We start from the raw sequence: 115,343 nt of genomic DNA on the forward strand, positions 1-115,343 counted from the left end.
CTAGTGCATTATCTGTTTTTACCTCTACTACACATCCTGAAGCTTGGGCAAACACACAAAATAATCTGGGTAATGCTTATACAGACCGAATGCTTGGTGATAAAGCTGAAAACTTGGAACAAGGTATCGCTTGTTATTATGCAGCTTTAACAGTTTACACCCGTGAAGCGTTCCCACAGCAGTGGGCTACGACTCAACATAATTTAGGCAGTCTATACAGCGTTCGCATTCAAGGAGAAAAATCGGAAAATTTAGAATTAGCGATCGCTTCTTACCATGCAGCTTTGCAAGTTCGCAGCCGTGAGGCTTTTCCGCAACAGTGGGCAGCCAGCCAAAATAATCTAGCTACATTTTATAGCCACCGAATTTTAGGAGATAGGGCTGAAAACCTGGAACAAGCGATAGCTTGTTACTGTGCGGCTTTAACAGTTTACACCCGTGAAGCATTTCCTTGGGATTGGGCAATGACTCAAAACAATCTGGGAATTGGCTATCGAGAGCGAATTTATGGAGATCAGGCAGAAAACTTAGAAATAGCTATCGCTTGTTATCAAGCGGCTTTGCAAGTTCGCAGCCGTGAGGCTTTTCCACAAGAGTGGGCAGCAACTCAAAATAATCTGGGTGCAGCTTACAGCGATCGCATTTTAGGTGACAGAGAAGAAAATTTAGAAGCAGCAATTGCTTGCTATCAAAATGCTCTAACAGTTTATACGCATGGGGCATTTCCAGAAAAATATGCAGGAACTTTATTTAATTTAGGTCTGGCTTATCAAGATATCAGAGATTTTAACTGTGCTTATAATGTTTTTGTAGCAGCTATTAATACTGTAGAACTCCTACGCGATGAGATTTTTTCTGGCGATGAAGTTAAACAAAAACTAGCCGAAAAATGGAACAAACTTTATCAACGTATGGTAGAAGTTTGTATTAAGCTGCACAACTACACAGAAGCAATCGAATATGTTGAGCGTAGTAAAGCTCGTAACTTGATAGATATTTTAGTTAAGCGTGACGTTGACAAAATTTTTACCCCAGAAGTTGTAACTCAGCTAGAACAACTCAAAGACGAAATTGTTAGCAATCAGCACCTTCTCGATACTGCTATAAAAGATGACTATATTACTCTAACGCAACACATTCAGCACTTAAGGCAGAAGCAAAATGACTTAGAAAACAGCTATCTACCCATTGGGTATAACTTTAAATTTAATAACTTCCAAGCCATATTGGACGACAAAACAGCAATTATTGAGTGGTACATCATTGATAACATTTTTTTCACTTTTATTATTACCCGCCAAGCCAAAAATCCTCTAGTTTTGCAATCTTCCCCTGAAGAAAGAGAAGCATTGATTAATTGGCTGAACGAATACTTGCAGGATTACATTGAAAACACAAGATACTGGCGAGATAAACTTTCAGAACGTCTTCGGCATCTTGCACAAATTTTGAATATAGATCAAATCACTAGCTACCTGCCCAAGGATGTTGATCAGTTAATTTTGATACCTCATCGGTTTCTACATCTGCTTCCCCTTCATGCCTTGCCTCTGACAGACTTACAACATTGCCTTTTGGACAGATTTGTTAGAGGTGTGCGCTATGTTCCTAATTGCCAGTTACTATTACTTAGCCAAAAGCGACAACATCATGATTTTATACAACTCTTTGCCATTCAAAACCCCACTAAAGACTTAGCTTGGAGTGATATTGAAGTTGAAACTATTAGTCGATACTTCCAGTCAAAAGACGTGTTAGTTCGAGAAGCTGCTCAAAAGGAAGCGATCAATAACCAAATGCTTAGCAATGCTAACTGCGTACATTTTGCCTGTCACGGTTACTTTAATTTTGAATCACCACTAAATTCTGCTCTACTTTTAGCAGACAGAATAAATAATAAATCATCAATTGAGCAAGTTAACGCTGTCAGTGAAATTGTTTTAGATAAAGGAGATAAAATAATTAATTTAGAAGATTCTCTCACTTTGGATGAGATATTCAAACTCAATCTTAGTCAATGTAGTCTCGTAACTCTTTCAGCTTGTGAAACTGGTTTGATAGACTTTACTAACTCTAGTGATGAGTATATTGGCTTGCCAAGTGGTTTTTTGGTTGCGGGCAGTGCCAATGTGGTTAGTAGTCTTTGGGCAGTACAAGATTTTTCTACGGCGTTCTTAATGATTAAGTTCTACGAGAATCTGCAAAATCAAACATCTGTAGCTTACGCGCTCAACCAAGCCCAACTATGGTTAAGAAAGATCACAAAAACTGAATTTGAAAAATGGCTAGAAGAGAAGCAATTGCCGCTTAACCCAACACTGAAAATTAATATCCGCCGACGTCTTAATCAATTGTCTGATGATGAACAATTATTTCAGTCACCATTCTATTGGGCTGGATTTTGTGCTATTGGTTGATATTAGTTGAAATAAAATATTTAAATTAAAGCTTGAAAGTCAAAAATTAAAACCTAAAAATATTTAATGAATAGGGTGTCCGCCGCGTATCTCGGCGGACACCCGAATACACATCGCCTTATACAAAAATTGACAGTTTTATAAAACTCGATAATACCCATTCATAACAGAATGAATGGGTATATATAATCTGGTTATCTACTTATCTCTTATCGATTTTTTATTCTCCACTTTTTGATGGATATCTTCTGTTGATATGCTTTCTCTTTTGTCCACATCAGTAGTAACATTGATTCCTTTTGGACTAGCTTCTAGATGAAAAATATATCGACCGTTTATCATATGAATTGTAGTGAGATAGCCTAAAGCAAATATCATCACTCCACAAAGTGGTAAAGTTATTTGCCAAATAGGAAAGTTGCGTTTCATAACCTGTTGAACCTGAAATTATTTGCTAAATCTCTATCACTACAAACAGGAAAAACTCTGCATTTTTAATAAAGTTTTGGCTTATGTGATAAAAACTGTTTACCCAGATTTTTTACTAGTAAAAAATCTGGGTAACCGCTTTCTATGCAGAGTTATGGCGGAGCTACTCAACGCGATCGCCAACAACAGAAAGGTCAATAGTAGTGCGTTTCCAGGAATTGTTCATTGCCCCATTAGCAGTAAGCTTGGCAAAAATCTGGGTTAATAAAATAGGCTCAGGGATTTCGGGAAGCATTTTTAAAATTTCATGAACATATCGAAAACCTTACTAATATTTGACTGTGCCAGTATGATGCCATACCCTGCCAGGCATAGCCCTCTTGTGTCATTTTGGGAGAATCCAATCGCCCAATCGGTTACGGGGCTTTAATTTCGACTTTTTGTCTATAAATTTTAGTTTTTGTTAGAAAATAAAGCCTCAAACCTTGATTAAATAAAAGCCTCAGAATTTGGCTTCGATTATTGTTTTCCGATAGTGACACAAGAGGGATAGACTCTGGCGACTGCTTAAATTACTAAACCTGTGGGAGTGCGGTTCAACTAAGCCCCGATGAAGAACTCGAACTTGTTCGTATTCGGGAGGAACAAATGCGCCAGTATCAAAAACAAGTTCGCCTGACCGGTAGTTCTGCCGCTATCATGATGTTAATGAGACGCGGTAATTCACCTCAGTCATCAGCATGATGCGCGGTATATAGAAGCACAACTTGGTATCAAACGGCGGAACAAGTTAACCCAAGTGCGAACACTGCTTCACAACGCAAGCACATTGCTTGAGTAAGCAACACGCCTACTCGAACAAACCACAGATATGAACAGTCCAAACGCTACAGTTGAAGTTTTCAACACCTATGAAATTATACCCATCGACTAATAAAACATAGAAAGGGAAAATTTACTTCATTACTGCCACAAAATATAGATACTGAAATACAGCATTATTTGTAAAGCTGCTGCCACACTAATTTGGCTTTCTGTCTCAAACTGCAAACATAACCACAATGGCAAACATTAAGAATGTTACTACTGATTTAGCATTAAGCAAGAAGTAATTGAGAAGTTTGTATATTTTTTTCATACTTAAATTTTGAGATCACGCCGAATATGTCTTTAAGAGCTATTTTCTAAGCAATAACCATATTTATACGTATAAACTACTACACCCGTCTTACAAATGGAAATTAGAAAATTGTTTAATAAATTACCAGTATAGAGAAAGTAAAATTTAATTTTACGGGTATTTTAGTGCCAAAAAATAAAAATTTTTATTTTATAAGTTTAATTGTTCATATATGACAATTCAAGCTAAACATTTTGACACTAGATTAAATCAATGGATTCATACAGATGGTAATACAAATAATCCAAATTCGCTCTTAAAAGAAGAACTTAATAATACCCTATTAGAACATTTCTTTCCTGGGGTAAACTTTTCGTTCGGGCATATGGACGAAAAGTCTACTGTGGAACAATTAATTAATCACCCTGAAGGTCATAAATTATTACTATCGTCAAAAACTCGGTTGTTATATGGCCCCGAAGAATGTCTAGATACAATTAGGCAATTATGCCCTGATAACAAAGATAGAGGTGCTTACGGGTCTATCTTTCTTGGTTCATGTAGAAATGCTGTCAATAAAGAGTTAAACATCCTAATAGTTGATGATAATAATGGTGAAAATGGCGGTATTATCAGTAATGACCAAGCATATCGGTTAACAGGAGACTGTTACGGACAAATATCAAAAGACTTGTATCATGAATTAACTAAGCATCAAAAAGGTGATAAATATCGAGTAATCCAGCACCGCTTCGGTTGGACTGATCGAGACGGAGATGACAACAAATACCGTTTTGGTAAAGGTACACTACGCCCTGCTAACCTTGAGCAAATCCTCAATTATCAAGACTCCAATAACTCAACTAAAATTGACCTAATTCTTCCCTTATCTGCATTCAAGGGAACTGATAAAGATAATCCTAATAGCCCGACTAAGCCTCAAATTCAACCTGGATTGTACCGACAAAATATCTGGCTAGGTGAAAAATCACAATCTGAACTCGGCAAGACAGCTATATCGCAGTTACTCGCTTCATTCCCTAACGGACTGAAAGACTTTACTGAACAGCTAGAACTTGAAGCCAAAAAGCTTAAAGAAGCACAGGATGATCCTCGGCAACTTGCACAACTTTACTGCGAAAAGTACGAGAAGCGGAAAGCTTTTCTTGAAGAACAAGCAACTACACTAGAAGAACAAGCAGCAGAAGATCCAACATTAGCAGAAGAGTTAGAAACTTTGCGCTCACGCATTGCTACTGACTCGTTTATTTATAAACTCATCAAAGCTGACCTGCAAGGAGAGGGGCAACTTCTCGAAATTGAGAAAGTACAGCGCGAACTCGCCCGGTTCGTCCAAAACGAGTGGAAAGAAATCGCCATCGGCAAGACGTTAACGTTTGAGCGAGCAATGGTCATCCCCTCCAAAGACCTGCAAAATGGGGAAATTTCCATACCGCATTATCAAGACGGGGAAGAAGTTCTCAACTTCCGCTCCCCTTTCCTCAACTCAAATGGTCTGTGCGTCTCAACTAACAAAATTGTAGAAGATATCCTGGGGCCTGATGGCCAACCTCTCGCTGGTGCGATCGCTGTCTCGGATGAAACAAGCGATCGCATTTACAACCGCCTCAATGAGCAAATTAAATCTATCCTGCCAGAAGCTCAAGGAAAAAATATCCAGTTAGCAGGTATTGAAAATTACTTAGACCAAAGTATTAGTAAGCTCGAAACTATAGATAAAATCGAGTTTACTAACAAATTTAATCAGTATATTTTAGAACTAAATTCAGCTGGTTATGAATTAGAAATTCTTCCTCAAGAGTCCGAACAAGAGCGCCAGGCACGCGATTACGATGGTGATTGTATCGGCTTCGAGCGGGCAAGCAAGTATCCCAACCTCACCATCGAAGCAAAGGAGCGTAACCTTCCTGAAAACGCCTACGCTCCAACTGTCAAACTTAAAAAACAATCTTTTTACCAAGAAGATGGCAGTCAGCCAGAATTTGAGGAAATCGCCATCCACATGAGCGATGGCATTAGTGTGGGTGTTATCAACAATCACCTTACCTCAATTGAGGCGTTAGAGTCAGAAATTACGATTCTAAAAAATTTTGGTAGTGAAAAAGACTCAATTGAGTACGTACAGCAGGTAGCCAAACATTACGAAGATTTATTCAAAACAGAAGTCTGGGCAAAATCCAAGGGTATTGAAGGGAAGGAGATTCCGAGCAAGTATCGTAGTTACATGGAAGAGTTCATCAAAACTGTTCGACAAGAACCCGCCAATACACTAGTGGCGATGAACATTAATACCCAAATGTACCGTGAAATGATTGCTGAGGCAGCATTTCAAAATCAAATTGCAGTTGACCTTTTCAAGAGTGCCAAAAAACCTGAAATTGAAATTATTCGCAACAACAGTCGCATTCTTCACCGTGAAGTCAACTATATTAAGGATAAGAAGAAAGATGTCTATATTGACAATATAATTCAACCGACGGGATATTCACCTGTTGAGTTACTAATTGCTCAAACCAATCAGTATTTTGAAAAAGCTCGCCTCGAATCGCGTGAAATCGTTCAATTTCAAGCTTTATTTAAAGGGGTTAAATTTTCTCACGAACAGCGATTAAGAGCTACCCTCATCAAAAAAGAATTCGACAAATCATTCAACCGAGCAAGTGAGCTATCTAAACAAAAAGAAACTGAAAAAGGGCCGTCTGTAAATATTACCATTGCTAATGGTAATCAAGTAAGTATAACTAATCTTCTACAGTATGATAATGAATTTATCTGGAAAGCTAATACAATTACGATAAAACTATCAGAAATATCCGAAGATAAGCGCAACAATAACCGTCCGCATAAATATTTAGTTTATGCTCAAATTAACGATGAAACTGACAATGGTAAACCCAAGTTTAGAAAATTAGGGACACTGGCTAGGGAGCAAGAAAATAAACTCGAAGAGATAGGAATTACACTTGGGCAAGAAGTAAAATCTAAGAAAATATCATTCCAGCCTGAACTAAGCGAAGGTCAAATTAAACTTCTTTACCAAAAAGCTTACCAGATAGCAGAGGAATTTTATAATTCGATTCCAGAAAACCAAAAGCTAACAATGGCAGCTGCCACCTGGGCAGTATCCACTACTCGTGAGAGTAGTAATGATAAAAGTAGCGATCGCCAAAATAAAGTTTCTAATTTCGCCTTTGCTACCTTTCCTCAAGAGATTATCAGTCAGTTAAATACACTCAAGTTTACCGAGTTTAGTATCACTGGGTTTGACCGGAATAGTGAGTTTTTAAATGAAAATCAACCTCAGAGTATTCGATTTAATCTAGCTGAAGATGGAAAAAGCGTAATTGAAATCCAGAATCAAGAGGGTAATTACGAATCATTCGGAAATATTGAACAAAGTAACGCCCGGCTACCAATTGGTACTATTGCTATTGGCAGTCTTCAAAAAGGTGAAGTATATACCACCTCTGTTACAACCAAAGTACCTGGACTACCAGAACTAACTTTCAAGGTAGGCGAAGTTAATAAGTTTGGAAATTCTCAAAGGTTTAATGATGAACCTGTAATGTTAACAATCGAAAAGGTTGACTTGATTCGGGAAGACTATACTATCTATCTTCAAAATAGTAATAAACCTGAAAAACTAGGTAATATTGATAAAGAATCAGTCAAAGAAGGTATTACCCAAGGCTGGCTAGCAGAAAAGCCTGGGAATGGGCAACAGTTACATCTTAAAATTCAAACTATCATCACTGGACAAAATGCCTATGCTATAGCAGAAACATCTCAAAGCAATCTATTACGAATTAATATTACGAATCCAAAGTACAAAAAACAGGAGATTAACAACCAAGCATTTCAAGAAACTTTAGTTAGAGCATTTGATAAAAAGCACGTTTATATTGCTAAAATTGGCGACCAATCGCTCGGTATTATTGGCCAGCATAATGAACGTCTCGAAGCTGATTTAAATAAAGGAAATATACAAAAACAGTGGCAAAGGAAAGAATCTAGCACTGTACAAAAATTAATTGATACGGGTATTATTCGCCCAAACCAACAACGAACCACTATCCCTGTACAAATTACCAGTAATGAAAGTACCTGTAAAATAATTATTAATCCAGAAACAGTACAATATCCCGACAAATGGGTTAAACGCAGTCAGCTTATAAGTAATGAAAAGCATGTCATAACGGAGCAGCAAGAAAAACGCAACCAAATGCTCAGTAAAATTAACGAACGTCCTACAATCATGTTTCAAGATAAAGAGCAAAAATTAGTAGGGCTTTTAGGATTAGCAGTTGATGAAAATATAGTTGAAAAAACCAAAAAGTATCTCGAAAAAATAGGAGTATCATATGAACAGCTTCCTATATCACAAGCTCGGTTAGAAGCCAAAAAAGGAATGACTGTCTTCATACTTGATGAAACTACTATCAGCAGCGAATTAAGACAAACCTTTATTAACCGTGCTGGTGGTCATATCAAAAGTGCAGATACACCGTCACAATCCACTCCAATCATTCCCCAACAAACTGTATATTTTTATAATCCAAATCAACAATATAGTTCCCCCGATGGAGCGCAGGTAGAAACTCAAGAAGCTTTTGGATTAGTAGTTTCTGCACAAGACGCAATCGCTGTAGCCACTTGGTTAGAATCAAAGTCTACTGAAAACGATTATTTTATTGAGAGTAACACAGCTACATTCATTTTTAATAAAAATGAGATTAGTGAGGAAATAAAGAAAGAATTTAATAGTTTACTGGGAGAAGCTATTAATATTGGTGAAGTTGATGGTTTTGACCGCTACGAACAGCTTAGTGCAGAGTTAAATCAAAAAGTTGCAACTGAAGGTAGTCTTTTAAAATTAAACCATATTCCAGAAAATAGTGATTACCAAAAAGCTCTAAAAGCACTTCCTAACCGTCCAAGAGAACTCAATCAAGAAGATTCTCCAGTACCAATTGTTCCTGCTAAAGCTTTATCAGAAAAGAATATAACTAATATTCAATTGAATACTAACGCCACAGTTGCAGGAATTTCACAAGTCTATCAAAACACGGTTGAGATACAACTAGTAAAAAATACACAATCAGAAGCTAAGAATCAACCAATATTACTACCCAACTCGCGTCAAGCCGATCCAACTAAAGCTATCGAAATATTGGGTAATGTAAGCGAGGAAAAAGTAGAACAGCTGCGATCGCATCTTGAAACCCACCTCAAACCCATACTTGAAAATGACAAATCTAACTATGCACCACTGAGACAAGTCGCCTGGATCGGTGCAAAATGGGATTTGAAGGATAAAGACTTCAAGCCAGGGGTACAGGACGACTCTTTGATGGAACTTGTCAGACAAGTCTATCCTGACGCTGAGATTGTGCTGGTAACTTATTCCGAGAACCCCGGTGCTGGGATTAACTACCACCGCGATGACTCCTACGCCGCGACGGAAGCCCGCAGCATTAATATCGGAAATTCTGACTGGGGATATCGCGCTGCTAAGGAACGAATGGCATGGACTAGGGACGAGAATCAGGACGCACCATACCAAGAGTTTAAACTTGAGTCAGGTACAGTAACCCGCTTCAACTGCAAAAACGAACACGCTGCACTGAATACTGAGGCTGGCAGATGGTCTATCAACATCTGGTCAATTAAAAATGATCTGGGCAGAGAAAACAGCGTTCGCCAAAAATTTGAGAACTTCCTTACCTCAAACCAACCTCCGCGTGCGGTAGTCCAAAGCAACAACGACCTCACCATTAAAGCTAACGAGTGGACACCAGGGGGAGAAATTAAAGTAGAGCGCAGTTATACCAGCCTCAGAGAAGTCACCCAAAACATACCCTCATACCCTTCAAACCAACCAACTGTCGAAGAAATTATCGCCATTGGCAATTCCACTGCGGCACGCGCTGCTAATCCTCAGATTCCAGACAACCCGGCTATATCTGGTAAACCAGTACCAATGGTTTATTCGCTGCATCTGCACGGCGAAGCTGTCACAGTACCAGTTAACACAACCATCGATGCTATGCGCGGACACGGTAGGATACACACTACCAGAGGTGTAGACTACCAAAAAACTTATGGTATCAATGAGGGAGATATTACGATCGCCCAAGGTAAAAACGGCGAGCAAGTTGCTTTTCGGGTGGGTAAGCAATACAAAATTACCACCCAAATGATTCAAGACCCAAGTTATCAGCAAGCCTGGGCGAGATGGGAGAAGCATTCACCAAAAGAACTTACCCAAACTCAAGCGAGTAAGAGTCAGGTATATGGCTTATTCATGGAGCCACTAGGAGATTATGTCAATGGCAAAATTGTTCCGTTCCCAACCATCCAAAAACAACCTGCAACTCCAGTAAATATCAGCCCCGACTCCAAAGATGGGCTGGGAGTAGCACTAAGTCTTGCCACTGCACTCGCCAAAGAACAAGGCAAGCTACAAAACGATTACCAAGTTTCAGTCAACAATAATCCAGAAGCCCCCGCCGGGCAGTATGGAGTAGAAACCCATGTCCAAAAACCTCAAGGAGTAGCATACGCATCCGCCGAACACGCATTTAATCACCAAAAGCAGTTGCATCGATCAGTTGATGAATACCAGCTAATGGTAGAAGTGCTTCAAGCTAAACTCGAACAACACCCCCGGCTAACTGAGGCGATCGCCAAACGTGGGGGAGTCAATTGGTTAGAGAACTGTACAAGCATTACTAATTCCCAGGATCAACAGTGGGAGGGTAAGGGTAAAGAATCCGCATTTATTCAAGCCCTTAGCGAAGCGTATATATATGTAGTTGCAAAAATACAACAAACTACACTACAAACCCAGCACGACAAGTCCCAACAGACTGCTCTGCGGCCCACAAATCCACTCTCCCAACTCGAACCTATAAACGCCGCCGTCGCTGAACACATGAAAAAAGACATTGCGATGGCCCAATTAGCTACCCAGTTTATCGGTAAATCAGCTGCACCTCCCGGTACACCTTCAAGCACACGAAATTACGAGCAAGCATGGGGGGAACGCGCCAACACAGGAAATTACTCAAAAGAAGACATCATTATGGTGTCCGGATCTGGCCCGTGGCGTGGAGTAACAAGCGAGCAAATTGCCCAAACATTTGAAAATCACTATAAACCCTTACTTGATAAGGCAATAGCAGTGAAAAGCTCTTTTCTAGTCGGAAATACACAAGGAACTGACCAATTAGTTCAAAATTATCTCCAAGAAAAAGGGTACAAAGTAGAACAATCTTCCCAAGGATATGCTGTATTTAATCCTGTAGAAAACACCAAAGTTAGTAGCGATATTATTTCTACCAATACACAAGTATCAGATAACTCATTAATTGCTAAAAACAAGAGCATTTTCTATCCACAACAAAGCCAACAACCAAATATTGACCAAGCAATCGCATCACCTGCTCAACCCAAAATGCAGCAGGTTGGAGCAATGGATAGCATTATCGAGCGGATGAAAGCTAATACAGTGCAAAATCTCCAAGACTGGTATATAGCGGCTGAAAAACTCGGTAAATCAGACACATATCTCAATAGAATTCAAGAGATAACTAATTTATACATTCAAGAAAATATTAGTCTTGAGAATGCTTTTAAGGCAATGGAACAAGACATTAAAGAATTAGAAAAAGTTAATGAGATGACCAGTCTTGCTCAACGTGTAGTTAAGACAATTGGGCAAGAAGATATTAATGGCATTATGTCAGTCCAAACAGAAAAATATCAGATTGCTACTCAAACTCAAAACCAAACTTATCTAATTAAAGATAAAAAGGATAATATCTTGTTATATGTCAAACAAGGAAAAACTCAAGTAAGTAACATTAGTGACGAAACATTACAAGATTTTCAAGTTATGAGCGATCGCATCAATAATGCACTCAAAGATGTCAAAAAAGATTTAGTAGAAAGGTAATTTTACTATGAAAGAACTAATCGATTTTCCAGTAGAAGGTTTAACTCCAGCAATGCAAGCTTGTCTCCTCAAAGAATTAATCGCACAGCTTAATATACCTGATGAAAAATTTGCAGAATATGCAAAAAATCCTCCAACTGCTGAGGAACGACAAGAGGCTGTGTTAAAGTTAAATTCAGAAATAAATAGAATCAGTGAAATAGCACAAGAAGAAGTAAAGTTAAGCTCCACAGAAATTGAACCTATCAATTTTGTTAATCCAGTTAGTCCAGAGTCATCTTTACAACCCGAAGTAAGCCAGTCGAAAGAAAATACAATTGAGCCAGATGTTCTAAAAAACCTCACAAATAAAAATGACGACAATAATGGCAACCTAGTAGAAGAAGGTCAACACGATAAAGTGCAATCTTTTATCGCTAATTTACAAATTCAACAATTTGTTATTCCTGTAATTTTAGACCGCTTAAATATATTTGGAAAACCAGACAAAGAGATAGGAAGTATCATTTATAAAGGTGAGGCATATACTGCAAGTCTAAAATTAGAAGAAGATTCACAAACTCTTAGCCTTGATAGAAATTCGCCAGAATCAGAAGCAAGTCAAGAAGCACTCCTAGCATCTCGTAATAATAGTTCAGAGAATTACTCTATCATCATCAATAACCTTACCCATAATGAATTTGAACGGTTTAAGGCTCTGTTCGATGAGCAACAAGCACACTGCGAACACAACCAACAACAATTCAAAAACCAGGATGCTGCTCAAGAGATAGATTAAATCAACCCAAAGCACACACCATACGAAAAAGCTATAAACCCCAAAACTAGCTTGTTATTAAAACTCAAGGGAGTTTTGGGGCAAATAACAACCGCAACAGAAAAATAATAAAAAGACGCAGTAAAATCAAACAAACTCGTCGGGTTAATAGGTAATCTACCTAACCCGACCAAACATAGCATTACTATTAAAGACCAAACAATAATATTTTCTATCCATCCTAAAAGTTGATTGAAATTCATAAAAAATCCTTTAGACTCCCTAAATTTGATAAATACTATTAAAACTAAAACCGATCAATAAAATTCCCTAGTAAATAGATTGCTTAATGAAAACTACATAAACTACCCCATCACTTTGTAAATTTTTTAAATTTAAAAATAAAGTTTTTAAATAAGCTGATTAATTTATAGTAACTGTAAAGATTAAGAAACAGTAAAAAGTAAGTGCTATAAGTATTATTATCAGGGACAATACTAAACCAAACAGTATGTAATATGAAACCTATTAATGTTGTCATCATTGAAAATGAGAACATATCTAGGGTTGGCGCGGCAGCGATATTATCTGAAACTGGTAAAATCCAGGTATGTGGCCTTGCTAAAACTGGAAAAGAAGGAATAGAAATTGTTGACCGACAAAAGCCAGATATCGTAGTGATAAATATTGATTTACCTGATATCAATGGCACTGATGTCATAAGTTTAATTAAATGCAAACACGCGTCAATTAAAATAGTGGTTATGACTGCAAATAGCAGTCGAGATACCATTAATGCAGCAATTAGTAATGGCGCAGACTGCTACTACTGTAAAAATAATGCCAGAGAAGAAGTAGGAGAAAGATTTATTGAAGCAGTAATGGCTGCGTACAATAACGAATCATGGATTGACCCAACTATTAATCGCATTCTAATTGATAATCTAAGGTTAAATGACACAGCTGATAGAGATTCACTAGATTTGTTAAGTGATTTCTCTAATAAAGAAATTACAGTTCTCAAATTAGCAGCTGGTGGCATGAAAAATAACGAAATTGCTAATGTCATGTATGTTTCCGAAGGTACAGTCAGGTCATATTTACATAATTCATTTATCAAGTTAGGAGTCAAAGATAGATTAAACGCTATCCGGGAAGCTATCCGCCTGGGAATCCTCAGCTTTGCAGACATGAAAATCGAAGAAGAAGTTACTCAAGAAACCCATACAAGAGTCAAAACTAACCAAAATAGTCAAAAGGATACAGCTAAAACGAGTAATAAGGGATACAAAGGCTGGGTTGCCTAGAAAATTAATCAACTGCAATTATGCAGCCACCTGAATACTTCTTCTGCTGGCGGCAAGTTTTAATGATGGCAGCGTTTCTAACATAAATACTACGTGCTACCTTACCTTCATTAGATTTGGCCCAATCCAGAAGCTTTTTATCTTCGGGTTGTAAAATAGCAGTTCCAGAAGCCGCTTGCTGAAAAGTTACACTTTCAGCAATAGTTTTATATGTAAAAACACCAATTACAGATCCCAAAGCCAGTACAAAACCCAACACTCCCGCTATTTGTGCCAATCGCCAATTACTTACACCCAACAGAGGCAATGCCCCACCAGCTTGCTTAGTCATCTTAATTAAATCCTTAGCGGCTTGGGCGATCGCACTTTTTTGTTGTTGTATTGCCACCTTAGAAGCACTATTAAGCTTATCGTCCACCATGTCAGTCCAACCCACCACAAGCGAGTCAAGCCTACCGGGTAGCTGCTGCAACGCAAATTGGGTTGTACCTAGTTCCGCATATAGATTAAACAAGGGGTCATCAGGTCGAACACCCAATTTAAGTATCCAATCAGTGACCTCTGCTTTCTTTTCTTCAGAATATTCCGCAATAACTTTTTCAACAACTTTTGCAATATTGGTCATAGGTGGTTTAAACAGTTAATTTAAAACCTCACTGTCAATTTGGTAAAGCTAATACTTACCATTCTTCAGATTCAATATCTTCATTTACATCAAAATCGGAAGGATTTTGTTGATTTGTACCTACAGAAGCTAGTTCTGTACAGTTCTTACTTAGCCCTAAATAATTCAAAGCAATCTCATTAGAAACAATAGAATTATTAAAATTCTCTATCCAGTTGAATACTATCGAACGCTGAATAGTATTAAGAGGAGAGTCAGTTTCAATAAGTTGAGCATAGGGTAAACCAGTATCCTCAAGCAACTGGTAAAAGTCGTTATGCAACCCGCCCAAAACTAGCTCCAAGCCATTTAATTTTTTAATATTAGCTTGGAATCTACTACCTTCATAGTATCGAAATTGCTTGCCAAAGTAATAATTTTTGATAACAATATAGTCAACTTGACTACCAAAATGCTGGTATAAATCCTCAAGATAATCTTCAACACAGTCTTTACGATGTGATATCGGGTGCAAGAAAGTAACACGATATCCGAGATGGTTAAGATTTCCTATCAGTGAAACATCTTTATCAAAAAACTTGAACTCCTGATGGTTTTGACCTGGCATATCTGTCAAAACTACATCAATATTTGGAAACATTTCTAAGTCAAGTAATAATCTATCCGAATCGCCCCTAGACAATCCCAAATGGTTTATTTCAAAACCTTTTGTTTTATACATCGATAGCTTGTTACGATAACCGTGGTAGAAAACACGCGCATTGCATTTACTTTTCAAGTACAATTCCAGCAAGAGCCTAGAAACTGTGGACTTACCCACACGAGCATCACCCGATGTAATTACAAAACGCTTTCCAAACATAAAAACCAAGCAACCTATTCAATTAAGCAGCTATATCTTCAGATGGTAAATTTGCATCTTGGTTTTTAGCTTTTTCTTTTTCTTCGTTTTCTCTAAGCTCTTTAGATTTTTCCACAACTGCTGGGTAGTAACAGTCATCTGGTTGTATATCAAAACCCAATAAATTAAATGCTGGCTTAATTTGCGTTTCAAACTCAGCAAGCCAAGATTTAATTCTTGACTTAATTACAATATTTGTTTCTTGATGAGTCTGACCTTCATTAAAGGTTAAAGCATGGCGGTCAAGAAAGTCATAAGACTTGTAGAATAAATCTGGCATTACAAGTTCTATCAGACCTTCTGCAAGCATATTTTGACGTAGGGAAGAGTCATTATATCGCTCAAACTTTTCTTCTTCACCATGAAATAGATTTTTGACAACAATATAATCTACTTGGTCTTTACAAAGTTCACGAAGTTTTTCTAAAACATTTATAGAGTCAAGAACTCTACTAATCACTGAAACCATTGTCACTCGACAATTAATTTCAGTTTTCAGAACTTCAAAAAATGCAAGCTCTTTGACATAACTTTCAAAGAAACCTCCAGATTGTGCTGGCAAGTCTAATAATGTGATAGGACAATCACTCTCATCTAGATTAATTAATAAATCGTCAGCACCACCTCTATGAAAAATATCAATATAACGTATTATAGGGCGGTAATCTTTTTGAAAATATCTTTCTATCTGAGGATTCCTTAAGTCAGCTTCATAAGCAACACAGGGTAAATTTTTATTAATATAAAGTTGAAAGATTGCTCTTGCAAAGGTACTTTTACCTACGCCACCTTTATCACCTGTTATAATTATCAGTCGCTTTTGAGGTTTACCATTAGTATTGGAGGAAGTATTATTTGACATGGCTGGTTGTTCTTTATTTTTTCGGGTCATAATATTGTTTACAAAGTAACTAAACTTTGTTGTGTTAGGTTAATGTCAATCTAAATTTTTAATTTGTAAACAAAAAATTCATAAATTAAATTAATGCAATAGGTAAATCAGCAACTATATTGCTCAATAAAATTTTCCTAATTTATTTTGAATAAACTACTTTGAGTATGTAACCTTTCGCTCAAAAAGCCAAGCAACAAAATTCCACATTAAACCAACATTTGTTGATATGTAAATTAGTCATAAATTTTATGTCGTTTAAAGTAACTTGACTTTCAAAAAAGGCATTATGATATTTTGATTGGAAATAATCTATGAGTGAAGTAAGAGCAGATTATGATGGTGCTTGGAAGGAAGGTGTAGAACAATACTTTGAGGCGTTTCTGGCATTCTTTTTTCCAGAGATTCAAGCAGAAATTGACTGGAAACGAGGCTATAATTTTCTCGATCAAGAATTGCAGCAGTTGATGAGAGAATCTGAAATTGGTAAACAATTTGTCGATAAGCTAATCAAAGTTTGGCTAAAAGATGGAAAGGAAACTTGGTTGCTGATTCATTTGGAAATTCAAAGTCAAGTAGACCCCAACTTCCCTAAACGGATGTTTTCTTACCACTACAGAATCTTTGACCGTTATAACCAAGAAGTTGTGAGCTTGGCAATTCTGGGGGATAATCAAGCCAATTGGCGACCGCAAGAATATAATTATGGTCGTTGGGGATGTCGCCTTAGTCTTCAATTTCCCATTGTGAAACTACTGGACTATGAATCTCGTTGGTCAGAATTAGAACAAAGTGATAGTCCTTTTGCTGTACTGGTGATGGCGCACCTGCGGACACAAGCCACAACTCAAGATTTAGCAGGCCGATTGCAATGGAAGTTGAGCTTAATTAAACGAATGTATGAGTTAGGCTATAGTAGAGATAAAATCCAGCAAATCTTCCGGTTGCTAGATAGATTAATGACTCTACCACCGGAGTTAGACTTAAATTTTCAAGCCGAATTAGAGCGTTTTGAGGCTGAACAGCAAATGACATACATAACAAGCGTAGAACGCATAGGTATAGCAAAAGCTACCCAGAAATATATTGCTCAAATCCTAACAATTCGATTTAAAGATGTTCCTACTGAATTAGTAGAAAAACTAAATGAATTATATGACATTGAGTTACTGAATCAATTGTTAGAAAAAGCTGTAACTACAGGTTCAATATCTGAGTTTGGGCAACAATTAAGTCAGGAAGATACAAATACATAGTTTCAAATTTGCACGGAATGCTGACCATATAGTTATAAAATTCTAACTACCTGCTAGCTTTTTTTGCTTTCAAATACAAATTAATTCCCCGATCAAATCTGCTGCCCGCTTTCCATATTTTTGCTGAATAGCATCCCTGTACGGCAAGCAATCTTCACTTAAAAAGTCGCGGATAAATAGAGAAAAATTAAATCCTCTTTTCGAGTCCACGTATTCTGCTAATTCAATATTAAACAGTGATTTAAATTCATCCTCCCTTTGTTTGAGTGCTGAATATTTAGTTAAATTGTTGGCTTGGAAGATTGGTTCAACTGCTTGATTAAAGAGTTTTTCCATTAAGATATCTTTCATATCTCTTTCTGTATTTTTGTACCAAATTTTCCTCACAAATATAATAACTTCTGTAAAGCTGAATCACCTCTTTTTGTGCAGTTAAAATCTAAAATACCTTAGCGCCTGATATCCCTCATCTTTTCCAAAATTTTTCGCTTTCCAACTCCAAGGAAAACGGTAGACACCCAGGATTGGCAGTCGCCCACTCCTTAGCTTCTGCAATTAGAGTTTCGTTACCGGAATCGAAGTAGAATTGCATTTTGGCACGTTGCTCTAAGCGATCACGTTCTTGAGTGCTGAGAATATGTCCCGTGATTACGCAGTATTGGCGCACCTTAGCCTTAGCTTGGGTTAAAGCCATTAGCCGTAATTTTGTCACTCGCTTGAGTTCCTCGATGCGGTAGGAAACATCAGCAGTCTCCTCACCAACAGATGCACCGTGCAAGCCGTTGTTGAGGTTTTGGAGTGGTTGTTCTGGTGGAATTACATCGGGGATCAAATCACCCTTGGATGCACTCTGCAAGCCGTTATTGGCACTTTGGAGTGATGATTCTGCTGTCACTCTAGCAGGTGTTGAATTACCCTCGGATGCTCTCTGCTGCCCACTGTTGGCAATTTCCTGTGGTGGTTCTGGTGCAACCGCAACAGGTATCGAAACTACACCCAGCCCGTTATTCTCCGTATTAGATAAGTTTTGATTATCTAGTTTTGATGACGTGCCGGAGCTACTGGGGTATATAAAATCCTGATGAGAACTGAGTTCATTTGGTTGTAAAATATCTATAGGAACAGAATTCTCTAATTGATTGCTAGTTATATTTAAATTAATTTCAGCAGTATTAGAAGAATTTATGAATTCAAGATTTTCCGCAGACTGGATGACAGCTGAGTGTTCCTGAAAAACATCAGGTTGTTCAACTACCTCTGCTGACGCCAGCCCTTGGGGGGCTGTAGCAGCAGGAGGTAAACACTTACAAAAAACCTTCATATAAAAAGAATGAACGTAATTACTTATTCCACAAGGACTTTGAGTATTGTGTTTTACAAATAAGCTTTGAAATTCGTAAAATTGCCCGTTCTCGCTTGATTGATAAGGGTTTAAGCTATTTTCTGCCCAAGGGTCTAAAATGTAGCGTGTGGGATGCCACAAATGTAAGTGCTTTTGTAGTGTCTCTTGAGAGACAGTTTTGTTAAAGCGGCGTTTATACTCAGCACGTATAGCTTTTGCCCGTTCAGTAGCCCCTGCTGGTAATCCATTACTCCACTCTATTGCTGTTACTACTATCTGGATGCGTCTTTGGGCTTGTTGGCTACGTTCCCAGTTCTGCTGGAGGCGACGGTCAAATGAAATTACGTTATCTTTAGGTTGATCGATCCTGCTAACGCCTGCTATTGCTTCTGCAAATGTATTGGCGAATGTACCCAACAGCCGTTCGGGATAACTAACGTAGGCACTGTACCATTTGTTACGAATTGTGCATCCTACCCAATGCCGTACTCTAGCTTCGATTTCATGTTGGTGTCGGCAATATTGCTTATAGCCAGGGGCGTTAATTGCGGTGGAAAGGCAAAATTCGACTAATTTATCGCCTCTTAAGTCTAGAAAGACGATTCCGTAGCCTGCAAAAATTTGTAGGAGGGTGTTTGTTTGTCCTTGTCCCGTCCAACCAATCGCAATTGTTTCTTCCCAGTTAGCACGCCACTGTGCAGCATCAGCAGACTCTTGCTTACGATATCTCTCCCGTGCAATTTGTTTTTTGGCTTTGTTCGCTACCCGTTTTAATTTGGTTAAATCTTGCCGACTGGCCGCGCGATCGCAATAGTCGAGGAAGATAGAAACGGAATCGCTAATTGGTTGTAAGTCATCATCAAGTAAAAATGACCCACTACCCGGTTGCATGGGACAACGGATGGCTTTGTAGTTGGTTATTTGTTTGGCACTATATGGTTTAGTGTTTGGGAAGATTTCTAGGTGTCCTTGGCGCAGGATAAAGCCTGCATTTCTCAAAGTAATTTCTAAGGCGCAGGCTAGGGCAAAGGTAGGCAGGGGAGATGCAAAGTTTAAAATCAAATGATAACCACCACTAAAGCTGGACTGGAGAATGACGATATCGACTATGCCGATTTCCTCTAGTGCCGCTTTGATGCGATTTATGGATTCAATGTTATGGTAGTCGCCAAAAAAGTCTAAATCGATTGTCGCGTAACGGGTTGTGTTGTCAAAACGCAGACCTACTAATTTTGACTTATCTTGGTGCAGCTTCCACAGTTGGGAAGGTTGCAGGTAATAATCGATGGTACGCCATGCTGGTTTTGCACCTTCTACTAAAGAAGGGGCAACTATCGCCCCAAATGGATGCCAAAAACGCTCTACGTAGCGTTTACCCAATGATTCTGAGGGCAGGTGGGGTTTGATTTTCTTTTTTACAGGCTGTGAAAGACTTAATTGGGGCCTGTTATCAACATCTGCCCCGAAATCTTCTTGGAACATGAGTGACTGTCCTGATGGTTTTAGTGCATCAGGTAGCCTCGCTGTTGGTCAAAATGTGTTAGCCTAAATTTGAAATTTTTGTTTTATTAAGAAGCGGTTGGTTATCCGCTTGTTGGAGACGACTGGTAATCGTCTCGTGGTTGAAAGCAAACAGAGGCTTATACTTGTTTAGGCTTAGACATACATAGGCTTAGGCTAAGATTTAGTCCAACACGCTTCACCAACAACAATGCGGCTACCCAACTTTTTTTTGAGAGCTATTTAAATACGTCAGTTCTAGCGAAGTGGTTACTAAATCTAGAAAATAGTTTTGGAATAAGAATGCAAAGCTAGTAACACCTAAAAGTGTCACCAAAAACTGGCAGAGGTTAGTACAATTGGTGAAGATGAAATTACACTCCACCAACGAATTTAAAAACAAAAAACAGTCAAATATATCCATACGAGTTCAGCACCCAAAATATGAACTCGTACTGCAATCAGTATTGAGATGCTAATCTATTAGGTAACGTTAAATTGTGGGATAAATTCTCTGCTAGATTAACTGCTCACAGCTACCTATGCAGCACGAACATTACCCTTTTTTCTATTTGTAGACACTTCCATTGCTTTCATTTGGTTCTTATAATCCTCCCAAGTTTTTTCAAATACGTCAGACTCATACATCCGCAATAAAACCTCCTCTTTATCAGTTAAATTTGGGAGTTTTAACAATTCAGCTAAAGATACCTGAACTGGGAAAACATCCCTAAACTTTTCCATTAAGTGAAGAATTCTTGCTCTCTGTTCAGCAGATGGTTCATCTTGCAACTCCGCATCAATCTGTCGCGGACGTAGATTCACGATTTCTAGGTTCATATTTACTAAATTCCTCAATCCAAACACAACAAATTCATTAGTTATACCTATAACACGCCCCACAATTTCCAACTCTGGCCGCAGTCTTTTCTTAAATTGATATACTTGACCAAGTTGGAAACGCCGAAACGGATTGCGTTCGCCATTCCGCATCCAAGCGATACCATCACTTATACTACCTATCTCGTCTGCTTCAATCAGGTCTATAACCTGGTCACAGATATCTTGATTGCAAACAAACTTATAAGCTGCATCGATACTCCGGTTAAATTCCGCCTCCAGTGCCACAACTGCCTTAAATTTTTGCAGTTCCCTTAATTGAGAAATATATTCAAATACTTTCTTACCCTTGTGATAACTGCCAACACTTATCCTTAGATTCTCCGACACCTCTCGAATCACAGGTTTACCTTTCTTTAATTGAGAGTTACTCTCATCTATCGAAGTGTTCAAATTTGAATACTTCGTTTCATTCAAACGACGGGCACTTTCCCGTTGTCTTTCTTTGGCTTGGGGACGAAGTACGCTCTCCCAGTACTGCCCTTCGTGAAATTTCTGGTAATGAGTCTTCCCGCCTTCCCGGTGGAGATTAAAGTCAAGCACTAGTTTCAAATCTTCTTCAGGCGAGCCAGACTCGACAAATTCCACTTTCACAGCAGAAATTCCCAACTGGCGGGCTATCTGCAAACGACACTTACCAGCTAAAACGACATTTACACCAGTGCGTGCAGTTACCTTCAAAGATTCCAGAATCCCTTTTTCCGAAATACTTTTTTCCAAAGCCGGACGATCCTCATTTTCACCGTATATTTCTATCAGCTTTGGATGAACTACCAACTCCGCAGGAGAAATATATACAATTGCCGGATTATGCACCTCAGACATATTGATACTCCGGGTTACAAATTGCCTAAAAAAGATAAGTTCAATTTTGAAAAGCTTAAGCAGAAAGCAGGAAAAATCAAGCAGCAGGACTGATGGCACTTTCTCCAGTGGATGAAAGTGCTATTATTAGAAAATAATTAATTTTTGTAAATAATGAACAATTAATTATCAAACAATCTCCCGAAGAGAATTTTCGCAGTAGAAAACTATTATTATTAACCCATTTAAAACCAATTTCATTGAAGAGATATTTTTTGGTGTTATTTTTGGGAAAAATACATCTACCGAAAGAAAGATTTGTAAAACTGGTTAAACTCATGATATGATGTCTCTAGTTAATTAAATTGACAAAACAATGTTCCGCCTTGTTTTACTAACAAGTGGGCTTGTTTTCTCCTCAAAGCCCTGTTTGCACCAGGGCTTTGGGTGGGTTTTTAGAAAAAATGAACGCTACAAAAAGAGTATATCAGGCTTCATTCCATTTGGCAAAATTGTACAGTAAAGAGGGGTAAATTTTTAGATGCCTCATCTTCAGATATTAAATTCTCTTGAAAAACAAGCACTAGAACACATAGCGGCAACTAGCAGCGATGAAGTTAGCAAAAGAGCTAAAATTCTGCTAGGGCTAAACGAAGGCAAGAAATATGTAGCTTTAGCCCAAGAGATTGGTGTAACCGAAAACTCAATAGCAAAGTGGAAAAAAAGATGGACATCAAGTACCATCTTGTCAGAAACCCAGGACTCAGCGATCGCAAAAGCTAATGAAGTATTGGGTGTCAACGTAGGCAGACCTAAGAAGTGCAAAAGTACAGAGGCAAGCAAAATTGTCGAAATCAGCGAATGGAGCAAGAACCGAAAACCTAGTCGCTCAAAGCACCACTACCATATGCAGGTAGCAGAAGAAGCTGCTAAGAGAGGTTTACCAACACTATCGCCAAGAAGTATAGGACGCATTTTAGAAGCTCAACCTTAATAGAAAGAGTCATCAAGCAAGTATTATCCTAGCCCAAGGGAGTAGTTTTGCAATCCCAGTTTTTACCGAGGCTTTTCATCACACTCTAAGCAAGCATTTCCACACACTCGATCACTTGAGCAGAAGTCACTTGTTGCGCGATCAGAAATTGACACTCTCCACCCTATAAGGGCGAAGATTCTTCATTCATAGATCCAACTTGCTCATGCAGGATTGCTCCAACATGGGTAGAGGTCAAATCTCCCGAAGCGTTTGGATCTAAGATCCAAGTTCCCGTATGCCCTACGGTACTTAAGGCTAATTTCAGGATATTAATAGCAGCGTTCCAGTCTCTATCGAGTGCAAATCCACATTCACAAACATGAGTCCTTGTAGATAGAGATTTTGTGACTACTGCTCCGCAGTTAGAGCAATTTTGTGATGTATGGGCAGGATTGACCGCAACAGTAATTCTGCCAAATTTCACCCCAAAATGTTCTAACCATTTTCTGAATTGATACCAACCAGCATCATTAATCGATTTGGCGAGACAATGATTTTTAACTAAATTCTTAATCCTCAAATCTTCATAGGCTACCAAATCGTGAGATTGGATTACGCAACGCGCCATTCTCTTGGCATGTTCTTCACGTTGCCTACTTATTTTGAGGTGTACTCGCCCTAATTTATTAATGGCTTTTTTGCGGTTGGTAGAGCCTTTCTTTTTACGAGATACACGTCTTTGTCGAAACTTAAGACGCTTTTCTCCGGTTCGATAAAATCGTGGGTTAGGTTCACTATGTCCATTGCTGTCTGTGTAGAATTCCTTAAGTCCCACATCCAATCCAATAGTTTTACCAGTTGGTTGTGTCTCTACTTTGTTGTCTACGCTAACTAGGAATTGAACATAATACCCGTCAGCACGTCGGACTAACCTAACTCGTTTTATCTGCTCTTCTTGGTAGAAGTTTAAATCCCACGTTCCTTTGAGATTGAGCTTGCCAATTCCTTTCTTGTCGGTAAAGGTTATTTGTTTCCGTAAGAGTGAAAGTGACCACCCAGATGTTTTATATTCCACTGAACGGTTGTTTTTCTTGAACTTTGGATAACCAATATTTCCTGGAATACCTTTCTTGCAGTTGTTGTAAAATCGAGCAATAGAGCTATAAGCCCGTTCCACACCTACTTGACAAGCGTGAGAGTTCAAGTCTTTGACAAAAGAGTATTCAGCCCTTAATGCAGTGTTGTAACGATATAGCTCTTTCTGCCCTACACCTCGGTTATCCATCCAAAAACGGATGCACTTATTGCGGACGAATTGAGCAGTCTTGATCGCCTCATCTATGGCTGCATATTGAGTTGTTTTCCCCTTCGCTTTAAACTCTAAAACTATCATTTGACGTGGAAAACTTCTACACACGATATCTAAAAGCCATATATCTACCTACTTTCCAAAAGTCCAAGTATTAGTTTCGTTTAATTCCAATTCTTCAAAACAGTTAGCAAAACTCGGAAAGTGAAAATATCTTAGCGGCATTCGAGATATTAATAGTAAAGAAAAATTTTCTAGTTTAGCCAACTGTTGTAATCTCAATAAATCGTCGCTAAAACTATCACTAGCAAAGTGCAATCTATCAAAATTATCAATCACAAGTAGTCTATTGAATCCTTCAGATAATTCGCTTACTATATTTTGCCAATCCTGCTGGTAGTACAAATCAAAACTCATAGGAATAACATCAAAGAGATGAGCCACACTAAAAGGATATTCAAGATTGAGATAGACAGATTCTAAAGTAATATCTTTAAGTAAATAGTTTTTAACAGTAAAAGTCTTACCAATATCCTGTTTACCCCATAAATTAACATTCTTGCCTGCATTTAGTTTACCAATCAACCAAGTATATTCTTGATAACGTAACATTACTATTATCCTTTAGATAAACTACAATTATTTTGAGATTAAATGTGTGATTCTTTGATTGTGTCTTTCTAAACTTTTTCTAGAAAATTGGTTAGATACAATAAAATTATCTAATAAAAAATCAGGTGATTGTGAAAGTCTTAACAGCACACCATCATTACCACTACTGCGATGATAGTAATGTACAACAGGTGATTGGATAACTGTCAGGTTATCGTTACGAATTGCTCGTCCTGTAACTAGCCCATCCATAATAAATTTAGCGGCAGCAGCTACATTATCACTATCTCGTGCAAAATTTTTGAGATACCAATGAAACTCAATCCACACTGTACTATCTAAACAAAATTCACAGTCTCTAACAAATTCACCAATTAAGTTTGTCCAATACTTCTTAAGTTCAGCACTAGCTCGCAAACTTGACCGTGCCTGATTAATAATTTCGTTCATACAAGGGGGTAAAGGCATGGTTAGTTCAAATATCATCTTCACCGCCACCTTTAAAGTTATTTAAAAATTCTTCGACAACGTTTCTAAATTTCTTGTATGACCTACCATCTTGACGGGATAAATTGAATACTGCTTTGACAATTTCATCAAGTTTATAGCCCTTTTGATGCAAATTCATAATTGAGTTTCTTGCTTCTTCGTCAAGCTGCACCTTAAAACTAAAACTGCCCTCAAAATCAGTCTTAGACTGCTTAGTTTTAGTAGCAGTAGTGGCTTTAAATTTACCATTATCATTACTACTACTCTCGCCATACAGACTAGCGGCAAATTCATCAAAGTCTAACCCAGATTTCCATGCTGTATAAGGATCGTTCTGGTTTTTTGCTTCCAAGAGTAATTGCTGAAAGTATTCAGGGTCTTCATCGTCAGCAACATATAAAGCTTGGAGTCGTAAAACTTCAGTCGTCTTGTACAAAAAATCACCGTATCCCAGCAAATAAACTGCACGCTTATCTTTATCGTCCCCAAGGATAATACAACTATCTTCAGGACGGGTTGTAACAAAGGCTGTCTTCGCTGGAAAGTTTGAGCGAATCAACGGGTCTATCACATTTTTGTCAGGTCGTTGAGTATATAACAATACATGAATCCCCGCACCACCCGCTTTTGCAAGCAACTTCATCAGCGCAGTCTCAATGCGATCGCAATAGTTATCATCGGAAAGTAGATCAAAACACTCGTCAATTAGACAAATTACTCGTGGCATGACAAAATCAGGTGCGAACCGTGAGTTGTACTGTGCGATCGTTTCAATACTGCTGTGGCGCTCAAATTCCTGGTAACGCAATTCCATTTCTTCGACCAAGTAATCAAGCAAGTTAGCGGTAGACTCTGCATCACGCGCAACTGGGGCAACAAGATGGGGAAGTCCATCAAATTTACCAAAGGTCACGCGCTTAACATCTGAAAGTGCCAATCGAACAACAGAAGGGGGATATCGTCGCACCAAATACAAGATTGCGGCTTTCTCAAACTGCGACTTTCCACCCCGCGTCCGCCCACCACCCAAGATATGGGTCACGTTATCGCTATAAAGGGGAATTTCGACATAAGTGCCATCAACATCAACACCACCGGGGATAGACACCGAATAAATGTCAGGTTCGCCGTCAAAAGTAAAGTAATCACGGAAATAAGCAAATTGTCTGTCTAACCTGGGTATGTCAAATACAACTCCCCCAGGCACTACACTCACCATTGGCGCAACTTTCAAGCCTAATTCTTCACCCAGTTGCTGTACTAAGTCATTACCTATGTCTTCTACTTTCTTGTAACTAACACCCCGTCCCAGTTTTACCCTAATACGGTTAAAAGTAGGGCCATTTTTGGCATCAACATACTTAGCATTAATATTAAAATCTTCTAACGTATCAACTAATAGTTTTCCTGCTTGTCCCATAGTTAAAACATTTGAGCTAACAATCCCATTATTAGCAATTTCACTATTTAAACATTTAGTTTCATTTAAAACAATTGTTCCATCTCTTACCTGCTTTAAATCTATTGCTTTACCTGTAGCACGGGCAACAAGCACTGCCGTTCGGTAGCAATAGTTTTTAATAAATCTATCTTTAGATTGGTTGGCTAAATCAGTAAAATAAGTAATTGATTTATTATTTAAAAATAAATTATAAAGATTGTGCTGCACTACTTCATAGCCAATCTGCTTGAGATAAATATTTTTTATAGACTCAATATGTTCAAATAAAGCTTCAATTTGCGAGTTACTAACTATCTCAATCATTTTTTGATATACGTTATTTTGCTCCCATTGAGATGGCATTCGATTGAGATGGATATATTCAAGTGCATAACGTACAAACTCGTACTGATTTAAAGTACAGTGTTCTGCACATATTGATAATATTTCATCATCGTTTGTACCTGCAATTACTGATTCGTATATTACCTGAAATAAAAATTCTAAATTAAATTCAACAACTGGACGTGATAATTTTGTTCTAAAGTCAATCTGCTTTAAAACAGTTTCAGCATAAGAAACCATTGCGTCCGGTAAAGCTTCCCGTACATTCTGTATAATCTCTTCATTGTCTAAACCATCTTGTTTGGCCTGTATAATTGCAGTCCAAAGCTGTTGTTTTTGAAATTCAGTATTGTTGTTATCAGTATACAGATCTAACATTGTTTTTTCAATTATTAGAATGATAAAATTAAGTTAAGGACTAAAAAATTCACTATGAAAAATTGGAATAGGTGGAATGCAGAAGAAGAAAAACTTCTTGCTAAATTAGTTACAAAATGCCCAAATATTGATGAAATACATCAGGAATATTTTCCATATAGAAGTAGACAATCAGTAAAAGGAAAACTGAGGCTACTAGGATTAATACTTGAACCACAATGGACTGTCGAGGAAGAAGAAATATTACACCAACTTTACTCTGAGCTATCACCAAAGATGATACAATCTCAGTTCATGCCTCATAGAACTCTTCCCGCAATTCACGCTAAAGCACAAAGACTTAACCTAAAACAACGCCATAGATGGACAAAAGATGAAATACGATACCTCAAAGATAACTATTTAACTGAAACTTATGAGGTCATAGGAAAAAAATTAGGTAGAGACGAAGCAGGGGTAAGAGCGAAAGCTCAAGCAATGAAATTAAAAAAACTTGAGTCGTACACAGTTAATCATAATTATTTTAGCACTCCAAATTTAGAAAATTGCTATTGGGCAGGATTTTTAGCAGCTGATGGATGCATAAATTATTCAAGTCATGGTTATATTTTAGAAGTTGGACTACAGGAACAAGATTTAGAGCATTTAAAAACATTAAAGGATTTACTTGAATGCGATCGTCAAATAGCCGAAATGCATAATTCTAATCAAAAACATCAATATCCATTTGGGAAAACCTACACTAATGGTAAAGCCTTTAGATTGAGAATAAACAGTAAACAAATATGTGATGATTTAATTGGCAGATTTAATATTACACCAAATAAATCTTTGACTCTTGAACCTCCTGTTCTAGATAATGAGCAATTGATAAAAGCATTCATTATCGGATTAATAGATGGGGATGGTGGCGTAAACTTATTCAAAGTCAAAGGAAAAGTTAATAGCATAGAAATAGACCTCACAGGAACAATAGAAGTACTCAATTGGGTAAAAAACTGGTTTGATATTTGGGTTCCTAATAATCACTACAAATGTGCTAAACCCAAACAAAGCATGAATTCAAAAGCTTATCGATATCATGTAGCAGGAAAACGAGGAATAGAATTATGGAAAATACTATCTCAAGTTAATGTACCTAAGTTAAAACGTAAATGGCACAAACCTTTACCCTATTTTTGACTTCCATAAACTACCAACATTTTTTGATAATAATTACGTAACTCTTCTAAAGATTTTGGGTTTTGATTATACGAGTTGCAAATAAGACTGGCCCATACCCTACCTACTTTGCATACAGCAGTATCAAACCTTCCTGCTTCAATGTCACTTAAAGCATTATTACGACGAATATATTCAATTGCCATCTTGTCCTGAGAAGCTGGACTAAAATCTTTTAAGTTTAACTTTGGCTGAAGGTCATACCAACTTATATCCAACATTTGATAAGCACCAGCCGCAGTCGAACAAACATTTTTACCATTAATAGGAGCGCACTGTTTCTTTAACGGGTGCGTAGAAAAATCATTAAAAGTTCCGTTAAATACTAACTTGCGATAACTTTCTGACTCACTGGTTCCTGTTTCTGCCCAACGAATTGTTGCTAAAAAAGCACTCAAACGTGGTGAATAAGGATGTGGTGAGTAATCTCTTGCACTAACTTTTCTTTTTAAACTATTTGACGACAATGAATAAACACCAGTACTTTGAGAAATTGAAAAATAAATTCCCAAAGTAATTAAGGAAGCAGTTGACAAATGAATGGGTTGAAAACGGGATATAAATTGATGACGAGGACTGAAAATCAATCCTACTAAACCACCAACGATAAACCCAAATTTCCAACTATCAACTGCCTTACTAAAACTACGCACTTGGCAAACACTATCCGCACCCTTGGATACCAATCCACATGGCAGTGAAGCTACTCCATACGAAAATGCAACAGAGCCGGCTGCACCAACTACACCTGATATAAAAATCGGTACAATTTGCATTGCTCTTGCTAATAGCTAAATAACTTTCAACGGTTTGCTAAATATTCGTGTAAATAAGGGCGGGGGTTCTGCGCTACACCATTAACGTGAACTTCAAAATGTAAATGTGGCCCCGTCGAAAACCCCGTACTACCTACTGCTGCAATCATCTGCCCACGGACAACTTGTTGCCCCTGCTGCACATACAGCTGACTGGCATGACCGTAGAGAGTAGATAAACTTCCCTGATGCTGAATAACAACTGCTTTGCCGTAACCATCCTTGTCACCCGCAAAAGCTACTCGACCAGCATCAACCGCATAAATTGGAGTACCCTTGGCTGCACCAAAATCAATTCCCCTGTGAAACTTGCGATCGCCTGTAATGGGGTGTGTCCGCCAACCAAATTCACTAGTTACAGGAGTACCAGCCGCAGTAGGAAAGGCAATTCGACCGTTATTTAAAACCTTATTACTAACAACAGTTCTAGGTAGTATTAGATTCTGGAGAGATTTAACTAACAATTGAGATTCAATCCATCCAGAAACCTGGGGAATGACCATAGCTGCAATGACAACTGAGGTGGCGATCGCATATCTCCAACTTTCACTCGAATTAGTATCGGCTGTCTCATCCGAACTAGTTACAGTCGAATTACTAACCTCCTTTTTACTGTCAGTTTCAAAGATTATTCGCATTGTCTCAACGCCTTTTTGCATTAGCAGGAGAAACCTGCCAACAACCAATCTTTGCAGTACTCAATACTTCCTCAAAATCATTCTGAGCTACACGGCAATCAGGAGAATTTAGTCCATCTCCGGATGTTGCAGATTCCTGAACTTTAGGGGAATAGCGCGTAGAGACAGGATTAGAAGATATATTCACACTAGGTGCAGCAGTAGAAACAGCAGTCGGCGATAAAAATTGAAGCTTTTGTGCCAACGCCACAGCATTACGCCAGTTATAAAACTGCAAATATCCTGGTTGCAAGATATCTGCAATCCATACCAGCAGTACTAACCAAAAAATTGCCTTTACCCACATTAATCCAACTGCTTAACCACAGGTAGGGCAAAAGAAGGAACTTCTTTGGGTACAACTTCAATCTTCTTCCCAGCTGCATATCCTGGCCCGGTGTAACTGCCATTAAGGAGAAAATTTAACAGCATTATTAACAACCACACTCCCACAGCAGCGACACCCACAGGAGATTTAATTACATCAGATAAAAAATATACTGGATACCAGCCAAATCTCCAGGGATTTTGTGGATGCAACCTATGTGCTTTCCAAGTCTCAATATAGGTAATTTCTATCTGAGGAACCCTGGGCTTATAGGCAGTAGGTGCATTAATATACCTAACTTCTACGGGTTGAGTATCATAAGTGGTCATAGGAGAAACGCTAGGTTGCTGATTTACCATTCCTCCTTGCTGTACCTGCTGCAACATATTTTGCAACCGATTGGCAGGCACAATTGCTCCACCTTCAGAATAATCAACATCAAAATTACGGCGTTGATTTCTACTCATAATATGACCTCAAATTAACTAACTAGCTGGCGGGTTTATTATTTATTTGGGAGTTAGTATCTTCCCAAAAATCTTCATCTTGAAGTTGAGCGTAAAACTCTTCTGGAGATAACATTCCAGGTTGATTTTGCACTCCATCTTCAACAAACTGACTACTATCTACTCGCCCCAATCCAGAAACAGCAGAACGAGGAGAAAATTGAACGACATTTTTAGCAGAAAACTCGTTATTAAATCTCATACCAGGAGGCGAAACTGGGGGGATTAAAGAAGGCTGAATATCAGTATTAGAAACACCAACAGGAAGTTGCTGATTGCCAGAATTTCCCAAATTCTCAGACACTGCATCTGCTTCTTCAACTGCATTGTTATAGTCAGAAATTCCCCAACTCAAGAAACAAGTAAACCCAGCCAGAAATATAACTGCACTCATCCAATGCACTCCTGAATTGGGAGATGGCATCATCTCAACCGTTGTGCGAGTTGAACCTTCCAGGGTAGTACGAATAGGGGTACGTTTGACTGCCGCTACAACATTGAGCGAACACAAAGCTATGCAAATTATCGCAGCAGCAAACTTGACATACATGACATCACTCCCCTGATTTATTAACAGGCTTTCTATTAGGAATTGGATTAGGTAATTGCTTCTTCATTTGTTGGAGATATATTCGTCTTTCCTCCTCTTTCTGGCGTATTTTCTCGCGGATATCTGCCACCTGTGCCATCTGTTCTACTGGATCTAAATACCCCCGCGCCCGTAACAGCTGCGCCTGTGCAAGCGAGTATGGTTCTTGAGCATTCCTAATCTGAATTAGCATTTGGTTCAGATCGACCGATGGTTGAGATTCCAAATTCTGGGCGTAATCAATCGCCTCTAATTTACCCAAAATCAAAACAGCAGCAGCTCCAGTTGGTATCTTCTCCTCAACTTTCGTACCATCGGTTTTGCGGTATCCCCAATAAAAACTATTATTTCCAGAAGCCGCTTCTAGTAAAACATCTAGAGAGTTGAATTTAACTATCTCTAGTGCTGGCATATAATGAAGGCGGTAAAACCCAGATTTCTCATTAGCTTGCATTCTGGATATTTCACCCCGCAGTTGCTGTCCCCACAATGCCGCCGCTAACTGCCGCCAGCCTGTAAGAGTAGGCGCACCCTCTACTGAGGAGTAACTGGACAGATGGTCTATATTGTAGTCAGTACGGGAAAGCTTTTCTAAGTACACTTCTCGAATTTGGGCAACTTGCGCCTTTACTTGCTGTACCTCCGATATCTGATTACCTGGAATTTGTTGCTTCCATCCAACCATCAATGCAACAGCCCCAATAACAGACAGCGCACTAACAGTCGAACAAACCGTCCACAGGGTGACATTTACCTTTTGTCTTCTTCGATTTGGTTGTTTATTTCGCACAGGTGTAGGAGTAAACATAATTTACCCCTCACGTATTATCAACAACCAACTGCAACTGAGGGCGCTTGTTTAACTCGCGTGCGATCGCAATTCCTGCACCACCCACAACTATCCCGGTAAGTAGCAACAGAGGATGCAGGGCAAGCGTGGCCCCCACTCCCAAAAGTTGTCCTACCATCCCGGAAACACCCAAGTTCATTAACAAACCACCCGCAGTATTAACCAAAAAGTCAAATGCTGCACTCATACCTGCTCCCTGGTAAACCAAATAACTACTAATGCCAGAATTAAACCAACTAATTCACCTATGCCTACACCCACCAAAATTGGCTGGATGCTGTAAATCTCTTGTTTATCCTGCGTTGGGGGAATCGCTACCCATGTACCAACCACAGTACCAGCTACTACCGAAAGTAAATTTATACCAACTGCTTGGGTAGATGTTTTTCTCAAATTAAGTAAACTTTCATCCCGTATTCGATAACAGATGGGTAGCATCTGGCTAACTATTTCTTCGGAGATTGCCCGGTTTTCGGCTGCGAGGACTTCAACTGTCTCGGCTGCGGTGTCGATGTACCGATCAACAGTGGATGAGTCTCTTCCCCCCAGTTCACCTTGCCGAAAAAATCGTTATTGATGCGCGAATTGATTCGCTCTTGCGCCTGGTCGTAACCAGGCGAAACGGAAGTATTACCTTCAGCCAGCGAACTACTGCCATGAAAAACAAATTCTTCGAGAGCAAGTGTGGAAGATTCAAGCACCACTTTATGGCGTAATTCTCCTAACTGAATTCCCCTGTCTGCATCCCGGTACAGTATTCCTACAAAACTATCGGGGGAAGCTTGTTCTGGGTCTACGCCAAATCGCTGTTTAATATACTCGCGCTTGTCGAACTTATGTTCACCTACTTCTGATTTGCGATCGCGCATTGCAATCAAGTGCTGGGCAGCTTCTTCCAAGGACATACCTTCACGAGAAGCTATCTCTTTAAGTTGAACTAATTGCTGTTCGATTGTTTCGTCAAGCGTATCATTTGGCTGCAAAGCTAAATCTAACAACCGACAGCAGGTACGTACTACATCAGGCGACACCTGCAAAGTCTCTGCCACTTTGTTGATATGCTTCATTGCGCTCAATTCTCCTAATTACTGATTGCACAATTGGGTTGTTTTTTTCTTCATCAGATATATGCTTGGTCAAAAAGTTATAAAGGGTTAAGCCATTAACTTTTTGTAAATAAGCATCTAAGCCACCAGCAGGAATTACTTGCTGTAAATATTCCTTATACGTCAACCGCCGAATTTTGGTAGCAACGTAAAAAACATCAGCAATCTCGACTGTTGCTGCATCAAAATATCCTCCCCGCTTTCGCGGTTTTACTATACCGGCATAGGGATACCACTTTTGTAAAGCAGAGATTGAAATCCCGTATCTTTCGGCAAGTGTTTTTTGGGTGTATATAACGTTTTCACATATCATCAAACTCAATTCCAAGTGAAAGACAACATCAATGAGAAGCGAATTAAACTAGTAAATTACTAAACTGTTTATAAATTAAAAAATAATTTACCAAATATGCCAGTTTAGTACAGGTATAGCTCAACTCAAATACATCTATAGTTCTACCTATCTCCAAATAAACTGCACACTAGCCAAGTTACATACTGCCTGTTGATAATGCAAGCACGTTTGTATATATGAATAAAAACAATAAAAAAATACTCTTTTAATAAAAAATTACTCTAACAGAAATATATAACGAAATATGGGACTTAATAGCCTGTGAGAAGTTCATCGAACTTTTACCCATTTATCTTGCAGTCTCATGTTATGAGAACACTTGCCTTCACAATCTAATAACTGTAAAGCTTACCCTTGTTGAGAAATAGCCTGCTGCTGTTTCTTTACCGCGCGAGCTATCAGAGGGGCTTTTTTCTCTAATCCTTGTAGAGTCAAATCACCATCCAAATAAAGTTGATACCATTGTTGACGCTGGCGCAAGACTCTTTCGTCATCCCGTAACCGCAACCGTTCCAAAGTAAATTCTGCCCTTTGAAGTTGTTGCGGAGGAACTTTATCTGTTAATACTAATTGTAGGGAAGGAAGTAAAATTTCAAACCAATCTTCTCCCAAATCAAAAGGATCAAGCACTTGGTCGTCAAGTGTACCTTTACTACTATTAATCCAAGCAGAAGCAAAGCGTAAATTAGTCCATTCGTAAGCTAAATAGCGGTAATTTTCACGGCTGCGATAATGATCTACTGTACCAACTGGTTCATACATAACGCTATAGCCACAAAGATTATTAAATCCATCGGCTAAATAACTTTTGAAAGGCGACCAATAATCTCTAGTTCCTTTTTTGATATTAGGATTTTTTTCCAACCAAGCATTTCCCGGTTGTCGCACTTTTTCATCAAAATCAGGCGGTTCTGGAGGAGGATTAAATGGCATCATCTGTGTTATACCTCTGATAACCCAAAATTTCTTTTCTCCGTTGTAACTATCCAACGGGGCCAAAATGGGTCATGTCCTGGTAAAACTCTTTGAAGTTCCTGATGGATTTGTATTGGTCTTCTCAAGTGTTCTGGAAACGCATTCATATCATCATTACGCATCCAAGCCTCTGCTGCTTCAATTGCAATTTCTGCTTCTTTGGAACGGGCTTGTTTGAGACCAAAAATTTCTGAGGTTAACCATCCAACTGTATCCCCTTGTTTTGACCAAGGTACTTCATCAAGGCTAACTTCTCTATCTTGTAATTTAAATAAAAATAGTTGATCTTCTTGCTCATTAAAATTTGGCTCTAAGGAAGCAAGAACAAGTGGAGAATGAGTAGTTACTAAAGCCTGTATCTTCATCCTGGGTTGTAATTCTTTCACTACAGCTAAAATAGCTGGTAGAATCACTCTCTGCCAACGAGGATGTAAATGAGATTCAATTTCATCAATTAGTAAAACTATCTGATTTACTGGCTTTTGTTGCCGTAATTCAGCAGCTTTTTTATGTTCGTACCAAGTCCACACTAGTAAATAAGCTAGTCCCAGAATACGCTTCATTCCGGCTGATGTTTGAGTGACAGGAACATTCCCGTAAGGTAGGTTAACTGTAGGAATATCGCGCACATCTTCAATGGAAACTCGCGTTGGCTCTCCCACTTCTATCCATTCTGAAGGGTGAGGTGCAAGTTTTTTAATAACATTAGAAAATAGTTGAAATGGATATTTATTTGGTTGATTTTGCCATGTTACCCAATCTTGAATTAAACCATTACAAAGAACTTTATTTTTTGATTTTAATCCATTCCAGAGTGTATTTGGGTTAAAATTATAAGCAATATCGCGTTGGCGAGCTGGGTCAAAAACAGAAAAACTACCATCAACCCGTACATAAATAACGACCTCTTTTAATAAAGGAGGCATTTGTAAACTACGCCATTTTTGTTCAGAAAAATCAAAGTAACTCTGATATTCTCTTATATCTTTTTTATTGCTAATTATTCCTGTAATTTGCGGATTTTCACCTCTAACTTGCTGTGGGTATGCTGGTTGTTCTACCCAATTTGTAGTCATCACCCACCAAGCGATATCTAGTAAAAAACTTTTACCTAAACCATTATCACCTGTAAATATATTGAGCCTATCGGCAAATGCGACATCAAAGTGGACAGCAGGTCCAACTTGCTGGAGGTGAAGTTCTTTTAACATTTTGCTCTCCCAAACAATTTTATACTTATCAAATAACCTCTTATAAATTAGATAACCTTACTTTAAGTATTAACATTATTTCTTTAACTGCGCTTTTAGATGAATTTAGTTAATTACGCCTATAAATTTTACGGAGCTAGCTATTTTATCGTTTGAAAAATAACAATATTCCGTGCGGATAATTCGTACATTTGTCTTCATTAAGATTAGAATGTTGTGATTCATATCCTTGTAAATCTTGACTAGTAAGTGAGTACACATCGCTTGTTATAAGTTGATATCCTTGAGTTTTAAGATATCCAACTAACTTATCAGGGATTACATGGGATGCACCATATGTTGGTAATAAATTATGTGCAATTTTATCTTCATCTGAAATATCTAATCTAAAAATACCTGTACGACAAAATAGATTAAAATCAATTGGTTCAACCAAACTACTTGTAATAATTTCAATTGATTTTACTTCCTCAGCTAACTGATTTGTACTTGCAAAATTACGCGACCACGGGTTTCCAATTAAAAATAGCCGCACTGATATCGCTTCCGGTTGCACCTTCACTATATCGAGTAACAACCGCATAACAGCATCTGGTTGTAAATAATCCAACACTCCATGTACTGAAACTAACCGTAATGTTTTAGGAGCGTAAAGTTTTGTCAGTTCTAGTTCTGCTAGATTGCGATCGCAAAAATAATTTAACTGTAGATTTGGGTATTGGCTGCGTAAAGCCAAAAACTTTTCTGGTGGATAAGTAGCAATGTCGTAACAGTCAATAGTCGGAAGTTGGTAGCGCGTTAGGTCAACTCCTTCAAAACCAAAAAAAACTTCACGTTCGGCAAAACCTGCACCTAAAATAGCTACACTATCACCTTTACCTGAAAGAATCGCTTCCCAGGTGAGGGGATAAACATTAGGAGTAAGTTCTAAAAGCCTAGCTTTAGTAATCTCTAGGATATTGCCACTGCCCTTGTTTTCTAGGAATCTTACTGCCATAAAACCTCGCTAATTATGAAACAATCTTGGGACGGTTGATTGGTGTAATGTCTTTACCTTCGCCCAAACGGTAAACTTCCCTGCGCCCGCCTATATCAATCTCAAAAAACCTATAACTTGTAGTAAACTGTGCCCACGCTGCTAAAGGATTAGTCTTAGGCAGATTTGTCGTTGCCTGGTAAGTGATTTCAAAACCTGTGCTACCATCTTGCTTAAACTTCTGTATAAAAATTTGGTAGTCTCTAGCGTGCCAAAAATCTGTGGTTCGACGACGCACCACATCTTGTGAGTCAGAACTCATTGCCCGTGCTGCTGATGCGGACACGATCAATTGAAAATTGTCGGACATTCGTGTTAAAGCAAGTTTCTTGTCTGGGTTTGAAAATACTTCATCAACAATTGGTCTGAGTTCAGGGTACAAAAAAGTTTCGGCAATGTAAAAGCCTGAAGATTCACAGATATTATCCTCAAAGTTGCGATGCCTGCGGCGGGCGTAGCCATCGCTTTCGGCCAGTCCATTAGATTCAAAACGAACCGACCTTTGTAAGCTTGCAAAAATTAAGTCTTCGTATAACTTCTGCTGCGATGCTGGCGTTGCTGCAAGAATTTTGAATGCAGCCCCACGCATCCCCTGAATTCCAATCAAAGCACAGGTACAGTTGAGAGACGCTGCCCACGTCGCTAGAAATTTTCGGTAGTTAGTATAAAGTATTAATGCTTCCTGGTAGTCAGGAGCTTTAATTTTGAGTAAATGCTTTACTGGGTTCGGCTTAATCTCCCATCCAGGTCTAGATAATAAAGTCCACAATGTTGAGGAATCTTCAATGGCATCCATGCATTTATCCTCGAAGCTTATTAATGACAATTATTTGTCTGTCCGTTCCTGTCAAATCTCATGCGGGATATGAGTTCCTTCAGATGCGCTGGGTCTACACCAAACCTATGAGCAATGTCATACTCCTCATCTTCTGTTGGCGGTGCATTTAGTGTCAGTAAATGCTCCAAAAACGGTTGCGACCCCCCTAAAGGCAAACCATCATCTGTAAAAGGTAACCTATATTGGTGCATTGGCTGCTCAAATACCGCAGGGCGGGTATTTTGTAGCCACGCTCCAACCTCACCAGGTTTTGGCGGATCTATCCCCAATCGCTCGCATTCTTCTAATAACTCGTTTGATAATTGCGATTCTACTGTAGACAGGCTGCGCGATCGCTCCACCAAATCTTGTAACCATTCCTGTAGTTTTCCTGTCTCTGGTAACTGCAAACCCAGCGTCTGACAAGCAGCTACAAACTCTTGCCCAATAACAGCATTAGTATATAGCTGCCCCAACCAAGTAGCAAATTCCCCATTTTCAGGTAATTTTATGCCTTGTTCAAGGCTAAATGTTTGTAATTTCTTTCCTAAACGAATTCTTTCTAAAAGCTTTGTACCAGTATCTTCTTCATTAATGATTTGAGGGTCATTTGACCCAAAAGCCATTTTGTCTAAAAGCCAAATAGCTATTTGTCCTGATTTTGGAGCTGATAAATTTAAAGTTTCACAGGCTATAAGCAGCTCAGTTCCCAAAGACGTATAACTCGCAAGCCACTCCTCCAAATTACCTGACCGAGGAGCAGTAAGTCCCTTTTGAGATAAACCAACAAGCTCTAAACCCAAATTTACTAAGTTCCTAACTACCATTGACAAGCTTTTACCCATGTCAGGTATTAACTTCTCAATTTGACTCCGCATATCAACATTAATATGGACTGTCACGCGGTCTTTCTCTGCGTCTACAGGACGACCGCGCTTCGGAGGTAGCTTTGGGTTTTGTTCGGGCTGTTGTTTACTCATGTTACTTCAGTTTATCGGAACCACAAAGCATATTTGAAGCCTTTATATGCAAAAATGTTAACAAACGTAACTATTTAGCAGTGTAAAAATATTTTTACACAGCTAAATAGTTACAAAATGTAAATAAAACACATACATAATTAGTTAATTTGGTATTCTTCAACCAAAAGCACAAAAAAGTTGAGATGGCAGAAAAACATCTATTTCAATCAAAATTTCTGCACGAATTAAATATGAAATACTGCGAAAACTTCAAAAATCTTCCCAAAGAAGCCTTAGAACCCAGGCAGTTCCTACGCCACAGTTTTGGTATCGCCGAACTCAATGCAGGAGAACTGCTGGAAGAAGAAACCGACTCACAATACCGCAAAAAATGTATCACTGTACTATGTGCAGTCTTAGGGGTACAAAGACCAACAGTTCGCAAGTGGGGAAGCGATCTCAATTTTGACGGAACACCCAACTACTGCAAAATTTCACTTGCTTACATTCACGCAGCCGAAATCATACCAAACCAGCTAAAAAGCATCTTGAGAGGAGAATACAACGCACCGGAAGTAGATGCTCAAACCTTTCTAGAAAGAATATTCCTTGAAGGGTTAACTGAACAGCAAATACTGCAAACTGTTTCCCACGCCAATTTTCGCGCAACTTGTGTCAAAACTCTCACGCAAGTATTACATATTGGCACCAAATCAGTCCAAGATTGGGGTCAAGATATGTCATTTCACAAAATGCCCAAAATTCACAAGCACACCTTGGGCTATGCTTTGGCTGCTATCTCCAAATCGTCATCAAAAAATTGGGAAAAAGCGGCCTGACTTATTTAACTAGTCGAATTAGGAAACTTGGTCTTAAAGATAAAACCGCGCATTATGTTAGCGCAGAAAAATGTCATGACTACAACAACTTTTGCAAATAAATTATACGTCGAGAAGCATCAGATAGACTCCAATCCTACCACCCACATAGAGCAAAGTAACCTAGAGTACCTCCACACGGCTTTCCTACTCTATGAGTACAAGCAGACTTACACTAAAAAAGAGTATCGCGCACTGTTAGAAGAGTACGGCTGGGACAAGGGCAGTGCTGAGGAAAGGCGATCGCTCCGAATTGCCGAGAATTTTCAAGCATTTATCAGTTGTCCAGAACATTTAGCGGTTTTACCAATATCGGTACTACTTCGGTTATGTTCCAATAACTACAAAATCCTAATTGATGAATTGAAAGATATTCCTATTGGTGGATTGACTTGCGGATCAGTGTTAAAACTAATTGAGAAAAGAAGATTGTTTCTCAAAGCCATGAATCAAGAAAAAAAAGATGGCAACTGGCGAGCAACACCAGATGGAAATAGATATTACACCTTCGGCAAAATTATGGAGGATGACCACCAAACAGGAGTGTTTACCGAGAAGTTAATAGAGGAATTGGGATTGTCACCGCAGCGAATTGTCAGAATGGCGATCACTGACCTATATGAAAAGCATCAAGCTGAGATAGCCAAGAATGAAATCGGCTCTTTTGAAGAACTAATCCCTTGTGAACAACTCACTGACACCATAGAAGAATTGATTCCTGCCAACGATGAAAATATCGTCAACCCAACAAACCTTCAAGTAATGCAGCGAGAACTTGAAACCTTGTGGCAAAGGGATACAGAAGAATATGACTGCGAAGAATACCTGGAAGAACCTGAAGAGTCAAACATTGACTTTGAAGAAGATGAGATTCAGGCAGTAGAAAGTACATTGGCTGGGATGTTCGGTACAAATGAAGTCCCAGCAACTGATGCAGAAGTCCTCGCAGACATATTGCGGAAAGCTTCAGATTATTCCTCAGTGCGCCGAGGACTATGGCAATATCAACAAGCTAAAGAAGAAGCTTGGAACCTCCTCTCGGATGCAGAAAGGAAATCTGTATGGCAGATGCTTCCAGAGGCAATCAAAAAGCTTACCAATGCCAAGCGTGAAGGGTTGATTGTCAACTTTTATGAGATGGAGTCAGGAGGGGTATATAAAGTTTTTACCACCGATTACCCATTAATAGAAGAAACAGTTAGTAATAGTCGGTTAGACAGATGGTTGGCAGACTTGAGAGTCAGGCATAACTCCGATTGTAATTGATATGTCTTTAAAGCCAAGTGCAAGAAGTTAACATTAATTAGAATCTCAATGAACTCAACAGCAACAAACAAAAAAATAGCTGTTAGCCTATTCTCTGGGGTGGGTGGATTTGATTTGGGATTTAAAGCAGCAGGATTTGAAATCGCGATCGCCATTGATAATAATCCCATTGCCCTAGCAACATACCAACATAATTTCCCGCATGCCACAGTCTTGTGCAAAGACATTCGGGAGGTGACAGCGGCAGAAATACGTGCCTGTATTCAGGCGAAGTATGTAGATTGGGACGGGGAAATTCATACCGTTTTTGGTGGCCCACCATGCCAAGGATTTAGCGTTGCCGGACTGCAAAATGTTGAAGATGAGAGAAACTCGTTGGTAGGGGAGTTTGTACGGCTGGTGTTGGAACTCAATCCCCTAGCTGCAATCATGGAGAATGTGCCAGGCATTAAAAATCAGAAGTTTGGCTGCATTACTGCTAACCTCCAAGCAGTGCTAGAAGAACATTATTTTCTCTCAAAATGGAACCTGAACGCTTCAGATTACGGAGTTCCGCAAGCTAGAAAAAGGGTCTTTTTTGTTGCATCTAAGTTTGGAGAAATTATACTGCCGCAGCATCAACCTCAACATACAGTTAGAGATGCGATCGCGGACTTGTTGCCAGTTCCCCTACTCCCCAAGCAAAACACTCAAGAATGGCATCCAGATTGGGTGAAGGGAGAATATGCTAAGTATCTTGAAAAAATATTCCCAAATCTTGGTATAGTAACTAACATTGAGACGGGATTCGCAGCGACAACACATACACCAGAAGTAATTCAGCAATTCATCAACACTCCCCCAGGTACAAGGGAAGCTAAATCCAAATCAAAGAAGCTGCAATGGGATGGATTCTGCGTAACGTTAAGAGCCGGGAGTGGCAACCGCACCGCATTACGTCCCCTGCATCCAGTACAACCACGGGTTATCTCAGTTAGAGAAGCTGCTCGTTTGCACAGCTACCCCGATTGGTTTAATTTCAGTGAGGCAACACTCCACGCCCAAAGAGAAATCGGAAATTCGGTACCCCCATTGCTTGCATATGCTGTAGGAATGCAAGTTAGGGAACATCTAGAATGCTATATCAATTATCAAATTAAGTGCCAAAATAGGCATTTTTGCCAATTTTTAACAATTTATTGCAATTTTAAAAGTATATTTATTTTTGTCAATGAAATGCTGTCTTTAAGCGGGTTAAGCAAAATCAGCAAAGAGCGATCGCCTCCATAATTTGGCTAAAAGAAAGCAAAATTTGTCACTTGTCTGTAGATCTGGCGAGATAATAATGGACGCTCTGCAACGGCAGTTCGAGGAGTTGGCAGCCAAGAAGGGCATTTCTGACAACCCGGAGGGGGCTTTTATTAATTTCGTTAGGAAGAAGGTGGCGAAATCGGTTTGATAGGATGCAAACCCAAAAATTAACGATTATCTTAAAATTTCTCCTATCCCCTGTTTCAAGGGATCATGACATATGGGAAGCCGTTCTACGCATCGCAACGTCTACCATACAACTTTAAGGTACGATTAACAGGAATGATGAACATTAGCGAATTAGAGTCTTCCCTATGGGAAGCTGCTGATCAACTGCGTGCCAATTCCAAACTGACAGCGACCGAATACAGTATGCCTGTGTTGGGGCTGATTTTCTTGCGCCATGCGACCAATCGCTTCGAGATCGTCAAAGCTGAGATTGAGAAGACGTTGCCATCCAGGGGCGGTAAAAAGCGCGACTTGACAAAGGACGACTTTACCGGGAAAGCGGCCATCTTCCTGCCAGCGGAAGCCCATTACGATTTCATCCTGAACCTGCCGGACAATGCAGACAGGGGAACGGCTATCAATACCGCTATGAAGCTAATTGAAAATCAGTCTTCCATGCTTCAGGGCGTTCTTCCCAAGGAATACACCACTTTCGATAAAGACCTTCTGCGTGACCTGGTGCGGATTTTCGCGCGGGAGGAGCTGCGGACAGCCACAGGAGATATCTTCGGGCGAATCTACGAATACTTCTTGAATAAATTTGCCATGTCCGGCGCCCAGGAAGGGGGTGAGTTTTTCACGCCGCCTTCTTTGGTGCGGACAATCGTGAATGTTATCGAACCGTCAAAAGGGATAGTCTTTGACCCGGCCTGCGGCAGTGCGGGTATGTTCGTGCAAACGGGGTATTTCGTTGAACGCTCAGGCGATAATCCTTCTGAGAAGATTACATTTTATGGTCAGGAAAAATCCGAGACCAACACGCGGCTGGCTAAGATGAACCTGGCTGTTCATGGCTTGGATGGCGATATCCGGTTGGGCAACACGTTCTATGATCGCCGGGAAGACCTGATCGGGGCGTGTCACTATGTGATGTCCAATCCGCCGTTCAACGTGGATGGAGTAAGCCCGGAGAAGGTTAAAGGCGATGCCCGGCTCTTCACCGAGAAAAAGATCCCAGGCATCAGTATTAAGACCAAAACCGTCAGCAACGCCAATTATCTTTGGATTCAGTACTTTTACAGCTATTTGAACGAAACAGGCCGGGCGGGCTTTGTCATGGCCAGTTCCGCTTCCGATGCGGGACATGGCGAAAAGGAAATCCGCCAGGAGATCATCGCCACAGGCGGTGTGGATGTGGTCATTGCCATCGGCACCAACTTTTTCTACACCCGCCCTCTGCGTTGCACCCTTTGGTTTTTTGACCGGGGAAAGCCGGCAGAGCGTCAAAATAAAACGTTGATGATCGATGCCCGTAGCATACACCGGGTTATCAGCCGCAAGGTGCGGGACTTCAGCGAAGAGCAGCTTCAGAACATTACAGCGATCGTTTGGCTGTATCGAGGAGAGCAGGATCGGTATCTCAACCTGGTGCGCGGCTACCTGGTGGAAACGCACCATCAGGCCAGCCAGATTGAACAAGCCGTGAACGGGCTTGATGAATCGGTTAATGCTTTGACCCAAGCGCTAACTGCTTTTGCTGCTCAACTGGCTAACACCTCTACCGACGCTATTCAGCAAACGCTGTTTGATGACGAGTCGGTTGCACTGATCAATGAAGATTTGCAGGCGTTGCAGGCCGTGTTAGCAGAGCAGGCGGACGCATGGACGGTACTGACGGATGAAAGGCAAAGCCTCCTCGCTGATCTCAAGGCGCACTTGGCATGGTTCACGACGCAGGCTGAATCTTTGACCAGCAATGATGCCCAGAAAGCCTGTGACGAGAAATTTGAACCTTTCGTTACCCGGTTGAAATCAATCCAGAAACATATTAATGAAGTTCACAAGCTGACATTCCGCGCCTTAGACTTGGCGCAGAAAAAGCTGGCGGCGAATAACCCTCTTTTGTCACTCTAGGCAGAGGAAAAGTAGAAATAAGGAATATTGCAGTTTTGAAAAATCGAACGAGTTAGGTTGTTGACGAGCATTTGAAGTTGAAAAAATCCCTCAGATAATTTAGGAACTGTAAAGACTTTTAGCCAAGGTTTAATTAAGTTAAATAGTACAAATGGTTGAAGTATCAAACGGAGGTTATTCAGAATACTATTCCATCCATTACCTTTATCCCACCAAGGATGAGATGAAAAATTAGATTCAGATTGTGGTGGTAATTTTAGCAGTTGTTCTGAGTGGAGACTAACCAACAGATAGGCACTAAAAACAATTTCCCACCATTTTTCTATTTGCTCATACTTAGTTAGGCGAAAATCAGCCCATCCTAATTCATTTTTACTTTGCTTTAAGCCATATTCAACCCAGGTTCTTAAACCATAAAAATTACCAACTTCTCTGGGTGTAATCTCTGGAAACTTACTCATCACATACCAAGTTGTATTTTTTGGTAGATTTTCAAAATCCGTTGTAATTTGCCAATATCTAATTTCCGGATGATCTCCACAGACTATCTCTCTGATATATCTGTTTTCTGAACTTAAATCTGAAAAAACGCGCTTGAATCTTTGCCACTCTGAATACTTGACTTTTGAGTCTGTAACTCCCCATGCTTTGTGATTCGAGCGGATTGCTACTATAAAATTCAGATTTAATTCATTTAATAATTGGATAAAATTTTTACTGCTTTCCCCGTATAAACTATCTGCGAGAACAAGATTAAATCTAAAACCCATAGTTCGCAATTTTTTTATCATCTTTGCCGCGATTTCGGGTTTGGTTAAATATTTATCCCCTGGTAGTAGCCTTTCTCTCGGTTTATAGACTTCAAATATTAAAGGAAACGTCATACCAGACAAAACGCCATATGCTGTAACTGCAACAATACCATTGTCTGTTTTACCTAAATTTCCAATATATTGTCGTTTGACGTAATCCGTTGTCTCTCCTTTTTTCTTATCCCCGGTTTCATCAATAATTAGTACTATTGGGCGACCTTGAAGTACGTATAATATTAATTCTAATCTTTGTTTCCTTAATTCTTCCACATCCCAAGGTGATTCTGTTAAGAAATGGTGTAATGGTTGATGATTCTCTAGCCCTACAACTTTTGCTATCGACGGTAGAGTTTTACGTTTTATATCCGATACTATACCCATGTGTAGATACTTAAAAGCCTCAAAACTTCTAACTTCTGGGAATATGTTTTGATAAATTTGACAGTATTCGTCTATAAATTTGACTGTGGGTATTGGCTCACGAGGCTCTACCATAATACTGACCTCAGTTCTGGGGTTTGCTCTTGATTATACTATGGCGAGAGTGATAAAAAAGGGATAAGGTCGCAGGCTGGGACAGCAAACAGATCCGCCAGCAGCGGGACATGCTCGATAGCGCCCGCGATGCTGCTATCAACGCGATCAAGAGTACCTTGTACTTCAATTCCCAAGTACTATGGCTTCAATCCCGCTTCCCCCAAGCGGCACTTGTTGATGTGCCTGGCTTGTGCCGCGTCGTTACCCGTAACGACATTGACCAGAATGACAGCAGCCTTACCCCAAGTCGTTATGTTGGTCTAGCTTTACCAAATAATGAAGAAGAAGAAGAGTTTGAAGAGAGATTGCAGGATATTCACATACAGCTTGCTGGGCTTAACGAAGAAGCCGCAGAATTGGCTAAAAAAATTCAATTGAACTTTGAGGAATTGTTAGGATGAACTGGCAAACTATTCCATTAGGAGAATTAGCCGAATTTCGCAATGGCATTAATTATGACAAGAGCAGTTTCGGGCAAGGATTAAAAGTTATAGGTGTTGCAGACTTCCAAGATTATACTAAACCGCATTATGAGTCTTTAGAAGAAATTAACCCTGAAGGAGTCGTAAGAGAAGAGGATTTGCTTCAAAATCTAGATATATTATTTGTAAGATCTAATGGAAATAAAGATTTGATCGGGCGAAGTATGCTTATTGATTCACCACCTGAATCAATAACATTTTCAGGTTTTTGCATCCGCGCACGCTTTAAAAACAATGATGTAATTCCCCAATTTTACGCTTATGTTTTTAGAACTGACATTATTAGACAAACTCTTTCTGCTTACGGTAGCGGTACTAATATTTCAAATCTTAATCAAAAAATACTTAGTTCTCTAGAAGTTCCAATTCCTCCAAAACAAACTCAGCAAAGAATAGTTGAATTTATTTCTGCTTATGATGATTTTATTCATAATAACAACTGCCGAATTGCTCTTTTGGAATCATCAATACAACTTATATACAAAGAATGGTTTGTAAAGTTGCGTTTTCCAGGATATGAACAGATAAAGATAGTTGATGGTATACCGGAAAAATGGAGCTATCAACCTTTAGAAGAAGTTTGTCATATCACAATGGGACAAAGCCCCTCATCAAATTTCTATAACACATTGGGACAAGGCCTACCATTTCATCAAGGAGTTAAAGATTTTGGCAGTCGATTTGTTGAACATGAAACATTCTGTACTCAACCAAATCGCATTGCAGAACAAGATGATATCCTTTGTAGCGTTCGTGCTCCTGTCGGAAGGCTGAATATTACTTTGGATAAAATCATTATAGGAAGAGGATTATCTTCTATTCGTAACCGTAGAGGTTATCAGTCTTTTCAATTTTATCAACTAAAATCTCATTTTTTTCAGGAAGATATGATTGGTGGTGGAACAATTTTTGATTCTGTTACCAAGAAACAACTAGGTCAACAGATGATGTTGGTACCGACAGACTCTGTTTTACAAGCTTTTGAAAAAATATCAAAACCCGTGGATGAACAGATAGTTAACCTCTACTTACAAAACCAAAAGCTTCGTGAAGCCCGCGATCAGCTGCTACCCCAACTCATGAACGGCAGTATCGCGGTTTAAGATTCGTTTGGAGAAAAACCTAAGAACAGTTTTTCTTCATGATTTTCTTTAAAGCAGATTTCAGCCGCGCTTAGATCTGCTGTTTAGGTATAAAACGAATCTACACCACGGTACAATGGGGATGCTAACAGGCTGCTTATTAACATAATTTTCACCATTCAACGATAATCGGTAGGTGATGCCAATAATACCGAATGGGGTGGGAATACTAGTGTATGAATGACTGTGCGCCAGCCGCCCCCCTGCCGATGAGTACCGAGTATTCCGAAGACCGTCTTGTCCAGAAGACCACCGCCGATTTCTTTGAGCAAGAGCTACAGTGGCATTCCGTTTATGCCTATGACACTGAAATCTTTGGCCCCACCGGTACTTTAGGACGGAAGGATGATCGGGAAGTGCTCCTGTTCCGCTATCTGCGCCAAGCGCTGGAAGAGCTGAATCCTGGTCATCCCCTTACTGCCTACGATGATGCAATCGGGCAGCTGGCAACCTTCACCTCGTCAAAAACCCTGCTGCAAATCAACCAGGAAAAATACAAGCTGATCCGCGACGGCATCCGCGTGAGCTATCGCACGCCGCAAGGCGAAACGAAGGAACCGATTCTTAAGGTTATTGATTTCGATCAGCCTGAGAGAAATCACTTTCTGGTGGTGCGGGAACTGTGTATTAAAGGCCCCCTTTATGACAAACGCCCTGATATTGTTGGCTTTGTCAATGGAATCCCGCTGCTGTTCATCGAGTTGAAGCGCAGCAACAGGGATGTTCAGGTTGCCTACGAGAGCAATTACACCGCTTACAGGAACAGCATCCCGGAACTTTTTCACTACAATGCGATGGTGATGCTCAGTAACGGCATTGATGCCAAAGTGGGCAGCATTACCAGCCCTTTTGATTTTTTCCATGAATGGCGTCGGTTGTTGGAAGAGGAAAAAGGTCGCGTCCACTTCGAGACGATGCTTCGAGGCATATGCACCAAGAAGAACTTTCTGGACATCGTTGAAAACTTCATTGTTTTCGATGACAGCAGCGGGGCAACCTACAAGATCCTGGGGCGCAACCACCAGTACCTGGGCGTGAACCGCGCTTTTACGGCCATTCAGGATCGAAAAGTGCGGGAAGGCAAATTAGGCGTGTTCTGGCACACGCAAGGAAGCGGCAAGTCCTACTCGATGGGCTTTCTCAGCGAGAAGGTTCATCGCAAACTGCCGGGAAACTTTACTTTTCTTATCGTCACGGATCGCGAGGAGCTGGACGACCAGATCGTTCGCACTTTTGCCGGCATTGAGGCGGTGCGCGATGATAGCACCCAGGCTGTCAGCGGTGACAACCTGATTGCGTTGTTGAAAGGCAACCCTCGCTATGTCTTCACGCTGATTCATAAATTCAACAAGGAAGGGCAGCATTACAGCGATCGCGACGATATTATCGTCGTGTGTGATGAAGCGCACCGCAGCCAATACGGAATGCTGGCCGAGAATATGCGAAAGGGCTTGCCCAATGCGTCTTTTATCGCCTTTACCGGCACACCGTTGATGGCGTCCGCCGAAGACCAGAAGACACGCGACGTGTTCGGTGATTATGTTTCCACCTACGATTTTCAGCGGGCTGTCGAGGACGGCGCGACGGTGCCGCTGTTCTACGACAATCGAGGGGAGAAACTGTTTTATGTTGACGATGACCAGCAAAAGCAGGTGGCAACACCCAGTGAGCTGAATGAGCGGATAGCGGCGGAGGTTTCACGGTTTGACCTTCATGAAGAAGATGAGCGGCGGTTAATGCGACGCTTGGGCAGTGATTATCCTATCCTGACCGCCGAGAAGCGGCTTGACCGGATCGCCGAGGATTTGGTGGCCCACTACACGACACGCTGGCAAACCGGCAAAGCCATGATGGTTTGTCTCGATAAACTGACGACGGTGCGGATGTGGCACCTGATTGATAAACATTGGAAGAATGCGATCGCACGCCAGGAAGAGCGTGTCAGGCAGGCCATTGATCGGCAGGATCAACTGGAACAGCAGCACCATTTAACCTGGTTGATAGAGACGGAGTATATCGTTGTCGTCAGCGAAGACGGGGATGAGGTCAAATTTTTTGAGGATTACGGCTTAGATATTCGCCCGCACCGCGCCAAAATCAAAAACCGTGATTTGGAAACCGAATTCAAGAATTCCAAGCATCCTTTCCGCCTGGCGCTGGTTTGCGCCATGTGGCTGACTGGGTTTGACGTGCCGACGCTCGCCACGCTGTACATGGACAAGCCGATGAAAGGGCACACGCTGATGCAGACGATCGCCCGCGCCAATCGGGTAGCGGAAGGCAAGAACAACGGGCTGCTGGTGGACTATAACAGCATCCTGAAAAGCCTTCAGGCCGCTCTTGCTCAGTACGCCCGCGCCGACGGCGGCAGCGAAGGAGGGGATGACGGTAAGGCACCTTACAAGGATCTGGACAAGCTGCGGGATGATTATGTCGCAGCGCTTCAGGACTGCATCAACCACTTGGCCAGCCTGGGGTTCGATTTGCAGCAGCTGATTGATGCTGAGGGATTCGACAAACTCGCTCTGCTGGATAAGGAAAACGAGGATTCCGCTTTGAACGCGGTTTGCAAGAATGATGAATCCCGCGCCCGCTTCGAGGTCATGGCGCGGGAAGTGGTGAAGAAAAAACAAGCGCTGGTCAGCGAATCGAAGCTGACACAGCCTTACCAGCCTCAATACAACGCTATTCAGGCTATTTATCAACAACTTAACCAAAAACGGGAACTCTCGCACGACCTGAATGCTGTCTTGCGATCGCTCTATGATGTTATCGGCAACGCCATCACCGTCAGCGAAGCGCATGAGCCGGGGGCGGATTCCGGCAAGCTTTACAACATCAGCGAGATTAACTGGGATTTGCTGCAAGCGGAATTTTCCCAGTCCAAAACCAAGAACGTGCAGGTGCAAACGCTGAAAGAAGGGGTTGACCAACAGCTACGGCGTATGATTCGGCAGAATCCTTCCCGGATTAATTTCTACAACCGCTATCAGGCCATCATGGAAGAGTACAACCAGGAAACGGAGCAGGTGACGATTGAGAAAACCTTCGAGGATCTGCTGAACCTTGTCAAAGACCTCTCGGAAGAAGACAGCCGCGCCGTCCGCGAGGGGTTGAATGAGGAATACCTGGCTGTTTTTGATCTGTTATGCGAGAAGAAGGAAAGTCTAAACGCCCAAGCCCGGAACCGGGTGAAGAAAGTTGCTCAAGATTTGATTGAAGCGCTGAAGGCTGAATTGCAGAAATTGGAGAACTGGAAGGAGAAGCAAACAACCCAAGCCCAGGTAAAGACCTTCATTTACAACTACCTTTACAGCGATGATACCGGCCTGCCCGTTGACGCTTATGACGATACCGAGGTGACCGATTTATCGAATGTGGTTTTCCTGCACGTCTATCAGCAGTATGAAAGCGCTCAACGGAATCCTTATACAGGGGTGGCTTGAAACGTTAATTTTATAGGTTATTGAAAAATAAAATATATTTCTCAATATTAAGTTGCCTTTATACAGCATGTTGGTTGATAGATAGCTGTGTCAATGCGTTCATAGCACTGGATCACAGAAGTTGCATTTAGCCGATGTCCGAGAAATAAGGCAAAGTGAGCAGGGGTAGCTAAGAAAAGATGCAAAGTTTTAGCACCCGTCTTAGTTAGAGCCTCAGAAATTGCTAATTTTGCGCTTCGCACAGCTGCATTTGCATGTTTTGGCGAAAGAATGGCACTGTTTCCTTGAAGGCTCAGACAAGGCATCTGGTTACCGATAGCAGCAAGGTATGCTGTTACATCTGATCGAATATCATGAATAATGCTGAGGCAAACAGCCAAGTTTGAATTAATACCATCAGGTGATATCAAATTCCAAACATAATCAGGTGTATCAGTATCTGGGTGAGCATCTGTTGCCCAAGTTTCTTCTCGATAATGAAAATTAATAGTAAAGCCACTTACGGCATTAAAAACTGATCCGATTGCCAAACTTGCCGAAAGCCGTCTTTCACCTGTGAGAAGAATTTGCCGTTGCCGTTGAGAGGTAAGTATCCATGTGCGTGTCGCTTGCAAATTGCTGACAAGGACTTGATTCCATACTTCCGATGGTGGATAGTTTCGGCTGGTGCCTCCTGAGAATTGAACCCAGTTAAACTGTAGCTCAACAGGCAGTTCCCATCCGTCTTTTGGCGACTGACTTATGGTATGAATATGAATCGGCCGCTCGAACCATGAATTGTCTGGTAGGTAATTTGCTATTACTTCTTCTAACTCTTGCCGCCGAATTGGTTTGGCTTTACGACTGCTAACTAAAGCTGCCAGATCCTTCCATGTTCCTTCTGCATGTTTGCGTGAAAGGTTTTGAAATGCCGGAATGTGATGTTCAAGCGATTGACGAAAAATCTCAAAAGCTAAGGATTCTGCTTTTGGTAGATCATCGTCAAAAAATACTTTTGTAAATATAAAATGTGCCAATTTCTCATCTTTTTCAAGCTTAATGACGGTCTCAACAAAAGCTTGATAAGAAACATCTTGTACGGATGCTGCGCTTTCATAAAAGGGAAAGGCATTCCGCACGCGGCGCAGTGCGGCAAGCATTGGTTTAAGTATATCGGAAACGCCAGAACAAACTAGGGTAAACCGATGATAAGTTCCTGGGTGCCCTTGATCCATTTGTTGAAAATGCTCAACTTCCGGCCAAAATTCTGATGGTGTAAGTTTGTGGTTCTTATACTCGACAAACTCTCTAGTTATTCCAATCTCAGGTAGAAAAAAACGCGCTTCTGCATCACCAAGCGCTTCACGTATAATTTCACTGAAACCATTACAAGCTAACCAATTAGGAATTTGTGCCAAAATTAGGTGTTCTTGAAATTTAAACCCACCTTCAGCGATATCACCGCCTGTTGCTGTCGCATCCAGTAACGTAGGTACAACATTTTTTTTAGGATTCATTCAGCGTTCTCCAATTTAAATTCTGCTTGAAATGGGGTTTGTTGAGGAACAAAAACAGTTAAGGTTGATTCCAATGTTTCAGTCGCGTTGAGGCGCACAATCAGCAGGACGAGAAAGTTCGCACCTACGGTTGGATCGTCAAGCATTTCCCACATAGTATGGATGTCTCGGACACTCGGTTCAGTACAAAAGGAAGGGTGCGAATGCCATTCGCCCAGGTAGTTAAACCGTTGATATTCATGGTTGGTGCGCTGAAAAAAGCGTTTAAGAGGAACAACCGTTGAAGAAATGCTACGAATGAAGGAGGCAAATGCTCCCCCCTGCTGTTGAATAGTCAGATCAACAATTCTGAAGCAATCAGTTTCCAGACACTCCCCCATTAAAATCCCACCGATTTCTTGATGACCAGCTTTACGCAAAGCACGAATAAGTTTGGATGCTATCTTATTCGGTAGGAGGACTTGCATGTTGGGTTGCCTCCATAAGGCCGAAAAGAAATTGGGCATTTTCAGCAACGATTTCAGACGCTGGCTCAATCGGCGCTTGCGGTGATGCTGATTCAGCTATATCGATAGGAATTGTATGAAACGGCTCATTGAAGATCCATCCCCGCTTAAGACCAATTAGGTACATGGGGTAGGGGAATGCTGATGGTTCACGTTCACTTAAGAAATCAAGCACCATGCGGCTTGCATGATTAGCAATTACTGCTACATCAGCATCTGATGCAATCAACGGTTCATTGTCTCGACTCATAGTGGTGTAAGGTGCTGAAGTAACAGGCGGAGGAGTCTCGATACCAGCAGTGAATGCGTGGTAATGTGCTCTCATTAGCGGGGGTGTAGGCTCTTTACCCGGACGATACCTCGCAACCATTCCACCAATTCCGCCTGCGTAAACTTCAAGCCATAGAAAACCCCGCTTGCTTTGAACCGCTATCATTGACAGTTGATTAAATGCTGCTGGATTTGCCGTTGCATCAATAATTAGATCGCACTTGCTTAAATCTTCCAGAGCGCCAGCTACCGCTGCTGTGGATTCTTGTCCAGAAAGCTCTAAATTCCAATAACTTACTTTTATAGCTGGTGATATCAACATCAGTTGATCTTCGATTCCAACCACCTTGTGTCCACCTACGTGCCGCCAATCAAGGATATGACGGTGAATATTACCTGGTAAGAATACATCTCCATCGACCAATACAAAATGATTAATCCCTGAGCGTGCCAGGGAAAGAGCGATTTTGCTGCCAACAGATCCTAATCCAACCACACCTACTTTTTTGCCTGACAGCGTGTAAACATCAGGGCCAAGCCTTATATCAGGTTGCTCATTCTCAAGAGTAACACTATCGAAACGTCTGAATTTTATGCCTCTTTTCCCTGGCAGACGATAGAGATGGAGCTTTCCGGTTATGTCTTCAATAAGAAGAATTTGATAGTCATCTGGCTGACTCAGGGCTTTTTTCAAATCTTCTAAAAAAGTCTCATATTTGCCAACAGCGTTTTTAAGTGCTTTAATTCCAGAAGCTTGCAAATCTTTCGTCTGGATTTGCGATCGTAAAAAGAAACCACGCCAGACCACGCTATGTTTTTCGAGGCGCTGTGGCAGGATTTTATCCGCCCATATATCACCACCTTCGGGTTCCATATCTTTCACAAAAGCCGTTATGGAATCTGTTTGCAAAAGTACCATCGCACTGAAGGCACCTGCCGTTTCCCTTGGCAGATTTGTTAAGTGTTGCAACAGGGATGGTGTCGCAAGAAAGCGGTACGTACTGTAACGCATTTCCTGACCGATGGTCGCACAATGACGTGAGGGAGCAATGGTGATTGTTGCCGAACCTTTTGGGTTTTCTGTGTGAAGGAGGTTATAAACACTGGTTATTACTTCAGATCCTGTAATCTCTGGAAGCCATGTATCCGGCCCCCACTCAAGACAAAGCTCACCGCCAGGTCCATACTGATGCAACGACCACAAAGCGCCTTGTTCCCTTGGTTTCACTGTTGGTGGGTTAGCAGGAAAAGTCGCGGGGTAAACCATTTGTATGGGGTAGAGATAACCATGCGCTTCAATATCTGCATCAATACAAAGGGCGGAACCTTCCAGTTTCCAACTGATGCCTTTAAGCCAGTTTACCGTTGACTTCAATTCCTCTATGGCGGTTCGCTCCTGCTGAAGCCGTGCCATATCATTGAGAAACCATACCATTATGCAAATCCTGCGGGCTTATTTGGTTGCACTGGTCTATTAGGGAAAAATAGTGGTTTTACAGATACTGCATTTCCGAGTAGGTCCGTGGATTTGAGGATTTTGGTAGCAGGGAAGCGAAGGCCAAAAATATCTCGCCATAACTTAGTCATTTCTTCAGGGTCTTCTTCTTGTAATGCTAATCGTCCTTGTGCAGCATGTTCCTGAGCAAGGTTGACGTACTTTTGAAAATCCTCGTAGGAAATGCCGCTGGCAACCGAGTTGCCCGGCACACCAGGATCAGCAATCATGGGCACCCGCCCCCAAGACAAGTATGGTTGATAGCGTGTGACGATATTTTCCAATGTTTTGACGAACAACTTACCGTAGTGCGTTTCTTGATAATCCATGCATTCTGCGGTGATGCACTCAATAACAAAGCCTTTGGGATGCCTCTCAGGATACCGCTTGACCTCCTGGTTATGCCGACGCCACCACTTCATTAATTTGACGAGAGGTTTAAACCTTCCGCCAGCAGCATCATTAATCTGCGTAGTCCATGCAGTATGCATTGGCGGGTTTGTAGGCAACCACTCTACCAAAGTGCGATCAGGAATCAAAAAACCGCCGCTACTGTAATCTTTGATAATCGGCACAACATCCATGTCAGCATAACCTGTACTTACGCCCACGGAGCGGTCTTGCGGGCGAATTTGCTCATAGCCATCCGCGATTGCATCGTAAAGTTGGTCAACAACTTTTTTGGGACAATCAGCCGTTGTGTAATTCGTCACAACGATGATATCGACATCTGGCCGTTCAAGATCGCCATTCTTAAGACGAGGGCGGATTGCAGTATCTCGTTTATAAGAGCCAGACAGGAAAGTGCTTATATGAAACTTTTTAAAAGTTTCATGATAGTAGAGAAAATCGCGCATTGCTGTGTGTGCTCGAATTGCCCGCGTCACCGTCGTTGGGCTTGGCTCAATATCTTGAAGAAGCTCTGTAAAGCGGGCGTTAGGAGTCATAGTAACACGTATAAGTAATTGATAATAGCAGCTTTTTCTAGAGCTTGCTGCGAGTTGGGTTTACGATTATATTATAAATAGCAGATTTGTAAACCTGCAACAAAAGGAAAATTTTTATGCTAGGGAGGAGATTAAAGCTTGCCCGGACCGCTGCTGGGTTGTCGCTGCGCGAGTTAGAAACAAAAATTGGAAACATTGTATCGGCCCAAGCAATAGGGAAGTACGAACGCAATGAAATGATGCCTGGGTCTAAGGTGCTGGCCGCCATAGCAGAAGCTCTTGGCGTATCGGAGAATTACTTAACAGCACAACCAGATATCAGTTTGGAGGGAATTGAATTTCGCAGGAATAGGATTACAAGCAAACGTGAGGAGGCCCAGGTAGAAGCAGCGGTAATGAGTTTTTTAGAAAAGTATTTGGAAATCGAGACAATTTTGCAAGTGCCGAGCCTGGAGTGGGAGGAACCACGTCAATCATTGCTGTACGTTGCAGACATCGTTGAAGGGGAGTTAGCTGCTAAAACTTTGCGTGAGCAGTGGAATCTTGGCACTGATCCAATCTTGGGGTTAGCGGAATTTCTTGAGGAAAAGGGTATTAAAGTATTATCACTTGAACTTCCTGCCTCCGTTTCTGGATTAACCTGTTTGGTACGGCGTCTCAATGGTAACTGTGTGCCCGTAATTGTGATTAATACGCTTGATATGGGAGAACGGCAACGCTTTACATTGGCGCATGAGATCGGTCATATGGTTTTGACCGTTGATCAAAATGTAGATGAAGAGAAAGCGGCACATCGGTTCGCAGGAGCTTTTTTAATGCCAGCTGAGTTACTGCGTGCAGAAATTGGCGTACATAGAAAATCCTTAAGCCTTGGTGAGCTGCTTGTGCTGAAGAAAATGCTTGGGGTCAGCGTGCAAGCCATAACCTACCGTTGCAAAGATTTGGGCATTATCAATCAAGCGACCTATCGAGCACTATTCGAGATTTTTGCGAAGAAAGGATGGCGCACACCACCTTATAATGAACCAGACCCAATCCCTAAGGAAGCACCACAACGTTTTAAACGTCTTTGCTTCCGGGCCTTGGCAGAAGATGCTATTTGCGAAGCGAAAGCAGCAGAGCTTTTAGGAATGACGGTGCGTAGACTTAATCAAGAGATGGAAACTGACTGTTAAGCCTAAGCAAGGTGTGTTTTAAATGTTCAAAATATACAAGCTCCCGTTTTGTTTTTACAGGAAAATGAAGAAATAACAGAAAGTGATAATTCTAAGTACTATTTTTACCAACCAGTTAATGGTTGCTGCTTAAGTACTGTTGAATATCTTATGATATGGTCAAATTTTAATTTACTTCATTATGTAGAGAAAGAACTTTATACGAAAGCACTTACAGCTAGAGCTATCAATCATTTACGGCTAGAAAAGAAAGGAGATGCCAATAGTTTAAAGATAACGAGCGAGCAATTCCTGAGCAACTTGCTTGTGTTTTTCTACCAATTCCTTTGGTGTAAGGAATTGAGCGCTACCCATAAAGCGATAAACCCAACGGCTAAATTCCGCCAGCGATCGCGGTGGAAGTTTGAGACTGTAATCAAGATAGCTTGGTTTTCCATCTGGAGTTTTGGCTCCAAAAGAAATTTTCTGGCTTTTATGGCGTTTTTCGCCTTCTTGGATAAACACCATAACATCAGGGAAGAAGCGCACGGTTACGTTAATAAAATCTAATTTGCCCTGTCGCTCTAAACTTTGTTCTTCTTGTTTACCTAAATATAATCCCCAGCCATTCTCCAGTAGTTCATGTGCGACTTGGAGGCTTTGCCATTGTTCTGTTAAATCCCGTTCTTTAGAGCCAAGCAACTTAAAGTGTTCGGTAAACCTATCCAACCTTGAGGTAGCTAAATGTCCATTCTGGCAATCTTCATGCAATAGATACCAAGCTACATCTGAGTAGATAAGTTGTAAAGGATAGATATTTAAAAACTCAGTAATACCTTGTTGATAAGCATTGCGACTGCGATAAATTTCTATTGCCTGACCCTGAATGATAGCACTTTCTAGCTGTTCTAGTTTCTCAAAAAGGGTGCCACGATACTTGCTATCAGCCATCATTTCTTCTGGGTCGGTGTAAATAATAGCTCGATTGATTTGCGCTCGCACTGGATAAACAATTTCATCCGCTAAGTTCAGCCCCCGCAATCTTCGCATCAATATCTGGTAGATCTTATTAACTTGCGGATCTTGTTGATACTTTGCTTGCGAACTCAAGGCATTGAACGCAACCTGTAGTTCCATCAAACTCATTGCACCAGTTCCCAGGTAATAACCCCAACGATATATGCGGCTATCTAGAATGTTGTAGCGACGCAATGTCCGCAAATCTTTTCGCAGCGTGTGTAGCGAATAAGTCGGTAAATCAATACCGCAATCACGAGCAACTTCTTGCAAGCGCAGTAATACCTCAGCAAGTGCATCGTGAGAATCTCCAGATTTTGGTTCAATTGAATCATTTAAATCACTACTACCTACTCCGGGATAACGCACAAAAGTCGCAATTAGTAGCATCAACCGTTCAAAGACCTGGAGGTCAGAGTATAGATGAGTAACAGGCTTCTTGGGCATTTTAATTTGTCAAGTAAAAGAAAATATTCAAGAACTACTGAGATTAATCTCTCAAAGCCCTACAGGTACTACTTTTTAGAGTAATTTTAACTAATTAAATCAATACTCGCATTTATTGGAATCTCTGAAATGTCTTTTGCTACTATGCACTTTAGATACGATAAGTCAAACAACTCAAGTTACCTTATCCAAATGAAAACAGCACTAGATCGAATCTCTAAAATGCTTTTAAGTACAAATCTGAATTTTCTAGTAAAAATAGTTACTTAAAAATATTTTTAGGGAACATTAACTATAGAGATATTTTTTTGTCAAGGCAGCAAACGAACTTTGTTAGTTGTCTAGTTAGTCAAATTTAAGTATCTAACTCAATAATTTTGCCAGGTTAGTTATCTACCGAACAATGACTACTTTTAATTTCTCTCAACCAAGACATACTCAACAGCTTTGGCAGAAAATTTCATCATACTGGTCTCATTCCAATCGTCCCAAAGGCCAGCGATTTTTAGGTAGCGTTCAGATTAGCCAAAAAGCCACCGAGGAAGTTTTAGATATTGTAGGCTACAACTTGAGAAATCTAGATACAGTTACTCATCATAAGTTGCATAAAATATTTGATGAACCTGAACAAAATTGGCTAAAAATTATAACTTTTGCTCTATCAGAGTATGCCTACTATTATTCAAGTGTTGAAGAAAAATTTTGGTATGGTTTTTGTCAAAAATTAAATATTTTATGTAATCAAAGCCTAGAAAATACACTACGTCAGCTTGTAGGTGAAGGATTTGACCTACTGGGTATTGTCCAAGCTAAAGGAGGATATCGTTACGTATCAACCTTATGGTTACAGAGTGGTATCCCTCAGCAAAATCTCACTCATTTTTCTCAGTTAGTTCAGGAATTCTCACATGAGTATGGATGGTGGGAAATTGCTCATAGTTCATGTGAAGATATTTCCGAAGAACTATTATATTTTTGTCAGGAAAAGCATCCTCAATGGGGTACTCTGATTAATTTTCTCAAAGCTAGTTGCCCACAGAAGGAAGACGAAGAATTTGAGCCAATTGCAGGGAAGCTACTTCAAGGTATTGCTATTGTTGCTGTTGAACTTGAACGTCAAGGAACATTACCTGAAGCACTGCAAGATCACAATGAGCGCGAAAAACTTTTGGGAAGCTATTACTTACCAAATAATTTTTTCTTGAGGGATTGGAACAGTCTGATTCAAGTTTTAACTCCTAAACAACGTCGTTTTGGTAATAGCCGTAAAATAATTAGCCGTCGCCAAAAGCCTTTATCTTTAGTTTTAGATACTGCTGACTCCTTAAATATACAACTAGTGCTGCCAGAGCAAAACCTTTGGAAGAAAGGGTGGGATAACTTGGGTGGAACTTTCTGCCAGATTCCAGAAGCGACTTGGGAAGGTACTATACCCTCAAAGCCAGGACTAATTATTCCCGAACAAGTTGTAGACATCAGGAATGTGGCTGAACTATGGAAGTGGCAACTGTTAGATCACCGTAGCAAAAGCCTAACTGAATGGAGACTTGAGGGAGTAGCCAGCAATTTTCCCTGTTTAATATTTGATGCTTGGACAGGCGATCGCATTAATTTAGACTCTGCTAATCCTAGCATTAGGGGAACCAAAGAGATTATTTTATTTGCCCCTAAAGGTGTCAGTCTAGACTTTGGTAATGGTATTGAAATCCTAGATAGTTGTGTACCATCTAGTATCAGAGGCTGGCAGGGTCAACAGCTTACACTTACAACGAAAGAATCATCAATTGCTTTCATAGTAAATTCTAATGAAGAGATTACTACATTTCGATCAATTAGCTGGAAACCTTCTTCTGACGAACAGCCAAGCTTACGAGGACTGAAGCTGAAGGGTAAAAAATCAGTTTATCTAGAAATTCCCATTTTCTGGTATCCGCCCATTGAAGGAGAAATATCCTTAAATATTTCTATTGAAAATATCACCCATCAAAAAACACTTATTACTACAACTGAAATAGTACAGCCAAGCGATAGGTGGCAGGCAATTCCTCTTGATAAATGGATTACTGTACCAGGTAAATATGAAGCCCGCTTTTGGAATCAATCTCATCGATGGTCATATAAATTTGAAATTCAATCAAACTATCAAATAACTGGCAAACCAGAGATTAATAATTTAAAGATTAGTTTGGTAAATCAATCTCAAATAGCTCAATTACCAATTTTATGTGATTCTGCTGATAAGTTCTGGGCAAAAGAAATTCAACTAGAAGGGCTTTTACCTCTAGAAACTATCAGTTTATATTTATACGATAAACAAGAAACTATATTTTCTCAATGTCAAGCAGATTCACTAGGGTATTTATGCATAAACCTAGCATCTTTCTATAATTTATTATCTCCTAGCTCTAATTGGTATGCTTTAGATTTCCAGAGGTTAGGTGAGGAACCGCAACGTTTAATAGAAACAGAAATTTCTCCCCTTGTAATTAGCTGTACTTGGGCGAATCAAGCAGTTCACCTATCTGGTTTATTATCTGGCGAAGTTTATTCCCTATCATGCTGGAATTTACTTTTACCTGAAAAAACCCCAGTAGAAATTAAAATTTCACCAGTTTCGTTAAATGAAGATAAAATTACTGTTCTATTAGCATTACCACCTGGAATTTATCACATTCAGCTAATAGGTTCACGTAAACTACGACACAACCTTGGTTGGTGGTGTCGTAGCACTCAAAATGATTTACCTGATGAAACTTTAGAAAATGAAGATTTGGCAGATTACTGCTACACCATTCTGGATAATGAATCTGTTAGTGATTTTGTGAAATCTGCCAATAAATATGATTATGACCCCTATTTATTGCAAACAGCTATCGATAGCCTAAAAAATTTACCATTTTATCTTCCAGAATGGTTACAGATTAATTCTCTTAGAGAGAAACTCCAAGCTCTTGTTGAAAATCTAAAAATCGAGTTAAAAAGTCAGGCAAGTACGCAAGAAGTAACAATATCAAAAGTAGCGAATACTGGCAATGTAGCAGCAACTCAAGAAAATTGGTTATTAATCAGGTTAAGAAATCCTAAAAAACGTAATTTTGTTTATAAACAAGTAGAAATAATGATGACCAAGAATCATCAACTAAAAGCAAATTTAAGTATTCATACTCCTCAACTATTTCTTTTTAACGACATTTTGTTACTGGAATATAAAAATATAAAAGATATTAAGATTTATCTACCTCAAGAATATATTAAAGAAATGGAATATGTAACCTACAATGATGCTCAAAAAATCTTAAACAATTAAAATTATGTTAAATGAAAAAATTACTCGACTACTCAGTAATCATCGTCATTCCGGTAATCGAACAATCCCACAGCCTTTAACAAAGCATCAGATTATTTCGCTGTTAGTTTCAAGTCTTTCTCCTAACGAATCTCAAGAAAACCTAACAGATACAATTCAAGATACCCTAAATGAATTGCAAGCAGAAGGGGAAGTGCTAGCAGGAAGACGCAACCATTACTGTATGGCTCCTCCGATGGTTTTGGCTCAAAATAAAGAAGATTTGAGAAATTTGTTATTTCGGGGCGATCGCGCTTATTTGACTCTGGCTCATCAAGTCCTAGAAAGTCAAAAAAACCCTCAAAATCCCTTACTATTGCGCCCTAAAAGTAATCATTTTCATAGAATTAAAGACCGCCTAAGTCAAGCTGGTATTCGGTTGCTGACTATTTCAGATAGTATTGAAAATTTACCAATACCAAGAAGACCCTTGAAATCGGAGTTGCGTTCAACTTGGACGGAAGACCCTTTTTCTATTAAAAATTGGCAAAATGAAAGCTACATTCAGCGATACGTACCCTGTAATGAAGCGCAGAAAGAACGTTGGCGCAATCCGAGTCGCGAGAGTATCAAAAACGAAGATATATTGCGCTTGCCCACAGGTGAATATCTCTGGTTTGAAGACCAAAATTTTTATGAATTAGAGCCAGATTTAGCTATTTTAGCTATGTTTTACCAGGACAAACAAATGGGATGTCCTTTAAAAATTATTTGGGATGAACCTCCAGGAAAGTTAAATTTGCAAGGTGTCTATCTTCCCAGTACCTATGCACGGTGGTTATGGCATATTTCTGAGTCTGGAGAAGAATACAGGACTCGAAATTTTCAATCAAGAAACTGTCCACTTGTCAAAGAAGCATTTAAACGTTTAGGAGCTAAATTAGTATGACTAAATATCTAGATCCAATCGCAGCAGTTGAACAACCCCGTGCAGACTTTATTCGCTATTTACTTACAGCTTACCCCCTACGCGATCCCCATCTCCGCTACGGTTTTAAGCAATTATTAGAGCAACCTGGAAACCTTTGGCAACATCCTTACCTCGAAGGTTCCCAGCCATATAAATCAAGTCTTAGTATCAATGATTTGGTCGAACAAGGGGTTTTACACCCTGATATGGCAACACTATTTATACCTAGTAATCGCCGTTTGTACGAACATCAAGAAAAAGCGATCCGCGCAGTTGTGGAACAACGGCAAAATATAGTCGTTGCAACTGGTACGGGTTCGGGAAAAACTGAGTGTTTTCTGACACCCATGCTTGATATGCTGCTGAAAGAAGAAGATAATTTATCGCTTGCTGGAGTGCGGGTACTAATTTTATACCCGATGAACGCTCTGGTAAATGACCAAGTTAAACGTCTGCGGCAATTATTATGTCGCCAAAAGACGACAACCAAAATTAAATTCGGATTCTACACCAGTCGCACCGAAAAAGACAGAGGTAAAGCAATAGAGTCATTAAGAGAAGAATTCGCGGCTTACGATCCAGAGGAACTGCGGCAATTATTTACCTCGGCTGAAATAGAATCTATAAAACATGAGGAATTAATTGATAAAGCTATTGAGAAAACTAGCCGAGTACAATTACTCTCAAGAGAAGAAATGTGGGAAGCACCACCCCATATTTTAATCACCAACTACTCCATGCTGGAGCATATGTTAATTCGACCCAAGGAGCGAGAAAAAATTTTTGAGGCTTCAGTAAATACTTTCAAAATGTTAGTAGTAGATGAAGCTCACACCTATGATGGTGCTAAGGGTAGCGAAGTTTCTATGCTGTTGGAGCGTTTTAAAGCTTCTATAGGTGTGGAAGAAAAAGGTAAAATTCGCTGTATTGCTACCAGTGCTAGCTTAGGAAATGCTTTGGTTGATGATAAAGTTCTTGCATTTGCAAGAGAGTTTTTTGGTGAAACTTTTAGTCAAGTAATTCGCGGTCAGCGTCTCAATGCCAAAGACCGATTAGGCAACCCTTATACCCTACCTGCTGCACTTACTAATGAAGAAATTCTACAATATTTAAGTATTATCGAATTACCACAACCAGGTTCTCCTATTAGTTCTTGGTTTGACCCACTGAGCGCTATCATCCCCGAACAACAACTAAAAATAGCTGAATCACAAGCTGATAATGATATTCACAAATTCCTCTGGTTTGCTCTCAAGGGACATCCCTTAATACATCGACTGATTAATATACTTTGCCGCGAACCTAAACCTTGGGAAGAAATAGTTCGCTCTCCAGAATTATGGGGTGTCAATCTGCCAATTAAATTAGATGGTAGCGTTGATGATACAGATGCAGAAGTTGCTCTAGCTCATTTGCTGCAAATAGGCACTCTCGCTCGTCAAAATCCAGATGATTTACCTTTACTTCCTGTGAGATTGCATCTTTTATTTCGTAGTTTAGAGGGACTTTATGCCTGTATTAATCCCAAATGTTCGGGAGCAGCGCACGACCCACTTTATTCAGAGCGTGAAGCACGGTACGGGCAACTTTATTTGAATGAGAAAAAAACTTGTGAATGCTGTAACTCTCCTGTATTAGAATTGGGTAGTTGTTCTCAATGCGGTCAGAGTTATGTATTTACTCAACGCCAAGATTCGGGAGAACTAGAATCTCTACCCAGATCAATTCAAGGATTAAAGGATAATACCAAGATTTACACTTTGACTTCTGGTAATTTAGACAGTGTAACAGAAGAAGAGGAAATGGGTGAAGATGAAGAGGAACAAGAATCAACAATCATAAAAAGTTTTAAATTTGAATTTCAGAAACATGGCTGGATTGGTAAAGTTTCAGATGAAACGTTTACAAACAAAGTAACAGCACAAAATGAACTTACTTTAGCATGGCATCGCCAAAAAAATGATAAAGATGAAGGCGGTTGTTATTTAAATAGATGTGCTGCTTGTGGTGCTGGAACTGGGCGCACTACTTTAGCAATTAATCGATTCGTGACTTATACAGATGGACCATTAGAGGCGATGCTTGACAGTCTCTTTGAACTATTACCCGAAACAGAAAAGACTGATAAAAATTCTTCAAAGCGGAAATTACTCACCTTTTCCGATGGTCGTCAAGATGCAGCATTTTTCGCCTCAGACTATCAACGTACCCATACCGAAATGCTGTACCGTCAGATGCTTTGGCAAGCATTTCATCAGGTAAAAAACGCTGAAGGTATTACATCTGTTAATCAAGTAATTAACCAACTGAAAGCAAGATTTTTAGAATTTTATATTCCTCATCCTGACCGAAAATCTGATGCAAATTATAAAAGTTACCGTCCTAACGATCCAGAGGAAGAACCTAAAGATAGAAAAAATAAAATAGATGCAGAAGATTTAGCTCAAAAACGAGCTAAGGAAATATTACTTAGAGAATTTGCTCTCGTTTTGAACCGTCGTTCAACTTTAGAAGCCTTTGCATTACTAGCTTGCCATATCGATTTAGATGAACGATTGATTGAACTGGTTGCGAGTCATTTTGGAATCACAAACGATGAAGCAAGGATTTTTTTAACAGTCCTTACAGATATTATTCGTCGTGCAGGAATTGTCAGCATTGAAAATTCATCTTATTATTTCCCAGAAACTGGAGGGGATAGCCGTCGTCCCGAAATGGTAGATGCTCAGGGTAAATCCAAGAACTATTTATTTTTGAAGGATAAATTAGACGATGAAATCAAGAAATTTAAAGATTCAATTTCATTTATGCCCTGGAAAAATGGGAAATTAAGAAAGCCATTCAATCGGCTAGGTTGGTATTTATCACAAATATTTGGTGAAGAAAATATTCCCAGCAAAGAGGATTTTTTATGGCTCTCCCGTCAGCTTCAAGATTTTGGCTTACTTGTTCCAGCTAAAAAGGAATATCAACTTAACTGGGGACAGTTAAATATTATTCAAACACAGGAAGATTGGTATCGGTGCAATTGCTGCCAGCAGGTTTTTCATGTTCCAGGTTTATCAAAAATCACGAAGGCGACACTTAACGTCCAAAAATGTTCAGCTTATAAGTGTAAAGGTACTCTTGAACCTTACACACCGAAAAAAATTGAACAAACTGCTGCCGAACATTACCAGCAATATTTAATTAAGAAACGCTCACCTTTACCACTGCGATCGCAAGAACATACAGCACAGCTAGGTGTTGCGGAACTAGAAAAACGCGAAAATCGTTTTCGCCAAGGTCGCATTAATATGCTCAGTTGTTCGACAACCTTAGAAATGGGTGTAGATATTGGTGAGTTGCAAGCGGTGGTTCTTCGCAATTTCCCTCCCCATGTTAGCAACTACCAGCAACGAGCTGGACGCGCTGGACGACGCACAGATGGTGTAGCTATTACTTTAATGTATGGGCAACGTCGTCCCCACGACCGCTTTTATTTTGAGCAACCAAAAGAGTTAATTGCTGGTAGCAATCAAATCCCCAAGCTTGATTCTGGTAACTTCCAAATACAGCAGCGTCACATTCATGCTGAGTTACTAGCTGCATTTTTACGAAAAAACTGGAATCTCAGTGCAGAAGAAATAAAAATAGCAGAGTTTTTGGATTTACCACTAGAAAATCCTGCTTCCTCTGAAAATTTCGCTCCTCCTGCTGAAGCCAAGATTTGTAAGTTACAACAATGGTTAAATAGCAATGAAGCAGCAGAGTTAGCGGTGCAGTGGCTAACTCGGTTAGGTAGCTCTGAAAGTCAAGCAGCTATAGTGCTGAGAGGCTTTAAAGATGGGATTGAAGATTTTCAACAGCAGCAACTTCAAGATTGGAATAGTTTAGCGGAAGATATGCTTGAACTACGAAACCGCATGACCAACCCATCTGAAACAAAAAATTTAGAGAAAATAGCTAGACTTATTGCTGGGACAAAGCGCGAACTTGATAAAGTTGGCTCTCGTCGCTTACATGACGAACTAGCCCAAGCCAGTATCCTACCAATTTATGGTTTTCCTATTGACGTAGTTCGTCTTTTGACTGGGGAAAGCAATGAGTATAATTCAGCACAAGGTAAACATCGACTAGAACGCGATCGCCGACTTGCTCTTGGTGAATATGCTCCAGACCAAGAAATAATAGTAGATGACCGAATGTACAAAAGTGTTGGCATTCTCAAACCAACAGAATTAGAACAAAAGTTCTATTGGGTTTGCCAAAATTGCAATCATTTTTTAGATGCTAATACGGGAGATGAACCAGTAGAATCTTGTCCCGTTTGCGGTGATGAGCCATCCTCACCTGCGGCTAAAAAAATGAAACTTTACAAGGTTCCCAAAGCATTTACAACTGATTGGGAAAAACTTCCAGAAGTCACCCCATACATTAAACCGCAGCGTCAACCAGTATCTCAGATTTTTTTAATAAATGATGGAGATTTATCAGAAACCTTACCTCCACAATTGGGTTTGTATACTCTTACTGTTAGCAAAGGTGGAAATTTCTTTTTAGCTAATCAAGGTTCCTATGGTAAAGACAAAGGGTTTGATAGAAAAGGATTTGCAATTTGTAGTACCTGTGGACGCGATTTGAGCGATTTATTACCCAAAGGAGAAACGAAAAAAAGCCGAGGTAAAAAAGGAGCCAATAAAAACTCTGCAACTAGTCAACAATCATCACAAATTCCTCATACTCATCCCAGAACTGGAAAACCATGTTCTGGCCGCTATACATTGATGCATTTGGGACATGAATTTTGTAGCGATTTGCTAAAAATTGTCTTTGATTCCAAAACCGAACCTACACCCCTGTTCGGCGAAGATGGAGAACGCGAAGATGATGGCGAAATTTTTACCAATACAAAAAATCGCAACCGAGGTTTAGAATTTTGGCGTTCTCTCACCTATGCATTGTTAGCAGCAGCAGCCCAAGTAATTGACGTACCGCGTACAGAATTAGATGGGCTGTTTACGCCTCGTTCGGACAAACGCGCTAACATTATTATTTATGACAATGTGCCTGGAGGGGCAGGATACAGCCGTCGCATTGCCGAACGCTTTGATGAAGTTTTAAAGACAGCATTAAAAATAGTTTCATCATGCAACTGTGCAACTAGTTGTTATGACTGTTTACAAACTTACTCTAACCAGCCATTTCACAACCAGTTTAACCGTCATTTAGTGGCAGATTTTCTGAGACCGATAGTTGAGCAGGTCAGTCCGGATGAAGAATTACAAAAATTTGCTCCCAACTCCAACAGAATAAGTTTGTCTCTCATAGCAGATAACTTACCAGCAATTTGCCGAGCGGCTGCACCAGATACTTTAATTTATTTACCCAAACTCACCGATGAGTTTGGTTTAAACAAAGGTTCAAACTTGTCTTGGTTAAATCTGCTTACAGATGCAGTTTATTCCATGAGACCGACTAACAGGCCAGTTGAATTAATAGTAACCCATTTACCAGACCCCAATGCACTTTCAGATGCTTCTTTAGACCAACGAAATCACCTCAAGGTTTGGCGAAAACGGTTACAACAATTGATAGACCAAGGTTTAGTAAAACTTTACCAGGCTTCTGCTGAACATTTCCCTGAAAATTTGCATAAAGATGTCCCAACTCTCTGTTTCAATAGCAACCAAAGTAACCGTATTGCTCTGTCATTAAAGCAATGCCCAAATAATAAACCACAGGTATGGTTTCAAACTCGAAGTCCAGAAGGTGTTGAAACAGTTGTTAGTCGGTTAGAAACATTACGTCAACAAGCAAGACTTGTCCAAGCATCTGAGTTAGAAGACCTAAACACTACCGTAATCTTCTTAAACCCCTCTGAGCAGGAATGGCGCGGCGACTTCAGCATATCAGAACTTAGAAATAAACTGAGATTAGAGACTGCTTTATCTGGAAGCAAGGTGACGAAGATTATCTACCGCGATCGCTATCTGAGGGAACAAGGGGCTTCCATTTTAGTTGAATTATTAAAATGGGGTGGATTTGATACTCAATCTCATGTCGAAATTCTCACAACTGAAGATAAGGATGCTAAGAACGCTTTAACCATAGAGAAAGAGCTTAAAAAAGTATTTCTTCAACTCCAACCAAATGAAAATAATTTGTTGGTTCGAGTTAAACGCTCAGTTGATTTCAAACAATGGAGTCACCTTATTCCTCACGGTCGCGTTCTGGAAATCTACCGACAAGACGGACTGCATTATCAAGTGATTTTTGACATTGGGATGACCTTTTTAGCAAGAGAACAAGGAAAATATCGTGTTAGATTTACCACTTATGTAGTAGTTGAGAAAACCATTTAAGATTTGAGGATGGCGAAGAATAGGCGTTACACAATTGGAAAAGCAACAGGTCAGTTTCAAAACAGCTAATCACGGAAAAACCCACAACTAAAACTAGCGCATCTCAATTTATTGAGGCTTATTTTTGGTCAAGACAATTGTTTTATAGCGAATTTCAAAAACCCTCAACATCTTCTCCTCCCAAACTACCTGAGCCTTCCCCAAAAATCCAGTCGCTATCACTGTTGGCATTACCTTCGCCATCCACCTGAAGATTTAAGGAAGGTATTAGCTGTTCAATTTGGCTTTCAAGTCGGGAGATCGCCAGCGTTAAAGAAGCAAGTTGCTCCCTATCTTTCTTAATTTCATTTGAAATCCCCACCCGCAATTGATTTAACCGCTCCTGGAGGGTATGTACTTCCGTTTTGGTCGCAGAAGGAATATTCACCTTCTCTTCCAAGGTGGCGATTTGAGCTTTTAAAGCTTCAATTTCAGCAGCAGTTGCACTTACACCATCCGCACTCTCTTCCACAAGTGCTTGTTTAATACAATCCAGCACAAACTCCTTAAAAGTGAGGCGCAACTCCTCAGCACGCTGCTTGGCCTGCTTCACCAACTCCCGGTCTTCTTCAGACAGAAGTTTTATATTTATCTGCGGATATTCCACCATTCCCTCGCGCTTTTGTTGTGGAGAAGTGATTTCTAACCAGTTCTTTAACCATTTGCTTCGAGTTCTAATATTTACTTACTCCCCCTACCTCCCTATCTCCTCCTACTTCCCCAACTTTCCCCACTACCATCATCGCATACGGGATATCCGCGTATATACGATATAGATGATTCTAGATGAGCAATTTAATCGTGTCCTGGAAACAACTATCATAAAGATACCGGGAATTACAGTTCTCGGCATCATAATTATCAGTGGGGGTTGGGGAATTTTATTATGGAAAATTTACCCGTCAAAAGCGTGGAATTACTTGCTGTGGAGGTGGTGACTCTACCGCTTGATGAAGCTCGTGTTGCGCTTGTGGATTATTATTTTCCCAACCGCCAAAAAATTAATTCCACACAGCAGCTAATTGAGCTATGGGTGCATTCTGTCACTATCAAAAGCGACCAAACGCGACGGGCATATCGGCAAATTGGTTATGAGCTTGTCGATTATATGCAGTCGCGGTTTGGGATATCTGATTTGAGGATGGTAACCTTATTCCATCTACACGCTTATCTGGCTTGGCTCAAAGATGAAAAGCCAGTACGGGGAAAGAAAAATACTTATGGAATTAGTAAAAATACTGCGGCTAAGTACACGGCAGCGATTAAAAGTTTGTGGGAGTGGGGTACTAGAGCTTCTATTGGTTATTTTGCTATCGACTTGGGCAAGGACTTAAGCATCCAGTGGGACGATAAGCTCGCAGAGCGCATTCTCTCGGAACGCGAGATTGCCAAGTTGGAAAAAGCGGCGATTGAAGTAGACTTGCAACACAACACTAATAAGATGCACTGGCTGCTGTTTACTCTCATGTTTTACAGTGGGGTGAGGGCGGGAGAAATTGCGCGGCAAACTTCTGATTATGGTAAGCGCATAGTTACGCCGGGGTTATTTTGGCGGCAGTTTCGGGAGGATGGGGACTGTCTATTGTTAACTGTGACGGGGAAACGAAATAAAACTAGAACCATTAGTCTCGATCCGGAGACGAGTGCGGTGTTACTGGATTACCGTGGGGATGCCAGCAATGATCAGCCGGTGTTTCCTAGTCCCAGTCGGCGGGACAGGGGCAAACCTTTAAGCGATCGCGGGTTGCGACTGATGATGGAGGAAATTTCTACTTGTGCGGGAATTAAGTTCAGCGCCCACTTTCTCCGCCACACTCACGCAACACTGGCTAAAAAAAATGGAGCTTCTGATTTTGACTTACAAGCAGATTTGGGCCACGCTTCCCCAGCGACAACTGCAAAGTACATTCACCATGTTGGGCGTGTTGGGACTTCTCACGCACTGCGTAAAAAAAGCAAACATCGGTAAAAAGCGTAGGCGTTGGCGTAGTCTCTCGTAGAGAAGGCATCGCTTCTGTCGGGCGGTTCGGCCATCGCACTCATACGCTCATCATGATAGTGTCAAGGTAGTTATCAAGATGGAAACACGCTCAGTTGTTCCTGATAGCGGACGAGTTTACCTAGATATTACCTAGACATCACCTAGATATGAGCAATACAGGGAGAACAAAGAAGCTAGCATCTTTCAACTGTGACCAAAAGATGTGGGAGCAGTTTATCGCCCGTTGCAACTCGAAAGGCACGACGGCAACAGCGACGCTCACCCGTTTTATTGAGCTATACCTAGATGGTTCTTTAGATGACCTTGATATAATTGCTGGCAATGAAAATAAACGCCTGGACACTTTAGAACAAAAAACTGAAGAGATAACAGCCCAAATGAAACAATTTGCTGAGGCGATTATTAAAATTCAAAATTATCTCAACAACCAACCGAAACGGCAGAAGAAATCGTACAACAACAATTCATATTATCAAGGGCAAACTCCTCGAATCCAACCGCTAACGGAAGAAGGTTTAGCTTCAAGACTTGGTGTCAGTGTAGAAACTATACGCGAGCAGCGAATTAATCTGCCACCACCGCTTTTTGTGGGATGGTGCAAAGGCAAGGATAGAGCAGGGTTAGGGTGGGAGTTTAATCAGGATACGGGGTTATATCATCCCGCAAGTTAGAATTTTTATTAATTTTAAAAATTTCTGAATTTACACTGATTCACTCTGTTAACGCGATCGCGGGTAAGAAAAAGAATAGGGCTTTAGTTCCTCCTGGAGATAATGCCGATCCGCGCTAACACTACGGTGCTGGCTGGTGTACACAAACAAAACTTCCTTCCAGGTAAGGGATTAGAACCAACGGAGCGTTCTGATTATTGTGTAACTGAAAGCTAAAATTTTAATAATGTAGGGGTATATCTGACGAAGCAATGCAGGGAAATGACCGAACTATATAAGGCCGGAATCATTGAGGTAACAGAAGCAGAAGCCGAAGATGAGGATGAAGATTTATTTGAAGTCGCGGTACATTTTGACGGCGATATTTTTCTTCCCAGCGTTGTTTTTGAAGGCAAAGACCACGCATTGCGGCAAGCTAAAAAACTTTATGATTGGCTAGAAGCTAATCCAAAAGAAATTAAGGGTGAGCGACTGCGCTGGCAATCATATACAGTTAATCGTGAATCTTTAAGAGAATATCCAGCTTGCTATTTACCTTACTACTACTCAAGATATGAGCAAAGTTTAGAAGTTTCAATTTTTGAGCGAGACAAAGAAGCTATTGCTTATGGTTGGTTAGAGGCTGAACCTTTACCTTACTATGTGGATAAAGAAGATAATTTGGTAGTTATTGGAGAAATTTCAGATGATGCTGTACTAGCTGGTTGGCATAAAGCTACTGATATACGCAGTTATTTTTACTCTTTTATTTAGTAGTAAAATAGCCGTTATAAGTTTAAGAATAAGGTAATAACTAGGAGCTTTAGGTGCAGCGAAAAATTTCATTAAAAAGAGGTATTAATAACACATCTATTGAAGCATATTTAGTAGATTTAGGACAAAACCACGTTAATGATTATGTAAATAATTGGGTCGAAAAATTAAGGTTATTTACTCAAGAAGATAAATACTGGGACTGGATATTTAAATTAAGATATATTGCTAATCAAGAAAATCTTGAAGGTTATGCAGTTGAGTGCGAAAACACAACTCAAGGTTTAATGATAATAGAAACACAAATGCACGGTTCCCGGTTGAATATTGGTAAGAGACTAGTTTATGTTGATGGTATTGCAACTGCCCCCACTAACCGAATTGAAATTCAGCGTCCGCCTCAATTCAAAGGTGTTGGTCAAGCACTTTTAAATTTCGCCAGAATTAGAAGTGTTGAGCTAGGGTATGAAGGTAGAGTTGGGTTGCATTCTTTACCAAGGTCTGTAGGGTTTTATGAAAAACAAAATATGTTTAACTGCGGGACTGAAGAAGAATACGATAATTTGGTTTACTTTGAGTATGGGGCATTGAGACAGAGAGCAGGTGAAAATTTATGAATCATCAACAGCAAAATAATAATTCTCAGGTGAACGAGCTAGTAACAACCCAAGAAGCTATAGATTTACTTTTTGGTGAAGGATGGCTCGATGAGGCTGTTCGTATCGAAGATGAAGCCAATTGCACTATTGGTGCTGGTTTAGATTGGGGTAATGCACTACCACCTTTAATGCTCAACCTTCCTTTATTTGGTCGCCTATCAACGCTGCGTGTATCACTTAACCGTGAAATCAGACTAATAATTGAAACATGGGATTTAGGTGTAGGTACAAAAGCGGCAACAGAGACTGCAAGGAGACGCATTAAAGAGCGGTTACTATCTCCTGCGCCTGAGCTATTACCTCACTTAGAAGCCACCCTACTGCAAGATGATTTATACGGTGAAGAGTTTATATCTAACCGTGAAGCTCTCAAATCACTACTTGCAGTACTGCTTACTGATTCTGATAGAGCAGAAATTGCAGAGACAGCTGCTAATTCAGTACGCGCACAAGTTATGTCGCAGGTAAATTTTTCCGAAAAACTTTCTGCTTAAATACTTAATATAAAAACAACAATATTGCATCAAATTCATCAAAGGAGCAACTGCAAGAGTAGTAGATCATCTGCGTCAATCATTAGCTTGCTCCGCTAGAAATCCGCACCGATATCAAAGACTTATATTTTATTTTTTGGCGTAACCTGCATTGTTCAATTACAATAATCAGTGCATATATATCCTTTTTTAAAAGTTAAGAGTCCCTTAACTACGCAAATAAATTTATAAACAAAACTGAATATAAAAAAATTAAGTATATTATGATAAACATTAACGATATAATCAAAATTATTTTTGTGTAACCCAAAAGGACTGATTAATGACTAGCAAAACCCGCAGTCGCTATTCTTCAAACTGGGATACTATCGCACTTGAGGTCAAATCAAAATCCGACTGGAAATGCACGCGCTGTGGTATACAATGCTTACGCCCAACTGATAAAAGAGATGGGTTAAATCGTAGAGAACGCAGTATTAAAACTTTAGTGGTTCACCACTGGAATTATCTGCCCGAAGATAATCGAGTCGAGAATCTCGCGGCTTTATGCACAGCTTGTCATCTGCTGTTCCATACGCGACGACGGGGAAACATATCACCAGGACAACTATCTTTGTGGTAGAAAAGCCAGTGGTTAAAGACAAATCAGTAGTAGATAGTTATGAGAAAGGTAAAAAATAAATATTATCTTTCTAAGTCAATATCACAACATTTGCTAACGCAATAACTTCATTGAAAAATTGAAGTTGTATAGACATGAAAACTACTACTAATTCTAATCTAAAAGCTAACAAAAAATTAGTAACCTCTGCCCAGCAAATTCAACAAATAAGCACCTTAATAAGCGAGGCGGATTACTACGACTATGAAGCAGAATTAGCACAAGAAAAGTCAGATTACTATCACTTGCGGTACGGGTACTAGATTCAATCTCCCTTCAAGCATCAACTCTTCCTAGTCAACAAGCAGTAGCAGGTAAATAGGTAACTGCTACTGGCTTTTCATATCAAAAAGTAAATCATGACTCAAGCAATTGAACGCGAAATCAATCAACTCACGCTCAAAGAGTTAAGTTTAGATGCTGCTAAACTCTGGTCACAGATAGAAGAAGCAAGCGAGTTAGGCGAAGAAGGTAAAGTAGAACAACTCGTACAAGAACTCATGGGTGTTCAAGATGGTATCGAAACTAAAATCGATGCGATCGCCTGGGTAGTTGACCAGTTAAATCTTGACCTTGAAACTTGGGAAGAAAGAAAAGTGCGAGTAGCCGAACTCTACGACCGGGTAATTTCACGTCGTAAAACTCAACTTGAACAAATCAAGCGTACCCTGATCCATCTACACGAGATTGGATTAATCAGTGACAAAAATATTGGTAAAGAAAGGGTAATTGAAATCAGGGATAATCCACCCAAAGTCGCTAACTTACTAGTAGAGGTAGATGATGAAGATTTTCCAGATGAATTTAGGGTTATTAAGTACCAAGCTAATAATAAGGCAATTCTTGAAGCCTATAAATCTGGTAAAGATATTAGCGATGTTGCTGAGATAACTATTGGGAAACAGGTACGGTTTAAAGTGCAATCAGCTACTAAGGGGCGCAACAAGAAAAACCACAACTAATGGCATACGCCTCAACCATGTAAATCAAACACAGGTATCTCCCATCATTTTACAAATATATCATCAAATGGTTAAGAGTCAAATCTTAATCATTTTTATTTTTTCTAAAAACTATACCTCAATTTTAAACTTATTAGAAAAATCATCAAAACTTTGCTTAGATTTAAAATCAGTGAAGATATAATCGGTAAAACAGTAAATATCAATTTTAGCAGCAGTAATTATGTGCCGGACTAGGTACAAACATCGTTACGATAGGTTGGTATATTTAACCTTCTGTAATGTGGTTCAGTAGGTAATTGCAATTGATTATGTATTTTCTAATTTCCAACTATCAAGATGATAATTCAAACTAGCCTTAAGTTTAATATTCAGGTAGCAATCACCATAAATAAAAATTAAATATTAGCTATCGGGAGACATCTTCAAATGTCATATCATCAAAATCGAAGTATAGTTATCCGTAACGCTATTATCAACAGTTTGTTTATTATTTGGTGTTTAGTTTGGCGTACTGGTTTGGGGCTAACCTTTTTCATCATCTATGCTTCTCTTGGCTACATATATAACTGGCCATTCTACCTTCCCATTTCGATTACTTTGGGATTTGTCCCTTGGGGCTGGAAGGTGCAAGAAGAAAGAAGGATTAGAGAAGAAGAACAAAAAGTGAGGAATTTGAAAAATCAAAGTGGGGATGGTTTTATCTATGCCAAAGCCGAATCAAATGTCGAGATAAATTACAGGGGAGTTATCTTTCTTAAATCAGTACTTGGTCTATTTGTTAGCGGATTTTTGGGAATGATACTTGGCTGGAAAGCTATTTTGAATATGATACTACAGTTAGTTGATAATATTAGAACAGTTGTTAGATATATGTAGAGTGACATCTTTATCTAAGCAAACCAAGCCCAAGATATTTCATCACTGTTACACCATTAATTTATTATCGAGCCTTTACTTCAGAGTAAATTTACACAAGCTGACGCTTTGATATCAATAGAAAGCTGGTATACCGCTTCATCAAATAACCAGTTACTAGTTATATCAACAGGAGTTAAAACAATGGAATTAGCACAATGTATGCTAACAGGGCTTCTCTACATTCTTATTTACGGATTTTCTACTCTCTTCATTTTCTAATTCTTGCTAGAGATATCTATCGCTTTTGAAAAGCACTGCAATTGCACTACATCGATAAAACCCACTGTAAGTAAAATTGAAAACTTAACTGATAAATCCAAACTTCGGATATCCAACAAAACTCAAGGATCTACAAACAAACATATCACTGTTCAACAGTTAAGGAAAAGATGCTCACAAGCTGGAATAAAATGGAGTTACGCTATCCAAGTATCTAAAACAGGTAAGAAAAGACATCTCAATCGAGAAGAAATGTTAATAGCTCTAAGCCAGATTAAACAGTCAGCATAATAAAAATATAAACTGATAGTAATTACTTTTATTATCAGTTTATATAAAATGTACAAGTATTGTATTTGTTGGCGAAGAAAAAATTCTAGTAAAGACGCAGCACCCCTAATTTTTACTCATCCAAATTTTAGACAAGAAGCAATGATAAGAGGTGATTATGGAGAGATGGAGTTATGGGATAACCTAACTGCTGCTCAAGCAGAAGTAAAAAAATTTAATCACAGATATCCCAATCTCTTCTTTTGGGTAAAAGAACCAAATGTCAAATAATCATCCCTACAAAATTATTCCTGATAGAGTTATCAAACTAGCAGAAAACCAGATTTTTGTATTTGGCAGCAACACAGAAGGAAGACATGGTGCTGGAAGTGCTTTATTTGCACGACAGTACTGCAATGCAGAATACGGCAATCCCCAAGGACGACAAGGACAATCCTGGGCGATGGCTACGCCCTGTTTAGCGATAGCTTCGCTCTCTTCTCTTCGAGACGCTGCGCGTTAGCGGAGCTTTCGCTTTAGCGATACGCCGCAGGCATCTCATCTTATTCGGGTATCTCGGTGGCTACCCTATAACGTGAGCTAAAAGCCCATTTTTTCATTCAAGTCACATGGTTAGCTGTATGTGATGCTTCAATCAAAGGTTTGGCAACCTTTAACACAGCTTGTACCAAACTAGAAGGGGCTTTTTCTGGGGAACCAACGCCAAAAGGAGGTGCTGGATTATACTCTAACATCAACTCAATAAATTTGGCTGTATATTCTCCACACAACATAGCCGCAATAGTTAAAGCAAAATCAATTCCTGCTGTTACGCCACCACCTGTGATTCGGTTACTGTCTACTACTACTCTTTCGTTACTTATTTCTACACCCATTAATCTTAGCTGCTCTTGAAACGCCCAATGACAAGCTGCACGGTATCCTTTGAGTAATCCCGCAGCTGCCAAGATTAAAGAACCAGTACACACAGCAGTCACATACTTAGCGGACTGTGCTTGCTTTTGCAAAAAAGCTAACATTTGGGCATCCTGCATCATTTCTACAGCCCCAAAAACACCGCCTGGAACACACAATACATCGAGTTGCGGACATTCATCAAAGGTAGTAGTCGGTAAAATCGTGAGTCCACCATTACTCACAACTGGTTGGAGTGTTTTCCACAATAGCAAAACTTGAGTATTGGGCATAGATGCAAACACTTGATGTGGCCCAGTAATGTCTAGTTGGGTCATATCAGGATAAATGACTAAACCAATTATATGTTGAGGCATCGTTTCCATACTTCAATTCCAGTCCCGGTAATGATTACAGTTATCGTAGAATTGAATATGTTGGCTGCCAATTACCCAGTTGAGTACATTTTGGCTCATGTCTGTTACTTTACCAACATTGATTCAAAAAGTCACAAATGCTTCATCAGTGAACCAACTATGTGGACATTATATGGATGCAGCAGGAGAGTTGTTTGGCAGTCAACATTGGGGTATTTATATACATGACTGGGCCGGACAACAAGGTACTATTCATCTCCAAGGCTTACCAGATAGTTTTATTGATTATTACTCTAAGGTTGGTGCAGCTTTAGATAAAGTGATGGAGTATGTTGTTTGCCATCATGCACCCGCCCACGAACAAATTATTTTCACGGAAGCCGCTTGGAAGCAAAGTGAACTGTATCAAATTGGTTGTGGCAAAATATATGACCACGAACATATTATGACTGGGCCGATTGTTGGAGAAGGAAGGTTAATTAGTACAGTTCAATTTGCCCGCATCAGTGGAAATCCAGCTTATAATACGCAAGACTTGTTGCAATTAAGTGCCATCTGCGCTCATATTTCTGCCAAATTAGCACTTTTACGCTCCCAACATGAGTTATTTCTGCCCAAACATGAAATTTCTTTAACAGCACGAGAATTGCAAATAGCTGCTTTGGTAGCCAAAGGTCTGACAAATGCAGAAATTGCCGCCGAGTTATGGATTAGTCAAAATACGGTCAAGCAGACTTTAAAACGTATTTTTCGGAAGCTGGATGTATCTGCAAGAGCGGAAATGGTTGCACGGCTGCAATTAAGTAGGGTGTGCCATTAACAACTCGATTTTAGACTAAAATAGAGCACTTGCGCTTCCGCGCACCTGGAGGGGCAATCGCATCCTTGAGAAATTCCCTACTTGTATGAGCGATTTAGGAAAAATATGGAGTGTGAGAGTATTTTTCTAGATTTTGTGTCTAAGTACCACTAGCATCAATCAATACAGACAAAGCATTTCTGGCATATTGCGCTCCAATGGGATTGCCCTCAATCGTTGCCATTAAACTAGCTCCCCCAATTAAAAGCAAATACTGCTGTGAAAAAGATTCCGGGTCGCGCACACCTGCTTGCTCTGCTAGCTGCATGATGTAAGTGCGGATAGATTCTCTCAACTGAACTGAGACTTGATGAGCTGGATGAGAAGCATCAGCAATTTCTAAGACCGCATTGATAAATGGACAACCGCGAAAGTCAGGCAGAGCGTACCAACCCTGGAGAACATCAAAGGTTGCCAGTAAACGATCTTTAGGAGTGTTTCCTTGATCTGCAACTGCATTTTCAAACCAACGTAACCATTGAGCAGCACGATATTTCATCACTTCTTCAATTAGTTGGTCTTTGGAAGAAAACCATCGGTAAAGGGTTCTTTTTGCTACACCAGACGCGGCAATGACTTCATTTATTCCTACGTGTTGAATTCCCTTCTGATAAAACAGGAGAGAAGCAGTTTCTAAAATTTGTTGACGTGCAGCACTTGATTCAGTAGTCATAAATTTAGGTAGACAACTCTGTCTCCATAGAGATATACTAGCACCTGTTCTCAGTAGACAATGTTGTCTACTTGGGAGGTGATTAAGAGGAGTAAAGTAATGGATTTTACGATTTATACCATTGAAACTGCAAAAGAAGCCTCGAAAAAAGCTCTGCTCCATGCCAAAGAGACATTTGGTTTGATTCCAAATCTAGAGGGGATTCTTGCGGAATCTCCCGCCACATTGAAGGGAGGCATGGCATTGTGGGATTTATTTGAAACAACCAGTTTTACGCCTATCGAACAACAGGTCATCTATTTGACTGCTAATTACGAACATGACTGTCGCTACTGCATGGCAGCTCATTCAGGTTTAGCAAAAATGATTGGGATGACTCCCGAAGACATTGAGGCTCTGCGTCACGGGCAGCCTTTAGCAGATCAGAAGTTACAAGCGTTGCGGCTGTTTACTAAGCGGATGATTGAGGCGCGAGGTTGGGTGAGTGAGCCAGAAATTGAAGAGTTCCTAGCAGCAGGCTACACAAAGCAGCAGGTTTTGGAAGTCATTTTAGGAATTGCTGTAAAAATTATCCACAACTACACTAACCACATTGCTAAAACTCCTTTAGATAAGGCTTTCCAACCTTATGTTTGGTCAAAACCTGCGCCAATTTCTTAATCAGAGCAGATTTTGAAATTGCGGACTGTCAAATTTCTCTAGTCCTGAGTTCGAGATGATTGTCGCCCCTTGAAAAATGTTTTTTTAATTTTGAACTTACTTGCTCAAAAGCTTGATTGACAAGGTTTCAGCAGTCAATGCAGTGTACATTTGTTGCGTAGATGTGATTGCGCTTTTTAGTTAAATAATTTCAAACGGGCTTCGGAAAGCATTAATTACTTTATCAAGTTCCTGAGCGATCGCTAATAACTCCATCTCACGCCACCGTTTGCCAACAACTTGCATTCCAATCGGTAGACCATTTTGAGTCTGTCCAATCGGCATCACTACCGCAGGATGTCCACTCAGATTAAATGGCATAGTGTAAGCTCCGTTTGCCACGGCATGAGGGTAGGGTCGGCCATCAATCTCAATAGCACTCCAAGCGGGACGATGTGTAAAGGCAGGGGTGGCAGCAACAGGAGTGAGCCACGCATCCCACGGTTCTAATGCCTCATCCATCTGGGCAGTGAAGCGATCGCGCTCGGTAAGTACCTCAAAATATCCTTTCAGACGCGGGTTCAACAGGTCTGGTAGAAGGCGGCTAAAATCCCCCAATTTGCGGAGTTCTTTTTCCCCTTGGGTAGCGGTGCGAAAAATCTGCTGCCAACTGCGACGCAAGTTATATCGATCTACGGGTTGAGCGTAAATGTTGATGTATGCAGCCATCCGCCCGTAGAGGTTCAGTGTTTTTGATAGGTCAAAATTTTTAGGAAGCCAGCGTTCAATTTGGACACCTGCTTGAGTCAGGGTGTGTGCGATCGCACTCATCGCCACTCGAATTTCAGACGCAACAGGAACCTCTACCCATTCATCGAGCCAAGCAATTTTGAGATTCTGTAAAGACTTACCAGAAGGATTATCAAGCGGAATTGGCGGCACATCAGGACGGCGAATATCAGAACCTGCAATTAATGAGAAGCACAGCCGGATATCTTCGAGCGATCGCGCAAAACAACCCACTGTCATCATTTGCCGAAGACACACTGGCATTCCAGGCACTTCTGGAATTTGTCCTGCTGTAGAAATGCGGCGATCTGTAGGCTTCAAACCATACACGCCGCAGAAGTGAGCAGGCTGACGCACTGAACCCGCAATATCATTGCCTAAATCCAATGGCGATAGCCCTGCTGCCACAGCCGCAGCACTCCCCCCAGAACTCCCGCCAGCAGTGTAGTCAAGATTCCAAGGATTATTGACTTGTGGAAAGAGGGAATTCGTACTTTGGTAATCGCCAGCCAGTTCCGCCATGTTTGTTTTTCCCAGGATGACTGCTCCTGCTGTCCGAAGTCTGGCAACGACGGTGGCATCTTGTTGAGGTACGTAGTCTTTGAGAGGAATGTAGCCTGCGGTGGTCAACAACCCTGCGGTTTCAAAAATGTCTTTAATCGTGATGGGAACGCCATGTAAAGCACCCCAGTTTTCGCCTTTAGCTAAAGCCTCATCAGCCAGCCTCGCCCTAAGATAAGCATTTTCCTCATCCAGCGTGCAAATGGCATTCAACTTCGAGTTGTGTTTGGCGATTTGAGCCAAGTAAGCATTGAGAACTTCAACGGCAGAAACTTCGCGCTCGCGAATCATTCGCGCCAGCTGATGGGCAGGAGCAAACGTCAGGCTACTCATAGGCGTAGACAGGTAGTTCTTGATAAAGTTAATTATATTCACTTTTAGTTAATTGCATTAACTAAATTTTTTATGGGTCGTCCAGTCAAAGAAAAGTCCTTGACGCAGCAGGATGTAATTAATGCTGCGATCGCCTGTCTCGATCAAGAAGGGGAAGCTGCTTTAGGTGTGAATCGGGTTGCAAGGGAATTGGGTATTAAGCCTCCTGCGATTTACAAGCATCTAGATGGCAATGTAGCTTTGCGACGGGCAGTTGCACTCACCATTTGGCAGCAATATATTGAATGGTCTCGTCAACAAACCAACGGACTGGAAGATCCCCAAGCATTACTACGAGCAGGGGGACGTGCAACGCGGGATTTTGCACGCTCTTACCCTAACCGCTATCGAGTTATGACCCAATTTCAACTCAATCTCCAAGATCCAGAAACTGCCCCACTGATTCAGGAAGTCTTCCACTTCCTCAAACGTGTGCTGCAATCCTACAATCTCAGCGAAACAAAATTAATTGATGCAATGCGAATGGTTAACGCAGCAATTACTGGTTTTATCGCCATCGAACAGGCTGGATTAATGACATTAGAACGTTCTACTGATGCTAGTTATGAGGTGATGATAGACGCGTTAGTAGTTGCAATCCAACATATTCAAAAAGTTGACTCATGATGTATAACGACCAAGTTGAACTGACATTGAATTGTTTTTGCTGGCTAGCTTAACAACTCAACTCGATGATCTTTGCGATCGCCCCACCAACTATCTCAATACAAAACCCTCACTAATAAATTTCAAAACTGATTAACGCTAATCGCTTTCAGCAAATTATCTGTTGAATATTTTTTACATCCTTAGTTTTTTCTTTGGGCAAGATAGCCTTGGCGGTAATCACTTTTCTTTAATCTGGAAGCTTGACGTGCAGACCACTGACGCATGGGAGTAACTTTCTCTACATGAAGTAGCTTCTGGCGATAAGTATTATTATCTGTCAGTTGGGCGATCGCACCAGCAATAAATCGAGCGCAGCGTTCTGGCTGAGATGAGACTTGCTCTTCTGCAAAGCGGATAACCAGCCAGTTTGCATCAACAAAACACTTGTTTCTATAGTCATCATCGCCGATACAGTGAGTGGGCTTGCCAGTTGCAAATGAGATAGGCTCATCAACCTCCAAGTCTATGTGCAAGCCAGTATTTGGTTCAATCAACAGAAAATCAGCCGTAAATGGTAGTCGATGCCCCGGTGGAAACATCACCTGCTGGGGAGAAACAATTTCACCAAAATAATGTTTGAGAACATTTTCAAACAGTTCCTCACTTGCCCCAATTGGTGCATCTCCCTGCCCAGACGGAAAAACTAAAGGGGTAAACTGTTTTTTGTCTTTAACTAACTCTGGAATAACAACGATTGGATATTCCGGTGTTTTAGCCATAACTGAAAATCAAAAAACTGAACTCTTGGGAATTATCTAAATTCACAACACCATTACACAATCAACAAAATACTGAAAATAAACCAACTTTTTTCTAATTTTTTGGATTTACAAATTAGAAAATTATCAGTTATCGTACAGCATCTCTTCTAGATAAGATTGCTTCTGATTACGCTACAAGCAATTAAGATGAAGTCTAGCTTTGAGTATCTAGAAGACCTGCTTGCAGACAATTATCCAATCATTGCCTGTGAATCCCCCCTCCAAGAACGTCACCGCTTCCTCATTCGTATTACTACTTCCTGTCAGCAAGTAGGTAAAAAAGTCTATATATGGAATTTAAGCGAGGACAGTATTAAAGAATTAGCCGTCAGCACCGAAAATAATCTTATTTTTCAAGAATTTGAGGACTATAAACCTTCCGTCAAACAAAAGACAGAAGACTATTTTCAAGTACTCAATTTTTGGAGGGTTTATTCTGGCACTGGAGTAATAATCATTGAGAATATTTTTCCTTGGTTAAAAGGAAGCGCAACTAAAGATACTGAATTTGTTCTTGTATCAGAATGGATTAAGTCATCGCTAGTTAATCTAAAATTTCATACAAACAAAAGTGATAAGACTACCATATTACTAGGAGCCAATGCCGAGATAGCAAGCGAAATAGCAGCAGAAATACCCCTTTGGAGTCAAGAATTACCAGATACACAAGAAATAATTGCTAGTTTAATTAGCAGTAATTTATTTCCTTTAATTTATACAGAACAAGACTATTTAGAAATTGCTAACGCTAGTGCTGGGTTGTATATTTCTGATATTATTTCTTGCCTAACCGATATTAGAAAAAGTCATGATTTAGGAAATTCCAGTGAGATAGCAAAGCTTCTAATAGCAAAAAAAATTCAACTGCTTAACCGCTTGTATGACATCGAATTCTTACCTCCACCAAAAGTCCAACTTGGTGGGTTAGAACTCATGCAGCAGTCATTCAAAAAGTTCAAGCGATTGCTTTCCCCGCGTGCCAAACAATACAATCTGCGCGTACCCAAGGGGATTATGCTTGTGGGACCACCGGGGACGGGAAAATCACACTCAGCAAAAGCCTGTTCCCAGAATATGGGTATTCCCCTCATCATGGTCGATTGGGGCAACTTTAGAAGTTTTGGCAACCAAGCAGAAATGAAACTCAAACGCTTGTTGCGACTGGCAGATAGGCTCAACCAAGTAATTTTGTACTTCGACGACTTTGATAAAGGCTTCGCCGGGGATGATGACCTCGCCAAACGGCTGGCTGGTCAGCTTTTGACGTGGATGCAAGAGCGCACGTCAGATGTACTGGTCATCGCGTCAGTTAACCGCATGGAATGGCTGCCACCTGAACTCACCCGTGCTGGACGATTTGACTATTTATTTAAAGTAGACCTGCCCAATAATGGGGAAAGATATAGTATCTTCAAACTGCACGCTGCCCGGTTTGACGAACGCTTTCGCAATGGCGGCGACCCCTGGAGTGAAGAACAGTGGCGCAGAATTCTTAAAGCCACCAATCGCTGTGTAGGTGCAGAAATCCAGACAATTGTAGAACGCGCCGCTAGTAGCATATTCTGCGAAACCATAACAGAAGATACCTACTCAGAAAGCCAACTCCCAGCACTTGAACTAACAATCGAGGCATTACTAGAAGAACGCCGTCAGATTAACCCGCTTGCTATCCGTGAAGCCGATAGAGTCGAGTCGATGCGTAACAAAGCTGACCAACAAGCTTTACCTAGTAGTCCCCTCGACGAAAGCAAGTTTGCTGTTGGCAACATTGATATTTTCAGCTAGCACGCCTCATCAATCAATTCAAAGTTTCATCATGTTTGGACGAAAGCAAATGTAACCAAAACATTTCAACTGTTCATAATGCTTGCCATTTCTAACCACTTTACTACCTTATTTATCTAAAACTATGGAAGTCACAAGACAAACTGCTCAAACCAACATTCAAACTAAACAAGCACAAAATCCAGAAAAAAGCCTATTTTTCAAATTCATCAAATTTATCAAATTTGTTGGGCCAATTGCTGGTTTTACTGCTGCCCTCTCACCCCTACCGCTATACTTTTGGACTCGCCAGCCTCAGTATTTACCTATTGGCGCAACCTTTACCAGTAACAATCAAACAGTTCAACTCGAATTAGCAGACGATAGAAAAGAATATGCCCACGGACTCAAATTTCGTAATTCGATTCCTGAAAATCACGGAATGTTATTTGTCCTTAACAAACCTGAAAAAGTTAAACTTTGGATGAAGGATACGTATATTCCTTTAGATATGATATTTCTCCAAGATGGAGTTATCAAATCAATCGTAGAAGCAGCTCCCCCTTGCAAAACCAAAACCTGTCCTAAATATGATTCAATTTATCCTGTTAACCAGGTTATTGAATTACCTGCTAACAGTGCCAAAACCCTCAATCTCAAAGTAGGTAAGAAACTCCAACTCAATTTCAACCCAAACAAAACGCAGAATTAGTTGACGGAGAGTTGAGCCATCACAACAACCTAGCTGTAAACAACCGTAATTACGCTAACTCATATATCAATGTTTGACCCCCGATATAGCTTATATCGGGGGTCAAACATTATGAAATCAATCACTGATTTAATTATTGGAACTTGTCAAGCAAATTTGCCTGAGTTTTCACTGAATGATTTACTGAAAAACATAGTGTCTAAAAATAGAAAATTTTTAGATGATTTTACAGTTATTAATCTCATAAAATAATTTCACAAGTGAGAAGTTGGAGCAGATATTTACTCCAATTAAAACTTTGGTAAAAAGCAGTAATTCAGCCTTAATTACCCCTACAAAGTTTCATCCACTAATTTCTGAAATAATCTTTTTATGAGAACAGACTACGAATCTGATTTTGGCAGCGATAGCGAAGCGCTGCTGCGAAGCGCAGATCGCGCTCCTTCCCACGAAGAATACGGATACCCCGCTTCCACCCGCCGCAAAAAGCGCAACTGGAAAGAGAACGCTAGCATCGCCGGACTAATGGCAGTTGGTACTGGTTTAATGATTGCAGATATCTCACTCCACCACATGGTGATGGCATCACTCGCGTTTGGAACTGGCATTGTAGCGTTACTACCCAAGGAAGCAAACTTGCTACTTTCTAACTTTGAGAAATGGCAGCGCAAGTATGGCATCAATATTTATACTGTTCTGTTCTGCTTGGTAGGTGTAGTATTTATGTTGGACATTGCCACTGCACCTGCAAACGCCCAGTTCATGCAGAACGCAGAGGACTTCTTCACAGAATACTTTACTGGTGTCAATGAAGATATTATTAGGTACGTATTTGCGGTACTGCGCGGTTTGTTCCTAATTTACCTGGGTATTGGCCTTATTAGGGTCGTTCAAGCAGCCCGAAACGACGAAGATTGGCAAACGATCGCCCGTACACCAATTATCGTTGCCCTCACAGTTGTAGTCGGAGACTTGCTTGCAGGACTGGTAACAGGCTGATACGTCACTCGTCAAAAAAGCCACCACGAGTGGCACAATTCCACAAGTGCCACTCATCAAGATTTCAAAAACCGACTTTTGTCTTTCGTAATAATGGCCAGAGAACGCGAATTTCGTACTGTCAACCGCGTATTAGGAGAACAGCCACGCCTTGGGCCATTCCCTGCCGACCAAATTGTTCCCTGGAGTGCGATCGCTCTCATCTCCTACATGGTAGTCAAGGGTTTTATGCAAGCTTCCTGGCTCGCAACCGGAATGGTAACTGCTTGGGGATGGGCAACTTGGTGGACGGTAAGTGCCAACAAAGCTTTTTTGGGTAAGTTTGTCAGCACGCCGCGCATCACCCGTGGTTATAAACCTTTTGTTTCTCTCGTTAATCCTTTACAACCTCAATCCCAGAAAAAGCACCAGCTGAAAAAACGCAGATAAAGTTGCTCAAGTAAAAAATATCACCGAACGAAACTACAGGCTATGAGTTCGACCGCCTCCACGAAAACAAAGGACAAAATTGGTAAAAAATCCCTCGATACCGAACAATTAGGTGTTGTCAAAAATCTGACACCGTTCGAGGATATTACTCATTTAGCCGGGATTGCAAGTATCTCGCTTGCTGGTCGTAGAGATATCGGCGCACTCATCCTCCAGAAAAAAGAAGATATTCAAATTAAGTTCTGCTTCGACGTACAAGGAGTCCACCCGTCTTTACCAGAAGAACAGATTCTCCCGATTTTTGAAAATATTGAGGGCGGACTCAAAGAACTTCCCGAACGCGAAACCTTGACAATTCATCTTGGTTCGTTCACTGATGATTTTCTCCGACAGCAAGAACTAAAAAAGATAGAGGATAAATGCGACCTAGAGCAACTAACTTTATTAGTGCGATCGGAACGTCTGCGGGCAAGAGAACTCACTAAAGCAGGAACTCGTAAAAATAAGTTTTTACGTTTCTGGTGTACCTATAGTGTCCTGGCTTCTGAAGATAGTCGCTCAAATGATGCAATTGAAAAAACTATCAAACAATTGCAAAATGCTTGGTTCCAATTTACTGGACAAATTCACGGTGTTCGGCAAGAACGAATTGAAACAATTTTACGGGATAGTTTTACCTCTGGGTTTCAACGGTGGGAACAACTTTTGACAAACTCGATGGGGCTTTCAGTACGAGCAGTCACAAGTGAGGAAGTATGGTCAATTCTTTGGGGTCAATTTAACCGTAGCGATGCACCCAAAGTTCCCAATCCCCTCATATTAGATGAAGAGGGACTTCGAGAAGTTCAAACTAGCGATTTCCACATTCGCCACCTGATGCTGGAGAACGAAAAATCTGTCCCGTTTCTTGATCGCAGCTGGGTAAGACTGCAAGACAAGTATATCGGTGTCCTGCAATTTAGCGAAAAGCCCCAAGGCTGGGTAGACGAATACGCCCAGCTTCGATACCTCTGGGAAGTAATATCCAAAGAAAAAATCTCCGACACCGAGATTATCTGCCAGCTATCTAAAGCCAACCAGGGACTTGCCAAAACTGCTCTGCAACGAATTACCAAACAGTCAATTACCTCCAGTGCCATGTCTTCTGAAAAGGGGTCAATTGACGTAAAAGCCAATATGAACATCGAGGAGGCAGTGAAAGCACAAGAAACTATTCTCAGAGGTAGTCTCCCAATTCATACTGCTGTTGTTTTTTGTGTCCATCGTCACAGTCGTCAAAAACTTGATGAAGCCTGTCAATACCTTTCTAGCTGCTTCTTGCGACCTGCTGTAGTTGAGAGAGAAATCGAGTATGCCTGGAAAACATGGTTACAATGTGTACCTATTGTTTGGGAAAATCTACTCACAAGACCCTTTAACCGTCGCCTTCCTTATTTCTCATCAGAAGTTCCCGGACTCATGCCGATAGTCAGAACAGCTACAGGAGATAAATCGGGGTTTGAGCTAATTGCTGAAGAGGGAGGAACTCCAGTACATCTTGACTTGTACAAGCAGCACAAAAATCTTGCCATTTTTGGTACTACCCGTGCGGGTAAATCCGTTTTAGTAGCAGGTCTATTAACACCTGCCTTGGCTCAAAACATTCCCGTAATTGCGCTTGATTATCCTAAACCCGATGGTACTAGCACGTTTACTGACTACACCAAATTTATGGGAGAGGAAGGAGCTTATTTCGATATTAGTAAAGAATCAAACAATCTATTTGAATTACCTGATTTAAGGGGGTATGAGCCTGAAGTCATTAAAGAGAGAATGACCGATTTCAAGGAATTCTTGAAATCCACATTAATGATTATGGTGTTAGGGACAAATCCTGTAGGGGTAAGTCCGACAACGGTATCAAATATTGAAAGTATCATTACAATCACAATTGAAACTTTTTACAACGATGAAGATATCAAACTTCGGTACAAACTAGCATTAGAAAATGGATTGGGGACACCTGAATGGGCAGATATTCCCACACTTAAAGATTTCTATAATTATTGTTCGCCTGGATTTATCAAGCTCGATTCCATCACCAATAATAGTAAAGAAATTCTCGATGCCCTTGACCAAATCAGATTGCGATTAAAGTTTTGGCTAAATTCACGAGTTGGGCAATCAATCGCCAATCCATCTAGCTTTAGAACTGATGCTCGACTGCTTGTATTCGCACTGCGATCGCTTGGGAGTGAAGCCGATGCCGCAGTCCTTGCCCTTAGTGCCTATTCCGCAGCCTTACGTAGAGCTTTATCATCTAAAGAATCAATATTTTTCTTAGATGAAGCACCAATTTTATTCAATTTTGAGAGCATAGCAGAGCTAATTGGTAGACTCTGCGCTAACGGGGCAAAAGCAGGTATACGTGTAATTTTATCTGCCCAAGAACCAGAAAGTATTTTCCAAAGTAAGTCTGCTTCCAAGATATTTGCTAACATCACAACCCGCCTTATCGGTCGGATTCAAACATCGGCAGTTGACCTATTTGTGAGCAGGTTTAAATATCCTTATGAAATTATTTCGCGTAATAGTACCGAAGCATTCTTCCCAAAACGCGAAAGTATTTATTCACAGTGGTTACTTGACGATAATGGCAAACTTACTTTCTGTAGGTATTATCCTGCTTATTGCTTACTTGCAGCAGTCGCAAATAACCCGAACGAGCAAGAATTACGCACTCTATTTCTCAATAAATATGCCGATAATCCAATGCTGGGTATGGTGAAATTTTCAGAAAGCTACATACAGATGCTTCGGGGAGATGAGTTAAGCCAAGAAGCACAACAATTACTGGATAACAATAACAATCAGCAATTCAAGTCAGCATAAATTATAGAAGAAAAGCTAAGAATAATCTGGATTTATAACAAGAAGAATCAATAACTCATAAACAAGTGGCTTAACTTTAATTGCCACATTGATTATTTTATCCACGAAAAGTATGAAACCAAAATTCAAGTTTACTAAGAAAGGAGTAATAATTGGGTCAATAATCGGTCTGGTTACTTTACTCGGTACAGCACCCAGTTATGCCTTTTCAATTGACGATTTCTTCAAAGTTTTAGGGAAATTCAATAACTATTTTGAGGAAACCAAAAAGGAACTCACCTCAGTAACTAATAAATGGGGTGGGATGAAAGGTGAAGCTAAAACTGCTATTCAGACTGGCAGTATGGATATGCCAGATCCAGTAAACTCAGCCGAAAAGCTCAAAGAGCAACTCAAGAACAAGGGTAACTGGAATGAAAGCAACACAGTTGAAGCTGCGGTCAGTGCAGCTAACGAACTGGAGAGAGAAACCACCCGCGCCACAATCGCCAGCGTCTTAGGGGAAGTCGGTCAGGAACGTACCAAAAATGAGATAGAAGCAACTGAACAAACTGTAGCTGAGGCCAAAGAACTCGCAGAATCTGCACAACCAATGGATGCTTCACAAAACATCCTCAAGGTCATTGCCGCCCAAAACTCGCAAATTGTCTCAATGTTAGGTCAATCTCGCATTGACGGACTGCAAACACGGCACGATGCCCAGCAAACTAACTTAATGCTATCTCAACTTGCCGAACAGGGGGCAAGCGATCGCCGCCGTCAAAACCTGATGATGGACGGTATCAGCGCCCAGTATATCGAAATCAGTGGGTTTAGCAGTCTCAAAACTACCGCAGGTGAATAATTCACCCTAATTAGTCGGTCATCTCTGCAATTGAGATGACCAACTCTCTATCAGGTACATAATACAGACCATGTTAGAACATCTTGTAATTGCAACCGACCCATTCTTCGGGCAAGACATTTTAGAAAATGCGTCAGCTGGAGCGCAACTAGTAGCAGAAGGTTTCAATGAACTTTGGCAGGAAACCCTCAACGGTAACTTGTACGGCTCGATGTGCAAAGTTGGTCAGTTTTTTGCGATCGCTACACTCACCCTTTTTATGGTTGAGTTAGGCAAAAACTGGATAAATCAAGAAGATATGAAAGCCCTCTCCAGTTTGATATGGCCCATTCTGGTTATCGGACTACTAGCTAACAATGGCACTTTACTCAGAAGTGGAACACTCGCCATCCGGGGATACATTAATACTGTTAATAATGACATCCTGGAATTTACTGCTGCCGGAGCCAACCTAGAAGTAGCATTCAACCGCGCAGTCGGCAATATTGCCCTCCAGCAGCAAGTAGGGGCGGCAATGGAAAGATGCCGCTCCATCCCTGGTAACACGCAAGATTCAATCACCTGCTTGCAACAAGCAGAAGCAGAACTTAAAACCTCTGCGCCCGATCTATTTAAAGGAGAAGCCCCCGATAGCGGTAGTTGGGAATTTAACCCACTTCAGGCTTTATCTGATGCCAAAGACGCGCTCGAAAACCTTTCCCCTGGTCAAATCGCCGAAAAGATTGGTAATACTATCACCAGTACAATCGGTTCGATGATTACTGGATTTGTCGCAGTTATCCTCCTCGCCCTCAATAACGCTTACCAATGGGGTATCGAATTCACGATGCTTTTAACTGCCCTACTTGGCCCGTTGGCAATAGGCGGTTCACTACTCCCCTTTGGCGCAAAACCTATTTTCGCTTGGCTAACTGGTTATTTCACCGTTGGAATGGCGAAACTCTGCTTCAACATGATTATTGGTTTGTGCGGACAACTTATCGCTAATTCCGAACAAAATCAACCGATGATATTTCTGCTTTTTGTTGGGTTAGTTTCTCCTATCCTTGCATCTGCATTAGCCGCAGGTGGTGGAATAGCTGTTTGGACAGGATTAGGTAAAACAGTAGCATTTGGCTCTGAAATTGCAGCAGGAATCGCTACAGGTGGAGCAAGTACAACTGCTACGGTTGCTGTCAATGCCACTAAATTTGTTAGTTCCAAAATCAAAGTTAAAAAGTAATTAACAAATAATTATGCTTAAACCTAAATCTAAATCTCAACCAGCTCGGCTTCTCAGTTATGGTCAATCTACCTCCACACCTATTGCAATGGCGATCGCCGTAACAGCAGGAGGAACTATCTTATCTACCCTATTGCAAATAATAAATATTGGCATGAGTGCTAGCACAAATCATCATGTCAAAGGCATGACGATAGTTCAACTTCAAGATGGGTCTATTTCACCTGGTAAATTTGCTGCTCCCAACGAACGCGAAGCCGAAACTATCAAACGCTTTATCTCAGATAGCATGATTAAAATGTTCGGCTGGAACGGAATAATCGAAGCAACAGAGAATGGTGAAAATGTTACTAAACCTGATAGGGGAATAGATATTCAAACAACAAAAAATAGTAGAAAAAAAATTCCTACTAGAGCCTGGGAAGCTGCATTTGCACTATCTGAAAATCAAGATTTCCGGGCAAACTTTCTCAAGAAATTAGCAGAAATCGTTCCAAATGGTGTATTTAACGGTGAAGTTCAAGTTTCACTCGTCACCCGCCATATCTCTGAACCCAGAAAAATTAAGGATGGACAGTGGGAAGTTGATTATATCGCTACACTCGTCAGCTTTAATAGGAACGAAAACCAAGGCAAAGGAATCGCCTTTAACAAAACAATTACTGTCGAAGCTGTCGATACTCCCAAATTACCAAACAAGCCAACTGAACTGGATAAGAAAATTTATTTAGTACGAGAACCAGGTTTAGAAATTATTCAAATCGTTGATTATAACCTCGGCAAGAAATAAAAATTATTAATCAAGAAGAAAACTATGTTACAGCTAGATAATGAGGCTTCCAATAAGCATATATCTTCCGTAGATAGTCTTTTACCAATCGATAGTACAGAAGAAAATGAAGTTGAAAATTCACAATTTGAGGTGGTTGAAGAAGATGAAACTGAAGTAGAAGACCCCGCGTTAATCCAAACTAAACACGACTTTGTTACATCTCCCTGGTCAAGGTTAGGAATTATTGGTGGTGCATTCGGTGCTGGGTTTCTAGTTATATTTGTTGTCCTCAACGGCATGATGAATGGGAGTGGTAAAAACGCCAAAAAACCAGAATTAACCCCTACCCCAACTCCCACGGTTGCCGCATCTGAGAAAAAAGAAGGCGATGTTTATGCCAAGCTTGCTCTCGCCAAGCAACAGGAAGAACTTGATGCCCTAAATGGTAAAGCTAACACGGGAGACAAAGAGGAGAAAAAAGAAGCTACTGAAGAAGAACAAGCCAAAAACCAAGAGAAAACCCGTTCTATGCGACAACGAAGGGTAGTTGCTCAAGAAACTCCCCCTACTTCCAGAAGACGTGTATACCGGGAAGAAACACCCGAACCTGTTAGACCAACACGTAGAGTAGTGGCCTCACAGCCAATACCACCTCTGCGTCCTAGCGCTCCTCTGCCAAAATTTGCCAAACAAACAGTTGCTAGCAACCAGAGTGTCGCCAAAGACCCAATAGCTGAACTCGAACGCCTGCGTAACCTGGGTTCGGTTGGTAGAGTTGAGTATATGCTAGCCAGTACCACTGTCAGTGAACCTACAAACACAACAGTACAAGAAGTTACAGCTAAAACTGAAGAAACATTACGCCCAGCAGAACAAAATAGCGATCGCTCCCGTCGTCGCCGTAGCCGACGCAGCGAGAATACCGAAACAGTTACCAATACCCCTAATCAAGTTGAAGAACTGCGCCCGCGTTGGCAACCTGTAACCACAAATGATAGTACTCCTGAGCATAGCAATACTGATGACAAAGATAATAATCAAGCCGTGCCAGTTATTTATAGCTTCTCGGTGAAAGAGCCACAAACCAGCTCAGAACTTGACAAAGAAAAGTCCGTAGAATCCAGTTTTGCTAGTAATAAAGAAAACAACTCCACTCTGCAAGTTGAGCAAGTTGCAAATAACTACCTGCCAGAAGAAGCGCAGATACTCCAAGAAACACAACCGCAGTATTTAGTTGTCGGTTCGTTTGCAAGTGCAACCCTGGTAACTCCGCTCGTTATGCCCCAAACCAGTAATAACGCTCGTTCCCAAGAACAGACAAATACATTACGGTTTGTCGCCCGGTTGGACGAGCCGCTTTATAGCAATACTGGTGAAATAGCCATTCCCGCAGGAACACAGGTAACTATCGCTATGATTTCGGTTGATAGCACATCAGGTGTGCGTGCCGAAGTCGCGGCCATCCTCAAAGACGGCACCGAATATCCTCTATCACCTGGAACGATATCAGTTTTGGGAGAGGCGGGTTCGCCCCTAATCGCCAGACCTTACGACGACAAGGGATCTGAAATTGCCAAATATGATGCCACATTAGGGACAATAGCTGGTCTTGCCAAGGTAGGGGAAATTATTAACCAGCCGGATGAAGAAGTCACAGAAGATTTGCCTTTAGGTGGGACAAGAACCCGCAGCCGCAATAATAAACGCAACTTAGGAGCTGCTTTCCTTGAAGGTGCTTTTGGCAAACTTGGCGAAACAATCAGCAAGCGGACAGAACGTGCTACTGACGAAATCAACCGCCGCCCCAATGTTTGGTATGTGCCTAAAGACACCAAAATCACAATCAAAGTCGATAGGTCAATCAAGCTGTGAAACTAAGAGATATAGCCGATTTTAGTTTAAGGATGCCTTGGGCGATCGCCTTTAGTGGATGTCTCACTATCGCCTCAGTGCTTGCACCAAACCAACTTGTACTAGCAAATACTATCCGTCAAGTTGCAGCGTCCCAGGTATCAGGGGAAAATGCTCAATTGCAGACAGTTAAGGTCTGGCCCGGACATGGGGTATCAATATCGTTCTACAACACCAGAGAAATTATCAAGAAAATCTGGCTGGATGACCCATCTAGGTTTGTTTTTGATGTAGACGGATGTCTTGAGGGCTTGGGTAAGTGTTCTGGAAACAGTACAGGCGCTGGACTAATTCACATTCGCCGCATCGAGACAGTCAAAATCCCCGGTTTACCACCAGCTTCTTACGGGGCGCACATGACGGTGATTACCGAATCTGGCTCAACAAGGAAAAGCTATCACTTCCGGATTGTAGCGGGCAGTGGCACACCAGAGTACAGCCAAATTGAAATTATTGGCGATACTCCCAGTAAACCTGAAGAAGTAAAACCAAAGGTCAATTACACCGCATTATCTGATAGCAGACATATCGCCAGAGGAATGCAAGTTGCTCTAAAAAACCAGTGGGTTATGACAGACAGCAAGCTCTGGAAGCGTCTGAACCAACTTGTTGAGTTGCGATCGCAAGGAGAGGAACTTGTCGTCGCCGCCAGCACCGCCGGAGTATCAATGCAATTGGTTGAAAAACTCATGCTGTTGGGTGGAAAGCGCTTGTTAGAAATACCTCCACAGCGCACTAACCCTCTCACAACAACAAATCTAGGTAAATCAAGTTTTAGATAACAGTGATGTATACCGAAAATCTCACCTCTAACAACCAAATTTTAGATACTACAGCAGAGGTCACTGCGATTGTACCAGTGAGAACTGCAAGTCAGGAAACTACTCACAACAAAACCAACCGAGGGCTTGAGTATCGGATGGAAAAATTTAATAAATTACGCTACCTGATGGTTGCAGGACTTATTGCTGGGCTTGCCCTACACGGATTAATCCGATATGGAGGTAGCTATAATATCGGCAGTCTCCTATTCGGTGATAAAGCGGTAGCTCAAACAGTTTCATCGAAGTATTCAAATTTGAACACTTCGATAGATAAGACTAAACAAACCAAACAGCCACAGCCCGTTGCAACTAAATACGTCAATGGCGCACCTACTCCCGATTGGAGCAGTATCACGTTTAGAAACATGAAATTTGGCGGTGCTGGCAGTGTCGAATTCCCTAATATCAAAAACCCTGGTATGAAGGAAACACGCACCTGGAGTGCTGGGCAAAGCCTTGCTGAAGTCATGGAACTGGGTGATTTTGAAGCAACTGAGTTCAATATTGAAGATTTCACGCTTGAAGATATTGCCGAAATCACGGGCGTTCAACTCAAAAATCTCAAACTGTCAGATTTTGAAACACTCGATTGGCAAACACTCGAAGACCTGGCTGAAGCAATTCCTAATTTAGAAGATTCAGAAGTCGGAGCCATCCCACCAATTCAAGAACTAGTAACCAAAGTTACAGGCAGCACCGCAAGCTACCAAACTGTTGGTGAGGTGCTGGACAATTATCCCCAACTGGGAGAAGTGGAACTTGGTGAGTATGTCAAACTTGATAAATATAAACTCACCAGCATCCCTGGTATTGAGGATGCACAGCTAAAAGACTTTACTAACTGGCAAAACACAACAATTGGTAAGGTTCCGGGATTAGCTGATGTACCGTTCGATCGGTTCCCCAGTGTTCCCATCCCTGATGTTAGCTTTATCGGCAAAGTAGACTTACCCCTCGGTTCCCTTGAAAGCGGACGCTGGAAGTCAATAAGCGGTAGCTATCAAGCTGGGTTTAATGTTCCGTGCGAGAAAACCTGTGGTCACATCGAAGTTTCGGGTAGCGATATTGTAACTGGCGCACAATGGATGTCCGGTAAAGACCAAAAAGTTAAAGGCGGATTTGGCATCTTGGGCAGCCTCAACGGTGGAAAAGAACCCACAGGTCGCCACCCCTTTGGGAAATCATTTAAACAAGTCATCTGGGACATTAACGAAGCGGACGGCAGTATCACCACCGCAATGTTCTTCCGTATCTGCAAGCGGGGGTGGGTTGACTTGGGTTGCTCGCCCTACTTCATTGGCCCAGTTCCCTTCTTCACCTACCGCGAGATAGATCCAATTATCCTTGGTACACCCCTCACCGTACCTAAAAATTAACAAGTAAAAAGGCAATCATAGAAGAATTTATCCTCTTTAACTTTTGACTTGGAGAGGACACACCAGATAACAAATGAAGAAATATGCAACTTCACTTCACCGCATATTTCTTCGATTTCCTCATGCAATTAACACAGATTAATATGAATAATTATCTGTTTGCAACTGCTAAAACTAAGACAGTTAGAGAAGTAAAGGCTGCTCATAAAAATAGCAATGCTGACTTTAGTAAGTATACAGATAAGTTCATGTCACCTCAAGGTTTGCTACTTGCAGGGGGAATTGGCTTAATGTTACTTTTACAGCTTTTTGGTAATGGTAAAAAAGGTAAGCTTGCTACTAGCTATTGGGGTGGAGCAAAGGAAACCGCCCAAGCTAAGAAAAAAGCCCTCAAGCAAATCGTCGCTCCTAAATGTGATAGTGCCAGTTTATATATTGGAGTACACAAATACAAGGGTCAAAAATTACCCCAGGGGAGTGGGGGAGTACCAGTTTACGTACCCGATGTCCAACGCGGAACTGCTGTAATTGGCGCACCTGGTAGCGGTAAATCATTCTCGGCTATCAACCCGATGATTTACTCAGCAATTCACCAAGGTTTTGGTATAGTACTATACGATTTTAAGTATGCCAGTCAAGCCAAAATCGCCAGTTATGCCAAATCCAAGGGGTATGACGTACATATCTTTGCACCGGGATTTCCCGAATCAGAGGTATGTAACCCAATCGATTTCTTGCGCGACAGTAGCGATGCTGAAACCGCACGGCAGTTAGCTACGGTAATTAACAAAAACTTCCGCCTGTTAGGTAATGCGTCTGAGGATGCCTTCTTTGGCCCCGCCGGCGACCAGTTGACGCAGGCTATTTTAATGCTAACTAAAGAGTTTGGCGATGCCTCCGGCGGGCATAGCCATCGCGCTGATATTATGACGGCTGCGGCAATACTTTCCAGCGAGAAGATGGTCGAACGCTTGATGGCAGCCGAACTAAACCCTTGGATTAGGATAGCTTTTGGTCAATTATTTAGCTCGGCTGGCTCAGAGAAAACTGTAGCGGGTATTGCTGGTAGTGCTTCATTGATGTTCACCCGGTTCATGGCAAGGGGTACATTAGGATGCTTTGTCGGTAAAACAACCTTGCCCCTGGAGGTAAAACGCAAACAGATGATTATCTTCGGGTTAGACCGCGAACGCCGCGATGCTGTCAGCCCCCTGATGACCAGTATTCTTCACATGGTAGTTTCCCGCAGTATTGCCAAAAAACGTAAGGAAGACGGCCCATTAGTAGTGTGTCTTGACGAGTTGCCAAGTATCTTTCTTCCAGATTTATTTAGATGGCTTAACGAATCTCGTTCCGAAGGATTCTGCGGTATCCTGGGTTGGCAAAATATGGGTCAGCTTGAAAAGATTTATGGTAAAGAAATCTCTAAAGCTATCCTTGGTGCGTGCGGTACAAAATTTGTTTTTAATCCTGGTGAGGAAGAATCAGCACGATTATTTTCTGCATATTTAGGTGAAGAGGAAATTAAATATAAACAAAAATCTCGCTCAACGGGAGGGGGTAAATCCAGCACATCTATCAGCGAACAAGAACGGACTCGCAAGCTATTCGAGCCAGCCCAATTCCTCAAATTACCACCTGGTAAATGTCTATTTATCAACCCTGCTTATAGTAATAAAAATGAGGGTTCAGTACCACTATTAAAAAATATCAAAATCCCCAAATATATCATTAGATTAGAGCAAGAAAATGACACTAACTGGGATAAACTCATCAAAGAGCTTGCTAGGAAAAGTACCCAGAAAAAACCCACACAGGAAGATTTAGATTTACGAGTCAAGGAAGTAGATCGGAAGTTCCCTATCCCACAAGCACCCGTACAAGCGGGCAATGCACCTTTGCCTGTTGATGCGTACAAGAGCTTTTTCTAAAAACTTTAAGTTTGATGACCAACTGGTTTTTATAAAGCACAGTCATACTGTTTGAATTTATAGATTATATTCACCACATTTAATATATGTTTGACTCCAGACACACTCAAATTAATGAATCATATTTAGGTACAGCCGATACTGCAATTCAAACAAGTCGAGAATTAAGTAAAAGCCTAATTAATGCACTTACTAAGATAACTAAAGTAATTCTCGAAAAACTCAAAGAATCCCAAGAAGCAAGTAAAATTGCCGTTGAAGTTGGCAAAGATATTTACAATCTTGTACCTGATGAATCTACCCCTGGTGCATATAAATGGGAAAAGGTAGATTTAACCAGCCAAAGTATAAAAAGCAATCAAGAAACTAATATTGTGTTAATGCCCGATTTATTGATAGAAGGTCAATACACAATAGAAACTGAACCTTTTACTGACTATCAAGCACAAACAATTGCTGCAAGATTAGTAGAGGATGTACCCAATTTCAATAGTGATTATCAGCAAACAAGTGATAATACTCTGAAAATTACAGCTTATCTAGAGTCAGATGATTCAGAAAAACAAATCGTTATCTACGAACAAAATAGCGAAGGTAAATGTACAACTAATCTGGTCACTGAAATACTTACTCCAGATGAAATAATAGATGTGGCAAGTGAACCACTAGTTAAGCTACTATCTCCATCTGCTGACATTATTAATAATTATAAAGATATAAAAGAGTTATTATTTGATGATAAAAAACCAGATATTACAGAAGTAACTCCACCATTAGACAATTTACCAGTAATACTGAACGAAGATAATCAACAATTAAATTCTGAAATTGTAACCACACCAGTTAACTTGGATTACGAAGAAGAGGAAGCTGTGGTTGGTTTTCTAGATGATATCGATATTAGTAATCCACCCGACTTTGACTCCCCACCAGATGTAGATTATTCTCAGTCTCCTGTAGTCAAAAACTATCCTAAATCAGTAGAGCAGACACTCAACGAACAATCTGAAACTAACATTCAAGCAGTCGAATCAAATACTTCACAACAGTTACTACAAGATGAAAACAGTGAAAAAAGTTCGTCTATAAATCAAGAAACCAACTTATATGTTGAAATAGAAGTAGATAACAGTTTTGAAGATGATGTGGTTAATAATCTTCAAGAAGAAATCGCACAGTCCGAAGAAACTATTCAAATTCGACGGATAGTTACTAGTAACCATCAATCTCAAAATCAAGCTGAAGAGGAGATAAATAAAAATGTAACTCCCAATCATTTTTTTGCACAAGAGCCAGAGGAGCAAGCAACTAATAATCGAAAAAAATATGCACCTGAATTTACCTATCAAGAAGTAGCTAATTCTCAAGATGTAGAGCCAGCAGCGCAACAGTGGGCGCGTCAGGTTGAAGTACCTATTTATCAAATTAATAATAAACAAGCGCGGGAAGAACGTTACAACGGGGAAAATAAAGACATTGCTGAAACTGCGATCGCAATGTTAAAAAAATACGGCACTCTTGAACAAGATGGGTCACGTATTTACCGTAGCGATACATTTGTGATTCGCCAACAGGGAGACACTGTTAGCATTCATCGCCGCAGCGATGAACTATTTGGGTGGGAGAACTCTTTAATGGATTTTAAACTCAACAAAAAAGAGGAACCCAAAATCACGAAAAAGCCTACAGAGATGTTACCTGTCGAACGTCAGGAGTTTCTCATTGTGGCAGAATACTTAGGCGACAATGGCAAGCTACCTGACCTCAACAATGCCGATATCCGTGATGTAGCAAACAGCTTGGGAAGTCTTGCACCTGCGGGCACGATTAAAACGCTGGAAGTATTTAAACAAAATGAGATGTTGCACACCCTGAATAATGTCCTCATCCAGGCTGATAAGGAAGAACTTACAGTAGGTGAATTTACCATCAAGCGATCGCGCAACCCCGAAAAAAATCGAGCCAGCTTGCAATTATTTAAAACTACTGAAGAGAAAGGTACTCAGGAACTTGTCCGGTTTGACCTAACTAAAACCGAAGCTGGCATTACCAAAGAAGTCAGCAAGATGAATATCTCTGAGTACGATATCAACCAAATTAAGTTTATTGCCCAAAACGCCAGCAAACTCAACTTGGAACAAATCTTTGGTAACGAACAATCTACTTCCACAGCCGCAGATGCACCCAAAAAACGAGTAATACAAGCAGTTGGCGATCTGCCTGTCACAGTTCACCCTTACATCGCCGAGGAATGGGCAAATATGGTCAAGCATGGTGGCCCTGACTGGGGAGGGGCAATGAATCAAGGCAATGAAGAAATTCTACAACGGATAAATGAGAACAACGGCAAGTTACCAATTGCCGACCAGCGAGAGATGTACTTCAAGATTATGACCTACAAGGCAACTGAGGCACAAAAGCAAGGAGAAACAGTCGTCGATTTTGTCCCGCTTCAAGATATTATGAATGACTTACAAATATGGCGAGGAGAAGAAATTCGGCAGCAATATACTCCTACTGAACACATACCCTCCCCTCAAAAGCAAACTGTCGCTGCTGCTGCACCTAAAACCAAGTCAAGAGAAGTTGAACTATAAATTACCCGTCACCAAGTTTGAAAAGTTACATTGGCAATATAAAAACTTGGTTTTAGAAGTTACGCAAATTTACATCAGTTGCAAAATTTTAACTCAACAAGTTTTTTATTTATTTTAATGATTAGTTTGTTGTTTTAAATAACACAATTCAAGTAAAAATTACTACGTAAAGCTCACGCAGATACTCAATGTAGTATTTCAAGCGAAGAATCAGAAAGTGAGCTTAACATCCGAATTAAAAAATAGAAATTCACCTATCAGGGGATGGTTTGACTCTAGACTAAACCAAACAGTTATGAAAATGATTAATAGCCATAACCAACTATTAGAAAATCAAGAAGTTATTAAACCAGTTGATGGTGTAGATTTTCCATTAGTAGGAAATGCGATCGCCAAAGCACTAGCTAAGTATCTAGGAAGCATCTATGAAAATAAAACATGGTTTACTAATTGTCTTGCTCAGGTTGGAGCCACAGCCCTCAAAATAGAATATGCTTTCGATTATTGCATTACAAATTCCAATTCACTTGAAGAAGAAGCTCTAAAGTGTATGCTGCTGGGTGCGTTAGAAAATTATGCACGCAGCCGTAACATACATGAAATTATTCAACCTTTTCTACAAGGAGAAAAAACCCTTCAACTTGAACCAGAATATTTCAAAAAATGGCTTCCTAGTATTCAAGATACATCCCAAATTATCGGTATTTTACCTTGTACTTGGCAAACTGTAGCTAATCAAGTGAGTGGAAATATCACCTGCAATGCTTCATACCCTTTAAGTGAATATCTTGGAGGTGCTGATTGCCAGATAATCGCTGGAAATACTCTTATTGATGTACGAACAACTGCCAAGAAGCGTCCCTTCTCTTTAGAAAATTTTTACCAACAAATTAGTTATGTTCTGCTTGATAGCAATGACACCTATTGTATCAATCAACTAGTTTGGTTTTACAGCCGTCAACAGTCGGTATTCTTCTATCCCACTAACAAAATATTCCGCGACTTACGAGCAACAAGGGAAGAATTTAAGAAAATGATTCTTGATAATTATGAAACAAATAGACTAGCAGAACAAAATAAGGGTTTATATCTTCCCGTGGAAGGATAAAAATATGATTCAAGACTTTCAACTTAATCCTAGCTTCAATATTTACTTTGATGGTATGGAGTATCATGCCAAGATCCACTTTGATGATGCTTTTGAAACTGAAGCAGAAGAAATTGCAGCAAGTGATATTAGCTCTCTTGCTACTAAAATCTCTAATCGTTGGCGGCAGTATCTTCTAAGTATTGCAAATAAATACAAGCAGTAATCGACCAATTATCCCTCTCCAAGCAGAGGGTTAACTCAACGAATAAAATTCAAAATTTGCTCGTTTAAATACTATGAAATTAGGTTTCTATCCAGTATTAGGTAAGAGCGATTTTGTCAGAAACAAGGGTGAAAAAATCCCGATTTGGCAGTTGCTTGAATATCAGCCTGCGGGTTGGCTATACTCACTCGCTACAAAAGCAGAAATTGTTCCAGATAGTCTGATTATTCATGACTGCGGATCGTTTAACTACCGCGACCAAGATATTCCTACTCTCAACGGTAAATATGTTGATGCCCACTGGTCTATTCATAGATATCGAGAACGTTCAAAAGTCGGTGATATTATTGTTTGTCCTGACCATTTACTTGTAGGAGAAAATATTAGAGAACGGCAAGAATATAACCTTCAACAAGCAAAAACATTTATCCAACTTGCTAAAAGTTATCTTCCCAATAGAATCCCCCTAGCAGTCATCCACGGGCAGTCTCTCAGTGAACGCCTCGAAGTAGCTAAATTTCTTCTGGGACTTGGATACCGCCATCTTGGCATCGGTGGCCTTGTTCCCCAGGCGAGGGAGTATTCAACTAACTTGCACATTATCAAAACAATCACTGAGGTTGTGCGTTCACGAAGTGACTCGGAACGAGTATCGCCGTTCGCGAAGCGTGTCCGACAGGACAAGGCGGGCGTTTCGCCATCGCACAGCGACTCCGCAGGAGTATCGCACGAGCCAAATGTTCATCTACACGTTTTTGGACTATGTTCGCCCCAGTATGCCAAAGCTTTTACTCAGATGGGATTATCCTTTGATGGTTCAACTTTTATCCGAGAAGGACTAGGCGGTGGGATGTTCGTCAGTCATGAGGAAAAACTAATTCGGATGCCAGCCCACTGCACGCCAAAGTGCAACTGTCATGTTTGCAGGGTTCTCCACCGACATAGGATTGACCCTCGGCTAACAAACAAAGGACGGACGCATATTATGGGAAGAATCGCCCACAACCTCAATCTGGCGATCGGCATTTACAGAAAATTCATTCCCAAGAAAAAAATTTACCTGGTTGCTGGATGTGGCAAACAGCTTCCCTACTCTGCTGCCGCCAAAGACTTATATTGTTCGCAGCACTTTCAAGCTTGCCGTCGCTACGTAGAAGAAAAAGAATCAAGATGGTATATCCTGTCACCTTTACATCAAGTTCTTAACCCAGAAACAATCATCAAGCCCTACGATAAATCCCCCTATTCCTTATCTCATCAGGAACGTATACTATGGGCGGAACAAGTAGCAGAAAACCTCATACAAGTTGCATCTTTGGAAATAGAGTTTGTATTCTTGACGGGCAAGCTTTACAGACAGGAGGTAACACCCATTTTACAGGCGAAGGGATACGAGACAAAAGTACCCATGCAGCACCTAGCCATTGGACAACAACTTGCTTGGATAAAGAAGGAACTGGAGCAAGAAAAACAGCTTGTTTTAAATATTTAACCCAGCAGTAATAACACCAAAATGATTTATGGAGACTACAAAGCGAGTAATTAATATAAGTGGAAAATTCGGTAGTTGGACTGTATTAGAAAAACAAGGAAAGCAAGTATTATGTAAGTGTGATTGTGGAATTCAAAAACTTGTCTATAGTCACACTCTCACCAATGGTCGCTCAACTAACTGCGGTTGTAAGAAAAGAAAAGAATCTATCCCAGTTGGTGCAAATTTTGGGAGACTAACAGTGATATCTGATGTAGAAGTTAAGGGGAAAAGGGGTGAACTACTCCTCCTTACCTTATGCAGATGCGGAACCCAAAAATATGTTAGTAAAAATAGCTTAAAAAGAGGGCTTACGCAAAGTTGCGGCTGTTTGCAACGCGACAGCCTCAAGACTGATAAAACTATCCACGGTCACTGCAAAAGCCACGAGTATAACTCCTGGTTACACATCAAGCGCATCTGCTATAACAAGAACCACCATCAGTACAAATATCATGGCGGGTGCGGAATTGAAGTAGATGCATCCTGGCGTGATAACTTTACCCAATTTCTAAAAGATATGGGATTAGCACCCGAAGGAACAGTTATATCTCGGATTGATCAAGAGAGTGACTTTGCCCCCGGAAATTGTCTGTGGATACCCAGAAAAGAACATTATCGTCAAATACATGTATTAAGAAGAAAAGAATTCTTTATTTCTCAAACTTTACCCAAACCAGTCGTTACCAATAGTGAGATTAATGTTTCACCAAACATTGTTCGAGCAATCATCAAAGATCATGCAAATGGTGAAGCCAACATGAATAAACTTGCTACACAATATAAAATTAGCACTCAAGACGCAATAAATATTATCCTTCACCACGTTTAACTATCAATTTATTTTTAATAAAAGTGCGCCATCAATTAAAAAGGCGCACTTTTTATTTTCTAGCAAGCATTTAGTTTTAAAAAGCACATCAAATTGAGAGTAGATTAATCACCACAATTGTTACACACATCAGCAAGGTAGACATTGATGATTAGTAATTTAGGAAATAATCACTAATATCTAAAGTGTTGTACCTGAGTATAAAGTTTACTGCAATAAATAATATTTGCAATTTGAAACCAAGTATTCATACAAATACGAAATCATTATTTAGGTAGACAAAGTACCTAAACTTTCTACAACAGACAAAGTTATCAATTAGCTGAACAAGCAAAGCCTCAAGTCAAAATTATAAAACTTGCACATGATAATACACAACGGCTCTTATATCTGGTTTCATGCAGGACAAACTGCTAGATGGGGAACTATAAATGCGATTAAAGCATTGCCATACCTAATGATTGCATACCAAATCGACGGACAATGGTACAGTGACCCCTATTTTTCACAATCTAAAAATTTAGAACATAAACCAGTAATCCCTATAAGTTCAGCAATTATTCATATACCAAAAATAACAGTTGAGTTACAACCAATTGTTCAATTATGTGCTGGATTTAGGAACAAAAGAATTCATAGTCTTTGGGTGGTTAATGCTCCCGCTCAGGTATTGAAACATATATTAGAGTGCAGCCAATGGGACAGTATATCACTCAAGCAACTACTAGCAACTTTGCACGAATTAATTCTTTATGGCTATGAAGTTAAAATACTTCCCGCCAAAAAGGAAAGCATATCCGCTATCGAATGGATGGAATAATAATGACTAACAGCAACCAACAACTCACACTTTACTATCCTTGTGTGGTTCAGATTTTAGATCAGTTTGTACAGACAATATCAGTTGAGTTTTGGATACAGAATCCAATAAACAAAAAATGGAATTTGTTACCATTTAAAAATGGTGATAGTACCATCTCGAATTATACAGATGCGACAACATCGCCTATAATGAAATATCTTAATGAAGAATATCCGTCTATAGAAGATTTTTTACGAGCGAAAAAAGAGGAAGGTGTAGACTATCCCATTCGACATAAAAGAACTTATCTGACAGTTAAGGGTGCTGCATCTCACAAACTATTCTGGGCATGGACAAATCCTCAAACTAATAAAATTGAACGCATCCATTGGCATCCTTTAGCTATAAAAGCAAAGGCAAGTGAATATGACAAAACTGACTACTCAAATATAACTCCAGTCAAGATTGTAAATGGAAAATTAATCACACTTGAAAAGGATAATTTACCATCAAATAGAGCAGCTTTTTCAGAGTTTATTGCAGACAGAGAAGAAAACCTCCGCCTTGCACTTGAAGCCATGAAATCACCCAATCCTGATGCCGCACTCGAACTACTGGCCATCATGGAAGAAATATCCAAAGACTGCTTCTACGCCAGTTGGATTATGGGCAATGGATACAATTTAGAATCAATTCTTAAATCCTGGAATGGCACTAGCAACGTCAGCTACGGTAGTGGGGAAATCACACATCAACAATTAGCACTAATCCCGGATTTCTGAACTATCCCAAGGTTGGTGGTTTTGGGATGAAGATAAGGATACTGGCGTAATTTTCCAAAGTTAAACTTACAGGAAAATCGCCTGATTATTGGGGCTAAGAGTCTTGCGATCGCTGTACACGATCGAGAATGCGCTTGCGATTAACAGTAGCGCATTTTTTATACTCAATATACAGAAAAAGGCCGCCCTAGAAATGCCTGTTCGCTCTTTGCGCGTAGTTAACTCTTTGGGGTGGACGATGGAAGTGGACAGACTTCCATCGCTTGAATCAAGCCGTGTTCAAGGGTGAATCGATGACCTACGTGCTGATCGGCAAGAACTGCTCCATCCTTGTCACGCACGACCTGATGCACATCGACCAAAATGCGCCCGCCCTCCTCCAAGTAAAAGGTTTGCGGCTCAACGTGCGGATCGATCTCGCTCCATTGCTCCGTCCAGTAAGCGCGAACTTCTTCAGGCCCACGGACAAAACCGCCTTTGAACGCTCTCGGCCAAACCACGTCCGGAGTCATGAGGGCAAGGGCAGCGTCAATGTCTCGCGCGTTGAACGCTGTGTACGCCGCACGGAGCAATTCGATTTCTGGTGCTCTTTGATCTGACATTTATTGGTATGGTAAAGCAGATGCAGAAAGGACTAATCTAATATTTATTGTACAGAGTTTAGCTGAAGCTTTTTTTATCGACACTATCATGCCTGATGTCAGCTTTATTTCGAGGATTTCCCGTTTTTAATTCTTCTATTCTAAGGAAGGTTGTTTTATATCCACATTTCGCACTTCAAAATGTATTATCTATATTTTTAATAAAATTCCTAATAATGTTCAGGTTATACTTACAACTCCATATCGCAATTCCGAGTTGGAGAAAATTGATATTGCCTTTGTCTTGCAGCCGCTATTTCAAAAGAGGTATCAAATTCCGTAACCTTTGTTCCAAGTTTTAATTCCTCGTATAAAGGCACACCATCGCCATCATTATCACTAAGAAGAATCTTGGTCATGATATGAGCTGGGGCAACTTGCGCGAGGCGATTTACTACATTAGCAACAAACTCGTTAGATGCTTCGCAGCCATTAAGGTATCTAATCAAAGCATCAGCAGTAGCCTCAGTCATCTTAGCTGGGTTTTTTACCCCCGCTTCCAGAATAAAGTCATCGTAAATAGTTTTCTCGCTATCAGTAAAATTTTCCTTGCAAGCTTGTTGGATAATTAATTCAGCCTGCTGTTGTTGATTTAAAATTGTCATAGTGGTTTTTAGATATTGTTAAAAAAGTAACAGATATGACACATTATGTTTGCGATTTATATGGCAATACAAACTGGAATCTTCCAATAGAAGAAGTCACTGCTAGAACATTCAATACAGAACAAGAAGCAGAACAATGGTTCAAAGATAAGTGTTCTGGTAACAGTATTGAATTTAGTGGCTTCCATGACACTGAACGCTACGTCACCAACTGGGTTTCCTGCAACGGTAAAGAAGTTGGTGAAATCACTAAACGCCCTAGTTCCAATGAATTCTAATTAGGAATTCAGAAAATTGTCTGGTGCAAACAATTTTCTGGATCAAATTTAACTCCATATTAAATGACACTCATAGACGGACAATTAATACGAGAACACGTAAAGCAAGAATGTCAAAGATACAAATCCATTTTTCAAGCATCTCAAAAAGAAGTAGCAATCATCAGATTTGAGGCTTCAGAAAATGCCAGCAACGGACTAAGAGCTAGATACGAAGCAGCCAGAATCTCAGCAGAACAAAAAGTAGCAACATTCAACGCTATTGGCATTACTCCCAATTATATTGTGCTGTCACCCAATATTGCAGTAGAGCAATTTGGCAACATTATCCAATCCATTAATGAAAATAGTAAGGTGACTGCTGCTATTGTTCAATACCCAATTCCAGCTAAGTTTACAAGTTCAATTGGGCTATTAGAACCACAAAAAGATATAGATATCGTCCGTAGACAAAGTAACAATTTCTTTGAAAGTTGTGCTACTGCTGAAGGAATCGCCAGAATTGTTGAGTCCTACGCACAAAAGGATTCCAATGTTGCTGTTGTCGGCGGAGGTGGTTTTGTGGGCAATGGTGTCATCAAATATTTAGAAGCAAATAGAATCAGCTGTTTCTGTTTGGAAGACGGCGATGACTTGAGTAGAACTCAAGCAGCTGACATTGTGGTATCTGTCACTGGAAGACAAGGAATTTTGACTCCTTATGTACTCCCGTCTCATCGCTTGATTGTCGATGGTGGCTTTACACCTACTGCTTCTGGTGCTGCTGGGGATGTAGATCGCAGTGCTTACAGCATACCCCAAAACATTACGCCCGTCCCTGGAGGCGTTGGCCCGATAGAAATGGCAATTTTAGCAGAACGTTTGGTAAAAATGGATTTGGGCGTAGAACTTAGGAAATGGAACTACCAGCAATTACAGCAAGAACAAATGCAACGCGCTACTATAATTGCCCCCATAGCTAGAGTGTTCTTCGCACAACAAGCAACTGCTTACCCTCAATCCATTCGCACAGAGAGAGAAAACCGATTTGTCTTGGAAGGCAGTAACTACCAGATTCGCTTCAATAGCACCACGCAAAGTTTAATTGTTGCCAGAACCAATGAAAAGCTAACGTTAATTCGGCTATCTCTTGCAAGTAATCAAATTGAAACCGCTAGAGGTATAACAAACGAGGACGTAACAAGATGGCAACAAATTCAAGCTGCGATCGATTCAACAACAACGCAATCAAATGATAGAGGTATGGAGCTTTGAAATTATCAATCATCACTGCAACATACAATAGACCTATGCAGCTTGCATCTACTGCACTGCCAAGCATTCAAAGTCAAACTGACCGCAATTTTGAATGGATCGTCATCAATGATGGTGCTAATCCGGACACCAGAGATATTATCACCAGTATTAGGGCAAAAGCTGATTTCCCTATCATCTACATTGAAATGGAACACCCTGACCCTTACAGTGGCTTTGGCTTGTGCTACGCCCGTAACTTGGGACTAGATGCAGCTGGTGGTGACATTGTTTCATACCTGGACGATGACAACAGTATAGCTCCTGAATTTGCTGCCTCAATGCGGCAGTACTTTAAACAACATTCCAATATTCGATATAACATAGCAAGACAGCAGCGCCGCCGCGATGTCATCCGCAATGGTAATGTTGTTCGTCAAGGAAAGCCGTTTGTTTCGCCTAGCAATTGCTGCTCCTTACAGCAACTTTTATGGCAACAAGAGATATTTGACAGCAATGGTTTCGTCCACTACCGAAGCAATGCTCCTAGATGGAACCCCTTGTTTCAAGTATTCGCAGACTACGAGTATTTGCTGCAATCTGCTTGCATTTGGGGTGAAAGCGGCTTTGGTTTCAATGACAGCATTCTTGTTAACTATATCCAGTCTTCTATTGGTATTATTGGTAGTTCAAATTACGAGCAATGGGCAACTGAGCTATCGCACATTGTCACTAATCAAGCTAACTATTCCCTCCTTAAAAGCAGTATTGTTGAACGCTTAGAACAGCTTGTAGATAGTTATAATACTAAAGCACAAATTTCATTAACGCCAAAAGCGTTTGCGTTTTGACAATATAAATCAGAGCATCAATAGTATAGCAATAACCAAAACCACTACTTTGGACTAACGCCTACCTGCTAAAACAGCAAGTAGGTAACTTTTTATGAACCAGCCTGAATGGTTAGAAGCAAACAAGCAGGTTTATTCCAAAGAACATGGTGTTATCCATATCGCCGCCATCATTGAGAAAAACCTTTACTTTAAAAAGGGTAGTTTAAACCAAATTATTTTTGACTGGGAGCATGAGGTAAATAGCGGTAACTTATTACCTCTAAACCAAGCACCAACAGGTAAAAGTATTCTCTACCAAGAGATAGCTGCTATACTTGATGGCTCTGGAAAATTACAAAGCTGTGAAGTAATTCCTGCTCAAGAAGCTAAACTTTATCCCATTCCAGATGATATTCATCCTCTAGTTAAACTGGCTTTAAGTAAGTCAGGAATCAGTCAATTATATTCTCATCAAGTAGAAGCATGGCAAGCTTACAAAAAAGGAGAAGATATAATTCTCCAAACTCCTACCAGCAGTGGTAAAAGTATTTCTTTTCTCATTCCAATCATTCATGAATGTCTAAAGGGTAAATCAGCTTTAGTATTCTTTAACTTGAAAGCACTGGCATTTGACCAGGTAGAGAAAATACGTTCCTTTGTTAGCCACTTAGATGAAAATATTCGCCCCCAAATTCTCAATATTAATGGTGATATTCCTCCCCAAGAGCGCAAACAACTTTACAGCAATCAACCCTCAATTTTATGCGTGACTCCTGATGTATGGAACCACGAGCTAAACAACTACCAATTCGATTCAAACTGGGGATTTAGAGAAACAATTAGGAAACTTTCAATCATTGTCTGTGACGAAATGCACTTTTATCAAGGCATATTTGGTTCGCATTTTGCACTACTTAATCGGCGAACTCAACTCATGATAGAATCTGTCGGCAATGATATTTCAAAATTACAGTACATCTTTGCTTCTGCAACAATTAGTAACAGCAGCGAAATTGCCCAGAAGATATCTAATCGAGAAGAACAAAGTAATCTCGCTATTATTGACCAAAGTGGGGCAAAACGCTCGGAGATTACTTTTATTAGCCTCAAACCACGGAACAATACATTTTACCAAACTGCCCAAGTCGCAGCTATGCTCGTAAGTAAAGGCATAGTCGGGATTTGTTTCTGCGATAGTAGGGAACTGGTTAAGGTTTTAAGTAATGCCATACGTAAAGCTTTAATCGAGATGCAACTGCCCCACCTGGGAGAAACTATCTCAGCATTTTATGGGAGCATGAAGGCAAATCAGCGTAACAAAATTATTGCAGATATACAAAGCGGGAAGGTCAAGTTCATTATATCTACAAGTGCTTTAGAGGCGGGTCTAGATATCGGGTCTATTGATGCGACTATCGTACATAGTTACCCTGGCTCAATTCTTGCCTTTCGCCAAAGGGCAGGACGTGCGGGGAGGCAGGAAGCAGGACTATTGGTGTTTATTCCGTCGAAAAGGTCGATTATGGATTCTTACTATGCCAATTACCCAGAACGCCTTTTATCTGATCCTCCAGAAATTATCAACTTTAACCACAATTATGAAACAAGTTTGGAGCAGCATATTCTCGCTTGTTGCAAAGAAAGTAAACCGACACAAGCTCAAATTGCCCGACATTTTGGTAGTTCTGGTAATGCGATCGCCCGACAGTTAATCGGTGATAATCAACTGATATTTAGCTACAATCAAAGACTGACAACTAATCGAAATCTCGGTTATGTCCACTCAAAAATTAAAGTTAGAGGCAACACTGACCAAAACATCAGTTATATCAATCAAGATAGCGCAGAAGAGTTTGAGGAAAGTTCAGCATCTTCTGCACTAAGAGAAGTTTACCCTGGTGCTATATATCTTGCTCAAGACTTTGATGGCAATCCCGTACAGTATAAATCACAAGAGCTAAATCTAACCGAAGGGAAAGCCATTCTCAAGCCAATTGAAGCAACCAATATATTTAGTCGTCCTGAAGGAAGCCTAAATTTCGAGGAAATTAAAATTGTCGGGGAAGCCAAAATTATCAATCTTCCCCAAGGGGCTGCTAGATTTACACCTGTTTCAGCCAAAATCAAAGAAGAAATTTCTGGCTACAACTTGTACAGGCTGGAACAAAAATGGACTTGTACTAATAACAGATGTCGCAACTTCAATTTAAATTTACCTGGACACTTACAAACTTGCCCTGCTTGTAAAACCCAACTAATTGAACGAGAATTTGTCGAACTATTGGAGGAAAATAAGTACGAGGAATCACTTGCTCTTAACTACAATACATTCTGCGTTAGGGTTGAAATTAACGCTGACGCACGAAAATATTTTTCAGTTGTGGTCAAAAATCACAGAAAAGAAATACTTAATAAACAGAAATATATTACCAATGAGGAGAAACAACTATTTGAAAGCAATGGAACCCAAATTTGCGTTCATACTCTCGCTCATCACCTTATACTCAGTTTACCACTTGTCGAACATGGAGCAAACAGTCGAGATATAGATTTCATGTTAGTAGAAGTGCCTTCTAATACTAAGATAGTTGGCTATTTCTTCGATACCTGTGAACATGGTACAGGTATGTGCGATACCCTTATCAAGTATTTAGAGACTGCCTTTATTAAGGCAAAGTTTCTAGTCGATAATTGTCCTTGTAAATACGGCTGCTCTTCTTGTACAACAATTCAACGCTGTCCTGATGATAACGAAGCACTGTTTAAATCAGTTGGGTTATCTCTACTAAAGGAAATAATCAATCCCACAGAGACAAGAACTATTAATCAATAGTTAAGATAATCCTATCCAGCTTGGGTAGGATTATTTTTTTAGTAATTGAACCACATACATCGCTTACGCACAAGATTGATGAAAGTTTTGAGAATAAACAATAAACGATGTACGTCGAACTATTAGCTGATTCAAATCCAAACCCTAAAAAATTTCAAATTATTCACGCACCATCATTTTTACTTGCAGAAACAAATTTTCAAATAGGAGATTTTGTCGAGTCGAACAATATTGATTTTATTATAAATCATGCTGTAAATCTAGGGTGTCAGGTGAAAATATCTCATCCTGAAACCCAACAATATAATAAATATCCTCTTCCCAAAATCAGTGATGAACTAGTCGATTTGATAATTAATTATCCATCAGACTTAAAACTGCGAACTAATGGGATGGTTTTTGAACAAAGGGCATATTTAATGTCTAAGGTTTACGCCGAAGTGTGCCAAAACCTTGAATCAAAAGCTCTTTTAAGAGAAGCAGAGTATTGGCTGATAAATTACGCACGAGAAATAATTGCCAAACAATGTCATTACTTACCAGCTATATTAATGAAATTAGATAACCCAACTGTGAGAGCAATGGCAATAGATACACTCATGCTCTGGCAACCAGATTGGAACAAAGCTATCTCTCAATATAGAGGAAGTAGATTTGAGGCTGGCAATAATGAGTTTGAGGTTATTAGCTACTATCACAATCAAAAAAAGAAGGGTAGAGAGGGGATAATGGTACTGTGCAAGGTAACAAAAACTATGAATAACTATCTTGAATTTCCTACATTTCCTTACAATGCAAACTGTACTCTTGGGACTTATCAAGTCGAAAATGCACTTAACAAAAGGTTAGCTTAAAACATAATCGCCATCTAAAATATTAATTATGGACGAGCAACAAATCAACTATTTCATAACAGGTATTTGTACGTTTCACTGGAATGCTGATTTTCATAAATTCTGTCAAGTTTGCAACTTTGACCCTAACCACACCTATTCAAAAGAGAAATGGCAGCAGTGGCAACAATTTGTATCCGGTATTAAAGCGTTTGACCAAAATACACTTGTTAAGCTAGTTGAAGCAGGCCATCAATTAGCATGACAGTCATAATTTCCAACCACTACGGTTACTAACGCACTCGTGCATGAATTATCGAAATAATTAGCCACATGAATTCATGCACGCCCAAATCCGTCATTTGGTATCTTCGCTTGACAACTTACCCGAAGAATGGCGAATCGTTCCTACTTTTGGTAAACGTCCTTTAGGGAAAGAATGGGAAAAAAATACTTACTCTCCCAAAGAACTACAAACTGAACTCATCCGCCGTCGGCTAAAAGTTTGGACAAATAACAGATTTATCACCCCCACTGGTGTAGCTTTGGTATGCGGTTTCAATCATCCTCAAGGGTACTTAGTAGCTATTGACTGCGATGGGGAAACATCCTGGCGACAAATCATTCAGATTAACGAACATTCTGAACCAGAAGAACTTAACCAGCTAACACCCATCAGCGAAACTCCTATGGAGTCGTTACACGATCGCGCTCAAAAATATCTCCCTCCCACAATTGCATTTACCTCTGGGAGGAAATATCGCAGCCAACGCCTATACCTCATTCCCAAATCAAAAGCTTGCGATGTTAAATCTCGCAAAATCAAAACTGGGAAGGAGGAACACCTAGAATTTCGAGGCAAAAACCTAGCTTCAATCCTCCCCCCGTCCTTTCACCCAGAAGGTAGAAATTATAAATGGCTTCCCGGCTGTAGTCCATCTGAACGCCAAATAGAAATAGCTCCCGATTGGGTAATTGCCCAAATGCTTGCCAAACAGGAGAAAACAAGAAAGTTTAACCTACCCAAAGAAAAATATAACCGCAGATATGGGGTAGACAGGTACGCTCATATAATTCCCTCAATAGAAACCAATATTCAAACCGCACTTGTGCTACTCGAAGTCATCCACCCTCGGTTTGCAGATGATTACCATTCGTGGATTCAAGTCGGGATGGCACTCAAGAGTGTTAGTCCCATTTTATTTAAGGCATGGGA

98 protein-coding genes (1 of these 98 running past the window's edge) are annotated in these 115,343 nt (G+C 40.4%); 57 read left to right on the forward strand and 41 right to left on the reverse strand.

Translation table 11 applies throughout. The features are described 5' to 3' along the window. Window positions 1-2,417: CHAT domain-containing protein (locus tag ACEYW6_RS08610; RefSeq protein ID WP_412979372.1), on the forward strand; the 2,417-nt coding region annotated here is incomplete at its 5' end. A gap of 198 nt (window positions 2,418-2,615) precedes the next feature. On the opposite strand, the gene ACEYW6_RS08615 is transcribed toward ACEYW6_RS08610, so the two are convergent. Both ACEYW6_RS08615 and ACEYW6_RS08620 read right to left on the reverse strand, forming a co-directional pair. Next, window positions 2,616-2,846 (reverse strand): hypothetical protein, encoded by a 231-nt coding sequence (locus ACEYW6_RS08615; RefSeq protein WP_412979373.1) that lies wholly within the window; start codon window positions 2,844-2,846, stop codon window positions 2,616-2,618. Between the two features lie 163 nt (window positions 2,847-3,009). Continuing rightward, complete coding sequence (locus ACEYW6_RS08620) at window positions 3,010-3,141, reverse strand: hypothetical protein (RefSeq protein WP_412979374.1); 132 nt, start codon at window positions 3,139-3,141, stop codon at window positions 3,010-3,012. A 1,057-nt stretch (window positions 3,142-4,198) separates the two neighbouring features. Between ACEYW6_RS08620 and ACEYW6_RS08625 the strand changes: the two genes are divergently transcribed. Together ACEYW6_RS08625 and ACEYW6_RS08630 are read left to right on the forward strand one after the other, a co-directional pair. Next, the gene (locus ACEYW6_RS08625) at window positions 4,199-11,944 is read left to right on the forward strand and encodes a hypothetical protein (RefSeq protein ID WP_412979375.1); all 7,746 of its coding nucleotides are present in this window, start codon (window positions 4,199-4,201) and stop codon (window positions 11,942-11,944) included. Window positions 11,945-11,951: 7 nt separating this feature from the next. After that, window positions 11,952-12,722 carry a hypothetical protein gene (locus tag ACEYW6_RS08630; RefSeq protein ID WP_412979376.1) on the forward strand — a complete coding sequence of 257 codons (771 nt, stop codon included), beginning with the start codon at window positions 11,952-11,954 and terminating at the stop codon, window positions 12,720-12,722. Here ACEYW6_RS08630 and ACEYW6_RS08635 read toward each other — a convergent pair. Beyond that, window positions 12,719-12,964: a hypothetical protein gene (locus ACEYW6_RS08635; protein ID WP_412979377.1), complete on the reverse strand. Its 246-nt coding sequence runs from the start codon at window positions 12,962-12,964 to the stop codon at window positions 12,719-12,721. The genes ACEYW6_RS08630 and ACEYW6_RS08635 overlap by 4 nt on opposite strands. Before the next feature lie 255 nt (window positions 12,965-13,219). On the opposite strand from ACEYW6_RS08635, the gene ACEYW6_RS08640 reads away from it, so the two are divergent. Next, window positions 13,220-14,008 carry a response regulator gene (locus tag ACEYW6_RS08640; protein ID WP_412979378.1) on the forward strand — a complete coding sequence of 263 codons (789 nt, stop codon included), beginning with the start codon at window positions 13,220-13,222 and terminating at the stop codon, window positions 14,006-14,008. A 4-nt stretch (window positions 14,009-14,012) separates the two neighbouring features. Here ACEYW6_RS08640 and ACEYW6_RS08645 read toward each other — a convergent pair whose 3' ends face one another. The 3 genes from ACEYW6_RS08645 to ACEYW6_RS08655 are packed head-to-tail and all read right to left on the reverse strand — an operon-like array spanning window position 14,013 to window position 16,426. Then, window positions 14,013-14,633: a DUF6753 family protein gene (locus ACEYW6_RS08645; protein ID WP_412979379.1), complete on the reverse strand. Its 621-nt coding sequence runs from the start codon at window positions 14,631-14,633 to the stop codon at window positions 14,013-14,015. 55 nt (window positions 14,634-14,688) lie between these two features. Beyond that, complete coding sequence (locus ACEYW6_RS08650; RefSeq protein WP_412979380.1) at window positions 14,689-15,495, reverse strand: hypothetical protein; 807 nt, start codon at window positions 15,493-15,495, stop codon at window positions 14,689-14,691. A gap of 22 nt (window positions 15,496-15,517) precedes the next feature. Further along, window positions 15,518-16,426, reverse strand: coding sequence for a chromosome partitioning protein ParA (locus tag ACEYW6_RS08655; RefSeq protein WP_412979381.1), 909 nt, complete (start codon window positions 16,424-16,426; stop codon window positions 15,518-15,520). 314 nt (window positions 16,427-16,740) lie between these two features. On the opposite strand from ACEYW6_RS08655, the gene ACEYW6_RS08660 reads away from it, so the two are divergent. After that, window positions 16,741-17,682: a transposase gene (locus ACEYW6_RS08660; RefSeq protein WP_412979382.1), complete on the forward strand. Its 942-nt coding sequence runs from the start codon at window positions 16,741-16,743 to the stop codon at window positions 17,680-17,682. Window positions 17,683-17,751: 69 nt separating this feature from the next. Here ACEYW6_RS08660 and ACEYW6_RS08665 read toward each other — a convergent pair whose 3' ends face one another. The 3 genes from ACEYW6_RS08665 to ACEYW6_RS08675 all read right to left on the reverse strand — a co-directional run bounded on the left by ACEYW6_RS08665 (window position 17,752) and on the right by ACEYW6_RS08675 (window position 22,249). Next, window positions 17,752-18,033 (reverse strand): hypothetical protein, encoded by a 282-nt coding sequence (locus ACEYW6_RS08665; RefSeq protein WP_190951124.1) that lies wholly within the window; start codon window positions 18,031-18,033, stop codon window positions 17,752-17,754. Window positions 18,034-18,148: 115 nt separating this feature from the next. Continuing rightward, the gene (locus ACEYW6_RS08670; protein ID WP_412979383.1) at window positions 18,149-20,506 is read right to left on the reverse strand and encodes a hypothetical protein; all 2,358 of its coding nucleotides are present in this window, start codon (window positions 20,504-20,506) and stop codon (window positions 18,149-18,151) included. Between the two features lie 558 nt (window positions 20,507-21,064). Further along, entirely contained in the window at window positions 21,065-22,249 is a 1,185-nt protein-coding gene (locus tag ACEYW6_RS08675; RefSeq protein ID WP_412979384.1) for a hypothetical protein, read from the reverse strand. Window positions 22,250-22,769: 520 nt separating this feature from the next. Here ACEYW6_RS08675 and ACEYW6_RS08680 point away from each other — a divergent pair. Continuing rightward, window positions 22,770-23,222, forward strand: a complete 453-nt coding sequence (locus tag ACEYW6_RS08680) for a helix-turn-helix domain-containing protein (RefSeq protein ID WP_185568843.1) — start codon at window positions 22,770-22,772, stop codon at window positions 23,220-23,222. Between the two features lie 163 nt (window positions 23,223-23,385). On the opposite strand, the gene ACEYW6_RS08685 is transcribed toward ACEYW6_RS08680, so the two are convergent. From ACEYW6_RS08685 to ACEYW6_RS08700, 4 genes are read right to left on the reverse strand one after another with little or no spacing between them, the layout of a single operon-like run. Next, window positions 23,386-24,597: an RNA-guided endonuclease InsQ/TnpB family protein gene (locus ACEYW6_RS08685; RefSeq protein WP_412979385.1), complete on the reverse strand. Its 1,212-nt coding sequence runs from the start codon at window positions 24,595-24,597 to the stop codon at window positions 23,386-23,388. A 48-nt stretch (window positions 24,598-24,645) separates the two neighbouring features. Then, the gene (locus tag ACEYW6_RS08690; RefSeq protein WP_412979386.1) at window positions 24,646-25,125 is read right to left on the reverse strand and encodes an ATP-binding protein; all 480 of its coding nucleotides are present in this window, start codon (window positions 25,123-25,125) and stop codon (window positions 24,646-24,648) included. A 27-nt stretch (window positions 25,126-25,152) separates the two neighbouring features. Further along, window positions 25,153-25,611 (reverse strand): hypothetical protein, encoded by a 459-nt coding sequence (locus tag ACEYW6_RS08695; RefSeq protein WP_412979387.1) that lies wholly within the window; start codon window positions 25,609-25,611, stop codon window positions 25,153-25,155. Beyond that, the gene (locus ACEYW6_RS08700) at window positions 25,601-27,778 is read right to left on the reverse strand and encodes a DNA translocase FtsK (RefSeq protein WP_412979388.1); all 2,178 of its coding nucleotides are present in this window, start codon (window positions 27,776-27,778) and stop codon (window positions 25,601-25,603) included. The genes ACEYW6_RS08695 and ACEYW6_RS08700 overlap by 11 nt, the downstream gene beginning before the upstream one ends. A 54-nt stretch (window positions 27,779-27,832) precedes the next feature. On the opposite strand from ACEYW6_RS08700, the gene ACEYW6_RS08705 reads away from it, so the two are divergent. Next, entirely contained in the window at window positions 27,833-28,960 is a 1,128-nt protein-coding gene (locus ACEYW6_RS08705) for a hypothetical protein (protein WP_412979389.1), read from the forward strand. Here the strand turns inward: ACEYW6_RS08705 and ACEYW6_RS08710 are convergent. The 15 genes from ACEYW6_RS08710 to ACEYW6_RS08780 all read right to left on the reverse strand — a co-directional run bounded on the left by ACEYW6_RS08710 (window position 28,951) and on the right by ACEYW6_RS08780 (window position 39,244). Continuing rightward, on the reverse strand, window positions 28,951-29,775 hold the full coding sequence (locus ACEYW6_RS08710) for a lysozyme (protein WP_412979390.1): 825 nt from the start codon (window positions 29,773-29,775) through the stop codon (window positions 28,951-28,953). The two genes, ACEYW6_RS08705 and ACEYW6_RS08710, sit on opposite strands and share 10 nt — an antisense overlap. A gap of 26 nt (window positions 29,776-29,801) precedes the next feature. Then, window positions 29,802-30,452 carry a M23 family metallopeptidase gene (locus tag ACEYW6_RS08715; protein ID WP_412979391.1) on the reverse strand — a complete coding sequence of 217 codons (651 nt, stop codon included), beginning with the start codon at window positions 30,450-30,452 and terminating at the stop codon, window positions 29,802-29,804. 4 nt (window positions 30,453-30,456) lie between these two features. Then, window positions 30,457-30,798 (reverse strand): hypothetical protein, encoded by a 342-nt coding sequence (locus ACEYW6_RS08720; protein ID WP_412979392.1) that lies wholly within the window; start codon window positions 30,796-30,798, stop codon window positions 30,457-30,459. After that, entirely contained in the window at window positions 30,798-31,286 is a 489-nt protein-coding gene (locus ACEYW6_RS08725; protein WP_412979393.1) for a hypothetical protein, read from the reverse strand. The genes ACEYW6_RS08720 and ACEYW6_RS08725 overlap by 1 nt, the downstream gene beginning before the upstream one ends. A 22-nt stretch (window positions 31,287-31,308) precedes the next feature. Beyond that, the gene (locus ACEYW6_RS08730) at window positions 31,309-31,875 is read right to left on the reverse strand and encodes a hypothetical protein (protein ID WP_412979394.1); all 567 of its coding nucleotides are present in this window, start codon (window positions 31,873-31,875) and stop codon (window positions 31,309-31,311) included. A 4-nt stretch (window positions 31,876-31,879) separates the two neighbouring features. Next, the gene (locus ACEYW6_RS08735; protein ID WP_086759824.1) at window positions 31,880-32,722 is read right to left on the reverse strand and encodes a phage terminase large subunit family protein; all 843 of its coding nucleotides are present in this window, start codon (window positions 32,720-32,722) and stop codon (window positions 31,880-31,882) included. Window positions 32,723-32,732: 10 nt separating this feature from the next. Beyond that, window positions 32,733-32,951 (reverse strand): hypothetical protein, encoded by a 219-nt coding sequence (locus ACEYW6_RS08740; protein WP_011316696.1) that lies wholly within the window; start codon window positions 32,949-32,951, stop codon window positions 32,733-32,735. Next, window positions 32,948-33,202 carry a hypothetical protein gene (locus tag ACEYW6_RS08745; protein WP_190582573.1) on the reverse strand — a complete coding sequence of 85 codons (255 nt, stop codon included), beginning with the start codon at window positions 33,200-33,202 and terminating at the stop codon, window positions 32,948-32,950. Before ACEYW6_RS08745 ends, ACEYW6_RS08740 begins: the two co-directional genes overlap by 4 nt. An 8-nt stretch (window positions 33,203-33,210) precedes the next feature. Continuing rightward, complete coding sequence (locus ACEYW6_RS08750) at window positions 33,211-33,762, reverse strand: hypothetical protein (RefSeq protein WP_412979533.1); 552 nt, start codon at window positions 33,760-33,762, stop codon at window positions 33,211-33,213. A 22-nt stretch (window positions 33,763-33,784) separates the two neighbouring features. Next, window positions 33,785-34,183 (reverse strand): hypothetical protein, encoded by a 399-nt coding sequence (locus ACEYW6_RS08755; protein WP_010994008.1) that lies wholly within the window; start codon window positions 34,181-34,183, stop codon window positions 33,785-33,787. A gap of 390 nt (window positions 34,184-34,573) precedes the next feature. Next, on the reverse strand, window positions 34,574-35,161 hold the full coding sequence (locus tag ACEYW6_RS08760) for a hypothetical protein (protein ID WP_412979395.1): 588 nt from the start codon (window positions 35,159-35,161) through the stop codon (window positions 34,574-34,576). A 5-nt stretch (window positions 35,162-35,166) separates the two neighbouring features. Next, window positions 35,167-36,411 (reverse strand): AAA family ATPase, encoded by a 1,245-nt coding sequence (locus ACEYW6_RS08765; RefSeq protein WP_412979396.1) that lies wholly within the window; start codon window positions 36,409-36,411, stop codon window positions 35,167-35,169. 145 nt (window positions 36,412-36,556) lie between these two features. Then, window positions 36,557-37,408, reverse strand: coding sequence for a hypothetical protein (locus ACEYW6_RS08770; RefSeq protein ID WP_412979397.1), 852 nt, complete (start codon window positions 37,406-37,408; stop codon window positions 36,557-36,559). A gap of 13 nt (window positions 37,409-37,421) precedes the next feature. Further along, window positions 37,422-38,243 (reverse strand): hypothetical protein, encoded by an 822-nt coding sequence (locus ACEYW6_RS08775; RefSeq protein WP_412979398.1) that lies wholly within the window; start codon window positions 38,241-38,243, stop codon window positions 37,422-37,424. A gap of 20 nt (window positions 38,244-38,263) precedes the next feature. Next, window positions 38,264-39,244, reverse strand: coding sequence for a hypothetical protein (locus tag ACEYW6_RS08780; protein WP_412979399.1), 981 nt, complete (start codon window positions 39,242-39,244; stop codon window positions 38,264-38,266). Between the two features lie 233 nt (window positions 39,245-39,477). Here ACEYW6_RS08780 and ACEYW6_RS08785 point away from each other — a divergent pair, with 233 nt between their 5' ends. The 4 genes from ACEYW6_RS08785 (at window position 39,478) to ACEYW6_RS08800 (ending at window position 44,742) form a co-directional block, all read left to right on the forward strand. Continuing rightward, the gene (locus ACEYW6_RS08785; protein ID WP_412979400.1) at window positions 39,478-40,065 is read left to right on the forward strand and encodes a hypothetical protein; all 588 of its coding nucleotides are present in this window, start codon (window positions 39,478-39,480) and stop codon (window positions 40,063-40,065) included. A 75-nt stretch (window positions 40,066-40,140) separates the two neighbouring features. Then, on the forward strand, window positions 40,141-41,370 hold the full coding sequence (locus ACEYW6_RS08790; protein ID WP_412979401.1) for a hypothetical protein: 1,230 nt from the start codon (window positions 40,141-40,143) through the stop codon (window positions 41,368-41,370). Between the two features lie 48 nt (window positions 41,371-41,418). Beyond that, window positions 41,419-42,639, forward strand: a complete 1,221-nt coding sequence (locus tag ACEYW6_RS08795) for a DNA cytosine methyltransferase (RefSeq protein WP_412979402.1) — start codon at window positions 41,419-41,421, stop codon at window positions 42,637-42,639. Between the two features lie 303 nt (window positions 42,640-42,942). Further along, complete coding sequence (locus tag ACEYW6_RS08800; protein ID WP_412979403.1) at window positions 42,943-44,742, forward strand: N-6 DNA methylase; 1,800 nt, start codon at window positions 42,943-42,945, stop codon at window positions 44,740-44,742. On the opposite strand, the gene ACEYW6_RS08805 is transcribed toward ACEYW6_RS08800, so the two are convergent. Then, window positions 44,739-46,049 carry an IS701 family transposase gene (locus ACEYW6_RS08805; RefSeq protein ID WP_412979404.1) on the reverse strand — a complete coding sequence of 437 codons (1,311 nt, stop codon included), beginning with the start codon at window positions 46,047-46,049 and terminating at the stop codon, window positions 44,739-44,741. The two genes, ACEYW6_RS08800 and ACEYW6_RS08805, sit on opposite strands and share 4 nt — an antisense overlap. Window positions 46,050-46,159: 110 nt before the next feature. Here ACEYW6_RS08805 and ACEYW6_RS08810 point away from each other — a divergent pair, with 110 nt between their 5' ends. The 3 genes from ACEYW6_RS08810 to ACEYW6_RS08820 all read left to right on the forward strand — a co-directional run bounded on the left by ACEYW6_RS08810 (window position 46,160) and on the right by ACEYW6_RS08820 (window position 51,161). Beyond that, window positions 46,160-46,492, forward strand: coding sequence for a hypothetical protein (locus ACEYW6_RS08810; protein ID WP_412979405.1), 333 nt, complete (start codon window positions 46,160-46,162; stop codon window positions 46,490-46,492). After that, entirely contained in the window at window positions 46,489-47,676 is a 1,188-nt protein-coding gene (locus tag ACEYW6_RS08815; RefSeq protein WP_412979406.1) for a restriction endonuclease subunit S, read from the forward strand. The genes ACEYW6_RS08810 and ACEYW6_RS08815 overlap by 4 nt, the downstream gene beginning before the upstream one ends. A 215-nt stretch (window positions 47,677-47,891) precedes the next feature. Beyond that, complete coding sequence (locus ACEYW6_RS08820; RefSeq protein ID WP_412979407.1) at window positions 47,892-51,161, forward strand: type I restriction endonuclease subunit R; 3,270 nt, start codon at window positions 47,892-47,894, stop codon at window positions 51,159-51,161. Window positions 51,162-51,208: 47 nt separating this feature from the next. Here the strand turns inward: ACEYW6_RS08820 and ACEYW6_RS08825 are convergent, their stop codons facing one another. The 4 genes from ACEYW6_RS08825 to ACEYW6_RS08840 are packed head-to-tail and all read right to left on the reverse strand — an operon-like array spanning window position 51,209 to window position 55,875. Continuing rightward, window positions 51,209-52,657, reverse strand: coding sequence for an SAVED domain-containing protein (locus tag ACEYW6_RS08825; protein WP_412979408.1), 1,449 nt, complete (start codon window positions 52,655-52,657; stop codon window positions 51,209-51,211). Then, window positions 52,654-53,124, reverse strand: a complete 471-nt coding sequence (locus ACEYW6_RS08830) for a Mov34/MPN/PAD-1 family protein (protein ID WP_412979409.1) — start codon at window positions 53,122-53,124, stop codon at window positions 52,654-52,656. The genes ACEYW6_RS08825 and ACEYW6_RS08830 overlap by 4 nt, the downstream gene beginning before the upstream one ends. Beyond that, window positions 53,102-54,868, reverse strand: coding sequence for a ThiF family adenylyltransferase (locus ACEYW6_RS08835; RefSeq protein WP_412979410.1), 1,767 nt, complete (start codon window positions 54,866-54,868; stop codon window positions 53,102-53,104). The genes ACEYW6_RS08830 and ACEYW6_RS08835 overlap by 23 nt, the downstream gene beginning before the upstream one ends. After that, complete coding sequence (locus tag ACEYW6_RS08840) at window positions 54,868-55,875, reverse strand: SMODS domain-containing nucleotidyltransferase (RefSeq protein ID WP_412979411.1); 1,008 nt, start codon at window positions 55,873-55,875, stop codon at window positions 54,868-54,870. Before ACEYW6_RS08840 ends, ACEYW6_RS08835 begins: the two co-directional genes overlap by 1 nt. Window positions 55,876-55,991: 116 nt before the next feature. Between ACEYW6_RS08840 and ACEYW6_RS08845 the strand changes: the two genes are divergently transcribed. After that, window positions 55,992-57,050: an ImmA/IrrE family metallo-endopeptidase gene (locus ACEYW6_RS08845; RefSeq protein ID WP_412979412.1), complete on the forward strand. Its 1,059-nt coding sequence runs from the start codon at window positions 55,992-55,994 to the stop codon at window positions 57,048-57,050. Window positions 57,051-57,317: 267 nt separating this feature from the next. Here ACEYW6_RS08845 and ACEYW6_RS08850 read toward each other — a convergent pair whose 3' ends face one another. Further along, window positions 57,318-58,493, reverse strand: coding sequence for a helix-turn-helix transcriptional regulator (locus ACEYW6_RS08850; RefSeq protein ID WP_412979413.1), 1,176 nt, complete (start codon window positions 58,491-58,493; stop codon window positions 57,318-57,320). 403 nt (window positions 58,494-58,896) lie between these two features. On the opposite strand from ACEYW6_RS08850, the gene ACEYW6_RS08855 reads away from it, so the two are divergent. From ACEYW6_RS08855 to ACEYW6_RS08865, 3 genes are read left to right on the forward strand one after another with little or no spacing between them, the layout of a single operon-like run. Further along, window positions 58,897-61,800, forward strand: coding sequence for a chromosome partitioning protein ParA (locus ACEYW6_RS08855; RefSeq protein ID WP_412979414.1), 2,904 nt, complete (start codon window positions 58,897-58,899; stop codon window positions 61,798-61,800). A 4-nt stretch (window positions 61,801-61,804) separates the two neighbouring features. Beyond that, window positions 61,805-62,728: a hypothetical protein gene (locus ACEYW6_RS08860; RefSeq protein ID WP_412979415.1), complete on the forward strand. Its 924-nt coding sequence runs from the start codon at window positions 61,805-61,807 to the stop codon at window positions 62,726-62,728. Continuing rightward, on the forward strand, window positions 62,725-69,093 hold the full coding sequence (locus tag ACEYW6_RS08865; protein ID WP_412979416.1) for a DEAD/DEAH box helicase: 6,369 nt from the start codon (window positions 62,725-62,727) through the stop codon (window positions 69,091-69,093). Before ACEYW6_RS08860 ends, ACEYW6_RS08865 begins: the two co-directional genes overlap by 4 nt. A gap of 154 nt (window positions 69,094-69,247) precedes the next feature. Here the strand turns inward: ACEYW6_RS08865 and ACEYW6_RS08870 are convergent, their stop codons facing one another. After that, the gene (locus ACEYW6_RS08870; protein ID WP_412979534.1) at window positions 69,248-69,739 is read right to left on the reverse strand and encodes a hypothetical protein; all 492 of its coding nucleotides are present in this window, start codon (window positions 69,737-69,739) and stop codon (window positions 69,248-69,250) included. 279 nt (window positions 69,740-70,018) lie between these two features. Here ACEYW6_RS08870 and ACEYW6_RS08875 point away from each other — a divergent pair, with 279 nt between their 5' ends. From ACEYW6_RS08875 to ACEYW6_RS08920, 10 genes are all read left to right on the forward strand, one after another. Beyond that, window positions 70,019-71,101 carry a tyrosine-type recombinase/integrase gene (locus ACEYW6_RS08875; RefSeq protein ID WP_412979417.1) on the forward strand — a complete coding sequence of 361 codons (1,083 nt, stop codon included), beginning with the start codon at window positions 70,019-70,021 and terminating at the stop codon, window positions 71,099-71,101. Between the two features lie 233 nt (window positions 71,102-71,334). Next, window positions 71,335-71,805 carry a hypothetical protein gene (locus ACEYW6_RS08880; RefSeq protein WP_412979418.1) on the forward strand — a complete coding sequence of 157 codons (471 nt, stop codon included), beginning with the start codon at window positions 71,335-71,337 and terminating at the stop codon, window positions 71,803-71,805. A gap of 261 nt (window positions 71,806-72,066) precedes the next feature. After that, window positions 72,067-72,558: a hypothetical protein gene (locus ACEYW6_RS08885; RefSeq protein WP_412979419.1), complete on the forward strand. Its 492-nt coding sequence runs from the start codon at window positions 72,067-72,069 to the stop codon at window positions 72,556-72,558. Window positions 72,559-72,611: 53 nt separating this feature from the next. Further along, complete coding sequence (locus ACEYW6_RS08890; RefSeq protein WP_412979420.1) at window positions 72,612-73,175, forward strand: GNAT family N-acetyltransferase; 564 nt, start codon at window positions 72,612-72,614, stop codon at window positions 73,173-73,175. Then, window positions 73,172-73,711, forward strand: a complete 540-nt coding sequence (locus ACEYW6_RS08895) for a hypothetical protein (protein WP_412979421.1) — start codon at window positions 73,172-73,174, stop codon at window positions 73,709-73,711. The genes ACEYW6_RS08890 and ACEYW6_RS08895 overlap by 4 nt, the downstream gene beginning before the upstream one ends. Before the next feature lie 322 nt (window positions 73,712-74,033). Next, on the forward strand, window positions 74,034-74,333 hold the full coding sequence (locus ACEYW6_RS08900; protein WP_071524687.1) for an HNH endonuclease: 300 nt from the start codon (window positions 74,034-74,036) through the stop codon (window positions 74,331-74,333). Window positions 74,334-74,467: 134 nt separating this feature from the next. Then, window positions 74,468-74,635 carry a hypothetical protein gene (locus ACEYW6_RS08905; RefSeq protein ID WP_010993844.1) on the forward strand — a complete coding sequence of 56 codons (168 nt, stop codon included), beginning with the start codon at window positions 74,468-74,470 and terminating at the stop codon, window positions 74,633-74,635. Window positions 74,636-74,731: 96 nt separating this feature from the next. Further along, a complete protein-coding gene (locus ACEYW6_RS08910) occupies window positions 74,732-75,334 on the forward strand; it encodes a siphovirus Gp157 family protein (protein ID WP_412979422.1) in 603 nt (200 codons plus the stop codon). A gap of 429 nt (window positions 75,335-75,763) precedes the next feature. Beyond that, window positions 75,764-76,213 carry a hypothetical protein gene (locus ACEYW6_RS08915; RefSeq protein ID WP_412979423.1) on the forward strand — a complete coding sequence of 150 codons (450 nt, stop codon included), beginning with the start codon at window positions 75,764-75,766 and terminating at the stop codon, window positions 76,211-76,213. A gap of 811 nt (window positions 76,214-77,024) precedes the next feature. After that, complete coding sequence (locus ACEYW6_RS08920) at window positions 77,025-77,267, forward strand: hypothetical protein (protein ID WP_412979424.1); 243 nt, start codon at window positions 77,025-77,027, stop codon at window positions 77,265-77,267. A gap of 97 nt (window positions 77,268-77,364) precedes the next feature. Here the strand turns inward: ACEYW6_RS08920 and ACEYW6_RS08925 are convergent, their stop codons facing one another. Continuing rightward, window positions 77,365-78,045 carry a DJ-1/PfpI family protein gene (locus ACEYW6_RS08925; RefSeq protein WP_412979425.1) on the reverse strand — a complete coding sequence of 227 codons (681 nt, stop codon included), beginning with the start codon at window positions 78,043-78,045 and terminating at the stop codon, window positions 77,365-77,367. An 88-nt stretch (window positions 78,046-78,133) separates the two neighbouring features. On the opposite strand from ACEYW6_RS08925, the gene ACEYW6_RS08930 reads away from it, so the two are divergent. After that, the gene (locus ACEYW6_RS08930) at window positions 78,134-78,856 is read left to right on the forward strand and encodes a LuxR C-terminal-related transcriptional regulator (RefSeq protein WP_412979426.1); all 723 of its coding nucleotides are present in this window, start codon (window positions 78,134-78,136) and stop codon (window positions 78,854-78,856) included. A gap of 139 nt (window positions 78,857-78,995) precedes the next feature. On the opposite strand, the gene ACEYW6_RS08935 is transcribed toward ACEYW6_RS08930, so the two are convergent. After that, window positions 78,996-79,568: a TetR/AcrR family transcriptional regulator gene (locus ACEYW6_RS08935; RefSeq protein WP_412979427.1), complete on the reverse strand. Its 573-nt coding sequence runs from the start codon at window positions 79,566-79,568 to the stop codon at window positions 78,996-78,998. A 99-nt stretch (window positions 79,569-79,667) separates the two neighbouring features. Here ACEYW6_RS08935 and ACEYW6_RS08940 point away from each other — a divergent pair, with 99 nt between their 5' ends. Then, complete coding sequence (locus ACEYW6_RS08940; RefSeq protein WP_412979428.1) at window positions 79,668-80,228, forward strand: carboxymuconolactone decarboxylase family protein; 561 nt, start codon at window positions 79,668-79,670, stop codon at window positions 80,226-80,228. 180 nt (window positions 80,229-80,408) lie between these two features. On the opposite strand, the gene ACEYW6_RS08945 is transcribed toward ACEYW6_RS08940, so the two are convergent. After that, a complete protein-coding gene (locus ACEYW6_RS08945) occupies window positions 80,409-81,890 on the reverse strand; it encodes an amidase (RefSeq protein ID WP_412979429.1) in 1,482 nt (493 codons plus the stop codon). 72 nt (window positions 81,891-81,962) lie between these two features. Between ACEYW6_RS08945 and ACEYW6_RS08950 the strand changes: the two genes are divergently transcribed. Continuing rightward, window positions 81,963-82,556 (forward strand): TetR/AcrR family transcriptional regulator, encoded by a 594-nt coding sequence (locus tag ACEYW6_RS08950; RefSeq protein ID WP_412979430.1) that lies wholly within the window; start codon window positions 81,963-81,965, stop codon window positions 82,554-82,556. Window positions 82,557-82,738: 182 nt separating this feature from the next. On the opposite strand, the gene ACEYW6_RS08955 is transcribed toward ACEYW6_RS08950, so the two are convergent. Next, a complete protein-coding gene (locus tag ACEYW6_RS08955) occupies window positions 82,739-83,317 on the reverse strand; it encodes a hypothetical protein (protein ID WP_412979431.1) in 579 nt (192 codons plus the stop codon). A gap of 189 nt (window positions 83,318-83,506) precedes the next feature. Here ACEYW6_RS08955 and ACEYW6_RS08960 point away from each other — a divergent pair, with 189 nt between their 5' ends. From ACEYW6_RS08960 to ACEYW6_RS09050, 19 genes are all read left to right on the forward strand, one after another. Beyond that, window positions 83,507-85,144 (forward strand): ATP-binding protein, encoded by a 1,638-nt coding sequence (locus tag ACEYW6_RS08960; RefSeq protein ID WP_412979432.1) that lies wholly within the window; start codon window positions 83,507-83,509, stop codon window positions 85,142-85,144. A gap of 124 nt (window positions 85,145-85,268) precedes the next feature. Then, the gene (locus ACEYW6_RS08965) at window positions 85,269-85,835 is read left to right on the forward strand and encodes a DUF192 domain-containing protein (RefSeq protein WP_412979433.1); all 567 of its coding nucleotides are present in this window, start codon (window positions 85,269-85,271) and stop codon (window positions 85,833-85,835) included. Window positions 85,836-86,207: 372 nt separating this feature from the next. Beyond that, window positions 86,208-86,834, forward strand: coding sequence for a hypothetical protein (locus tag ACEYW6_RS08970; RefSeq protein ID WP_412979434.1), 627 nt, complete (start codon window positions 86,208-86,210; stop codon window positions 86,832-86,834). Window positions 86,835-86,927: 93 nt separating this feature from the next. Continuing rightward, window positions 86,928-87,263, forward strand: coding sequence for a hypothetical protein (locus tag ACEYW6_RS08975; RefSeq protein WP_412979435.1), 336 nt, complete (start codon window positions 86,928-86,930; stop codon window positions 87,261-87,263). Window positions 87,264-87,305: 42 nt separating this feature from the next. Continuing rightward, window positions 87,306-90,134 (forward strand): hypothetical protein, encoded by a 2,829-nt coding sequence (locus tag ACEYW6_RS08980; protein ID WP_412979436.1) that lies wholly within the window; start codon window positions 87,306-87,308, stop codon window positions 90,132-90,134. Window positions 90,135-90,246: 112 nt separating this feature from the next. Then, window positions 90,247-90,978, forward strand: coding sequence for a hypothetical protein (locus ACEYW6_RS08985; protein WP_412979437.1), 732 nt, complete (start codon window positions 90,247-90,249; stop codon window positions 90,976-90,978). 70 nt (window positions 90,979-91,048) lie between these two features. After that, window positions 91,049-92,200 carry a hypothetical protein gene (locus ACEYW6_RS08990; RefSeq protein WP_011316863.1) on the forward strand — a complete coding sequence of 384 codons (1,152 nt, stop codon included), beginning with the start codon at window positions 91,049-91,051 and terminating at the stop codon, window positions 92,198-92,200. Window positions 92,201-92,213: 13 nt separating this feature from the next. Continuing rightward, window positions 92,214-92,990, forward strand: coding sequence for a hypothetical protein (locus ACEYW6_RS08995; protein WP_412979438.1), 777 nt, complete (start codon window positions 92,214-92,216; stop codon window positions 92,988-92,990). Between the two features lie 24 nt (window positions 92,991-93,014). Beyond that, window positions 93,015-94,844, forward strand: a complete 1,830-nt coding sequence (locus ACEYW6_RS09000; RefSeq protein ID WP_412979439.1) for a TrbI/VirB10 family protein — start codon at window positions 93,015-93,017, stop codon at window positions 94,842-94,844. Beyond that, the gene (locus tag ACEYW6_RS09005; RefSeq protein ID WP_412979440.1) at window positions 94,841-95,665 is read left to right on the forward strand and encodes a hypothetical protein; all 825 of its coding nucleotides are present in this window, start codon (window positions 94,841-94,843) and stop codon (window positions 95,663-95,665) included. Before ACEYW6_RS09000 ends, ACEYW6_RS09005 begins: the two co-directional genes overlap by 4 nt. Window positions 95,666-95,670: 5 nt before the next feature. After that, window positions 95,671-97,083 carry a hypothetical protein gene (locus ACEYW6_RS09010; RefSeq protein WP_412979441.1) on the forward strand — a complete coding sequence of 471 codons (1,413 nt, stop codon included), beginning with the start codon at window positions 95,671-95,673 and terminating at the stop codon, window positions 97,081-97,083. A gap of 143 nt (window positions 97,084-97,226) precedes the next feature. Further along, window positions 97,227-99,014 (forward strand): type IV secretory system conjugative DNA transfer family protein, encoded by a 1,788-nt coding sequence (locus ACEYW6_RS09015; RefSeq protein ID WP_412979442.1) that lies wholly within the window; start codon window positions 97,227-97,229, stop codon window positions 99,012-99,014. An 86-nt stretch (window positions 99,015-99,100) separates the two neighbouring features. Then, window positions 99,101-101,611, forward strand: a complete 2,511-nt coding sequence (locus ACEYW6_RS09020; RefSeq protein WP_412979443.1) for a hypothetical protein — start codon at window positions 99,101-99,103, stop codon at window positions 101,609-101,611. 301 nt (window positions 101,612-101,912) lie between these two features. Further along, the gene (locus tag ACEYW6_RS09025) at window positions 101,913-102,719 is read left to right on the forward strand and encodes a hypothetical protein (protein ID WP_412979444.1); all 807 of its coding nucleotides are present in this window, start codon (window positions 101,913-101,915) and stop codon (window positions 102,717-102,719) included. Between the two features lie 4 nt (window positions 102,720-102,723). Continuing rightward, window positions 102,724-102,924, forward strand: coding sequence for a hypothetical protein (locus tag ACEYW6_RS09030; protein ID WP_412979445.1), 201 nt, complete (start codon window positions 102,724-102,726; stop codon window positions 102,922-102,924). A 73-nt stretch (window positions 102,925-102,997) separates the two neighbouring features. Continuing rightward, complete coding sequence (locus ACEYW6_RS09035) at window positions 102,998-104,416, forward strand: DUF6884 domain-containing protein (protein WP_412979446.1); 1,419 nt, start codon at window positions 102,998-103,000, stop codon at window positions 104,414-104,416. Between the two features lie 28 nt (window positions 104,417-104,444). Then, entirely contained in the window at window positions 104,445-105,287 is an 843-nt protein-coding gene (locus ACEYW6_RS09040) for a hypothetical protein (RefSeq protein ID WP_412979447.1), read from the forward strand. 364 nt (window positions 105,288-105,651) lie between these two features. Further along, entirely contained in the window at window positions 105,652-106,107 is a 456-nt protein-coding gene (locus tag ACEYW6_RS09045; RefSeq protein ID WP_412979448.1) for a hypothetical protein, read from the forward strand. 2 nt (window positions 106,108-106,109) lie between these two features. Then, window positions 106,110-106,871, forward strand: coding sequence for a hypothetical protein (locus ACEYW6_RS09050; RefSeq protein WP_412979449.1), 762 nt, complete (start codon window positions 106,110-106,112; stop codon window positions 106,869-106,871). Between the two features lie 218 nt (window positions 106,872-107,089). Here ACEYW6_RS09050 and ACEYW6_RS09055 read toward each other — a convergent pair whose 3' ends face one another. Both ACEYW6_RS09055 and ACEYW6_RS09060 read right to left on the reverse strand, forming a co-directional pair. Continuing rightward, complete coding sequence (locus ACEYW6_RS09055; protein WP_412979450.1) at window positions 107,090-107,473, reverse strand: nuclear transport factor 2 family protein; 384 nt, start codon at window positions 107,471-107,473, stop codon at window positions 107,090-107,092. A 230-nt stretch (window positions 107,474-107,703) separates the two neighbouring features. Continuing rightward, a complete protein-coding gene (locus tag ACEYW6_RS09060) occupies window positions 107,704-108,117 on the reverse strand; it encodes a hypothetical protein (protein ID WP_412979451.1) in 414 nt (137 codons plus the stop codon). 35 nt (window positions 108,118-108,152) lie between these two features. On the opposite strand from ACEYW6_RS09060, the gene ACEYW6_RS09065 reads away from it, so the two are divergent. From ACEYW6_RS09065 to ACEYW6_RS09095, 7 genes are all read left to right on the forward strand, one after another. Next, window positions 108,153-108,395: a hypothetical protein gene (locus ACEYW6_RS09065; RefSeq protein ID WP_096732793.1), complete on the forward strand. Its 243-nt coding sequence runs from the start codon at window positions 108,153-108,155 to the stop codon at window positions 108,393-108,395. Window positions 108,396-108,458: 63 nt separating this feature from the next. After that, the gene (locus tag ACEYW6_RS09070; protein ID WP_412979452.1) at window positions 108,459-109,649 is read left to right on the forward strand and encodes a tetrahydrofolate dehydrogenase/cyclohydrolase catalytic domain-containing protein; all 1,191 of its coding nucleotides are present in this window, start codon (window positions 108,459-108,461) and stop codon (window positions 109,647-109,649) included. After that, a complete protein-coding gene (locus ACEYW6_RS09075; RefSeq protein WP_412979453.1) occupies window positions 109,646-110,479 on the forward strand; it encodes a glycosyltransferase family 2 protein in 834 nt (277 codons plus the stop codon). Before ACEYW6_RS09070 ends, ACEYW6_RS09075 begins: the two co-directional genes overlap by 4 nt. Before the next feature lie 94 nt (window positions 110,480-110,573). Beyond that, a complete protein-coding gene (locus tag ACEYW6_RS09080) occupies window positions 110,574-113,294 on the forward strand; it encodes a DEAD/DEAH box helicase (protein ID WP_412979454.1) in 2,721 nt (906 codons plus the stop codon). Between the two features lie 107 nt (window positions 113,295-113,401). Next, on the forward strand, window positions 113,402-114,148 hold the full coding sequence (locus tag ACEYW6_RS09085) for a hypothetical protein (RefSeq protein ID WP_412979455.1): 747 nt from the start codon (window positions 113,402-113,404) through the stop codon (window positions 114,146-114,148). 28 nt (window positions 114,149-114,176) lie between these two features. Further along, on the forward strand, window positions 114,177-114,392 hold the full coding sequence (locus ACEYW6_RS09090; protein WP_045873837.1) for a hypothetical protein: 216 nt from the start codon (window positions 114,177-114,179) through the stop codon (window positions 114,390-114,392). Between the two features lie 76 nt (window positions 114,393-114,468). Next, on the forward strand, window positions 114,469-115,343 hold the 5' portion of the coding sequence (locus ACEYW6_RS09095; protein ID WP_412979456.1) for a bifunctional DNA primase/polymerase. It continues 118 nt past the right edge of the window; the window shows 875 of its 993 coding nt (coding positions 1-875); it begins with the start codon at window positions 114,469-114,471; its stop codon lies beyond the right edge, outside the window.

The organism is Nostoc sp. UIC 10607 (genome assembly GCF_047228265.1).
GTDB lineage: Bacteria > Cyanobacteriota > Cyanobacteriia > Cyanobacteriales > Nostocaceae > Nostoc > Nostoc foliaceum_A.

Coding starts and splice junctions, on each gene's coding strand:
- ACEYW6_RS08910 (WP_412979422.1), top strand. CDS start 74,732: ATGACTCAAGCAATTGAACGCGAAATCAATCAACTCACGCTCAAAGAG.
- ACEYW6_RS08730 (WP_412979394.1), bottom strand. CDS start 31,875: ATGTATGTCAAGTTTGCTGCTGCGATAATTTGCATAGCTTTGTGTTCG.
- ACEYW6_RS08970 (WP_412979434.1), top strand. CDS start 86,208: ATGAGAACAGACTACGAATCTGATTTTGGCAGCGATAGCGAAGCGCTG.
- ACEYW6_RS09060 (WP_412979451.1), bottom strand. CDS start 108,117: ATGACAATTTTAAATCAACAACAGCAGGCTGAATTAATTATCCAACAA.
- ACEYW6_RS08905 (WP_010993844.1), top strand. CDS start 74,468: ATGAAAACTACTACTAATTCTAATCTAAAAGCTAACAAAAAATTAGTA.
- ACEYW6_RS08640 (WP_412979378.1), top strand. CDS start 13,220: ATGAAACCTATTAATGTTGTCATCATTGAAAATGAGAACATATCTAGG.
- ACEYW6_RS08725 (WP_412979393.1), bottom strand. CDS start 31,286: ATGAGTAGAAATCAACGCCGTAATTTTGATGTTGATTATTCTGAAGGT.
- ACEYW6_RS08770 (WP_412979397.1), bottom strand. CDS start 37,408: ATGGCAGTAAGATTCCTAGAAAACAAGGGCAGTGGCAATATCCTAGAG.
- ACEYW6_RS08765 (WP_412979396.1), bottom strand. CDS start 36,411: ATGTTAAAAGAACTTCACCTCCAGCAAGTTGGACCTGCTGTCCACTTT.
- ACEYW6_RS08665 (WP_190951124.1), bottom strand. CDS start 18,033: ATGAAAGATATCTTAATGGAAAAACTCTTTAATCAAGCAGTTGAACCA.
- ACEYW6_RS08720 (WP_412979392.1), bottom strand. CDS start 30,798: ATGTGGGTAAAGGCAATTTTTTGGTTAGTACTGCTGGTATGGATTGCA.
- ACEYW6_RS08820 (WP_412979407.1), top strand. CDS start 47,892: ATGAATGACTGTGCGCCAGCCGCCCCCCTGCCGATGAGTACCGAGTAT.
- ACEYW6_RS08785 (WP_412979400.1), top strand. CDS start 39,478: ATGAAATACTGCGAAAACTTCAAAAATCTTCCCAAAGAAGCCTTAGAA.
- ACEYW6_RS08945 (WP_412979429.1), bottom strand. CDS start 81,890: ATGAGTAGCCTGACGTTTGCTCCTGCCCATCAGCTGGCGCGAATGATT.
- ACEYW6_RS09020 (WP_412979443.1), top strand. CDS start 99,101: ATGTTTGACTCCAGACACACTCAAATTAATGAATCATATTTAGGTACA.
- ACEYW6_RS08930 (WP_412979426.1), top strand. CDS start 78,134: ATGTCTGTTACTTTACCAACATTGATTCAAAAAGTCACAAATGCTTCA.
- ACEYW6_RS09010 (WP_412979441.1), top strand. CDS start 95,671: ATGTATACCGAAAATCTCACCTCTAACAACCAAATTTTAGATACTACA.
- ACEYW6_RS09070 (WP_412979452.1), top strand. CDS start 108,459: ATGACACTCATAGACGGACAATTAATACGAGAACACGTAAAGCAAGAA.
- ACEYW6_RS09080 (WP_412979454.1), top strand. CDS start 110,574: ATGAACCAGCCTGAATGGTTAGAAGCAAACAAGCAGGTTTATTCCAAA.
- ACEYW6_RS08645 (WP_412979379.1), bottom strand. CDS start 14,633: ATGACCAATATTGCAAAAGTTGTTGAAAAAGTTATTGCGGAATATTCT.
- ACEYW6_RS08980 (WP_412979436.1), top strand. CDS start 87,306: ATGAGTTCGACCGCCTCCACGAAAACAAAGGACAAAATTGGTAAAAAA.
- ACEYW6_RS08865 (WP_412979416.1), top strand. CDS start 62,725: ATGACTAAATATCTAGATCCAATCGCAGCAGTTGAACAACCCCGTGCA.
- ACEYW6_RS09040 (WP_412979447.1), top strand. CDS start 104,445: ATGGAGACTACAAAGCGAGTAATTAATATAAGTGGAAAATTCGGTAGT.
- ACEYW6_RS08790 (WP_412979401.1), top strand. CDS start 40,141: ATGACTACAACAACTTTTGCAAATAAATTATACGTCGAGAAGCATCAG.
- ACEYW6_RS09000 (WP_412979439.1), top strand. CDS start 93,015: ATGTTACAGCTAGATAATGAGGCTTCCAATAAGCATATATCTTCCGTA.
- ACEYW6_RS08965 (WP_412979433.1), top strand. CDS start 85,269: ATGGAAGTCACAAGACAAACTGCTCAAACCAACATTCAAACTAAACAA.
- ACEYW6_RS08845 (WP_412979412.1), top strand. CDS start 55,992: ATGCTAGGGAGGAGATTAAAGCTTGCCCGGACCGCTGCTGGGTTGTCG.
- ACEYW6_RS08745 (WP_190582573.1), bottom strand. CDS start 33,202: ATGCTACCCATCTGTTATCGAATACGGGATGAAAGTTTACTTAATTTG.
- ACEYW6_RS08615 (WP_412979373.1), bottom strand. CDS start 2,846: ATGAAACGCAACTTTCCTATTTGGCAAATAACTTTACCACTTTGTGGA.
- ACEYW6_RS08895 (WP_412979421.1), top strand. CDS start 73,172: ATGAATCATCAACAGCAAAATAATAATTCTCAGGTGAACGAGCTAGTA.
- ACEYW6_RS08795 (WP_412979402.1), top strand. CDS start 41,419: ATGAACTCAACAGCAACAAACAAAAAAATAGCTGTTAGCCTATTCTCT.
- ACEYW6_RS08955 (WP_412979431.1), bottom strand. CDS start 83,317: ATGGCTAAAACACCGGAATATCCAATCGTTGTTATTCCAGAGTTAGTT.
- ACEYW6_RS08710 (WP_412979390.1), bottom strand. CDS start 29,775: ATGCAAATTGTACCGATTTTTATATCAGGTGTAGTTGGTGCAGCCGGC.
- ACEYW6_RS08885 (WP_412979419.1), top strand. CDS start 72,067: ATGACCGAACTATATAAGGCCGGAATCATTGAGGTAACAGAAGCAGAA.
- ACEYW6_RS08985 (WP_412979437.1), top strand. CDS start 90,247: ATGAAACCAAAATTCAAGTTTACTAAGAAAGGAGTAATAATTGGGTCA.
- ACEYW6_RS09065 (WP_096732793.1), top strand. CDS start 108,153: ATGACACATTATGTTTGCGATTTATATGGCAATACAAACTGGAATCTT.
- ACEYW6_RS08995 (WP_412979438.1), top strand. CDS start 92,214: ATGCTTAAACCTAAATCTAAATCTCAACCAGCTCGGCTTCTCAGTTAT.
- ACEYW6_RS08695 (WP_412979387.1), bottom strand. CDS start 25,611: ATGATATTTGAACTAACCATGCCTTTACCCCCTTGTATGAACGAAATT.
- ACEYW6_RS09030 (WP_412979445.1), top strand. CDS start 102,724: ATGATTCAAGACTTTCAACTTAATCCTAGCTTCAATATTTACTTTGAT.
- ACEYW6_RS08835 (WP_412979410.1), bottom strand. CDS start 54,868: ATGGTATGGTTTCTCAATGATATGGCACGGCTTCAGCAGGAGCGAACC.
- ACEYW6_RS08915 (WP_412979423.1), top strand. CDS start 75,764: ATGTCATATCATCAAAATCGAAGTATAGTTATCCGTAACGCTATTATC.
- ACEYW6_RS08740 (WP_011316696.1), bottom strand. CDS start 32,951: ATGAGTGCAGCATTTGACTTTTTGGTTAATACTGCGGGTGGTTTGTTA.
- ACEYW6_RS08625 (WP_412979375.1), top strand. CDS start 4,199: ATGACAATTCAAGCTAAACATTTTGACACTAGATTAAATCAATGGATT.
- ACEYW6_RS08810 (WP_412979405.1), top strand. CDS start 46,160: ATGCTCGATAGCGCCCGCGATGCTGCTATCAACGCGATCAAGAGTACC.
- ACEYW6_RS09015 (WP_412979442.1), top strand. CDS start 97,227: ATGAATAATTATCTGTTTGCAACTGCTAAAACTAAGACAGTTAGAGAA.
- ACEYW6_RS09050 (WP_412979449.1), top strand. CDS start 106,110: ATGACTAACAGCAACCAACAACTCACACTTTACTATCCTTGTGTGGTT.
- ACEYW6_RS09035 (WP_412979446.1), top strand. CDS start 102,998: ATGAAATTAGGTTTCTATCCAGTATTAGGTAAGAGCGATTTTGTCAGA.
- ACEYW6_RS08685 (WP_412979385.1), bottom strand. CDS start 24,597: ATGATAGTTTTAGAGTTTAAAGCGAAGGGGAAAACAACTCAATATGCA.
- ACEYW6_RS08670 (WP_412979383.1), bottom strand. CDS start 20,506: ATGTTCCAAGAAGATTTCGGGGCAGATGTTGATAACAGGCCCCAATTA.
- ACEYW6_RS09025 (WP_412979444.1), top strand. CDS start 101,913: ATGATTAATAGCCATAACCAACTATTAGAAAATCAAGAAGTTATTAAA.
- ACEYW6_RS09055 (WP_412979450.1), bottom strand. CDS start 107,473: ATGTCAGATCAAAGAGCACCAGAAATCGAATTGCTCCGTGCGGCGTAC.
- ACEYW6_RS08635 (WP_412979377.1), bottom strand. CDS start 12,964: ATGAATTTCAATCAACTTTTAGGATGGATAGAAAATATTATTGTTTGG.
- ACEYW6_RS08655 (WP_412979381.1), bottom strand. CDS start 16,426: ATGACCCGAAAAAATAAAGAACAACCAGCCATGTCAAATAATACTTCC.
- ACEYW6_RS08925 (WP_412979425.1), bottom strand. CDS start 78,045: ATGGAAACGATGCCTCAACATATAATTGGTTTAGTCATTTATCCTGAT.
- ACEYW6_RS08975 (WP_412979435.1), top strand. CDS start 86,928: ATGGCCAGAGAACGCGAATTTCGTACTGTCAACCGCGTATTAGGAGAA.
- ACEYW6_RS08705 (WP_412979389.1), top strand. CDS start 27,833: ATGAAAAATTGGAATAGGTGGAATGCAGAAGAAGAAAAACTTCTTGCT.
- ACEYW6_RS08675 (WP_412979384.1), bottom strand. CDS start 22,249: ATGTCTGAGGTGCATAATCCGGCAATTGTATATATTTCTCCTGCGGAG.
- ACEYW6_RS08880 (WP_412979418.1), top strand. CDS start 71,335: ATGTGGGAGCAGTTTATCGCCCGTTGCAACTCGAAAGGCACGACGGCA.
- ACEYW6_RS08860 (WP_412979415.1), top strand. CDS start 61,805: ATGTTAAATGAAAAAATTACTCGACTACTCAGTAATCATCGTCATTCC.
- ACEYW6_RS08620 (WP_412979374.1), bottom strand. CDS start 3,141: ATGCTTCCCGAAATCCCTGAGCCTATTTTATTAACCCAGATTTTTGCC.
- ACEYW6_RS08920 (WP_412979424.1), top strand. CDS start 77,025: ATGTCAAATAATCATCCCTACAAAATTATTCCTGATAGAGTTATCAAA.
- ACEYW6_RS08760 (WP_412979395.1), bottom strand. CDS start 35,161: ATGATGCCATTTAATCCTCCTCCAGAACCGCCTGATTTTGATGAAAAA.
- ACEYW6_RS08775 (WP_412979398.1), bottom strand. CDS start 38,243: ATGGATGCCATTGAAGATTCCTCAACATTGTGGACTTTATTATCTAGA.
- ACEYW6_RS08940 (WP_412979428.1), top strand. CDS start 79,668: ATGGATTTTACGATTTATACCATTGAAACTGCAAAAGAAGCCTCGAAA.
- ACEYW6_RS08830 (WP_412979409.1), bottom strand. CDS start 53,124: ATGCAAGTCCTCCTACCGAATAAGATAGCATCCAAACTTATTCGTGCT.
- ACEYW6_RS08875 (WP_412979417.1), top strand. CDS start 70,019: ATGGAAAATTTACCCGTCAAAAGCGTGGAATTACTTGCTGTGGAGGTG.
- ACEYW6_RS09045 (WP_412979448.1), top strand. CDS start 105,652: ATGATAATACACAACGGCTCTTATATCTGGTTTCATGCAGGACAAACT.
- ACEYW6_RS08900 (WP_071524687.1), top strand. CDS start 74,034: ATGACTAGCAAAACCCGCAGTCGCTATTCTTCAAACTGGGATACTATC.
- ACEYW6_RS08735 (WP_086759824.1), bottom strand. CDS start 32,722: ATGTTTACTCCTACACCTGTGCGAAATAAACAACCAAATCGAAGAAGA.
- ACEYW6_RS08755 (WP_010994008.1), bottom strand. CDS start 34,183: ATGATATGTGAAAACGTTATATACACCCAAAAAACACTTGCCGAAAGA.
- ACEYW6_RS08815 (WP_412979406.1), top strand. CDS start 46,489: ATGAACTGGCAAACTATTCCATTAGGAGAATTAGCCGAATTTCGCAAT.
- ACEYW6_RS09085 (WP_412979455.1), top strand. CDS start 113,402: ATGTACGTCGAACTATTAGCTGATTCAAATCCAAACCCTAAAAAATTT.
- ACEYW6_RS08935 (WP_412979427.1), bottom strand. CDS start 79,568: ATGACTACTGAATCAAGTGCTGCACGTCAACAAATTTTAGAAACTGCT.
- ACEYW6_RS08650 (WP_412979380.1), bottom strand. CDS start 15,495: ATGTTTGGAAAGCGTTTTGTAATTACATCGGGTGATGCTCGTGTGGGT.
- ACEYW6_RS08680 (WP_185568843.1), top strand. CDS start 22,770: ATGCCTCATCTTCAGATATTAAATTCTCTTGAAAAACAAGCACTAGAA.
- ACEYW6_RS08855 (WP_412979414.1), top strand. CDS start 58,897: ATGACTACTTTTAATTTCTCTCAACCAAGACATACTCAACAGCTTTGG.
- ACEYW6_RS09090 (WP_045873837.1), top strand. CDS start 114,177: ATGGACGAGCAACAAATCAACTATTTCATAACAGGTATTTGTACGTTT.
- ACEYW6_RS08715 (WP_412979391.1), bottom strand. CDS start 30,452: ATGCGAATAATCTTTGAAACTGACAGTAAAAAGGAGGTTAGTAATTCG.
- ACEYW6_RS08850 (WP_412979413.1), bottom strand. CDS start 58,493: ATGCCCAAGAAGCCTGTTACTCATCTATACTCTGACCTCCAGGTCTTT.
- ACEYW6_RS08805 (WP_412979404.1), bottom strand. CDS start 46,049: ATGGTAGAGCCTCGTGAGCCAATACCCACAGTCAAATTTATAGACGAA.
- ACEYW6_RS08840 (WP_412979411.1), bottom strand. CDS start 55,875: ATGACTCCTAACGCCCGCTTTACAGAGCTTCTTCAAGATATTGAGCCA.
- ACEYW6_RS08630 (WP_412979376.1), top strand. CDS start 11,952: ATGAAAGAACTAATCGATTTTCCAGTAGAAGGTTTAACTCCAGCAATG.
- ACEYW6_RS08690 (WP_412979386.1), bottom strand. CDS start 25,125: ATGTTACGTTATCAAGAATATACTTGGTTGATTGGTAAACTAAATGCA.
- ACEYW6_RS08780 (WP_412979399.1), bottom strand. CDS start 39,244: ATGAGTAAACAACAGCCCGAACAAAACCCAAAGCTACCTCCGAAGCGC.
- ACEYW6_RS08660 (WP_412979382.1), top strand. CDS start 16,741: ATGAGTGAAGTAAGAGCAGATTATGATGGTGCTTGGAAGGAAGGTGTA.
- ACEYW6_RS08800 (WP_412979403.1), top strand. CDS start 42,943: ATGATGAACATTAGCGAATTAGAGTCTTCCCTATGGGAAGCTGCTGAT.
- ACEYW6_RS08990 (WP_011316863.1), top strand. CDS start 91,049: ATGTTAGAACATCTTGTAATTGCAACCGACCCATTCTTCGGGCAAGAC.
- ACEYW6_RS08960 (WP_412979432.1), top strand. CDS start 83,507: ATGAAGTCTAGCTTTGAGTATCTAGAAGACCTGCTTGCAGACAATTAT.
- ACEYW6_RS08950 (WP_412979430.1), top strand. CDS start 81,963: ATGGGTCGTCCAGTCAAAGAAAAGTCCTTGACGCAGCAGGATGTAATT.
- ACEYW6_RS08825 (WP_412979408.1), bottom strand. CDS start 52,657: ATGAATCCTAAAAAAAATGTTGTACCTACGTTACTGGATGCGACAGCA.
- ACEYW6_RS08700 (WP_412979388.1), bottom strand. CDS start 27,778: ATGTTAGATCTGTATACTGATAACAACAATACTGAATTTCAAAAACAA.